The sequence below is a fragment of the Nocardia barduliensis genome, assembly GCF_013315795.1.
In the GTDB taxonomy this organism is placed as follows: domain Bacteria; phylum Actinomycetota; class Actinomycetes; order Mycobacteriales; family Mycobacteriaceae; genus Nocardia; species Nocardia barduliensis.
The window spans coordinates 1-88,742 of the sequence record NZ_JABLTE010000021.1 but is presented as its reverse complement, the minus strand read 5'-3'; the positions used below and the strand labels follow the sequence as shown (position 1 = coordinate 88,742).

At 69.0% G+C, this 88,742-nt stretch carries 54 protein-coding genes and 1 tRNA gene; 38 read left to right on the top strand and 17 right to left on the bottom strand.

What is annotated here, in order from left to right; genetic code table 11:
* The 12 genes from HOV91_RS12055 to HOV91_RS12000 form a co-directional block, all read left to right on the top strand.
* The coding region (locus HOV91_RS12055) for an arsenate reductase/protein-tyrosine-phosphatase family protein (protein ID WP_498072310.1) at positions 1-323 on the top strand (323 nt) is incomplete at its 5' end.
* Positions 324-355: 32 nt separating this feature from the next.
* Positions 356-766, top strand: coding sequence for an arsenate reductase ArsC (locus HOV91_RS12050; RefSeq protein WP_174185454.1), 411 nt, complete (start codon positions 356-358; stop codon positions 764-766).
* 20 nt (positions 767-786) lie between these two features.
* On the top strand, positions 787-1,173 hold the full coding sequence (gene arsD, locus HOV91_RS12045) for an arsenite efflux transporter metallochaperone ArsD (RefSeq protein ID WP_174185453.1): 387 nt from the start codon (positions 787-789) through the stop codon (positions 1,171-1,173).
* 5 nt (positions 1,174-1,178) lie between these two features.
* Positions 1,179-2,951 carry an arsenical pump-driving ATPase gene (gene arsA, locus HOV91_RS12040; RefSeq protein ID WP_174185461.1) on the top strand — a complete coding sequence of 591 codons (1,773 nt, stop codon included), beginning with the start codon at positions 1,179-1,181 and terminating at the stop codon, positions 2,949-2,951.
* A gap of 153 nt (positions 2,952-3,104) precedes the next feature.
* Complete coding sequence (locus tag HOV91_RS12035; protein WP_174185452.1) at positions 3,105-4,073, top strand: PstS family phosphate ABC transporter substrate-binding protein; 969 nt, start codon at positions 3,105-3,107, stop codon at positions 4,071-4,073.
* On the top strand, positions 4,070-5,056 hold the full coding sequence (gene pstC, locus HOV91_RS12030) for a phosphate ABC transporter permease subunit PstC (RefSeq protein WP_174185451.1): 987 nt from the start codon (positions 4,070-4,072) through the stop codon (positions 5,054-5,056). The genes HOV91_RS12035 and pstC overlap by 4 nt, the downstream gene beginning before the upstream one ends.
* Complete coding sequence (gene pstA / locus HOV91_RS12025) at positions 5,056-5,955, top strand: phosphate ABC transporter permease PstA (RefSeq protein WP_174185450.1); 900 nt, start codon at positions 5,056-5,058, stop codon at positions 5,953-5,955. The genes pstC and pstA overlap by 1 nt, the downstream gene beginning before the upstream one ends.
* A 134-nt stretch (positions 5,956-6,089) precedes the next feature.
* On the top strand, positions 6,090-6,860 hold the full coding sequence (gene pstB, locus HOV91_RS12020) for a phosphate ABC transporter ATP-binding protein PstB (RefSeq protein ID WP_312884574.1): 771 nt from the start codon (positions 6,090-6,092) through the stop codon (positions 6,858-6,860).
* 1 nt (position 6,861) lies between these two features.
* Positions 6,862-7,662, top strand: a complete 801-nt coding sequence (locus HOV91_RS12015; protein WP_174185448.1) for a response regulator transcription factor — start codon at positions 6,862-6,864, stop codon at positions 7,660-7,662.
* A gap of 13 nt (positions 7,663-7,675) precedes the next feature.
* The gene (locus tag HOV91_RS12010; RefSeq protein WP_174185447.1) at positions 7,676-8,056 is read left to right on the top strand and encodes an ArsR/SmtB family transcription factor; all 381 of its coding nucleotides are present in this window, start codon (positions 7,676-7,678) and stop codon (positions 8,054-8,056) included.
* A gap of 302 nt (positions 8,057-8,358) precedes the next feature.
* Positions 8,359-9,303 carry a PstS family phosphate ABC transporter substrate-binding protein gene (locus HOV91_RS12005; RefSeq protein WP_312884573.1) on the top strand — a complete coding sequence of 315 codons (945 nt, stop codon included), beginning with the start codon at positions 8,359-8,361 and terminating at the stop codon, positions 9,301-9,303.
* 1,096 nt (positions 9,304-10,399) lie between these two features.
* The gene (locus HOV91_RS12000) at positions 10,400-12,118 is read left to right on the top strand and encodes a recombinase family protein (RefSeq protein WP_312884572.1); all 1,719 of its coding nucleotides are present in this window, start codon (positions 10,400-10,402) and stop codon (positions 12,116-12,118) included.
* Here the strand turns inward: HOV91_RS12000 and HOV91_RS11995 are convergent.
* A tRNA-Leu gene (locus HOV91_RS11995) sits at positions 12,097-12,184 on the bottom strand. The two genes, HOV91_RS12000 and HOV91_RS11995, sit on opposite strands and share 22 nt — an antisense overlap.
* A 276-nt stretch (positions 12,185-12,460) precedes the next feature.
* Between HOV91_RS11995 and HOV91_RS11990 the strand changes: the two genes are divergently transcribed.
* Positions 12,461-13,054 (top strand): TetR/AcrR family transcriptional regulator, encoded by a 594-nt coding sequence (locus HOV91_RS11990; RefSeq protein ID WP_174185444.1) that lies wholly within the window; start codon positions 12,461-12,463, stop codon positions 13,052-13,054.
* Between the two features lie 734 nt (positions 13,055-13,788).
* Here HOV91_RS11990 and HOV91_RS11985 read toward each other — a convergent pair.
* The 3 genes from HOV91_RS11985 to HOV91_RS11975 form a co-directional block, all read right to left on the bottom strand.
* A complete protein-coding gene (locus tag HOV91_RS11985; RefSeq protein WP_174185443.1) occupies positions 13,789-14,127 on the bottom strand; it encodes a DUF3140 domain-containing protein in 339 nt (112 codons plus the stop codon).
* Between the two features lie 19 nt (positions 14,128-14,146).
* A complete protein-coding gene (locus tag HOV91_RS11980) occupies positions 14,147-14,365 on the bottom strand; it encodes a hypervirulence associated TUDOR domain-containing protein (RefSeq protein WP_174185442.1) in 219 nt (72 codons plus the stop codon).
* Positions 14,366-14,501: 136 nt separating this feature from the next.
* Positions 14,502-15,371: an NAD(P)-dependent oxidoreductase gene (locus HOV91_RS11975; RefSeq protein WP_174185441.1), complete on the bottom strand. Its 870-nt coding sequence runs from the start codon at positions 15,369-15,371 to the stop codon at positions 14,502-14,504.
* Positions 15,372-15,516: 145 nt separating this feature from the next.
* Between HOV91_RS11975 and HOV91_RS11970 the strand changes: the two genes are divergently transcribed.
* The 6 genes from HOV91_RS11970 (at position 15,517) to HOV91_RS11945 (ending at position 53,274) form a co-directional block, all read left to right on the top strand.
* A complete protein-coding gene (locus HOV91_RS11970; RefSeq protein WP_312884571.1) occupies positions 15,517-15,873 on the top strand; it encodes a winged helix-turn-helix transcriptional regulator in 357 nt (118 codons plus the stop codon).
* Positions 15,874-16,075: 202 nt separating this feature from the next.
* A complete protein-coding gene (locus HOV91_RS11965) occupies positions 16,076-37,372 on the top strand; it encodes a type I polyketide synthase (RefSeq protein WP_174185440.1) in 21,297 nt (7,098 codons plus the stop codon).
* Entirely contained in the window at positions 37,369-50,136 is a 12,768-nt protein-coding gene (locus HOV91_RS11960; protein ID WP_174185439.1) for a thioester reductase domain-containing protein, read from the top strand. The genes HOV91_RS11965 and HOV91_RS11960 overlap by 4 nt, the downstream gene beginning before the upstream one ends.
* A complete protein-coding gene (locus tag HOV91_RS11955; protein WP_174185438.1) occupies positions 50,133-51,992 on the top strand; it encodes a thioesterase domain-containing protein in 1,860 nt (619 codons plus the stop codon). Before HOV91_RS11960 ends, HOV91_RS11955 begins: the two co-directional genes overlap by 4 nt.
* Before the next feature lie 15 nt (positions 51,993-52,007).
* A complete protein-coding gene (locus HOV91_RS11950; protein ID WP_043692050.1) occupies positions 52,008-52,424 on the top strand; it encodes a cupin domain-containing protein in 417 nt (138 codons plus the stop codon).
* 124 nt (positions 52,425-52,548) lie between these two features.
* The gene (locus HOV91_RS11945) at positions 52,549-53,274 is read left to right on the top strand and encodes an NAD-dependent epimerase/dehydratase family protein (protein WP_217440209.1); all 726 of its coding nucleotides are present in this window, start codon (positions 52,549-52,551) and stop codon (positions 53,272-53,274) included.
* Here the strand turns inward: HOV91_RS11945 and HOV91_RS11940 are convergent.
* Positions 53,252-53,980 carry a polyprenol monophosphomannose synthase gene (locus tag HOV91_RS11940; protein WP_174185437.1) on the bottom strand — a complete coding sequence of 243 codons (729 nt, stop codon included), beginning with the start codon at positions 53,978-53,980 and terminating at the stop codon, positions 53,252-53,254. The two genes, HOV91_RS11945 and HOV91_RS11940, sit on opposite strands and share 23 nt — an antisense overlap.
* 116 nt (positions 53,981-54,096) lie before the next feature.
* On the opposite strand from HOV91_RS11940, the gene gmd reads away from it, so the two are divergent.
* From gmd to HOV91_RS11900, 8 genes are all read left to right on the top strand, one after another.
* Entirely contained in the window at positions 54,097-55,119 is a 1,023-nt protein-coding gene (gene gmd, locus HOV91_RS11935; protein WP_174185436.1) for a GDP-mannose 4,6-dehydratase, read from the top strand.
* Positions 55,116-56,369 (top strand): class I SAM-dependent methyltransferase, encoded by a 1,254-nt coding sequence (locus HOV91_RS11930; protein ID WP_217440208.1) that lies wholly within the window; start codon positions 55,116-55,118, stop codon positions 56,367-56,369. Before gmd ends, HOV91_RS11930 begins: the two co-directional genes overlap by 4 nt.
* 1 nt (position 56,370) lies before the next feature.
* Positions 56,371-57,318, top strand: coding sequence for a GDP-mannose 4,6-dehydratase (locus tag HOV91_RS11925; protein WP_174185435.1), 948 nt, complete (start codon positions 56,371-56,373; stop codon positions 57,316-57,318).
* Position 57,319: 1 nt separating this feature from the next.
* On the top strand, positions 57,320-58,504 hold the full coding sequence (locus HOV91_RS11920) for a class I SAM-dependent methyltransferase (protein ID WP_174185434.1): 1,185 nt from the start codon (positions 57,320-57,322) through the stop codon (positions 58,502-58,504).
* A 4-nt stretch (positions 58,505-58,508) separates the two neighbouring features.
* Positions 58,509-59,687 carry a nucleotide disphospho-sugar-binding domain-containing protein gene (locus HOV91_RS11915; RefSeq protein ID WP_174185433.1) on the top strand — a complete coding sequence of 393 codons (1,179 nt, stop codon included), beginning with the start codon at positions 58,509-58,511 and terminating at the stop codon, positions 59,685-59,687.
* A 55-nt stretch (positions 59,688-59,742) separates the two neighbouring features.
* Entirely contained in the window at positions 59,743-61,308 is a 1,566-nt protein-coding gene (locus HOV91_RS11910) for a glycosyltransferase family 87 protein (protein WP_174185432.1), read from the top strand.
* A 109-nt stretch (positions 61,309-61,417) separates the two neighbouring features.
* Positions 61,418-62,695, top strand: a complete 1,278-nt coding sequence (locus HOV91_RS11905) for a flavin-containing monooxygenase (RefSeq protein ID WP_174185431.1) — start codon at positions 61,418-61,420, stop codon at positions 62,693-62,695.
* 11 nt (positions 62,696-62,706) lie between these two features.
* On the top strand, positions 62,707-64,056 hold the full coding sequence (locus HOV91_RS11900; RefSeq protein ID WP_174185430.1) for a cytochrome P450: 1,350 nt from the start codon (positions 62,707-62,709) through the stop codon (positions 64,054-64,056).
* Positions 64,057-64,117: 61 nt separating this feature from the next.
* On the opposite strand, the gene HOV91_RS11895 is transcribed toward HOV91_RS11900, so the two are convergent.
* From HOV91_RS11895 to HOV91_RS40820, 3 genes are all read right to left on the bottom strand, one after another.
* On the bottom strand, positions 64,118-65,047 hold the full coding sequence (locus HOV91_RS11895) for an NAD-dependent epimerase/dehydratase family protein (RefSeq protein ID WP_174185429.1): 930 nt from the start codon (positions 65,045-65,047) through the stop codon (positions 64,118-64,120).
* A gap of 49 nt (positions 65,048-65,096) precedes the next feature.
* Positions 65,097-65,231, bottom strand: coding sequence for a hypothetical protein (locus HOV91_RS40500; protein WP_281370865.1), 135 nt, complete (start codon positions 65,229-65,231; stop codon positions 65,097-65,099).
* Between the two features lie 386 nt (positions 65,232-65,617).
* Positions 65,618-68,119 carry a beta-ketoacyl synthase N-terminal-like domain-containing protein gene (locus HOV91_RS40820; RefSeq protein ID WP_174185428.1) on the bottom strand — a complete coding sequence of 834 codons (2,502 nt, stop codon included), beginning with the start codon at positions 68,117-68,119 and terminating at the stop codon, positions 65,618-65,620.
* 107 nt (positions 68,120-68,226) lie between these two features.
* Here HOV91_RS40820 and HOV91_RS11885 point away from each other — a divergent pair, with 107 nt between their 5' ends.
* From HOV91_RS11885 to HOV91_RS11865, 5 genes are all read left to right on the top strand, one after another.
* Positions 68,227-68,730: a GtrA family protein gene (locus HOV91_RS11885; RefSeq protein WP_174185427.1), complete on the top strand. Its 504-nt coding sequence runs from the start codon at positions 68,227-68,229 to the stop codon at positions 68,728-68,730.
* A gap of 128 nt (positions 68,731-68,858) precedes the next feature.
* Positions 68,859-70,220: a M20/M25/M40 family metallo-hydrolase gene (locus HOV91_RS11880; protein ID WP_174185426.1), complete on the top strand. Its 1,362-nt coding sequence runs from the start codon at positions 68,859-68,861 to the stop codon at positions 70,218-70,220.
* Between the two features lie 23 nt (positions 70,221-70,243).
* A complete protein-coding gene (locus tag HOV91_RS11875) occupies positions 70,244-70,777 on the top strand; it encodes a YbhB/YbcL family Raf kinase inhibitor-like protein (protein WP_174185425.1) in 534 nt (177 codons plus the stop codon).
* Positions 70,778-71,188: 411 nt separating this feature from the next.
* Entirely contained in the window at positions 71,189-72,370 is a 1,182-nt protein-coding gene (locus tag HOV91_RS11870) for an NAD(P)/FAD-dependent oxidoreductase (protein ID WP_174185424.1), read from the top strand.
* Between the two features lie 79 nt (positions 72,371-72,449).
* Complete coding sequence (locus HOV91_RS11865) at positions 72,450-73,370, top strand: RNA polymerase sigma-70 factor (RefSeq protein ID WP_246350001.1); 921 nt, start codon at positions 72,450-72,452, stop codon at positions 73,368-73,370.
* A gap of 65 nt (positions 73,371-73,435) precedes the next feature.
* On the opposite strand, the gene HOV91_RS11860 is transcribed toward HOV91_RS11865, so the two are convergent.
* Positions 73,436-74,773: an NsdA family TPR-like regulatory protein gene (locus HOV91_RS11860; RefSeq protein ID WP_217440207.1), complete on the bottom strand. Its 1,338-nt coding sequence runs from the start codon at positions 74,771-74,773 to the stop codon at positions 73,436-73,438.
* Between the two features lie 240 nt (positions 74,774-75,013).
* Here HOV91_RS11860 and HOV91_RS11855 point away from each other — a divergent pair, with 240 nt between their 5' ends.
* Both HOV91_RS11855 and HOV91_RS11850 read left to right on the top strand, forming a co-directional pair.
* Entirely contained in the window at positions 75,014-75,502 is a 489-nt protein-coding gene (locus tag HOV91_RS11855; RefSeq protein ID WP_174185422.1) for a DNA-directed RNA polymerase subunit beta, read from the top strand.
* A 96-nt stretch (positions 75,503-75,598) separates the two neighbouring features.
* Positions 75,599-75,826, top strand: coding sequence for a hypothetical protein (locus HOV91_RS11850; protein ID WP_174185421.1), 228 nt, complete (start codon positions 75,599-75,601; stop codon positions 75,824-75,826).
* Between the two features lie 61 nt (positions 75,827-75,887).
* On the opposite strand, the gene HOV91_RS11845 is transcribed toward HOV91_RS11850, so the two are convergent.
* The 3 genes from HOV91_RS11845 to HOV91_RS11835 form a co-directional block, all read right to left on the bottom strand.
* A complete protein-coding gene (locus tag HOV91_RS11845) occupies positions 75,888-77,720 on the bottom strand; it encodes an AMP-dependent synthetase/ligase (RefSeq protein ID WP_174185420.1) in 1,833 nt (610 codons plus the stop codon).
* A gap of 189 nt (positions 77,721-77,909) precedes the next feature.
* Positions 77,910-78,650 carry a GTP cyclohydrolase II gene (locus tag HOV91_RS11840; protein ID WP_174185419.1) on the bottom strand — a complete coding sequence of 247 codons (741 nt, stop codon included), beginning with the start codon at positions 78,648-78,650 and terminating at the stop codon, positions 77,910-77,912.
* Positions 78,647-80,137, bottom strand: coding sequence for a carbohydrate kinase family protein (locus HOV91_RS11835; RefSeq protein WP_174185418.1), 1,491 nt, complete (start codon positions 80,135-80,137; stop codon positions 78,647-78,649). The genes HOV91_RS11840 and HOV91_RS11835 overlap by 4 nt, the downstream gene beginning before the upstream one ends.
* A gap of 717 nt (positions 80,138-80,854) precedes the next feature.
* Here HOV91_RS11835 and HOV91_RS11830 point away from each other — a divergent pair.
* On the top strand, positions 80,855-81,244 hold the full coding sequence (locus HOV91_RS11830; protein ID WP_174185417.1) for a hypothetical protein: 390 nt from the start codon (positions 80,855-80,857) through the stop codon (positions 81,242-81,244).
* Positions 81,245-81,306: 62 nt separating this feature from the next.
* Here the strand turns inward: HOV91_RS11830 and HOV91_RS11825 are convergent, their stop codons facing one another.
* From HOV91_RS11825 to HOV91_RS11815, 3 genes are read right to left on the bottom strand one after another with little or no spacing between them, the layout of a single operon-like run.
* Positions 81,307-82,383 carry a quinone-dependent dihydroorotate dehydrogenase gene (locus tag HOV91_RS11825; RefSeq protein ID WP_174185416.1) on the bottom strand — a complete coding sequence of 359 codons (1,077 nt, stop codon included), beginning with the start codon at positions 82,381-82,383 and terminating at the stop codon, positions 81,307-81,309.
* A 4-nt stretch (positions 82,384-82,387) separates the two neighbouring features.
* Positions 82,388-82,687, bottom strand: a complete 300-nt coding sequence (locus HOV91_RS11820; protein ID WP_312884570.1) for a DUF5703 family protein — start codon at positions 82,685-82,687, stop codon at positions 82,388-82,390.
* Entirely contained in the window at positions 82,687-83,700 is a 1,014-nt protein-coding gene (locus tag HOV91_RS11815; protein ID WP_174185415.1) for a YncE family protein, read from the bottom strand. Before HOV91_RS11815 ends, HOV91_RS11820 begins: the two co-directional genes overlap by 1 nt.
* 117 nt (positions 83,701-83,817) lie before the next feature.
* Between HOV91_RS11815 and HOV91_RS11810 the strand changes: the two genes are divergently transcribed.
* The 3 genes from HOV91_RS11810 to HOV91_RS11800 are packed head-to-tail and all read left to right on the top strand — an operon-like array spanning position 83,818 to position 86,860.
* The gene (locus HOV91_RS11810) at positions 83,818-84,210 is read left to right on the top strand and encodes a hypothetical protein (protein WP_312884569.1); all 393 of its coding nucleotides are present in this window, start codon (positions 83,818-83,820) and stop codon (positions 84,208-84,210) included.
* Between the two features lie 6 nt (positions 84,211-84,216).
* Positions 84,217-84,750 carry a WKL family lipoprotein gene (locus HOV91_RS11805; protein WP_174185414.1) on the top strand — a complete coding sequence of 178 codons (534 nt, stop codon included), beginning with the start codon at positions 84,217-84,219 and terminating at the stop codon, positions 84,748-84,750.
* A 52-nt stretch (positions 84,751-84,802) separates the two neighbouring features.
* Positions 84,803-86,860: an MMPL family transporter gene (locus tag HOV91_RS11800; RefSeq protein WP_312884568.1), complete on the top strand. Its 2,058-nt coding sequence runs from the start codon at positions 84,803-84,805 to the stop codon at positions 86,858-86,860.
* Between the two features lie 267 nt (positions 86,861-87,127).
* On the opposite strand, the gene HOV91_RS11795 is transcribed toward HOV91_RS11800, so the two are convergent.
* Together HOV91_RS11795 and HOV91_RS11790 are read right to left on the bottom strand one after the other, a co-directional pair.
* Entirely contained in the window at positions 87,128-87,979 is an 852-nt protein-coding gene (locus tag HOV91_RS11795; protein WP_174185412.1) for a heme ABC transporter ATP-binding protein, read from the bottom strand.
* A 64-nt stretch (positions 87,980-88,043) separates the two neighbouring features.
* Positions 88,044-88,742: FecCD family ABC transporter permease (locus HOV91_RS11790; protein ID WP_174185411.1), on the bottom strand; the 699-nt coding region annotated here is incomplete at its 5' end.

Genomic DNA, 88,742 nt, shown 5'->3' with positions numbered 1-88,742 from the left:
GGGACAACGCCGTCGCGTGGTCCGGCGGCAGCGAACCCGGCAACGAAATCAACCCCGCCGCCGTGCAGGCCATGGCCGAGGTCGGTATCGACATCACCGGCGAGTTCCCCAAACCGTGGACCGAGGAAATCCTGCAGGCCGCCGACGTGATCATCACCATGGGCTGCGGGGATGCCTGCCCTCTCTACCCGGGCCGCCGGTATGAGGAATGGAATCTCGACGACCCCGCCGACCTCGACCTCGCCGCGATCCGGCCCATCCGCGAAGAAATCGAAACCCGCGTCCGCCACCTGCTGGCCGAACTCGACATCCCCACCACCTGACCTCCCTCGCGACCTGAAAGGTTCACCACCGTATGACAACCAAGCCCAGTATCCTGTTCGTCTGCGTCCACAACGCCGGACGCTCTCAAATGGCCGCAGGCTTCCTCACCCACCTCGCTGGTGACGCGATCGAGGTCCGCTCCGCCGGCAGCGCACCCGCCGAGTCGATCAACCCGGCCGCAGTCGAAGCCATGGCCGAGGTCGGTATCGACATCTCCGACCAGTCACCCAAGATCCTCACCTTCGACGCAGTCGAAAACTCCGACGTGGTCATCACCATGGGCTGCGGCGACACCTGCCCGGTCTTCCCCGGCGTCAGCTACCGCGACTGGGTACTCGAAGACCCGGCAGGCAAAGGCGTCGAATCCGTGCGCCCGATCCGCGACGAAATCAAAACCCGCATCGAGAACCTCATCGCCGAACTACTGCCCGCCCGCGCCTGAACTGAAGGAGCGACGACACGATGAGCACCATCGAGGTTTTCGAACCGGCCTTGTGCTGCAACACCGGAATCTGCGGACCCGACGTGGATCAGGCACTGGTCACCTTCTCCGCCGACCTGGACTGGATCCGCAGCCGAGGCGGGGACATCACTCGCCACAACCTGGCCTCGGAGCCGGTGGTGTTCGCGAGTAACGAACCGGTACGCCGCTTCCTCGAACTCGCCGGATCCGACGGCCTGCCGCTGGTGCTCGTCGATGGTGTCACCGTGCTCACCGGCCGCTACCCCGGCCGCGCCCAGCTGGCGACCTGGGCTGGGATCACCGATCCCGGCCCGGCCACGGCACCGGCAGGGGTGGCGTTGCTGGGGCTCACCGAGGGCGACTGCAGCGGCCCCGGCTGCTGCTGAACATGATGACGACACCCGGTTTTCTCACCGACGCGCCGCGCTTTGTGTTCTTCACCGGCAAAGGCGGCGTCGGCAAAACCTCCCTCGCCTGCGCGTCGGCGGTCGCGTTGGCCCGCGGCGGGTCGCGGGTGCTGCTGGTCAGTACCGACCCCGCGTCCAACCTCGCGCACGTGTTCGGGATGACGATCGGGGCGAGGATCACCGAGATCCCCGCGGTGGCCGGGTTGTCGGCGTTGGAGATCGACCCCCAGCAGACCGCAGCGGCCTATCGCGAGCGGATCATCGCTCCGGTGCGGAATCTGCTGCCGGTCAAGGAAATCGAGAAGATCACCGAGCAACTGTCGGGGTCGTGTACCACCGAAATCGCCTCGTTCAACGAATTCACTGCACTGCTCACCCCGACCGGTGACACCGCTGAGGCGTTCGACCACATCGTGTTCGACACCGCACCCACCGGGCACACGATCCGGCTGCTGCAACTGCCCGGCGCCTGGACCGAATTCCTCGAAGGCACCGGCGACGCGTCCTGCCTCGGCCCGCTCTCGGGCCTGGACGCCCAGCGCGACATCTACACCGCCGCAGTGCACGCGATCACCGACCCCCTGCTGACCCGTCTGGTCCTGGTGGCCCGCGCGCAGACCGCGTCACTGAACGAAATCGCCCGCACCCACACCGAACTCGCCGACATCGGCGCCCGAAACCAGCACGTGGTCCTCAACGCCGTGCTCCCGCATCCGACTACCGAGGACCCCCTCGCGTGCGCGATCCACCACCGAGAACAAGCGGCAGTGGCTGCCCTGCCCGCCGAGCTGGCCGGTCTGCCGATCGACCGCATCGAACTAAAAGCCACCAACATGGTCGGTATCGAGGCTTTGGATCAACTCTTCGCCGACACCTCCGCGCCCGGCGACGCCCCTGATGTCACCGCGGCGGACATCGCGGCCGACGCCTCGCTGGCACTGCTCATCGACGAACTCGCCGAGGACGATCATGGGCTGATCATGTGCATGGGCAAGGGCGGGGTCGGTAAAACCACCATCGCCGCGGCGATCGCCACCGAACTCGCCCGCCGCGGCCACGATGTCCACCTGACGACCACCGATCCCGCCGCACACCTCGAGCACGTGCTCGCAGGCAGCCGAGAGGGGCTGCACGTCTCCCGAATCGACCCGGCCGAGGCCACCGAGCGCTACCGCAGGCATATCCTCGCGACCAAGGGCGCACAACTCGACGAGCAGGGCCGGGCCGCACTGGCCGAGGACCTGCGCTCACCGTGCACCGAGGAAGTGGCGGTGTTCCAGGCGTTTTCCCGCATCGTCGGTGAATCGCGGCGCCGGTTCGTGGTCGTGGATACCGCACCCACGGGACACACCCTGCTGCTGCTGGATGCCACCGGCTCCTATCACCGCGAGATCGCCCGCACCATGGGCGACCGTGCTCGCTTCACTACACCCTTGATGCGGCTGCGTGATCGCGCCGCCACCCGGATCATCGTGGTGACCCTCGCCGAAACCACCCCTGTACTGGAAGCTGTCGCGTTGCAGGCAGACCTCGAACGCGCCGGAATTCATCCCTGGGCGTGGGTAGTCAACAACTCCCTCGCCGCCGCGGCGCCGGTGGCCACCTTGCTGCGGTGCCGCGCTGCCGAAGAACTCGCCGCGATCGGCACCGTCGCCCAGCAGGCCGATCGATATGCGGTCGTGCCGATGAGCCCGTCCGAACCGCTCGGCGCCACCATGCTCTCGGCTCTCGCCACCGATCGGGCACCTCTGGGCTGACCCCCGATTGCTGGATCGAAATTTCTCGATAATAGTTTCCTCCGCTGTGTGGCGTTCATCTCATGTTCACGTCGAAATTCTTCGATTCAAGGGTCCCGAGATGAGGGATTCGGTGGCTCGCACCGGATCTGGGAGAGTTGATGGAGGCTCCATATGACCATGCGCCGGCTCGAGCGCGCGCACGTGATCGCATTCGGTGCGGTCGCCGCACTGACCCTGACCTTGACCGCTTGTGGCGGGGACTCCGACAAGGGCGGTAGCAATCTGTCGGGCCCGGTCGTCGTCGACGGGTCGAGCACCGTGGAGCCGCTGTCGGCCGCCGCCGGTGAGCTGTTCATGGAAGCCAACAAGGACGTCCAGGTCACCGTCGGCACCTCCGGCACCGGTGGCGGTTTCAAGAAGTTCTGTGTGGGTGAGACCGACATCTCGAATGCCTCGCGCCCGATCAAGAACGAGGAAAAGCAGCTGTGCACCGACAAGGGCATCAGCTTCACCGAACTGCAGGTCGCCAACGACGCGCTGACTGTCGTGGTGAACAAGGACAACACCTGGGTCGACTGCCTGACCGTGGCGCAGCTGAAGAAGATCTGGGAGCCGAACTCGACGGTCAACAACTGGAACCAGGTCGACCCCTCCTTCCCGGATGTTCCCCTGAACCTCTATGGCGCGGGTGCGGATTCGGGAACCTTCGACTACTTCACCGGCGCGATCAACGGCAAAGAGGGCCAGAGCCGTAAGGACTACAACCCGACCGAGGACGACAACATCACCGTCCAGGGCGTCTCCGGCGCCAAGGGCGGGCTGGGCTACTTCGGGTTCTCCTACTTCGAAGAGAACGCCTCCAAGCTCAAGGCTCTGAAGATCGATGGCGGCAACGGCTGTGTCGCCCCGTCGGTGCAGGCCGCCCAGGACGGCACCTACAAGCCGCTGGCTCGGCCGCTGTTCATCTACGTCTCCGACGCCGGTGTGAAGAAGCCGCAGGTGCAGGCGTTCGCGGAGTTCTACCTGAAGCACAACGACGAGATCGTCAAGGCCGCGCGGTTCGTCCCGCTGACCGACGCGCAGAAGACCAAGGCCACCAGCGAACTCGACACCCTCAAGACCAAGGCGGGCACTAAGTGACCGTTGGTCACTCCACCGCTGATGGCCCCTCGGAGACGGGGGGCCATCCCGGCGTGTGGCAAGGCGCCCCGGTCGATCTGAGCCCGCGCAGCGCTCGGATCGGCGAACGAATCATCCAGCTGTTGCTGGTGGGATCGGCCCTGCTGTCGGTAGCGGTCACCGCGGGCATCGTGCTGTCGCTGCTGCTGCCGCTGGGCACGTTCTTCAGCCACGTCGATATCGGTGATTTCCTGTTCGGCACCGAATGGACCGCCGCGTTCGGGGACAAGTTCACCTGGACCGACAAGTCCTGGGGTGTGCTGCCGCTGGTGGTGTCCACCCTGATGATCACCCTGATCGCGCTGGCGGTCGCGGTGCCGCTGGGGCTGGGCTCGGCGATCTACCTCAGCGAATACGCCTCCGCCCGCGTGCGCAAGGTGCTCAAGCCGCTGCTCGAGATCCTGGCCGGTATCCCGACCGTGGTATACGGCTTCCTCGCCTTGACCGTGCTCACGCCCATCCTGGGCGAGATCATCGAGTTCGACGGCATCTACACGAACCTGGCACCGGGCATCGTCATGGGCTTCATGATCGTGCCGACTGTGGCCTCCCTCGGTGAGGACGCCATGTCCGCGGTCCCGCTGGCGTTGCGCCAAGGCTCCTACGCACTCGGCGCCAACCGGATGAAAACCACGATGCGCGTGGTCTTTCCGGCCGCGCTGTCAGGAATCGTTGCCGCGATCGTGCTCGGTATCTCCCGTGCCATCGGCGAGACGATGATCGTCACCATCGCCGCGGGCAGCAAAGCTCACCTGTCGTTCGACCCGCGTGAAGGCGCCCAGACGATGACCGGGTTCATCGCCCAGATCGCCAGCGGCGACGCACCGCAAGGCAGCCCGGTCTACTACGCGTTGTTCGCCGTCGGCGCGCTGCTGTTCACCATCACCCTGGTGATCAACCTGATCAGCATCCAACTGGTCCGCAAATACAGGCAGGCTTACTGATGGCCACCACAGTCGCTACCTCCATCATCCGTCCCGATCTGCGCGGCAACCCGCGCAACGGCGTACCCTCGACGATCTTCGCGCTGCTGCTGTGGGCCTGTCTGGCGATCGTGTGCGTGTTCCTGTTCTTCACCCTCGCGATCATCGTGCAGAAGGGCATCGCCCGCTTCGACGCCGATCTGGTGACCCAACAGCCCTCGAAGATCCGGCCCGACAGCTCGGGTGTGGCCTCGGCGCTGTACGGAACCCTGTGGGTGTGCGCGTTGACCGCATTCATCGCGCTGCCGCTGGGGATCGCCGCGGCGGTGTACCTGGAGGAATACGCCGACCCGAACACCTGGTGGAACAGGCTGATCGAGCTGAACATTCAGAACCTCGCCGCTGTGCCGACGGTGATCTACGGCATTCTCACCCTCGCCTTCGTGGTGCGCGGCCCGATCTCGATGGGCGGTGTGGTGCTGGCCGGCGCCATCGCGCTGGCGCTGCTGATCCTGCCGGTGGTCATCATCACCACCCGGGAAGCATTGCGGGCGGTGCCGCGCGAAATCCGCGACGGCTCGCTGGCATTGGGGGCGACACTATGGCAGACCACCTGGAAACAGACGCTGCCCTCAGCTATCCCGGGCATCGCGACCGGCTCGATCCTGGCGTTGTCGCGCGCGATCGGTGAAGCCGCGCCGCTGATCCTGGTCGGCGCCACGACTTTCGTGACGTTCAACCCCGACGGGGTCTTCTCCCGGTACACCACGCTGCCGGTGCAGATCTACAACCTCGTTCCGCAGGACCGCCAAGCCTTCCGCGATCTGGCCTACGCCGCGATCCTGCTGCTGATCATCGTCCTGCTGGCCATGAACGCCATCGCGATCTGGCTTCGCAACCGCTACCAGCGCCGCTGGTGAGGCGCGCCATGGAGGAGAACGTCGTGACGAAAATCGAACGAAATACCGAAGCAGACACCTATCGGCGCCCCGCCGCACACGTCAGTATCGAACGCTCCCGCGACCTGCCCCGAGTGGAGGGTTACCCCGACGGCGTGATCAGTCTGCGCGACCTCGAAGTGTTCTACGGCGACTTCCGGGCGGTGACCGGGGTCGATATGAGCTTCGGCAGCAAGGAGATCACCGCGCTGATCGGTCCGTCAGGGTGCGGTAAGTCGACCGTGCTGCGTTGCCTGAATCGGATGAACGATCTGGTGCCCGGCGCCCGGGTCCAAGGCCGCGTCGCCTATCACGGCGTCGACATATACGGCCCCGAGGTCGACGTCATCGAAGTGCGCCGCCGCATCGGCATGGTGTTCCAAAAGCCCAACCCGTTCCCGAAATCCATCTACGACAACGTCGCCTACGGGCCCCGCGTGATCGGGATGAAGGTCGACAGCATGGACGAGGTCGTCGAGAAAGCACTCAACGGCGCCGCGCTGTGGGACGAGGTGAAAGACAAGCTCAAGCAGAACGCCTTCGGCCTGTCCGGAGGCCAGCAGCAGCGACTGTGCATCGCCCGCGCGATCGCGACCTCCCCGGAGGTGATCCTGATGGACGAGCCCTGCTCGGCGCTGGACCCGATCGCGACCGCCAAGATCGAAGACCTCATGTCCGAGTTGGCCGAGCGATTCACGATCATCATCGTGACCCACAACATGCAGCAGGCCGCGCGCGTTTCCCAGCGCACCGCGTTCTTCACCGCCGAGGCCGACGAAATGGGCCACCGCACCGGGCGGCTGGTGGAATACGCCACCACCGAACACATCTTCGGCAACCCCACCGACCCCCGGACCGAAGCCTACGTCAGCGGCCGGTTCGGCTGACATGAGCGACCCGCTAACCCACGCGTGGAAATCCGGCCAGTCGGAATTCCACGCACGTCGCCGCGCCTGCCTGACCGGTGCCAGGCAGGCCGGCGACCGGTTGAGCGTGCTCGTCGTCGACGACACCGAAGTGGCACGGGAACTAGCCACGGAACTGGCCGGACAACCCGTCGAGCTGCACGTATGCCCCGAACCGGCCGCGGCGCTGCTGCTGCTGGGCCGCTCCTGCCCCGACGCTGTGATCCTCGGGCCGGTGACCGGCCGGCTCGACGCGATCGAGTTCCTGGAAATCGTCCATGCCGACGAATCAGCCGTCCCTGTCATCGCCGGGGCCGGCCCCGCCACCGGCGACTTCGCCGCCCGCGCCGCCACAGCAGGGGCCACCGCGGTCGTGCGCAGGCCCTATCGCGGCAAAGAACTGCTGGCCATGCTCGGCTCACTCGCCGTCACCGGCGAACCGATCGAGATCCAGCCCATGGTCATCGACTTGGGACGGCTGCGCATCGACGGCGCCGTACCCCGCATGTGGCTCGACGGCCTCGAAGTGCCCTTGCCGCCGATGGAATTCCTGCTACTGCGCTACCTCGCCGAACGCGCCGGGACCGTCATCCCACGCAAAGACCTCATCCGCGCCCTCTGGGGCGAGCGGCCGACATCGAGCAACAGCCTGACCGTGCACACCATGCGCCTGCGCAGACGCTTGGGCGACGACGAAACCGACCCGCAATGGATCAAGGCGATCCGCGGACTCGGTTATCAGTTCAACGTGCCGCCACGTTCACCGGACGTTCACCGAACATGAGCACGATGTCACCATGTCCTCGCTATCCGCCGCACCCGACCCGCTGGCCACCACAGCGATCGCCACGGCGGACGACCATGACCCGGTAGCGGCGGCTCGCCTGTTCAAAGCCCTCGGTGACCCCATCCGCGTCAAACTTCTCACCCTGGTCCGGCGATCACCCGAGGGCGAAGCCTGCTTCTGCGACCTCGCCGACGAATTCGACTTCGCCCAATCCACCCTCAGCCACCACCTGAAAATCCTCGTCGAGGCCGGTGTCCTGTCCCGCGAACGCCGCGGCACCTGGAGCTGGTACCGCGTCGAACACGACGCCATGAACAGCATGGAAGACATCTTGCGCCCCGGCGGCCCCCTGCGCGCCGAACCCCGCCACACCACGGACTGCGACTGCTGAACTCCACAAAGCTCGCGCTTCGGTCGCACCGCCGTTCCATCCGGCCATACGGGTCAGCGGACCGGGCGCGCACTCGGGCGCTCGCCATCCTGGTCGCTCCCGTGCCCAATCTGCTTGACGCAGGCCATGATCCGAACTGTCTCGAATCGAAAGTTCCCGTTCATCAAGGGTCTTGTCTGCTTCCTGTTCACCTGGAGTTATGAACGAAATATTTCGATGCAATGGTCCCGTGATGCCGGGGCCTGCCCGTGACCGGGTGGGCAACCAAGCAGAGAGGCGAAACCCACATGACCATCCGCCTGGTGAAGCGCGCAGCTATTCTCGTGCTCGCAGCCGTCACCACCTCGAGTCTCACCGCTTGTGGCGGCGAGGACTCCAGCTCGAACGAAAAACTGTCGGGGCCGGTGGTGATCGACGGGTCCAGCACGGTCGAGCCGCTGTCGGCTGCCGCCGGTGAACTGTTCATGAAGGCCCACCCTGATGTGAAAGTCACCGTCAGCACGTCCGGCACCGGCGGCGGATTCAAAAAATTCTGTGCGGGTGAGACCGACATCTCCAACGCCTCACGTCCAGTCATGGACTCCGAAACGCATCTGTGCGGCTCCCACGGTGTGCTGTTCAGTGCATTGCAGGTGGCCAACGACGCGCTCACCGTAGTCGTGAACAAGGACAACACCTGGGCCGAATGCTTGACCGTCGAACAGTTGAAGAAGATGTGGGAGCCCGGCTCGACGGTGAAGAGCTGGAACGACCTCGACCCGTCGTTCCCGAACGAACCGTTGACTCTGTACGGAGCGGGCACGGACTCCGGGACCTTCGATTACTTCACCGCAGCAATCAACGGCAAGGAAGGCGCCAGCCGCACCGACTACCACCCCAGCGAGGACGACAACCTCACCGTCCGTGGCGTGGCAAGCGCGAAAGGCGCGCTGGGCTACTTCGGGTACTCCTACTTCCAGGAGAACAGCGACAAACTGCGCGCGGTCGAGATCAACAGCGGCAAAGGCTGTGTCGCACCGTCGGTGCAGGCAGCCCAGGACGGCAGCTACAAGCCGCTGGCTCGACCACTGTTCATCTACCTCTCCGATCTGGCGGTGAAGAAGCCACAGGTGGCGAGGTTCGCCGAGTTCTACATCACCAACAACAGCGAGATCGTCCAAGCAGCCCGATTCGTTCCCATGACTTCCCCTCAGATCTCCCAAGCCCGCGCGGAACTCGCCGACATCAAGGACCGCGCCCGGCAATGACGACCGGAAAGCAGCATGCCAGCCGTCGATCGAGCGGGTCGCCACGCCGATATGGCGCTTGAAGCACAGCGGCCTGTTTGTGCGGCGCCAACTAATCGACGCGTCGCCCTGAGAAGCTGGTCATGACTGCGATGCGGAGATCTCTGACTGCCGTGCTGGTGGGCCTGCGAGCTTGGCTCGCAGGCCGCCTACATGAATCGCTGGTGCTACGCAAGGATCGGCTCGCTGAACTGGCAAAACGCCGATTGTGCGAACGAGGTCCAGGTCAGGCCCACCGGCCGAACTTGCTTGGGCTATTTCATCGATCCCGGCGGGTGCAGAGGGAGGGGCCCGATATTGCGTGGACGACGACGCGGCCGGTCGTTCGGGTAGTCTGAAAGGCGGGAGAGTCAGCGGACAGGTGGTCAGGAGCCTGACATGCCCACGTCCCGTCCGCCACACAGATCACGTGCATCGTGACGCTGATCTGTGTTTGCCCATCCGCCAAGGCGAATCGCGAAAACGGTAGGCACAGTTCTGGGTTGCGGCTGCCGTCGTTTTCTGGGGACCGGCGGAGACCGAATGATTTCCCGAGGGTCGCCGACGTCACCAGAGTTGTCTTCAGCGTTGTCTTCAGCGGACCGCGCTGTCGGAGACCGGGCTCGCATGTGGCCGTCTATGGCGTCAAAGCTGCCACCGTCAACCAGGCGGCAATCTATCAGCAGCGGGACACAATCCGTGTACGACTTTGGCGTCGCGCATTCATTCACAGCATCGCCCGACCGGGAACCGGCACAACTGTGGCGGTTTCGCCCGCTTTGCCGACAGAGGCACTACGAGTCTTCAGATCTGGCTCCGGGCATCCTGAGCGCCCAGCAATCTTGTGTCCCGCAGAGTACGTCAAGCGCGGGGGCGCTGACTGTGTGCGCTAACCACAGCAACCGGCAAGTTAACCATGGCAGCGATGGGCCTGGCATCATCAGAGTTGTTTGCCCCAAAAGCCCGCCGGAGTTGAATGACAGCGCGGCCAGGGTGCTACTCGAGTTGCTGCTCCGACATGCGCGTGAACACCCTATCGAGAGGGAGGACGATGCCCAGCGAGTCAAACGAGTGGGCCGTGCTCGACGAACTGTTGGGAATCGTCCCCGAAACCGTCGAAAGCGGCGCTGACCAGCAATTCGCGTTCTACGGACGCTGCTCGACCGAGGACAATCAAGATCCGGAGACCTCGTATCGGTGGCAGCGGGGCAACGCGGAAAAGTTCGTCTCCGAAGCATCCATCGCCGCCGATTACTTCGACATCGGCCAATCACGGTCGGTGCCCTGGCACCGCCGCAGCGAAGCCGCGCGGCTGCTAGCGGATCTGAAGAATGCGGCCCGGGGCTGGACAGCGATCGTCGTCGGCGAGGGAACACGGTGCTGGTTCGGTAACCAGTTCAGTCTGGTCGCGCCGCGACTGCAGGCACATGGGGTGGAGGTGTGGGTACCGGAGCTCGGGGGACGTTTCGATCCGCGCAATGTCACGCATTCGATGATGATGAGCATGCTCGGCGGGCTGAGTGAGTCCGAACGCCAGCACGTGCAGCAGCGCACCCGCGCCAGCATGGACGCTCAAGTCCTCAACGAAGGCCGCCACCAAGGCGGCCGAGCGCCGTACGGGTACATTACGGTCGACGGTCCACCGCACCCGAACCCCAACCGCGCCTCCGACGGATTGAAGCTGCGGATCTTGTCACTCGATGTGAGCACCGCCCCGGTAGTGCAGCGAATCTTTCGTGACTACCTCGCCGGCCGCGGCGACAAAGCCATCGCCATCGCTTTGAACCGGGAAGGCGTGCCGTGCCCGTCCGCGCATCGGCCGGAGCAGAACCGGCATCGCGCCAAGGATGGCTGGCAGGCCGGAACGGTTGCCGCGATTCTGCAGAATCCCCGTTACACCGGTTATGCGGTGTTCGGTCGGTGGACCAAACACGAAGAACTTCTCGATCCCGACGACGCCGCGGCAGGTAACGTCACCCGGTTCCGTCGCTCGCCTACGCACCGCATCGTGCGATCGAAGAAGCCCGCACATCCGGCCATCATCTCGGTCGAAACGTTCACCCAGGCTCAACTGCTGAGGCGCCAGCGCGCGGGTGCCAGCAACCGCACTCGCGCGAAGCTCGAGCGCAACAGACCGGCCAGCAGTCTGCGCCCATACCTATTGAGCGGCCTCGTGCGCTGCGAGGGCTGCGGCCGAAAGATGCAGGCGGAGTTGGTCCGTGACGCCGTGTACTACCGATGCCGCGCCAAGACCATCGCCGCCGGTAGTCCCGTCTTGCAGGACCATCCCCGAACAGTGAACCTCCGCGAGGACGTCGTCGTCGGGCCGATCGACGGCTGGCTGGCCAGTTTGTTCAACCATCAATGCCGGGAAAACACCATCGCAGCTCTCGTGGCCGCCCAAGACATCGATGACACCGACACCCAGCGGCGAATGCTTCGCCAACGCGTCACCGACGCTGAAGCCAGACTCGCGCGTCACCTCGCCGCTATCGAGGCCGGAGTCGACCCGCAAGCGCTCGTCACGGCGATGAATGCCGCACAGGCGGACAAAGCGGCAGCTCAAGCCGAGCTGAAGAGTCTGCCCAAGATCAACCGGCTCACCGAAACCGAGATCCGAAAGTTGATCGACTCACTCGGCGACATCCGCGCGGTCCTCGCTGCGGGAGATCCAGCCGATAAGGCTCAGCTGTACCGAGCCTTGGCCTTAGAAGTGCGCTACCAGCACCAACAGCAGCTGGCAATCGTTGGTGCCACCCCCTGTGGGGTTAGCACTGGTGTCCGGAGGGGGACTTGAACCCCCACGCCCGATAAAGGGCACTAGCACCTCAAGCTAGCGCGTCTGCCATTCCGCCACCCGGACCGGTGTGCTCAGCAAGATTATCGGATCGCTCCGCCTGGACCAAATCGCGCCTTGACTTGCGGATTCTCGAGTAGGTCGGGCTGTGGTGGCGGGCTCGTGGGGTGTCGGCGGAGCGGTTGGGCGAGGTGGTACCGGGGCTCGATGCGCCCACCGCAACCGCTGGGTCAGGCCGATGATTGCGTGGAGCTTCTCGTCACGAGACGGGAGGGAGCCCTGCTTCCCCAGCTGGCCAAGCGTACGATTACGATATCCAAGTGATTGATTGGGGAATCCGAGGTGGGTAGTACTCGGGATCGGATCGTCGCCGAGGCACTGCGGCTCTTCGCTGAGCAGGGGTATGCGTCGACCAGTGTCGCGGCGATCGAAGAAGCCGCGGGGCTGTCACCACGGTCTGGGGCGCTGTACACACACTTCGGGTCCAAGGAACAGGTGCTGGCCGCGGCCGTCGAAGCCGCGATAGAGCTGGCTGAGACCGGTTTCGCGTTGGCGCCGATGTTCCCGCTCGGCGATCTGCGGGCCGAGCTCGTCCTGGTCGCGCGGGGGTCGCTGTTGTCGATGTCCAACTGGCGCAACCTGATCCGCGTGATGATGAAGGAGTCCGAGCAGTTCCCCGAGGTGATGGCGCAGGCGCGGGAACGGCTGTTCACGCCTTCCTACCGGCATCTGGCCGACTGGCTGGCCGGGCGTGCGGCGCAGGAGCACCTGCCCGAACGTGACTTCGAGGCCATGACCACGGTCTGGCTCGGCGCGATCGAGAACTACTGGGTGATGACGAACGTCTACCACCACAGCCCGTTCGGTATGACCGACGAACGATTCGTCGAAGGATGGGTCGATGCACTGCTGACCGCTCTGGGGGCGAAACCGTGATCCAAACCTTCCGTCTCAACGATCCGGACGTGATCGCCGATCCTTAGCCGAGCTACGCGGTGTTGCGTGAGCAGGCACCAGTGCATCAATCCACCGATTCGGATCTGTGGATCGTAACCCTGACGAATTCCGTCTCGATCGGCCGAATACACAGGACCATGTGGCATTCGGCGCGGGCATTCACTATCGCATGGGCAGCGCCCTCGCCCGGCTCGAAGCGACGGCCGCCCTCGAAGAACTCACACGTCGAGTACCCGCGATGGCCCCCGCAGGCGCTCCGGGGCGCATCGCGAGCCCTGTCCTGCGCGGCTTGCGCAGCTAACCGGTCTGCTTCGGGGCGACACCGACGCTGACAGGGACCAATAGTTTGCCGACGTAAGCGATCCGCCCGCGCTGCTCCCGCCGGACAGACGCGTGGAACAACCGAGGCGACGGCAACCTGCGGCTCGGGCCGGTGCTGGAATGTCGCGGAAGGTTTGCAGCCTCCCCCGACGAGACCGCATCGGTGTCGGGTCGAATCAACCGCAGGCGGCGGTCTCGCGGAGCATGCGTCCATTCGGTCGAAGACCGGATCGCCCGATGCGAATTTTCGATCAGGCAGTCCGAAAGGGCGTTCCGGCGAGCGCGGCAACGGCGGTCGGACCAAAGCCGTCACCCGGTACGGCCGGTTGATCCCGGAGGGCGACCTTGGCGCAGGTGACACGACGGTGGGAAAACCCATCGACGTGCCACGGTCACTTGGTGCCCGCCTTCATCGGATCATGGCCCCAGTTCATCAGCGAGTACCGCCATTTGCTGTTCTCGATCTCTCCGGAGGGCCGCTGCTCGAGATGGCGGTGGGCATAGCCGATCACTTTGCGCATGTGCGCGTAGTCGTCGTCGGTCAGGTCGGTTTTCTCGAGGATGTCCACGATGCGGCGGCCGCTGACGTGCCCGGTCGACTCTCCGCCGCCTTCGGGCTTCTGTCCCACCGACTTGGACTCGTCGGTGTCGAGCCACCTGCGTAGTTCTTTCGGTGTCATATTGACGACGCTGTCGAACTCTGCGCGTATCTCTTTGTTGTCTACCGTCATGACAGTTCCGGTTTCGATGTCAATCGTTCTGCCGACGGAGGGCCTCGGGCTTGTGCACCGCATCACGACCGCTTTTCGCGCTGCGCACCCGATATTGAGGGTCGTCTTCGGATGCTCGGACAGTCCGGCCGGCCGCCTCGGTATCGGAGGTGATCACTTCTTCCACCTCGCCCTCGGTGGTGCTGCCGTGGCTGTTCCATTCGACTTTGTCGCCTTTGCCGAACGATTTCTTGCTCATGTTCGATCTCCTACTCGGTCCCGTTCCAACGTGGACGTGTTACCCGAGCGACGACACCGAAACCTGGTAGCTGAAGCGATGCTGCAACGATTCGGTGTCGTCCGCGCGAGCTAGGAGAGCCGGCCCTGTTCGGAGGCTACCGGAGTTCTTCGAAAGTGCATTCGAAGCCGAGGGCGCCATGACCGTCGGCTACCTGGCGGTCGAGGAGCGTTTTCAGCGGGGCGACGAAATCGAGGGTGACGTTCGCGTCGCGGCTGGCGCGGGTGATGGCGTCGAGTGCGGATTTGTGGAAGGCGATGGATTGGACCGGGTCGGTGTAGACGCCCGAGTCGATGACGGCTCCTTGGTGGGGCAGCGACTGGGTCATCGCGCTGACCCAAGCGGCGGCTCGCGCGCCGTATTCGGCGGCGGAGACGCCGACGGAGCGCATCATGGCCGCACCGTGCAGGAAGCCGCCGAACATCGCGTACATGGCGGCGAGCAGCGCGAAGTCGTAGGTCGACGCGAATCCCGCGTCGTCGCCGAAGTATTCGGCGGCGGCGACCAATTCGAGGATATCGCGGTGCGCGTCGAAGACCGGCCGGGAGCCGCTGTAGAGGATGGAGGCGCCGGGCTGACCGATCATCGGCGGCACCGCCATGATTCCGCCGTCGAGGTAGTGGAGATCGTGCCGCGCCGCCCAGGCGGCGAGTTCGCGCGCCTCGTTGGGAGCGGTGCTGGTCAGGTTGATGAGCTGACGGCCGGCCAGCCGGTCGGCCACCGGGTCGAGGGTGGCGTGCACCGATGCGTGGTCCAGCAGGACGGCGATGATCGGACCGTCGGCGTCGATCGCTTCGGCGACGGTCGCGGCGCCGACGGCTCCGGCCGCGAGGAGTTCGGCGTCCTTGCCCGGAGTGCGGTTCCACACCGTTGTCGGCAGGCCGGCCTTGAGGAAAGTCGCGGCCAGAGCTTGGCCCATCGCGCCGAGTCCCAGGATGGTCACCGGGGTCTTCGTGGTTTCCGCCATGGCGGGTTCAACTCCTTGAGGTTCGAGAAAGGTACTGGTCAGCGCGCTGTGACCAAGATTGCTCGTTGCCGGGCAAGGAGACAAGTACCTACTATTTTGTCGGGTACTTACCAATGGGTTTGTGAACAGGTGGAGAGGCGGACGGGTGGGCGCGAAGCGATCGGGACCATATTTCTGCGGCATCGATGCCGCGATGGATGTCGTCGGCGGGAAGTGGAAGGCGCTGATCCTCTGGGAGTTGGCGAACCACGGCGTCCGGCGCTTCGGTGAGTTACGCAAGGGCCTGCCGGGCGTCTCGGAGAAGATGCTGATCCAGCAGCTGCGGGAGCTGGAGGAGGACGGCATCGTCAGCAGGACCGTCTATCGCGAAGTGCCGCCGCGCGTGGAGTACCGGCTGACCGAGGTCGGCGCCGCGCTCAACGCCGCGCTGGCGCCGCTGGGCGACTGGGGACGCGACCGGATCGATCGGATCGGGGCGCAGCGGGTGCATCAGCAGCTCTGAAGTGAATCCTTCAAATGTGAATGTTTCACTCGGGCAACATCCCTCAGCGGAAGTTCAAGCTACTAGTTGGTAACTTGAGTTAATTTTGTGCACACGCGATGTAATTGACGCATAACCGGGCCCGTCGTATGTTCCACGTCACAACTTTTGCAAGATGTGGGTGGCTGCGCAGATGTCGGATGATGGGTATGACCTACGGGTCTTGCTGACACGGGCACTCCGCCGGATTCAGGAGTTGGAGGCACGGCCGCAGCGCGAGCCGATCGCCATCGTCGGGATCGGCTGTCGCTTTCCCGGCGGCGCGGAGAACCCGCGGCAGTACTGGGAACTGCTGTCCTCGGGCCGCGACGCGATCGTCGAGGCGCCGGAGAACCGTTGGACGGTAACGGATTCGGCGCCTCGGCGAGCGCGGCGGCGGGCCGGTCTGCTCGCCGGGCCGATCGATGCCATGGACGCGGAGTTCCTCGGCATCGCGCCGCGCGAAGCGGCGTCGATGGATCCGCAACAGCGGCTGGTGCTCGAAGTCGCCTGGGAGGCAATGGAAGACGCCGCCATAGTCCCGGACGGTCCGGCCGCGGCGCGCACGGGTGTCTTTCTCGGCGTCAGCTGGCAGGAATACCAGCGCACGATCACACCGGAGTGGGTGAACTCGGTGGACGCGCACACCCTCACCGGGACGATGTCGAGCATCGTGGCCGGACGGGTGTCCTACGTGCTCGGATTGCGCGGTCCTGCGGTGGCGATCGACACGGCATGTTCGTCGTCGCTGGTGGCGGTGCACCAAGCGTGTCGCAGCCTGCGCACGGGGGAGTGCGACGTGGCGTTGGCGGGCGGGGTGAATCTGCTGCAATCCGAACTCACCTCGGAGGCGCTGGCCCGCATGGGAGCGCTCTCACCCGACGGCCACTGCCGCCCCTTCGACGCAAGGGCGAACGGGTATGTGCGTGGCGAGGGCGCGGGTGTCGTTGTGCTGAAGACGCTTTCGCGAGCAATCGCCGACGGCGACGCGATCCGGGCGCTCATCCGAGGCTCGAGCGTGAACCACGACGGGCGTTCCATGGGGTTGACCGCGCCGAACCCGACGGCGCAGCGCGAACTGCTGCGCGACGCGCTGACCGACGCGGGCTGCGACGCCGGCCTGGTCGGCTACGTCGAGACGCACGGCACCGGCACACCGCTGGGAGATCCGATCGAGGTCGAGGCGTTGTCCCAGGTTCTCGGTGCGCCGCGGGCGGAGGGGGCGGTGTGCCTGCTCGGTTCGGTCAAGTCGCAGATCGGTCACCTGGAGGCGGCCGCGGGCGTCGCCGGGCTGATCAAAGTGGTGCTGCAGCTGGAGCACGAACGCATTCCGCGCCAGCACGACTTCGTCACGATGAACCCCAAGATCTCGCTGGATGGCACGGCGCTGGCAGTGCCGACCCGCGATGTCGCGTGGCCGCGCACCGAGCGGCCACGGCTGGCGGGGGTCAGTTCGTTCGGTTTCGCGGGGACCAACGCGCACGTCGTGCTGGAGCAAGCGCCTGAACCGGCGGCTCGCGCGGAATCGGAAGAACCGGCGCTGCTCGTTCTTTCGGCACGTACCGCTTCGGCGCTCGGCGCGCTGTCCCAGCGCTACGCGCAGCAGTTGGCTCGTCAGGAGGTATCGGTCGCGGATGCGGCCGCCACCGCGGCATTGGGCCGAACGCATTTCGCGCATCGTCGCACGGTGGTGGCGCGCACGGCCGAAGAGGCCGCCCGTGAACTCGCCGCCCCCGCGGGTCGGTCGACCGGCCCGGCCTCCGGTGAACCGCGGGTCGCGATGCTGTTCACGGGACAGGGCGCGCAGTACGCGGGGATGGGTGCGGCGCTCGACCGCAGATATCCGGCTTTCCGCGCGGCGCTCGACCGTTGTGACGAGCTACTCGGGCCGCTTCCCGGCGGTATGCGGTTGCGGTCGCTGCTGTTCGAGGCGAACGAGGAGTTGCTGGCCCGCACCGAGTACGCGCAACCGGCGATATTCGCGATCGAGTGGGCCTGCGCCGAACTGTGGTCGGCGTTCGGCATTCGGCCGCAGATCGTGCTGGGACACAGCCTCGGTGAGTTGGTGGCGGCGACCGTCGCGGGAGTGCTCGACCTCCCTGCCGGACTGCGTTTGGCGGCCGAGCGCGGGCGGTTGATGCAGGCGGTGGCACAGGAAGGGGCGATGGCGGCGGTATTCGCCGCGCCCGTGGAGTTCGAAGCGCTGCTGGAGGAACTCGCGGCGAGCCTGTCGGTAGCGGCGGTGAACGGACCGGAGCAGTTCGTCGTCTCGGGAGCGGTGGACGCGGTGCGCCGGGTGGTGCGGGCAGCCGAGGAACAATCGATTCGCACCGTGCGACTGCCGGGTACGACGGCGTTTCACTCGCCGCTGCTGGATCCGATGCTGGACGACTTCCGGACACGGGTCGCCGAGTTGGTGCCTGCCCCGCGCGCGGCGGCGATCACGCTGGTATCGAACGTGACCGGCGCGCGGATCGAGACTCCGATGGATGCCGACTACTGGCGTGCGCACGCCCGCGGCACCATCCGCTTCGCCGAGGGGGTGCGCTCGGTCGCCGAACTCGGTGTGGACGCCTATCTCGAGGTGGGACCGCATCCGGTGCTGTCGGAATTCGGCCGCCGGACCGACCCGGACGCCTTGTGGGTGCCGAGCATGCACCGGGCCTCGGTGGACGACGAGGTGCTGTTGCGCGCTGTCGGCGACCTGTACTGCGCCGGTGCGGCGATCGACTGGAGCGCGGCCGTGCCCCGGGAGGCGCGGCGGCGCAACGGCCTGCCCACCTACCCTTTCGAACGAGTGCGGATCGGTATGCCGTCCGCCGACACCGGATACCTTGCCGAGCATCGGCTCCGGGATCGAGCTGTGGTGCCCGCGGCGGAGCTGGCGCTGCGGGCCTTGCGTGCGGCCGGTGGCGCCGACGACGAGCTGATCGACTTCGTGGCCGCGCGGCCGGTGCCGCTCGAGGAATTGAGCGAGCCACTGGTGTCCCGCCGGGAGGACCGCGCCGAGGTTCGGTTCCAGGTCGGCGATGGCAGTGTCACCGCGGTGTCGGCGGTGGTTCGAGCTGCCTCGAATCGCCCACGTGATTCCGGAAAGGTGTCCACGGCGCGGCGCATGCCGTTCGCCGAGTGGGACACCGGTAATTTCTACCGCCGCTGCGCGGAAGCCGGATTGACGTTCGGTCCGCGGTTCCGGTGGATCACTCGGCTGCGGCTGGGTGCGGACAGCGTGCTCGCCGAACTGACACGTCCGGCGGAACTGGCCGGTGAACCGGGCGCCTGGCTGCCGTGCCTGCTCGACGCCGCGGTGCAGACCGGTCTCGCGTTGGCCACGCGTGACAGCTCCGCAGCCCAGTTGCCGGTCGGCATAGGCCGCTTGCGTCTGTCCGGTGTGCAGGCCGGTGTGCGTGCGTGGGCGCTGGCCGAGCGCACCGGCCGCACGATTCGCATCACCGTTTTCGATACCGCCGACACGGTGATCGGCGATATCGAAGACGTATGGTTCGCCGAGTCCGGCACTGTCGGGCAGTCGCAGGATCGGGATCGCATGTCGCGCTTCACTCATCGTCCGACCTGGGAGCCCGCCGGAGCGGCGCCGCGTGCACAGCGCCTCGCCGCCGCCCTGGTGATCGGCGTCGGGCCGCAGGCGGACCGGCTCGCCGCCGCATTGCGCGCCGCGGGCACCGACGCGGTGGCAGTGGAGCGTGCAACCGATCCGGCCGTCTGGCCCGTCGACGGCAGGACGGTGGTATATCTCGCCGACGTCGAGGCGGACGACAGTGCCGACGCGGCGCGCGCGGAAACCGAAGTCGCGCTCGGCGTGGTGCAGGCGATGGCTCGCACGGTCGCCGACGGGCCGCTGTATCTGGTCACCGTGGGGGCGACCGGAGCGCTGCCCGGAGAACCCGTGCGTCCGGCGGCCGCGACGCTGTGGGGACTGGGCGCGGTGGTGCGCACCGAACTTCCCGAGTTGCGCTGCCGCCTGATCGACCTGCCCGTGGGCGCCGGCTGCGACGACCACCGCCTGGTGCACGAAATCGTCTCCGTGGAGGATGATTACGCGATCGCGCTGCGCGGACGTCATCGATACACGATGCGCATGCGGGTCTCCGAAGACGTCGAGGCGCCGCCTGGTCTGGATCGTGGTGCGGCGTATCTGATCACCGGCGGGCGCGGAGCGCTGGGGTCGACCGCCGCGCGAATCCTGGCCGAGGCCGGTGCGGGCACCGTTGTGCTGGCCGGTCGCAGTGCCCCGGGTCCGGGGGACGAGCAGGAGATGGCGCGCATCGCCGCCCTGGGGGCGCGGGTCGAGAGCGTGGTGGTCGATGTCGCCGACCGGAACGCGCTGTCGCGTTTGCTCACTCGCTTCGGTGACGACCTCCCGAGGCTGGCCGGGATTGTGCATTGCGCGGGCGTTCTGGACGACGCTCTGCTGATCGAGCAGACCCCGGAGCACATCGAGCGGGTGTTCGCGGGCAAAGTGGCGGGCGCTTGGCATCTGCACGAGCTCACCGCGGACCACTCGCTGGATCGGTTCGTGCTGTTCTCGTCGGTCAGCGCCGTGGTGGGCACCGCAGGTCAGGGCAACTACGCCGCGGCCAACGCGTACCTCGATGCCCTCGCTCGGTTGCGCTCGGCACAAGGACTGTCTGCCGTGAGCATCGCGTGGGGCCCGTGGGCGGGCACCGGCATGGCTGGTGGACTGAGCGAGCGCGCGCGCCGGGCGTGGGCGCGCCACGGCGTCGCCGAGTTGGCCGTCGAGGACGGTGCTCGAGCGTTGCGCTCGTTGGTGGCGGCCGAAGGAGTCGTCGCGGTGTTTCCCCCCGCTGTCGCGGCGGAGCCGGAAACGATCAGCGAGGTCGACGAGCAGGACGTTGCCGACCCGCGCGACCCGGCGGAACTGCTGGAGTTGGTGCGCGCCCACGCCATGACGGCCCTGGGCCGCACCACCGCCCCTGCCGATCGCACACCGTTGCGCGAACTCGGGCTGGATTCGATGATGGCCGTCGAATTGCGCAACGCGCTCTCCGCCGACCTGGGGGTGCGCCTCCCGGCCACCTTGCTGTTCGATCATCCGACCGTCGCCGCGGTGTCCGAGGAGATCGCCAGGCTCGGCGCGAAATCCACGCGCGACAGCGGCGCTCCACGCCGCGCGGCACGGGAGCGGGCCGAACAGCGACCGATCACGCGCACCTTCGAGCAGCTCACTCCCGCGGTGTACCCGGCGGAACTTCCGGTTACACCTACCACATCGGACGTGACGCAACTCACAACTGCCGAATCCGGCACTGCGCCCGACGATTACGCCGACGCGATCGCGATCATCGGCATGGGCTGCCGCTACCCCGGTGATGTCCGCGGGCCTGCCGACCTCTGGCATCTGCTCACCACCGAAGCCGACGCGGTGACCGAAGTGCCCGCGCACCGCTGGGATGTGGAGGCGTTCTTCGATCCGGACCCGGATGCCGCGGGGAAAACCTACACGCGCTGGGGCGGCTTCGTGGCGGGCGTCGAGGATTTCGACGCCGGATTCTTCGACATCTCCGTCGGCGAGGCACGAATGCTGGACCCGCAACAGCGGCTGCTGCTGGAAACCTCTTGGGAGGCGCTCGAACACGCCGGTTATCCAGCGAGCCGTCTGGAGGCCAGCCGGACCGGCGTCTTCGTCGGATTGATGTCGAACGACTACGCCGAACGGATGGCGCGGGCGGATGTCGCGCCCGACGCCTGGTTCGGCACCGGCAATCTGGCCAGCGTCGCCTCCGGCCGGTTGTCGTATTTCCTCGGCGTGCACGGTCCGAGCCTCACCATCGACACCGCGTGCTCGTCCTCGCTGGTCACCGTGCATACGGCGGTGCGCAGCCTGCGCAGCGGCGAATGTGATCTCGCGCTGGCGGGCGGGGCCACCGTGGTGCTGACGCCCTCGCTCGACATCTACTTCGCACGGGCGCGCGGCCTGGCCGCGGACGGCCGGTGCAAGAGCTTCGACGCGCGCGCCGACGGCGTGGTCTGGAGCGACGGCGCGGGAATGCTCGTGCTCAAACGGCTGGCGGACGCCCGGCGCGACGGCGACCGGGTGCTGGGGCTGGTACGCGGATCGGCGGTCAATTCCGATGGCCGCAGTCAGGGGTTGAGCGCGCCGAACGGTCCGGCGCAGGAACGCGTGATCCGGGCGGCGCTGGCGGACGCGGCTCTCGCGGCCGGGGACATCGACTACGTCGAGACGCACGGCACCGGCACCGCGCTCGGCGATCCGATCGAGGTCAACGCGCTCGCCTCCGTGCTGGGCGCGGGCCGCACCGAGGCCGCGCCGTTGTGGATCGGCTCGGTGAAGTCGAATCTCGGGCACACCCAGGCGGCGGCGGGCATCGCCAACATCATCAAGGTGATCGAGGCCCTGCGGCACGAGCGCATCCCCGCCTCGCTGCATTTCCGGTCGGGCAATCCGCACATCGACTGGGATTCGGTCGCGGTCCGCGTGGTCGCCGCCGAGCGCCCGTGGCGACGGGCACGGCGACCGCGGCGCGCGGGTGTGAGCGCGTTCGGGATCAGCGGGACGAACGCGCACGTGGTGCTCGAAGAGGCGCCGTGGGCGCCCGAGCCCGCTATCGCCGACGACCCCGGCCCCCACCTGCTGGTTCTGTCGGCGAAGAACGCCGCCGCGCTGCGGGAGCTGGCGGCCCGGTATCGGGATCTGCTGGCCGCCCGGCCCGACACGGTGCTGGTGGATCTGTGCGCGTCCGCGGCGGTGGGCCGCACGCATTTCGGTGAGCGGGTGGCGATCGGCTTCGACACCGCCGCACAGCTGCGTGCCGCGCTGGAGAACGTCGCCGTGGGAATCACTGCGAGCGGGTCGGTCGCGGGGGTGCCGGGTGGTGCGGCCGAGCTGGCCGGTCGTTACGTCGACGGTGCGGAGATCGATTGGTCGGCAGTGTATGCCGATCGGCCATGGCGCCTGGTCGACCTGCCGACCTACCCGTTCCAGCGCAAGCGGCACTGGCTGGAACTCGAGCCGAGCTCCGGCGGCCCCGTGGGATTTACCGCCACCCAGATGAGTCCAGCGCAACCACTCGAGCAAGTGGCCTCTGCTGCCGCGTCTCGGGCATGGCCCACGTCCGAGCGCACCTTGCGGCTCACGCCCGAGATGTTCGCAGGGCATCGGCTGCGTGGCGTGCCGACGGTGCCCGCGGCCTGGCTGTGCGCTCAACTGAACGAGATCGCCACGGAACTCCCGGGCACCTGGGAGGTCGCCGGCCTGCGCCTGGTCACGCCGCTGGAGGTTGCCGCCGAAGCGGCCGTGCGGGTCGTGCTCGATCGCGGTCCGGACGGCTACGACGTGCGCTTCGTAAGTTCCGACGATGCCGGGACAAACTATGCGCACGCTGAACTTACTGCTGCGCAATCTGTTTCGGCCCATCCGATCGAGGTAGTGGGGGCCGCCGCCGAGCCCGAGGCATGGCCCGCCTATTACGAGACCCTGATGCGGTTGGGCCTGCACTTGGGACCTGATTACCGCTGTGCCGTCGAGTTCCGGCGGATCAGCGACACCGACGCCGAGACCGTCTTCCGGCTGCCGCAGCACCCTCCGGTGACGCTGGACCCGATCCTGCTCGACGCGTGCCTGCACAGCATCGTGGTGACCGCCGACGCCGCGGGGGAATTGTTCTTGCCCTCCGGGATAGATCGTGCTCGATTCTTCGGCAGCCCGACTGCCGACGACGCGATCGTCCGCTGCCGGGTGCGGGTGACCGAACGCGGTACCCGCGTCATCGTCGGTGACGCCACACTGTATTCGGCGTCGGGGCGACTGCTCGCCAGTCTGCACGGGGTGAATCTGCTGGCCGCGAAACCCGCAGTCACGCCCGAAAGCGTTGCTGCAGAACCGGATTCGGCCAGGCTCTCGAGCCTGCTGCATCACGTCGAATGGGTCCCGGCCGAGAGCGCGGCGCCCGCGCCGGAGATCGCGGGGGGCCGCTGGCTGATCTTCGCTGACGGGCCGGTCGGTGATGCCGTGGCCGACGGACTGGCCGCACGCGGCGCTGAGACCCTGATCGTCCGCCCGGCGGATACGGCCGATTCGGTCTCGTCGTTTGCTACCACGCGGTCGGCGCGAGGTGTCGTCTTCGCGTGGACCGCCGCGTCCGCGCGGACCCGCGTCGAAGCCGCTCTGCGGTTGACGCGCGCTCTGGACTCGGCAGCACACCGTCCCGCGGCGCTGTGGATGCTGACCGTGAACGCCCAGCGCGTCGCAGCCGCCGACCGGCCGGATCCTGATCAGGCTCTGATGTGGGGTTTCGGTCGCACGCTGGCCACCGAGCACCCCGAGTTCGGCTGCCGATTGCTGGATTTGCCCGCCGAATCCGGCGAGGACAGCGGGCCGGTCATCGAGGGCCTGCTCGGCGAGCGCGCCACTGGTGAGTTCGCGATTCGCGACGGCCGTTGGCTGACCGCTCGTCTCGCCGACGGCCCCGCTCCCTCGGACGGCTACCGCCTGGTCGCGCACCGTTCCGGCGATTTCGACCGGATGCGCTGGGAACCCGGGACTCGGCGTGCGCCAGAAGCCGGAGAGGTCGAGATCACGGTCGCGGCCACCGGACTGAACGCCCGCGACCTGTGGGTGGCCTCCGGTCTTCATCCCGAAGCCGGCGCACCGTTGGGCGCGGAATGCGCGGGCCGGATCACCGCGGTAGGGGCGGGCGTCGAGGGTTTCGCGGTCGGTGATCGTGTCGTCGCTTTGGCGCGGAACAGTTTCACCCGCCACGTGACGGTCGACCAGGGCATGGTGGCACCCCTGCCGGAGCGCCTCACGTTCACCGAAGGGGCGACCGTACCGTACGCGTTCACCACCGCCTGGCACGCGCTGTTCGACGTCGGTGGCCTGCGCGCCGGGGACCGTGTGCTCGTGCACGGGTCGGCCGACGGTGTCGGCATGGCCGCGGTGCAGCTCGCCGCTCACGCCGGTGCGCAGGTGTTCGCGACCGCCGCGCTGTGTCGCTGGGCGCGGTCCGCGGGTCTCTCGGTCACACAGATCGATGCCTGGCGCCTCGAGGTGCGCGAAGACGTCCGGGCGGCGACCGCGGGCCAGGGTATGGATGTCGTCCTGCACACCGTCGGGGACGATTTCTCCGCGCACGCCGTCGGCATATTGCGGCCGGGCGGCCGACTCGTGGACGTCGTCGACCCCGTGCAGCGGCAGACCGGCCAAAGCAGCGGCGAAGTCGACCATCGGGAATTCGATCCGGCCACGGTCGATCCGCGGCGGCTCGGGGAGATCCTGCGCGGTGTCATGGCGCTGATCGAGCGACAGGCACTCGATGCGTTGCCGCACGCGGTGCACCGCGCCGAGCGTGCCGCCGCGGCGTTTCGCGCCATGTCGGAGCGGAACCATCCCGGCCGCATCGTCCTGCTCGGCGGCGACATCCCGGCCACCGCGCGGTCAACTGCTGGCACCTACCTGGTGACCGGCGGTTTCGGCGGCCTCGGCGCCTCGGCCGCGCGCTGGCTGGTGGATCGCGGCGCCCGGCACCTCGTCCTGGTGGGCCGGCGGGCACCGGACGCGGCGGGGACGCGGCTGCTGGAATCACTGCGCGCCGGCGGCGCCCGGGTGACAGCCCACCAGGCCGATGTCGGTGACCGCGCGTCCGTCGCGGAACTGCTGCACGCCATCGCGGAATCCGGCTTCCCGCCGTTGCGCGGGGTGGTCCACTGCGCGGGCGTGCTCGACGACGGCGTGGTGACCGAGCAGACCTGGTCGCGATTCGAGACCGTGCTGCGGCCCAAATATCATGCGGCCCGCCATCTCGACGAACTCACCCGCGACCAGCCGTTGGAGCTGTTCGTCACCTATTCGTCTGTCGCGGGCGTGCTCGGCACCCCTGGTCAAGCGAACTACGCCGCCGCGAACGCGGCCTTGGACGCGCTGGCGTGGCGGCGTCGGGCCGAGGGACTGCCCGCGCTGAGTATCGGGTGGGGACCGTTCGCCGACGTGGGCATGGCCGCCGACCGGGCCGAGGTCACCGCGCGGCTCACCCGGCGGGGTCTGCCGCCGCTGTACGAGGACGACGCGGCCGCTGTGCTGACTCATCTGATCAGCCAGGACAGCGCCGCACCGGGGGTCTTCGGCTTCGTGCCGCAACGGTGGTACGCCAACCGCTCGCCCCAGGTGGCTCCGCCGCGCACCGAGCCGCCGACCACACCGCCACCCCGGCGCGCGACGGACGATGTGGCTCCTTGGGAGGCGCTCGTGCAGCGCGTCGCGATGCGTGTGCTGGACCGCGCGAGCGAACTCGACCCGGATCTGCCGCTGCACGACACCGGCGTGGACTCCCTGACCGGAATGGAGTTGCGAGCCGCGCTGGCGGCGGAGATCGGGATGCCGCTGCCGGCCGGGCTCGTCTTCGACTACCCGACGGTGCGCGATATCGCGCGCTTCCTGCACCGGAAGGGCGCGCCCGCTGTCGCCGGTGGCGAGGCGGCGGCCGAGACCGTCGAGGACGCCCGCCCCGCCGCAGCAGCCTCGACAACGGCCGGTCTGGCGGACGTCCGCCCTGTGGCAGAAGCCACGACAACGGCCGATCGGGCGGACGCCCGCCCTGTGTCAGAAGCCACCATGAAGCCTGATCTGTCGAACAACGTTGCACAGCAGCTTGATTCGGAACTTACGATGTCGACCGGCTCGCAAAGCGATCAGCCCGGGTCCGAGGAAGACCCGATCGTCATCGTCGGCATGAGCTGCCGCTTTCCCGGCGGGGTTCGCACACCCGAGGACTTCTGGGATCTGCTGTGGCAGGGCCGCGACGCGATCACCGAAGTGCCGCCGCAACGCTGGGACATCGACGCCTACTACGACCCCGATCCGGCGGCTCTGGGCCGGATGTACACCCGCTGGGGCGGTTTCGTCGACGGCGCCGACGAATTCGACCCCGCGTTCTTCGGCATCGGCGCGGCGGAGGCGCGCGCGATGGACCCGCAGCAGCGCCTGCTGCTCGAGACCAGCTGGGAGGCGCTGGAGCGCTCCGGCCGCGCGCCCGGCGCTCTGGCGGGCAGCCGCACCGGCGTGTACGTCGGCCTGTGCTTCAGCGAGTATCCGGGCACGCCGACCCGGGCCGCGGACCCCACCACGATCGGCGCCTACTCGGTCATCGGCTCGGCGCCGAGCGTCGCGGCCGGGCGCCTGGCCTACGTGCTCGGCCTGCAAGGTCCGGCGCTGACGCTGGACACGGCCTGCTCCTCGTCGCTGGTGGCGCTGCAATCGGCCTGGGACGGGTTGCGCGCGGGTCGTTGTGATCTGGCGCTGGTCGGCGGTGTCAACTTGCAGCTGGCTCCGGAGACCACCATCGGTTTCTGCCGTCTGGCCTCGCTGTCGCCCGACGGACGCTCACGGGCGTTCGACGCCGACGCCAACGGCTACGTCCGCGCCGACGGGTGCGGCGTGCTGGTGCTGACCCGGCTGTCGGAAGCCCGCCGTCACGGCGACCGGGTGCTGGCCGTGGTGCGTGGCGTCGCGGTGAATCACGACGGGCGGTCCAATGGTCTCACCGCGCCCAACGGCCCCGCCCAGCAACGAGTGATCGCCGACGCGCTCGACCAGGCGGGCCTGCGGCCGGACACGGTGGACTACGTCGAGGCGCACGGCACCGGCACTCCGCTCGGCGACCCGATCGAGGCCACCGCGCTGGCCGAGGTGTACGGCGCCGGGCGCACGCAACCCCTGCTCATCGGATCGGTGAAGACCAATATCGGGCACACCGAGGGCGCGGCCGGCGTCGCGGGTGTCATCAAGGCCGTGCTGATGTTGCAGCACCGCCGGATTCCGCCGAGCCTGCACTTCCGCACACCGAACCCGCTGATCGATTGGGCCGGTCTGCCGCTCGAAGTGGTCGGCGAGGCACGGGACTGGCCGCGGACCGGGCATCCACCCGCGATCGGGGTCAGCTCGTTCGGGATGAGCGGTACCAACGCGCACGTCATCGTGGCGCAGGGTGATCCCGCACCGGCTCCGCGACCGGAATCGTCGGCCGCGCAGGTGCTGGTGTTGTCCGCCCGTGACGAAACCGCCCTTGCCGACAGCGCGCAGCGCTGGGCGGACGACATCGATTCGGCGCGTGTCCCGCTCGGGGATCTGGCCTACACCGCCGCCACCGCGCGTACCCATTTCCAGGAGCGGCTCGCGGTCGTCGCCGCGACCGGCGACGCCGCCGCGCGAGAGCTGCGCGACCGACCGCCGACCTTGATCCGCGGCCGGGTGGAGCGAACATCGAAAGCCGAGGTGGCGCTGCTGTTCACCGGGCAGGGAGCGCAGTACCCCGGCATGGCGCGCGAACTGCTCGACTCCGAACCGGTCTTCCGCGAGGCGCTGCGGCACTGCGACGCCGTGCTGGGACCGATCGAGGACGGTATCGGGCTGATCGACGCCGTGTACGGCGAGCACGGTCCCGAGTTGCTGGGTCGGACGGGGTTCACCCAGCCGGTGTTGTTCGCCGTCGAATGGGCGTTGTGGCAGCTGTGGCGCTCGTGGGGGATCACCCCGGCCGCGGTGCTCGGGCACAGTGTCGGGGAGTACGTGGCCGCCTGCGCGGCGGGCGCCATGGCCGTGGAGGACGCCCTGCGACTGGTCGCCGAGCGCGGAAAGTTGATGCAGCGCCTGCCGGAGGGCGGCGGGATGCTGGCGGTCGACGCTTCCGCCGAGCAGGTCGCGCCGCTGGTGGCGCGATACGAACCCGCGGCGGCGATCGCCGGATACAACGGACCGGCCCAAGTGGTGGTCGGCGGACCGCGCACCTCGCTCGATCAGCTTCGAGAACAGCTCGTCGCCCAGGGTTTCCGGACCGCGGACCTTGCCGTCTCGCACGCCTTCCATTCAGCGGCGATGGATCCGATCCTGGATGACCTAACCGTGGCGGCGGCGCGCGCCCGGATGACCGATCCCGCGATTCCGCTCGTCTCGAACCTCACCGGGGCGCCGTTGCGGGCGGGAGAGCTCAGCCCCGAGTACTGGGCGCGGCATGCGCGTCAGCCGGTGCGCTTCGCCGAGGGCATACGTGCCATGGCCGAGTTGGGAATCGAAGTTTTCCTCGAGATCGGCCCGCAGCCGACCTTGTCCGGGCTCGGCAAGCGAGTGCTGGGCGACTCGGCTCGGTTCGTCGCGTCGTTGCGACGCGGACGCGGCGACCGCGAGACGATGATGACGGCGCTCGGCCACCTGTATGTCGCCGGCGTGCCGGTGGACTGGGAGCAGGTGCACCGGCCGCACGATCGCAAGCGCGTCCTCGCCCCGACGTATCCCTTCCAGCGGCGGCGCTATTGGGTCGACTCGCTTTCCGAACCGAGTGTCGATCACGCCCGGCGTGCGAACCTCGCGATGCGATCGCGGCAGGCCGAGAGCCCAGTTCCTGCCGAGGAAGTACGGCACGCGAGTTCCCCTGTTTCGCGCAGCAGCACAACGTCCTTCGATGTGACGATCGCACCGGACGCCCCGAGCTATCTGGCCGACCATGTCGTGGATCGGGCTGTGGTCGTTCCGGGCGCCTGGTTCGTCGCGACCATCGCCGACACCGCGCGCGAACTGCTCGCTGATGATGTCGTCGCGATCGACGACCTGGTGATCACCAGCGGGCTCACGCTGACCGGCCCGCAGCGGGTGCGGGTGAACTCCGCGCCGAGCACCGACGGGGTGTCGGTGCAGGTGACGACCGAGAGCGCAGGCCGGCACGCGCGCGCCCTCGCCTTGACCGGGCCGCACCGGATGCCGGAAGGCCCCAGCCTCGCGCAGGTGCTTGCGCGTTGTCCGGAAACCCTGGCCGGAACCGACTTCTATCGACTGCTCGGCCGGGCCGGCCTGCCTTACGGCCCCGCGTTCCGCCGTGTCGTCGACGTGCGCTTCGGCCCGCGGGAAGCCTTGGTGTCACTGTCGGACCTCGGCGCCGACGGCGGCGCGGGCATGGTGCACCCGGCCCTGCTCGACGCGGCGTTCCAAGCCACATACGCGGCGATGTCGCCGCCCGCTGGCGAGCAGACCTGGGTGCCGTTCGCCGTGGACCGGGTCCTCGTCTCGGCCGCCGCGGGCACCGTTCGATTCGGTCATGTGCGCGTCGTCGAGCAGACGCCACAGCTGTGTGTCGCCGATGTTCGACTGCTCGATGAGGAGGGTTGCCCGGTGGTGGTCGCGAACGGACTGCGAGTGATGCCGACACCGAATCCGGACGGGCAGGCGTCCACCCGCGCATCCCGGGACCGGCTCACCGCGGACACCTATCGAATCGACTGGCGGGAAATCGAATCGGCGCAGCCCACCGGCACGACCGGACGCTGGCTGGTCATCGGAGCCACGGACTTCACCGACGAACTCGCCGACGCCCTCCGGGCGCGCGGAGCGGACTGCGCGCTCGCCCGGCCCGGCCGGGGTTTCGGGTTCCGTGCCGAGAACGAGTACGAGGTCGATCTGGACGCACCCGCGGCGGTGCGCGCACTGCTGGGCGCGGCCACCGACGCACGCGCACCGCTGCGTGGAATCGTTTTCGCGGGCGCGCTGTCGGCCGATGACGCGCCCGTACCTGTTCGCGCGGAGCGCCTGGTGACAGGTGCGCTGCATCTGGTGCAGGCTGCCGCGCCGGCGGGTGAACCCGCGGTGTGGTTGCTCACCCGGCACGGGCAGCGAGTCGATTCCACCGATCAGGTGGCGCCGGAGCAATCGGCGCTGTGGGGTTTTGCCCGCAGCGCGCAGCTCGAGCACCGCGAAATCGGTTGCCGCGTCCTGGATCTCGATCACACGACCGATATCCGGACCGTGGCCGACGCGCTGGTCACGCCCTCGGCGCCGCGTCAGCTCGCCCTGCGCCACGGACGCCGGCACGTGCCGCGGCTCGTGCCGATGGAGACGGTGCCCGCCGGGTTCACGGCTGGGAACACCGCGGCGCACACGGTGCTGATCACCGGTGGGCTCGGCGGTGTGGGTTTGCGGCTGGCTCGCTGGTTCGTCGACCAGGGTCGGGCGGATCTGGTGCTCGCCGCGCGGTCGGCTCCCGACTCCCGGGCGGAATCGGTGCTCGCCGAATTGCGGGCGCGTGGAGCTCGCATCACGGTGCGGTCACTCGACGTCACCGATCGCGCTGCCGTAGCCGCCACGCTGGATTGGATCGACCGCGAGCTGCCCCCGCTGGCGGGGGTCGTGCATCTGGCCGGAGTGCTCGATGACGGGGTGATCGCCGAGCAGACAGCCGAGCGGGCCCGGCGGGTACTGGCGCCGAAAACGCTCGGGGCGTGGAATCTGCACGAGCTGACCAAGGGGCGTTCCTTGCGGATGTTCCTGCTTTTCTCCTCCGCGGCGGGGGTGGTCGGCTTGCCGGGCCAGTCCAGCTACGGCGCCGCGAACGCCTTTCTCGACGGCGTGGCCGAGTCGCGCAGTGCGTCGGGCTCGCCCGCGCTGTCGATCGCGTGGGGTCCGTGGGCGGAGACCGGAATGGTCGAGCGGCTCAGCAGCGGCGCGGTGGAGCGGCTGGCCCGGCGCGGTTACGGCACATTGCGCCCGGAGCAGGCGCTCGATGCGCTCACCCGACTGATCGATGCCGGGGCGACCGGCGCGGTCGCCACGATGCCACTCGCGCCCGCAGTGGCGCCCGGAGTCGACGTGCCGGAGGTGCTGCGGGATCAGGTTGCGCCGGTGGCCGCCTCCGCGGCGGGCGATGTCTCGGATCTGCCTGCCCGAATGGAGGCGCTGGTACGGCGCTGCCTCGGGTTGGCGCCAGAGGACGATCTTGATCGGCCGTTGCACGAACTCGGGCTCGACTCGGTGGCGGCCCTCGAGATCCGCGACGAACTGTCGCGCTCCAGCGGCCACCGCCTGCCCGCCACGCTGGCCTTCGAGTACCCCACACCGCGCGCGGTGGTCGGCCTGCTGGTGCGGTTGGGCACCGCTGGGGAGCCGTTCGCGCCACCGGCTACCGAGGCCGGTGGCAGTTCTGCCGATCGAACGGCGGCGCGGACATCCGCTTCCACGGCCGACGCCCTGGAATCGGGGATCGCTCCGCTCGCATCGGACGCGGAAGCCGCCCTACGCCAGCAGGCGCCGGTCGACGGGCTCACCGCGCTCGGCGACGAGCCCGACACCTCCAGCGCGTCGATCCCTGCCACGCGCCCGCTCGTGGACGACGGAGGGTCCGGGTCCGCACCGGAACCGGCGGCGCGGCGGGGGGCGGACTCGTTCGCGTCAGCTGCGACCCCCACCCGGCCCCACACACGCCTTGGCTCGAATTCCGCCTCACACGCGGACGCCGTAGGGGATATCGCGATCGTGGGTGTCAGCGGGCGGTACCCGGGCGCGGACGGGCTGGACGAGTACTGGCGGGTGCTGGTCGAGGGACGCGATTGCGTCACCGAGATCCCGCAGCACCGCTGGGACCACACCCGCTATTTCGTCCCGGACCGGCACAACCCGTTCACCGCCTACACCAAGTGGGGCGGATTCCTCGACGACGTCGACTGTTTCGATCCGCTGTTCTTCGCCATCTCCCCGCGCGAGGCGGAGATCCTGGACCCGCAGGAGCGACTATTCCTGCAAACCGCCTGGGCCGCATTGGAAGACGCCGGACATTCGCGCGCCGACCTGGCCCGCGGCGGCCTGCACCCGGAGCAGGCCGGGGTGTTCGTGGGCGTCATGTGGGGCACGTACCAGATGTTCGGGGCGGAGGAGTCCCGGCTCGGGCGCGGCACGCTGCCGGGGTCGACGTTCTGGAGCATCCCCAACCGCGTGTCGCACGCCTTGGACTTTCAAGGGCCGAGCATGGCGGTGGACACGGCGTGCTCGTCCTCGCTCACCGCTTTGCACCTGGCCTGCCAGAGCATCCGCACCGGTGAATGCAGGCTGGCGGTGGTCGGCGGCGTCAATCTGTCGCTGCATCCCTACAAGTTCGTCGCGCTCAGCCAGGGACAGTTCGCCTCCACCGACGGCCGCTGCCGTTCCTTCGGCGCGGGTGGCGACGGATACGTGGCCAGTGAGGGTGTCGGCGCGATGGTGTTGCGGCCGCTGGCCGACGCCGAAGCCGACGGCGACACCATCTACGGCGTCGTCAAGGGCACCGCGATCAACCACGGCGGCCGCGTCAACGGCTTCACGGTGCCCAATCCCGACGTACAGGCGAGGGTGATCCGCTCGGCGCTGCGCGTCGGCGGGATCGACCCGGCTTCGGTGTCCTACATCGAAGCGCACGGCACCGGCACCGCACTGGGCGATCCGATCGAAATAGCCGGTCTGGCCAAGGTTTTCGGCGACTCCGGTGTGTCCGAGTTGCCGATCGGCTCGGTGAAGTCCAATGTCGGCCACCTCGAGGCGGCGGCCGGTGTCGCGGCGGTGACGAAGGTGCTGCTGCAACTGCGCCACCGGACCATCGTGCCCTCGCTGCACGCCATACCGCCGAATCCGAACATCGACTTCGCGGCGACACCATTCCGGATCCCGACTCGACCGCTGTCCTGGCCCGGCGGAGACCCTGCGCGGCCGCGACGGGCGACGGTGAGTTCGTTCGGCGCGGGTGGTGCCAACGCCAACGTGGTGATCGAAGAGTACGTCGACCGCAGGCCGGAGACCCGGTTCAGCGGCGGTCAGGTCGTCCCGGTGTCGGCTCGCGACAGCGAGCGGTTGACGGAATACGTTGCCGCGCTGGACCGTTACCTTGCCGCGCAGCAGCCGAACATCGCCGATCTGGCCTACACCATGCAGGTGGGCCGTCAGGCGGGCAGCGCTCGCGCCGCCTTCGTGGCGCGGGACATCGACCAGTTGCGCGCCGCCGTACGGGCTTGGGTGGACGACGTACCCGGCGCCAGGTCGTGCCCGGATGCGGCGGAGGACTCCCGTATAGCGCGCTGGCTCGGCGGCGGCGACGTCGATTGGGCTACCGTCCGCGATCCAGGACCCCGGCGCCGTATCCCCGCACCGACCTACCCGTTCGCCCGGGAGCGGTACTGGATTCCGGATGTCGCGCCTGGTGCCGGTCCCGCGCGAGATTCGGGATCTGATCCGGTAGCGCGGTCCAGACCGGCCGACGCTCCGCAGCATTCATCGGACCGGTCAGCGGCGGAGTCCGGACTTCCGGAGTCTGCGTCGGCCCCTCGGTCGACATCCGCCCCGCAAGACACGTCAACCCCGCAACTCGCGTCAGCGGAACGCCGGTTGATGGTTCCGGTGTGGCGGGAAGCCCCTCTGCCCAGCGGTGACCTGCGTTCCCGCCGCATCCTGGTCATATACGACGCGCGTACCCCGCGCCACCTGGTGGAGGCGCTCGCCGCCGCAGCGGGTGACGCGGGTCGTCTGGTACGGCTGTCGGACCTGCCGGGTGACCTGAACCGCGCCGACTTCGACGCGGGCGCGGCTCTCGGCCGTGCGCTGGTGACGCGCTACCCCGACACCGACTGCCTGCTCGATGTGTGCGACCTCGTTTCGGCGGCCGGACTGCCCACCGGCGACCTCGGCCGGATCGGGCTGTACCAGGGTGTGGTCGAGGCGCGCGCCGGCTCGCTCGCGCTGGTGCACGTCACCGCCGGACATCCCGGCGCCGACGGCCCGGAGTCGGCGCCGGTGGGCGGTCTGGTCGCCGCGCTCGCCGAAGAGATCCGGGACGTGCGCACGCGAAGCGTGCACGTGGTCGCCGAGCGCGGTGCGGTATGCGCCGATTACGTGCGGTTGCTGGCGATCCTGGGTGCTGAGAGCGCCGCCGCCGAGGATGGCTGCCCGCGAGTGCGGTATCGCGGTGGTATCCGTGAGACCGTCGAACTGGCGGACGCGACGTCACGTGACGGTCTCGTGGTCGATCCCGCCCGCACCTATGTGGTGACCGGCGGCACGCGCGGACTCGGCGCGGAGTTCGCCGCGGCGCTGGTCGAGCGGGGGGCGCGCCGCTTGGCCGTGCTCGGCCGTGAACCGCTACCCGCGGAACAGGACTGGGACCGGGTGGCTGCCGGGTCCGGGCCCGGAGCGGACAAGGTGCGGCGGCTGGTCGAGCTGCGTGATCGCGGCGTCGCGGTGCGAACCTACTTCGGTAGCCTCACCGACGAGACGGCGCTGTCCGGCTTCTTCGACCGGGTGCGACGCGAGCTGGGCCCGATCGGTGGCGTGCTGCACTGCGCGGGAAGCGTCTCGGGCGAGAGCCCGGCTTTCGTGCGCAAGACCGGCCCCGCCATCGCTACCGTGCTCGAACCCAAGCTGACCGGCACCGCGGTCCTCGCCGACGTGCTGGCCGCCGACCGTCCCGATTTCTTCGTGTTGTTCTCCTCGGTGTCGGCCGTGCTGCCCGGCCTGGCGGTGGGCCTGTCGGACTACGCGATGGCCAACGCGCATCTGGACCGGTTCGCCGAGGCCCAGCATGCCCTGGGACGAACCTATTTCCGGTCGGTCAATTGGCCGTCGTTCCGCGACACGGGGTTCGGTGAGGTAACCAGCGCGGCCTATCGGGCCACCGGCCTGCCGGCGCTCAGCGCTGCGGAGGGGTTCGAGCTGCTCGACGCGGTGCTGGGCTTGCCCGCCCCAGTGGTGTTGCCGTATCACGGCGCGCCCCTGCGCCTCTCGACACACACGAGCCGACCCGCGCCGGAGACGGCGGCCGCACCGGCCTGGCCGGCGGCGCCGAACGGCGCAACGGCGAAGAACAGCGCCACGGCGACAAGCGGGTCCACAGCGGCAAACGGCTCCTCAGCGGCGTACGAGGAACTGCTTCGGATCTTCTCCGACGAATTGAAGCTGGCCCCCGCCCGCTTCGAGGGTGACAAGCGGTTCGAGGAGTACGGCGCGGACTCGGTGCTGATCGCCTCGGCGGTGCGCCGGATCGAGCAGGTCGTCGGTCAACCCTTCGACCCGGCGCTGGTGCTGGAATTCCCGACGCTGGACGCGCTGGCGGGTCTATTGACCGAGCAGTTCCCCGAACGCTTCACGCCCGCACCGCCCCCGGCCGATCCGCGACCGGCATCGGAAGATCCGCCGAGCACAGACGAGACCGGGAAGCCGAGACCCACCACAGCCGCCTGGGCCGCCGACGCCCGCCGCGGCCGGGCAGCCGAGCCGATCGCGGTGATCGGCGTCGGCTGCCGCCTGCCCGGCGGCGACACGCCGGACGCGTTCTGGCGCCTGCTCGCCGCGGGCGAATCCGGTGTCCGCGAGGTGGACCCGGCTCGCTGGGATCCGGCCCGGTTCTACCGCCCCGGCGGCGGTCCGGGTCTGACCAGCAGCAAGTGGGGCGGATTCGTCGACGGCGTGGATCTGTTCGATCCGGAGTATTTCGGGGTCACCGACGAACTCGCCTGGCAGATGGACCCGTTGCAACGGCTGCTGCTGGAAACGTCGGTGCTGGCCACCACCGACGCCGGATACCGGCGCGACGAGCTGGCGGGCAAGCGCGTCGGCGTCTACGCGGGCAGCCGGGCGGCGAACTACTTCAACCGGATTCCGGTCGCCGACCGGCACACCATCATCGGCGTCGGGCAGAACTTCATCGCCGCGCGCATCTCCGACTATTTCGACTGGCACGCGGGCAACGTCGTGCTCGACAGCGCGTGCTCGTCGTCGTTGCTGTCGGTGCATCTGGCCTGCCAGGCGCTGCGCGCGGGCGAGGTCGACGCCGCGTTGGCCGGCGGCGTGGAGGTGCTGCTCGACGAGATGCTGTTCGTCACCCTTTCGGCGGCGGGTGTGCTCTCGCCGCACGGCCGGTGCGCGACGTTCTCCGAGGATGCCGACGGTTTCGTACCGGGCGAGGGCGCGGCGCTGCTGCTGCTCAAACGGCTCGACGACGCGCTCGCCGACGGTGATCGCGTCTACGCGGTGCTGCGCGGCTCGGCGATCGGCAACGACGGGCACACCATGGGCATCACGACGCCCAATATGCGGGCGCAGATCGACGTGGTGACCTCGGCGCTCGATATGGCGGGCATGTCGCCGGACGCGCTGTCGTATCTGGAGGCGCACGGCACCGGCACCATGATCGGTGACCCCATCGAATTGAAGGGGCTCGCGACCGTGCTCGGCGACCGGTCACGCGGGCCGGAACCGTGCGCGGTCGGCAGTGTGAAAACCAATATCGGGCATCTGCTTTCCGCGGCGGGCATCGCCGGGGCCGTCAAGACGATCCTCGCCGTGCACCACGCGGCGCTCCCGCCGTCGCTGCACTGCGACAACCTCAATCCGCGCTTCAAGTTCACCGGGTCGCCGCTGTATGTCAACCGGGAACTGCGTCCGTGGCGGCCCGCCGACGGCAGGCCCCGCGCGGCGGGCGTCAGCTCGTTCGGCTTCGGCGGCACCAACGCCCACCTCGTCGTCGAGCAGGCGCCCGACGGGCACCGCCCGACTCGCCGACCCCTTGATCCACCCGTCTTCCGCAAGAGGAGCTTCATGCTGCCGAAAACGGTTCCCAGCACATCGACGGAGCCTGTGCCGCGCATCGTGGTCCCGATGCCGCAGAGCGCGCCCGCGCCGTCGTTCCTCCGGGTGGAGCCGCTGCTATGAGCGGGATCGAACTGGACAGCTTCGCGACCACCGTGCGGGCCGAGGACCCGGTGGTGCGTGACCACCGGGTGCACGGCGTCCGGATCCTGCCCGGCGTGGTGTATCTCGACATGATCCTGCGTGCGGCGATGGCGGCCGGTTACCGGCCCGGCGAGCTGACGATTCGGGAGGCGCTGTTCCAGCGTCCGGTGGCCCTCGGCGCCGACGGCGCGGTACGCATCGCGTTCCGGGTCGACCGGCCGACGGGACGAATCGCCATCGACGTGCAGCGCTTGGACGCCGCGGGCGCTGCGGACGGGCCGGTCGAGCCGATCGCGGAATGTACTGTGGTGCGGTCCGATTCGGCAGTGGCACCGCCCGGGATCGACGTGGGTTCGTTCCCGGCGGCGGGGCAAGCGCGCGGGATGGCGCAGATGTACGCCCAGAGCGGCGGCCGCGGTATCGAGCATCGCGACTTCATGCGCGTCACCGGCCATTTCTCCCGCAGCGACGACGTGGTCACCGCGACGATGGGGCTGGGCCCCGAAGCGGCCGCGCATCTGCCCGGCTTCCTGCTGCATCCGACGTTCCTGGACGCCTCGACCATCGTGCCGTTCGTCGACCCGCAGCGGCTGGGCGTGGACGACGACAGCGCGTTCATCCCGATCTACTTCGGCGACGTACGCGCCTGGCGGGCCACGCCCGAACAGGTGCACGTGCGGGCAGCGGTGCACGGCGGACACGGCGCGGACCTGCTCGAAGCAGACGTGGCGCTCTACGACCGGGACGGATCGCCGGTGGCGCGGTATCGGCTGACGTCCAAGCGCGTGCGTGGCAGCGCGGACATCCAGCGATTACTCGCCCAGCCCGGCCGGGACGCTCCCGCGCCGCGGCGCGCCGCGGACCCTGGCCCGGCACCGGCCGCCGCGCCGAACGACCCGCGTGCCGTGATCACCGCCGACCTGGCAGCTCTCGTCGCCGCCGAACTCGGCGCCGATCCCTCCGGTATCGCGACGGACGTGGGCTTCTACGAACTCGGCCTGGACTCCGGTCGCCTGCTGCGGCTGACCGCCGAGCTGGAGACACGGGTGGGCGAGCCGCTCTACCCGACGCTGCTGTTCGAGTACCAGACCATCGAAGCGCTCGCCGGACACCTCGCCGACACCGCGGGCGCGAACTACCGTCCCGCGAACCCCACGAGCGCGCCGCGAACCCACCCGGGCATCGATGCCGCTGGGGAACTCCGGCACCGCGACGACCAAGCCACAGCCGAGCAGGCAGGCGCGATCGACATCACCCAAGCCGCAGAGAGTCTGCCGACCGCCCTCGATGCGGCTGAGCCCCTATCCACGCCGGTCAGGGATGCGGGTACAGACCCGAGAACCCCGGTCGCGGTGCCCGAACCTCCCTCCGCAACAGAAGAGGACCTGATCACCTTCGGGTTCGATTGGGATTCGGACACGTCCGTGCACCCGCGTCACGAACCGACCGGATTGCTCGTCTTCGACACCGCCGATCACCCTTACTCGCACAGCACCGCCGCTACGGTCGTCCGCGTACGGCCGGGAAGTGAATTCGTCTCCGGTGCGGATGCATTCGTCATCGACCCGACGGACGCACAGCACATGGAACTGCTGATCGCACAGCTGGCGGCCCGGCGGGTGCGCTTCGACGCGGCGCTGTATCTGTGGCCGGAAACTGTAACCGAGGACGACCCGCAGTCGTTGATCGAGCGGGTGTATCTGCCGCTGCGCGATTTCGTGCGGGCGACCGCCGGGGTCTCCGATCCGCCGGTGCGCCGGGTGCTGGCCCTCGGGCCCGCGACCCCTGCGGGGGAAGCGTGTTGTGCCCTGCTGGGCGGTTTCGCGCGCACATTGCGGCTCGAGCAGCCGCTACCTCTGCTGCGGGCCGTGCAGTACGACCCGGCCGCCGTGATCGGCGAGATCGTGTCCACTGAACTGGGCATCGACGAACGTGATCCCGACACCGAGGTCCGCTACCACGACGGACACCGCGAAGTTCGCCGCCCGCGTCTGCTCGCGGGTTCCGCGGCCGGTTCCGGCGACACGGTGCTGCGGCCGGGGTCGGTGGTCGTCATCACCGGCGGATTCGGTGGTATCGCCCGGCATCTGGCCCACCGCCTCGCCGCCGAATACCGCGCACGGCTGGTCCTGGTGTCGCGCCGCGCACTCGATGCCGCGGCCGCCGGTCTGCTCGCCGACCTCAACGATCTCGGTGCCGAAGCCGTGCACGTCCGCGCCGACGTGTCGGTCGCCGCGGGCGCCGAACGCGTCGCCGCGATAGCCCACGCCACCTTCGGGCCGGTCGAGGTGCTCTACCACGGCGCGGGACAGTTGCGCGACGGACTGGTCGCGGGCTCCGGCCGCGACGACGCGAGATCGGTACTCGCACCGAAGGTCTACGGCATCGCGCACTTGGCTCGGGCGTTGCCGGAGGCCGAACTGACCGTATTGTTCTCGTCGGTCTCCGCAGTGCTCGGCAACCCTGGCCAAGCCGATTACGCGGCGGCCAACCGCTACCTTGACGCCGTCGCCGAACAGCGCGACCGCGCCGGAAACAGGACGGTCAGCGTCAACTGGCCGCTGTGGGCCGAGGGCGGCATGCATCCGCCCGCCGAGCAGATCGCCGCCCTGCGGCGGGCCGGTGTCGGACTGCTGCCCACCGCGACCGGACTCGACCTGCTGTTGTCCTGCGCGACGCTGAACCGCGCACAACTCGCCGCGGTCTGGGGCCAGGCCGAGACCCTGCGAGCACGACTGCAACCGGTGAGCGCGCCGACAGCCGCGCCGCAGACGACGAACGAACGCCGCGCGGCCGCCGACGGTGACGAACCGATCGCGATCGTCGGAATCAGCGGCCGTTACCCGGACGCGGAGGACATCGAGGAGTTCTGGCGCAACCTGCGGGACGGACACGACGCGGTCGGCCCGGTCCCCGCCGATCGCTGGTGGCTCACCGCCGTCCAGGGCAGCCCCGGCGCACCCCCGATGACCGGCGGATTTCTGAGCGATGTCGCCGGGTTCGACCCGCAGTTCTTCCGGATTCCGCCGGTCCAGGCGCCGTTGCTGGACCCGCAGGAGCGTCTGTTCCTGCAACAGGCATACGCGGCGCTGGAACACGCCGGATACCACCACACCGACCCGGCCGTGCGGGATCGCCGCGTCGGCGTGTTCGTCGGCGCCACCTGGAGCGACTACCGGCTGCTCGGGGTCGCGGCCACCCGCGACGGCGAGCCGGTCGCGGTGGCCTCGATCCCGTCGTCCATCGCCAACCGCACCTCCTACACGCTCGGTCTGCGCGGGCCGAGCCTCACCGTGGACACGGCCTGCTCGGCGTCGCTGACCGCGCTGCATCTGGCCCGGCGCAGCCTGCTCGACGGCGAATGCGACGCGGCGATCGTTGGCGGGGTGAATCTGCTGCTGCACGAGGACAAATTCCTCCTGCTGCACAGCTTGGGCATGATGTCCGACAGCGGCCGCTGCCGGCCGTTCGCCGCCGCCGCCGACGGCTACGTTCCCGGTGAAGGCGTCGGCGCGCTGTATCTGAAGCCGCTGTCGGCCGCCCGCGCCGACGGCGACACCATCCACGGCCTGGTCCTGGGCAGCGCGGTCAACCACGGCGGGCAGACCTCCGGCTACAGCGTGCCCCATCCCGGCGCGCAAGCCGAGGTGATCAGCGCGGCCCTGCGCGCGGCGGGAGTCGATCCCGGCACGATCGACTACCTGGAGGCGCACGGCACCGGCACCCCGCTCGGCGATCCGATCGAAATCGCCGGACTCGCGGCGGCTTTCGGCCGATCCGCCGGAACCGGCCGCTCCCGCGCCCTCGGGTCGACGAAATCGAACATCGGCCACCTGGAGGCGGCGGCAGGAGTGGCGGGCGTGACCCGTGTGCTGCTGCAGATGCGGCACGGCCGGATCGCGCCGACATTGCATGCCGAACAAGCCAATCCGGCCATCGCGTTCAACTCGGTGCCGTTCCACCTGCCGCGAGAACTGGAGGAATGGCCGCGCCGCACCGTCGACGGCGTCGTGACGGCACGGCACGCGGGCATCAGCGCGTTCGGCGCGGGTGGAGCCAACGCGCATGTCGTGCTCGCCGAATTCGTCGACGAGCGGGTCCGCCCGGCCGCGACGGGTGGCCCGGAGATCTTCGTGCTGTCGGCTCGCACACCGGAGCGGCTGCGTCGCTACGCCGAGATCATGGCGCGGCACTTCCGCACCCTCGATCCCGCCGATTTCACCGACGCGGTGCGCACCTTGCAGGTGGGTAGGCCGGCACTGGCACACCGGCTCGCGGTGGTCGCGTCCGCACCGATCGAGGTGGCCGAGGCGCTCGACCAGTTCCGGACCGACCAGCTCGGCCCGGTGGTCACCGGTGCCGTGGACGCGCATGCCCGGCCACCGCTGTACGCACCGGCGCGAAGCGAACAGGAACTCGCCCGCCAGTGGGTCGCGGGCGCCGACATCGATTGGCGCGCACGCGGCGGTCCGCTGCGGCGCACCCCGTTGCCCGGCTACCCCTTCGAACGCACCGGCTACTGGATCATCGCCCCGCCCCGCGCGGGATTCGACGCCGCGGTGGAGCGTTTCGAGGCGTCCGTCCAGCCCACGGGCATCGTGGAGCCCGGTAAAGCCGAACTCGGCCGGTACGCGGCGATGCTGCTCTTCGCCACCCTCGCCGGAATGGGCCTCACCGCCGGGGAGTGGACCGCGAAGTCGCTGGACGCGCGCCTGGGCGTGCGGCCGGAATTCGACCGGCTGCGCACCAGCTGCCTGGACATCCTGCGGCGCCACGGGCTGGTGCGGTGGCAGGACGACCGCATCGTGGTCCCCGGCCCGCCCCCTGGCACCAGCGGTATGCGCGCCGACCTTCTCGCCCGTTTCCCGGAGACAGCGCCGTACGTGACGTTGATGGGCGCCTGCCTGGCCGCGTATCCGCGCGTGCTGCGGGGGGAGTTGTCCGCGACCGAAGTGCTGTTTCCCGGCGGCGACCTCGGCTTGGTGGGCGCCATCTATCGCGGCAACGCCGCCTACGACTTCAGCAACGGGTTGCTCGCCGCACTGGTATCGGCGATCGCACACCGCCACGACGACACGCAGCCCCTGCGGATCATCGAAGTCGGAGCCGGGACCGGCGGTTCCACGCACGCGGTGCTCGAGGCGCTCGCCGCGAGCGGGATCGCGTTCGACTACCACTACACCGACGTCTCGCCCAGTTTCCTCGCGCACGGACGGCGCACCTTCGGCACGCGCGCGCATTTGGATTTCGCGGTGCTGGACATCGAGGCCGATCCGGTCGCGCAGGGATTTCCCGCGCATGAGGCCGACCTGGTGATCTGCGCCAACGTCCTGCACGCGACGCGGTCGATCGACGCGACCCTGCGCAATGTCCGGCGGCTGCTGACGCCCGGCGGTGTGCTCGCGTTCACCGAGGCGACAACAGACCTCGAGGTGCTCGCGCTGACCTTCGGGCTGCTGGAGGGTTGGCACGCCTACCGCGATCCGGAGGCGCGTATCCCGCACTCGCCGTTGCTGTCCGAGCGGCAGTGGCAGGCCGCGATGACCGCGGCGGGATTCTCCGGAGTCCGTTCGTGGGGTCCCGGCCTGTCCGCGGACGCGGAGCCGAGTTTCCGCCTGCTCGCCGCGGTCAGCGCCGCCGCACCCGCCGCGCAGTCTCAGACCGCTATTGCCGCCGCACCCGCCGCCGCGCGGTCTCAGACCGTTGCTGCCACCGAACCGGCCACCGCGCAGACTCAGCCCACGGCTGCCGATGAACCCGCTGCGGCACAGCCTGTTTTCGCGGTCGCCGCCGCCCAGCCTCGTGCTTCGGTCGCCCAGTCTGCCGCTGACGCGCGGTCCCGCTTCGAGATCGCGACCGCCCGGTCGTCTCGGGGGATCGCCGCGGAACCGGTTTCCGCCGTGCCGCCCCGCGTCGCGGTTGCCGCCGAACCGGCCGCCGCCACGCACTCCGGACCCGCGGTCGCCGCGGAACAGCCGACCGCTGTGAGCGCACCCGCGCAGTCCGGCAACACCTCGGCGCTGGAGGCCGAACTGGTCGCCATCGTCGCAGACGGACTCGGGGTTGCGCGCAGCGAGGTGCGCGCGGAATTGCCGCTGTCGGAGTACGGGGTCGATTCCATTCTCGCGGTGAAGATCATCGACCAGGTCAACGCTCGCTACGGCTTGACGCTTCGCCCCACGGTGGTGTTCGACCATCCGTCGGTACGGCTCCTGAGCGCTCGCATGGCCGAAGAAGGCGCCGCGGCGACATCGGCGCAACCGGTAACCGCCCCGGCAACTCCTGTCTCGGGCGCATCGACGCCCGCCATCCGCACCGCCGCACAGACCGCGCGGCCCAGCGAGAGGTCGACATCGATGGACATCGCCATCATCGGCATGTCCGGGCAGTTCCCGGGCGCGGCGGACCTGGAGCAGTTCTGGCGAAATCTCGCCGCTGGGCGCGACACCGTGACCGAGGTACCCGCGTCGCGCTGGCCGATCGCCGACTTCTTCCGCTCAGGACCTGCGGCACCGGGCAAGACCTACTCCAAGTGGGGCGGTTTCCTCGACGGCGTCGCGGAGTTCGATCCGGCGTTCTTCGACCTGGTGCCCGCCGAAGCCGACTACATGGATCCGCAGCAGCGGTTGTTCCTCGAACACAGCTGGCTCGCGCTGGAAGACGCCGCCATCGACCCGAAGTCGTTGCGCCGCACCAGATGCGGCGTGTTCGCCGGGTCACCGGGGTCGGACTACGCCAACCTGCTGCGCAATCGCGGAACGGTCGGTTCCCACCACATGTTCACCGGCAACAGCCCGGCCATCCTGCCCGCCCGGGTGGCCTATCACCTGGATCTCACCGGTCCATGTCTGGGTCTGGACACCGCCTGCTCCTCGGCGCTGGTCGCGCTGCACCAGGCCTGCCGCAGCCTCGCCACCGGCGAATCGGAACTCGCGCTGGCGGGTGGTGTCGCGGTGTTCGTGACACCCGAATACCACCTGCTCGCCTCCTCGATGGGCATGCTGTCACCGCGCGGCCGTTGCGCGAGCTTCGCCGACGACGCCGACGGTTTCGTGATCGCCGAGGGCGTCGGTGTGGTGGTGCTCAAGCCGCTGTCCGCAGCGCAACGCGACGGTGACCCCATCCACGGTGTGATCCGCGGGATCGGAATCAACCACGACGGCCGCACCAACGGCATCACCGCGCCGAGCGTCCGTGCGCAGACCGAACTGGAACTGGCGGTGTATCGCGACGGCGGGATCGATCCGTCCACCATCGGCTACGTCGAAACCCACGGCACCGGAACACGTTTGGGCGATCCGATCGAGATCGAGGCGCTCACCGCCGCGTTCCGGCACTACACCGGCGCGGTCGGCGCCATCCCGGTGGGGTCGGTGAAATCGAACATCGGGCACGCCTCGCACGCCGCGGGCATGGCGAGCCTGTTCAAGGTGCTGCTGGCCATGCGCGCCGGACAGCTGCCGCCCTCGCTGCACGTCGCGTCGGTGAACCCGCTGCTCGGGTTGGCCGACTCGCCGTTCTTCGTGAACACCGAACTGCGCCCGTGGAACGGTTCCCCGCACCGCGCCGCGATCAGCTCCTTCGGCTTCAGCGGCACCAACGCGCACGTGGTGGTCGACGGCGCACCGGAGCCGAGCACCGTCCGTCTCGATGTACCGGGCGGCCCGCAGCTGGTCGTGCTCTCGGCCCGCAACGCCACGAGCTTGACCCGGATGGCGCGGTCGCTGCGCAGGCATTTGTCCGCGCATCCGGAGCTGGTGCCCGCGGATATCGCGCGCACATTGGCGCTCGGGCGCAGCGGATTCGAGCATCGGCTCGCGGTGGTCGGCGATTCGGTGGACGCGATCGCGGCTCGGCTGGCCGCTTTCGCCGAGGGCGATCGTCCGGCAGGCGTCTTCACCGGAACGGTCGATACCCCGACCAGGGACCGGGCCGGAGCCATCGTGCTGGACGACCCGGTAACGGCGGCACGGCAGTGGGTCGAGGGCGCGCATGTCCATTACACGGGCTGGAGCGACCCGGCCGCACGCCGCATTCACCTGCCGGGCTACGAGTTCGACCGTGAGAAGTGCTGGGCACCGGACGCGAGCGGTGCGCGTCCCTCCCCCCGCGCAGCGGACGCTCGGAGCCGGCAACATCCCTCCGAACCGGCGGGCGTCGGCGATTCTCAGGCACTTGCCGAACCTCAGGGCCTAGCTGAATCCCCGGATCTGGCTGCATCACCGGGTCCGGTCGAATCGCAAAGCGCCGCTGTATCCCAGAGTGAGGTCCAGGGCCTTACTGAACCGCGGAGAGCCGCCGCAACGGGGACAACCGCCGAGCCTCGGACAGCCGCCGACCCACGGCGCGCTGTGCTGCCGGCGACCGGCGCGGCACCGCGCCCACTGCGCGCGGCCGACACCGTCCAGGGGGTGGCACCGGGCACACCGAACCCGGGGGCACTCGATGGCACTCCGGCATCGATAGAGGCTGCCGAGGGCCAGGCGGTACCCGGGTTCGCGACGAACGCGCGCCAAGGCGAGGGCACACGCCGGAACGACCGAGACGCTCATGGGCTCGCGCCCCGCGCTGGCGAGTCGACGTCGCCGGGTTCCACGCAGTTGCGACAGACCGCCGAGACCTACCTCAAAGATCTACTCGCCGAATACTGCCGACTCGATCCGCTTCGCGTCCGCACTCGTATTCCCCTGCAGGACTACGGCATCGACTCGGTGCTGATCAGCAAGATGAACGACCGGCTGGAATCCGATTTCGGCCCGCTGCCGAGCACGCTGTTCTTCGAGTACCAGACCGTCCGCGACATCGCGGGATACCTCGCCGACGAGCACGCGCCGCGCTTGGCCGCGCTCACCACCCCCGCGTCCGCACCCAGCAATGCAGCCGACGCAACGCCCACCGCGACCGCGCCCAGCAACGCCGCCGATAGGACGTCGACGGGCAAAGCACCGGGCAACGCCGCCGATAGAACGTCGACGGGCACAGCGCCGGGCAGCGCAGCCGACACGACCACCACCAGCCCCGCCTCCGAGGCAGCGCACACCGTCGCCCTCGATCACACCGGAGGCGAGTCCGCCCTCGGCGGCACGGAAGACGCCGACGACATCGCCGTCATCGGCATGGCGGGCAAGTTCCCGATGGCGGGGAATGTCGAGGAATTCTGGGCCAACCTGGTCGCGGGCCGCGACTGCATCGTGGAGGTGCCGCCGCAACGCTGGGATCACCGCGAATACCTGTCCGATGACCCCGACGAGCCCGGCACCACTTACGCGCGCTGGGGCGGATTCCTCGATGACGTGGACAAGTTCGATGCCCGCTTCTTCGGCATCACCCCCAAGGACGCCGAGGAGATGGACCCGCAGCAACGACTGTTCCTGGAAACGTGCTGGGCGGCAATGGAAGACGCGGGGTACTCGCCGGATCGGGTGCGCCGCAGCGCCGCGAAACGCGGGCTGCCCGATGCCGGGGTCTTCGCCGGGGTGGGTTACGCCGAGTACCAGGCGTTCGTCGGCGTGCCGATCTCGGGGTACTTCGCGGTGGCGAACCGGGTCTCTTACCACTTCGGCTTCAACGGACCCAGTCTCGCGGTGGACACCGCGTGCTCGGCGTCGCTGACCGCGCTGCACCTGGCCTGTGAGAGCCTGCGTCGCGGCGAGGCGGCCTACGCGCTGGCCGGCGGGGTGAATGTGTCGATCCACCCCGGCAAGTACCTGCTGCTCGGCTACGGCCGCTGGGCCTCCACCGACGGCCGCTGCCGGTCGTTCGGCGCCGGCGGCGACGGCTACGTGCCGGGCGAGGGAGTGGTGACCCTGGTGCTCAAACCGCTGCGGCACGCGCGCGCCGACGGTGACCGCGTCTACGGCGTGATCCGCGGCAGCACGATCAACCACGGCGGGCGCACCAACGGTTTCACCGTCCCGAACCCGGTCGCCCAGGCCGACCTCATCGGCCGAGCGCTCACCGCGGCCCGCGTGGACGCGGGGGACATCGGCTATGTGGAAGCCCATGGCACCGGCACCGCGCTGGGCGATCCCATCGAGATCGCCGCGCTGACCAAGACCTTCCGCCGCTCGACATCCGAACGCGGCTATTGCGGCATCGGATCGGCGAAATCCAGTGTGGGGCATCTGGAAGCGGCGGCGGGCGCCGCGGGCGTGGTGAAGGCCCTGCTGCAATTACGCCACGACACCATCGCGCCGAACCTGCACAGCGATCCGCCGAATCCGGGCATAGATTTCGCGGCGTCACCGTTCCGGGTCATCGATCGGCCCACAGCCTGGCCGCGACCCGACGACGGCAGGCCGCGCGTCACCGCGGTCAGCTCGTTCGGTGCCGGGGGCTCGAACGCGCATGTGATCCTCACCGACGCCGAGCCCGTCGCGCCGACCCCCGAAGACGGGCAGCCACGGATCGTGGTGTTGTCGGCGCGCGACGCCGACCGGCTCGCCGAGTTGGCCGCCCGCACAGCGGACCGGCTGCGCGATCACCCGTTGCCGCTGCCGGACGTGGCGTGGACGCTGGCCGTCGGGCGCGGCGCGTTCGAACATCGCCTGGCGGTGGTCGCGACCTCCACGGCCGAACTCGTCGAATTGCTGGACAGCACAGCCGTTTCGAACGTTCCGGTACCGGCCGAAGGGCTGCTGGTCTTCCGCGGTGTTGCCCGCACCCACCGCGACCTCGACGAGCTTCCCGGCGAGTCGGACGCCGACCGCGCCGAAGTGCGCGCGCTGCTGCGGTCGGGCAATCTGCCGCGGGTCGCGGAGTTGTGGGCCGGTGGCTGGACCGTGGACTGGGAACAGGGCTACGAGCGGCCGTTCGGCCGGACCGTGAGCCTGCCCACTTACCCGTTCGCACGGCGCAGGTACTGGATCGTGCCCGAGGACTACCGCAGACGCAGCCACCCGGCTCCGCACGTCGTCGCGAAAACCGTCGTGGCGCAGGAAATCGAGCCGACCCGCAACGGCCGTTCCACGAACGGCACCGCGCACCGGATCCTCCCGGCGTCGACCGAACCGGTCGAGTCGCCCACGCTGCCCGCCTCGCCCGGCGGTACCGAACCAGTTACCACCACCACGCCCGGCGCCACCGAACCGGTCACCACCACGCCACCCGGCGGCACCGAATCGGTCACCACCACGCCGCCCGGCGCCACCGAGCCGATCACCACCACGCCGACTGGCGGCAACCAACCGGCCGGCACCGAACCGACGGCCGACGAATCCGACAGCGGGCTGCGCGATCGGCTCGCCGAGCACATCCGCGACATCTTCGCCGATCTGACCAAGACCGACCCGGCCGAGCTGGACCTCGACGCGGATTTCACCGACTTCGGGTTCGACTCGGTGGCCACCGTCCGGATGCTCAACCGGCTGATGAAGCACTACGACGTGAAGATCCCGGCGGAGTCGACCGAGCTGTATCCGACCATCGCGTCGCTGTCGCAGTACCTGGTGGCCGACGGCATCATCGCCGGGGCGACCGGCAACGACGCCCCACGCGCCACCGCGGCGGCTGCGACCGCGGCGGTCCAGCAGGACATCCCCCCGGTGAACACGGACGCCCCGATCCCGGTCCGGTCGGTCTTCATCACGGGCGTGACCGGTGTGCTGGGCGGCAAGCTGCTGCACGATCTGCTCACGCGCAGCGATGTACGGGTGACGTGCCTGGTGCGCGGCAAGACCGTGGCCGCTGCCGAGCGCCGGGTCAAGCACTTCCTGAGCACCTACGATCCGGACGGAACGCTCGATCAGGTCTTCGCCGAGCGGGTGACCACCGTGCTGGGCGACGTCTCCAGTGAGCGGCTCGGCCTGGACGAGGTGACCTGGCGGCGGATCGCCGACGAGGTGGACCTGACCATCCATGCTGCGGGCCGCACCACCTTGGTCACCTTCTACGACGCGCTGGCCCCGATCAATGTCGAGGGCACACGCCGCGCGGTGGAGTTCGCGTTGCGCTCCCGCGGCAAGTACCTGGTGTACGTGTCGAGCTTCAGCGCTCTGGGCGACCGGCTCAACTTCAACAATCCGCCGTTCACCGAGCGCGATCTCGAGCTGGGGCAGGGCTATGACCATCTGCCCTACCAGCAGACGAAGTACGAGTCCGAGAAGCTGATCCGCGCGGCGAGCGAGCGCGGACTGCTCTGGGACATCGTGCGCCCCGGCAACATCATGGGCGACAGCCGCACCGGCCGGTACCCGTTCTCCGAGGTCAGTGTCAAAGGCGCGTACTACGACATCCTCAAGACGATGATCGAGACCGGCGAGACGATGCTGACGCCGGTGCACTGGGATATCACCCCGGTGGACTACGTCAGCGCCGCGATCACCCACATCGCGCTGCACCGCGCCACCTACCGGGAGACCTACCACCTCACCAACCCCGACATCCGGCGCTATTACGACGTGGTCCGCTACGTCCAGCGCGCCGGGTACGAAGTGGATCTGGTGCCGCTCGAGGAATTCCATCGCAGGGCCACCGACCGGCAGATCCACCGGCTGGGCACCGACGAGGTCTACGACAGCCAGACCCTGGAGATGTTCAAGTACGGCATCGAACTGTTCGGCACCATCCACTACGAGGAGAGCTCGTATGCCGACTGCGCCTACACCCGGCGGGTGCTGGGCGCGGCGGGCATCGACTGCCCGCCGACCGAGGATCTGGTGCGGGTGTATCTGGCGCACTGTGCCGAAGTCGGCTACATCCCCGCGCCGCGCGCGGCCGAGTCGACGGCGGAGGCGTTGCGATGAGCGCGGAGTGCACGATCGTCTTCCCCGGGCAGGGGTCCCAGCGCACCGGGATGGGCGCGGACTTCTGCGCCGAGTTCGCCCTCGCCCGGGACACTTTCGCCGAAGCGAGCGCCGCGGTGGGCGAGGATCTGCTGCGGATCTGCGCCGAGCGGGATCCGCGGCTGCATCGCACCGAGTACACCCAGCCCTGCGTGCTGACCATGGAGATCGCCGCCTACCGGGTACTGGCGGCCGAATTCGGTGTGCGGCCGGTCGCTTTCGGCGGGCACAGTCTCGGCGAGTACACCGCGCTGGTCGCGGCAGGCGTGCTCGACCTCGCCGACGGGGTGCGGCTGGTGCGCACCCGCGGTGCGCTCATGCAGCGCGCCGTACCGGAGGGCGCGGGGGCGATGGCCGCGCTGATCCTGCCGGACATCGCCGGCTCCGGGGTGAGCGATCTCGTAGCCGAGGCAGGCGCGGAGGTGGCCAACGACAATTCGACCGACCAGCTTGTGATCAGCGGCGGCAGCGACGCGATCGCGGCCGCACGCGCCGTGCTCGCCGAGCGCCTGCCGGACCTGCGGTTCGTCCCGCTGCGGGTGAGCGCGCCGTTCCATTCCCGGTGGATGCGCGGCATCGAGGCCGAGTTCGCCGGACATCTGGCCGAGTGCGCCCCGCGTATCCGCGCCGCGCATGCGGTCATGGTGACCTCGAACTACACCGGCGAATTCCACCGGCCCGACACCCTAACGGAGCATCTGGTCCGCCAGATCTCCGCCCCGGTGCGCTGGACCGCGAACATGCGCGCGTTGCTGCGCTCCGGTACACCCCGCTACGAGGTCGGCCCGTCGGCGCCACTGTCGAAGTTCTTCGCGACTCTGGGCGCGCCGGTGACCCGGATCGCGACGGTCGGCGATCTGCGCGCCCTCGCCGGCGGATCCAAATCAGAAAGCCGTGCGGCCGCAGCCGCCGCGGCCTCGACGGCGCTTCCGACCGCCCACGAATCGGAACGCACTGCAACCGACGCCGTCCCGACCTCGACGGCAGTCTCGGCCGCTCCCGAATCGGAAACCGCCGCGACCTCGATGACACATACCGCCGCCTCCGAACCGGCGCAATCCCTCGGAACGGGTGAGCTGACCATTCACCGCATAACCGCCGGTACCCCGACCCTGCGGTTGTTCTGCTGGCCGTTCGCCGGTGGCAAAGCCGCCACCTACACCCCGTGGCGGCGCGAGCTGCCCGACTGGGTGGAACTGTGCGTGATCGAACTGCCTGCCCGGCAGCGACATCTGGCGCAGACGCCGATCCGCCGCTTCACCGATCTCGTCGACGCCGCGCTGGCGCGGGTCCTGCCGCTGACCGATCTGCCGTTCGCCTTCTTCGGCCACAGCCTGGGTGCGCTGGCCGCCTACGAGGTGGCGCGCCGCCTTCCCGGGGGCATCGTGCCGCGAGCACTGTTCCTCGGTGGCGCGGTCGCCCCGCACCTGCCGAGGCCAGGGCGCTTGTCGGAGCTGTCGGATCATGAATTCGTCACCGCCGTAGGCCATTACGGCGGCATCCCGCCGGAGGTGCGCGAGACACCCGAGGTGATGGCGCTGTTCCTGCCCGCGTTGCGCAGCGATTTCGAGATCTTCGACGACTACCGGTTCACCCCCGCCGCCGCGCCGTCGTGCCCGGCCCACCTGTTCGGCGGTCGAGACGACCTCCAAGTGGCGGCCACCCAGTTGGAGGCCTGGCGGGACGTCCTGCCGGGCCTGCGCTCCACCGAGCTGCTGCCCGGCGGTCACTTCTTTCTCACCGAGCAGCGGGCCGCGCTGCTCGGCTCACTCGCGGACAAGCTCGCCGCTGTCCGCCCCGACGCGGTATCCGCCTGATGAAGGGATGCAGTAATGAAGGTCGAAGTCCTCACCCCCTCGTGCAACCTCGACACCGTCCGCGACGGGCGCGGCGGCATTTTCACCTGGGTCCCGCCGGAGCCACTGCTGGAGTTCAACCTGATCTACATGCACCCCGGCAAGGTGCGTGGCCTGCACTACCACCCGCATTTCGTCGAGTACCTGCTCTTCGTCGAGGGCAACGGCGTGCTGGTGACCAAGGACGATCACGAGGATCCGAACTGCCCGGAGGAGTTCATCCACGTGGGCAAGGGCATCTGCACGCGCACGCCCATCGGGGTGATGCACACCGTGTACTCGATCACGCCGCTGACGTTCGTCGCCATGCTGACCAAGCCGTGGGACGAGTGCGATCCGCCGATCGTGCAGGTGGCGCCACTGCCGCACACCTTGGAAGGCAACGGCGCGTGAGCGGGGCACCGGATATCGGGAAAGCGCGCGCGGCAAGCCGTTCTCGTGCCGACCTCGGCACGGCGGGCGGGCTGCGGCGGAGTCCGTCCGCTCGAGGTGCCGCGCACGCCGTAAAGGACCGCGTATGAACCGGTTACGCGTGGCCGTGGTCGGCGCGGCGGGATACGTGGGCGCCGCGCTGGTCGAGGCGCTCGGCAGCAGCGGCCGGTGGGAGGTGGTGCCGGTGGTGCGCGCCGACCATGAAGCGCATCGGACGGCGGGTCGCTACGACGTGCTGGTCAATGCCGCCTGCCCGTCGAAGCGTTTCTGGGCCGACCACAATCCCGGCGCCGACCGCGCGGAGACGGTGGACAAGACGCGCCTGCTGCGCGAGCGGTGGCGCTGGGACCGGTTCGTGCAGATCAGCAGCATCTCCGCGCGCACCCAGCTGGATACCGTGTACGGACGCCATCGCGCGGAAGCCGAGCGGTTGTGTTCCAGCGCAGATGATCTCGTTGTGCGCCTAGGACCGATGTACGGCGGGAACTACCGCAAGGGCGTGCTGGCCGACATGGCCGCCGACCGCCCGGTGTTCGCCAGCGGCCGCTCGCGCCAGAGCTTCGCCCCCGTCGACTGGTGCGCCGACTGGATCGCCGCCCACCTCGACGACACCGGCCTGCGCGAGGTCGGCGCACGCACCACCGTGACGCTGGCCGAAGTACGGGACGCGGTGGGCTCGCGATCGGAGTTCGCCAAAGACTATGTGGACGACCAGTTCCCGATCACCGCCACCGGCGCCGACTGGCCGGAGGCGGCGGCGGTGATCGACTGGCTGGCCGGGCGGAGGGTCAGCGATGCGCGAGCGAACTGATGCGGTGCCTGCTCGGGCGCAAGTATTTCTCGGCGCACAGCACCAGCAGGAAGCGCACGCTGGTCGCCACGTCACGGGTGCGCATCTTGGACGCGCCCGCGGTGCGGTTGAGGACGTGGATCGGCACCTGCTCGATCCGGAAGCCGTTGGCGGCGAGGATGTAGAGACTTTCGAAGAAGAAGGAGTATCCGGTCGAGCGGACACGATCGAAAGCGGCCACCGGAATCGAGTCCAGCCGGTAGTATCGGAATGCGCCGGTGGCGTCGTAGGGCATCCGCAGCAATGTCACGGTGAGAAAGTGCCCGACCCGGGTGAGGACCTTGCGGAAGGGAGTCCAGTCGGCGAGGCTGTCCTCTTTCAGATACCGCGATCCGACGACGATGTCGAAACCGGGCGCCGCCGCGCGCAATGCCGGAAGATACGACGGCGGATGCGCGAAATCGGAATCCATCGTGATGATGTGCCGATATCCCTGCGCGTAGGCCCAGCGGATACCGGCCTGGTGCGCGGAGCCGACACCCTGACGACCGGCCCGATGCAGCACATGGATGCGGGGCGCATGCTGTCGTGCCAGCTCATCGAGCAGATCGCCGGTGCCGTCCGGGGAGTTGTCGTCGACGAACAGGACATCGAAATCGGTGCCCTGCTCGAGGATCTGAGCGAGCAACGGGCCCACGTTGCGACGCTCGTTGTACGTCGGAATCATTACCAGAGTTTTTTCGGAGGCCGCGCTCATGCAATCGAATTCTAATACCGGCGGCGACCGAAAGATAGGTATTGCCCGCCATTTGGCTACCGGTTAGTCTCGGGGTTGGAGGTTTGATGAGAAAGGCGCTGATAACCGGCATCACCGGCCAGGACGGGTCTTATCTGACGGAATTCCTGTTGCAGCAAGGATATGAGGTGCACGGGATTATCCGGCGTGCGTCGAATTTCAATACCGACCGGATAGATCACCTGTATCCCGATACGCATTCCGAACGCAGGCTGTTTTTGCACTACGGGGATCTGATGGATTCCAGCAGTCTCAACCGGATCCTGGAGGACGTGCGCCCCGCGGAGATCTACAACCTGGGCGCGCAGTCGCACGTGCACATCTCGTTCCAGATCCCGGAGTTCACCGCCGAGACCAACGCGATCGGCACGCTGCGCATCCTGGACGCCATCCGCAAGACCGGCATCGCGACCCGGTTCTACCAGGCCTCGTCCTCGGAGTTGTACGGCGGTCTGCACGACGTCGCACTCAGCGAGGACACGCCGTTCCATCCGCGCTCGCCATATGCCGTGGCGAAGCTGTACGCGTACTGGATCACGGTGAACCATCGCGAGGCCTACGGGATGTACACGGTCAACGGCACGCTGTTCAATCACGAATCCCCCAGGCGTGGTGAGGTTTTCGTCACCCGCAAGGTGACAAGGGGCGCGGTGCGCATCGCGCAGGGCAAACAGGAGAAGCTCTATATCGGCAACCTGGACGCTCGCCGGGATTGGGGGTACGCCAAGGAGTACGTCGAGGCGATGTGGCTGATGCTGCAACAACCCGAACCGGACGACTACGTGATCGCCACCGGTGAGACGCACAGCGTGCGCGAGTTGTGTGAGACCGCGTTCTCCGCCACCGGCGTCGAATTGGTCTGGGAGGGAACCGGTCTGGGCGAGAAGGGGATCGATCGGCGCACTTCGCGGGTGCTGGTCGAGGTCGATCCGACCTATTTCCGGCCCGCCGAGGTGCATCATCTCACCGGTGATCCGACCAAGGCGCGCGAGAAGCTCGGGTGGTCGCCCCGCACGAGTTTCACCGAACTGGTCGAGTTGATGGTGGCCCACGATATGGAGAACGCGTGACGCAAGCAGTGGCGGTGCGGTGCTGCCGGGTGTGCGGCAACACCCGGCTCGAGACGATCGTCGACCTCGGCACGATGGCGTTGACCGGGGTGTTCCCGGCCACCGATCCGACCGGGGTGCCGCGCTACCCCTTGGAGTTGGTGCGCTGTGTGCCCACCGGTCCCGAGGAGTGCGGGCTGGTGCAGTTGCGCCACACGGCCGATTTCGACGAAATGTATTCGCCTGGTTACGGATACCGCTCGGGGCTGAATCGATCGATGATCGAGCACCTCGCCCACCGGGTGTCCAGAATCCGGCAGCGGGTGCCGTTGACGCCCGACGACGTGGTGATCGACATCGGCAGCAACGACGCGACGCTGCTGCGCGCCTATCCCGAAGGGTCGGCGACGATCGTGGGCATCGACCCGCTGGGGGAGAAGTTCCGCCGGTTCTATCCGCCGCACGTGCGATTGGTGACCGGCTACTTCACCCGCGAGCTGGTCGAATCGGCGCTGCAAGGGCGGCGAGCCACGGTGATCACCTCGATCGCCATGTTCTACGACGTCCCCGACCCGCTGGGTTTCATGCGCACGGTGCACGACAGCCTCACCGACGACGGCGTCTGGGTGCTCGAACAGAGCTATCTGCCCGCGATGCTGGCCACGACCTCCTACGACACCATCTGTCACGAGCATCTGGAGTACTACACCCTCGACCAGATCGAATGGATGGCGCGGCGCTGCGGCTTCGTGGTGCTGGAGGTGGAACGCAACACCGTCAACGGCGGCAGCTTCGCCCTCACACTGGGCAAGCGGGGCGTGCCGTCGCCTGCGGATGCCGCCGCACTGGATCTGATGCGTCAGGAGGAGGCCGCGCTCGGGCTGCACACCCCCCAGCCGTACGCGGACTTCGCCAAGCGGGTCGACCAGCATCGCGAACAGGTCCGGGAGTTCTTCGACCGCTCCCGCAAGGCCGGACTGCGCACGCTCGGCTATGGAGCCTCCACCAAAGGCAACGTGGTGTTGCAGCATTGCGGCATCGGTCCGGAGGATCTGGCGTGCATCGCGGAGGTCAACGACGACAAGTTCGGCAAGTTCACCCCGGGAAGCGCGATCCCGATCGTGTCGGAAGCCGAGGCGCGCGCGCTGGCGCCCGACCAGTTCTTCGTGCTGCCCTGGCATTTCCGCACCATGATGCTGGAGCGCGAGAGCGCCTTCCGCGCGGCGGGCGGGCGGCTGGTGTTCCCGCTGCCGGAACTGGACGTGGTGTGAGATGACCATCGTCGTCACGGGCGCGGCAGGGCAGGACGGCACCCTGCTGTCGGACCTGCTCGCCGCGCGCGGTGAACGAGTGCTGCGGATCACCCGCGACGGCCCGGTCGACATCACCGACGCCGCCGCCGTGCGGCGGCTGGTCGCGTCCGAACGGCCCGAGCAGGTGTACCTGCTGGCGGCGGTACAGCACTCGTCGCAGGACGACCACGGCGACCCGCACGAGCTGGCCCGTGCCTCCCACCGGGTGAACACCCTGCCGGTGCAGCACTTCGCGGAGGCGATCGATCGGCACCGCACCGGCACCCGCCTGTTCTACGCGGCCTCCTCGCATGTCTTCGGCTCCGACGCCGCCGCGGTGTGCGACGAGGACAGCGGGCTGCGACCGGACTCGATCTACGGGGTCACCAAGGCGGCGGGGCTGCTGACCTGCCGCGCCTACCGTGCCCGTGGCGTCTTCGCGGCCGCGGGCATCATGTTCAACCACGAATCGCCCTTGCGGGCGGAGAAGTTCGTCACCCGCAAGATCGTGCGCGCCGTGGCGCGGATCCAGCGCGGCGAGACCGGCACGCTGGAGGTGGGCAGGTTGGACGCCGGCGCCGACTGGGGATACGCGCCGGATTACGTCGAGGCGATGACGCGGATCCTAGCCCTGGACGAGCCGGACGATTTCGTCGTCGCCACCGGCGAACACCACACGGTCGCGCAATTGTGCGCGGCCGCGTTCGGCATGGCCGGACTGGACTGGACAAACCATGTGCGCGAACGTTCCTCGGTGCTCACCCGCAGCAGGCAGCCGCTGGTGGGCGACGCGACGAGGCTGCGGGAGCGAACCGGGTGGCGCCCTTCGGTGGATTTTCACGGCATGGTGCGGGCCATGCTCGTCGCCGAGGGCGTGCGCCTGGCGGAGGAATCGGAGCCGGTGCGCACCGGCGGAACGGATGGATGACGTGACCTTGAACGACGAGAACGTGCTCGCCGCCCAGTTGATCTCCGTCGCCGACGGCGTCTACGAGGAGACCGCCGCACGGATCGGTGAGATCGGCACCGAGACCGTCGCCGACGCGGTGCTGAAGGAGATCGCCTGGCGCGCGAGCCACGGCACCCGGCCCGGACAGCCGGTCACCGCCGTGTTCGAGCTGGCCCACGAGGGTAAGCAGCTGGACTATCTGGTCACCTTCGGCGCCGACGACCCGGCGATCGCGCCCGGCACCCTGGAGGATCCGTGGCTGGTGGTGCGCCAGGATCTGGTGGAACTGCTGCGCGCGGTCTACGGCCCGCCCGACACGGTTGTTGGCACTCGCGCCATCGCGATCAAGGACGAGCCGGGGCCGGGCAGTTTCGCCCCGGACGACCCGTGGCGGCTGGCCCGCGACGCCGCCGCGGTCGCCGCCGACGGCATCGTCACCGCGTGCCGCCCGCAGCACTACGATCTGAACGCGCTGTCGCTGCACTTCGGTTCGGACAAGTGGGGCGGGCACTGGTACACCCAGCACTACGAGCGGCACTTCGCGCCGCTGCGCGACAGCCGCGTGCGGGTACTCGAACTGGGCATCGGCGGATACACCGCGCCCGATGTCGGCGGCGCGTCGCTGCGGATGTGGAAACAGTACTTCCGCCGCGGGCTGGTGTTCGGGCTGGACTACTTCGACAAGTCCGGCATCGCCGAGCCGCGCCTGCAACCGCTGCGCGGCGACCAGGGCGATGCGGCGTTCCTCGACGAACTCGGCCGCTCGCTGGGCCCGTTCGACATCGTCATCGATGACGGCAGCCACATCAGCGGTGACGTGATCGCCTCGTTCCGGTCGCTGTTCGCGCACCTGCGGCCCGGCGGGCTGTACGTGGTGGAGGACACCCAGACCTCCTACTGGTCGGGCTGGGGCGGAAGCAGCACGGCGACCGACGATCCGGCCATTACCGTCGGGTACCTGAAAACCCTGGTGGACGCCTTGCACCACCAGGAATTCGAGAAGGAATCCGGCCGCGCGGCAGGCGCTTTCGACGACTGGATCGGGGCGCTGCACTTCTACCACAACATCGTGGTCGTCGAAAAACGCCGCAACGCCGAGCAATCGGCTCCATCATGGGTGCCTCGGCACACCAATCCGATGGAGTGGATGAAGCCGAAGGAGTGATCGGATGAAGTTTCTCGTCGTGCCGGTGCCCTCGTCGGGGCACCTGCTCGCGATGGTGCCGTTCTGCTGGGCGCTGCGGCTGGCCGGGCACGAAGTGCTGGTCGCCTCGCGCGGCGACGTGACGGCCACCGCGCTGCGCTCGGGCCTCAACGCTGTCGAGCTGACCGAGCTGAACGTGCCGATGGACCAGCTGCGCACCCAGGTGAACCCGGGCATGTTCCCGCTTCCGCTGTTCGCCGACCGCGACCAGTCCAGCGGGCAGGGCCTGTGGCAGATCGCCGCGCAGAACTGGCACAACCACGCCCGCCGATTCCTCGACACCTTCGCCGCGGTGGCCACCGACTGGACGGCGGAGGTCATCCTCACCGACCCGCTGGCCACCATCGGCCGAGCACTCGGCGCGCACCTCGAACTGCCGGTCCTGGTGCACCGCTGGGGGATCGACCCCACCGGGGGCCCGTTCACCGAACGCACCGCCGCACTCGCGCAGGAGGCGGGCACCCGGCTGGCCGACCCGGTCGCCGTGCTCGACATCTGCCCGCCGCGGCTGCAAGCGCCCGACGCCGCACCGGGCATTTCGCTGGGCTATGTCCCGTTCAACGGCACCGGCGCGCTGCCGCCGTGGCACCGCAACGAGCACGGCCGCAAACGCATCGCGGTCTGCATGGGCGGCAGCACGCTCGGCCTGACCGGTCCGCGACCGCTGGAGTCGGTGCTCGCGGCGCTGGCAGGCATCGAGGATGCCGAGGTGGTCGTGGCGCTGTCGGCGCCGGACCGGGCCACCGTAGGCGAGCTGCCCGACCATGTCCGGGTCGTGGAAGAGGTTCCGCTGAACCTGTTCCTGCCCGGCTGCGATCTGCTGGTGCACCACGGCGGTTCGACCACCGGCCTCACCGCGGGATGGTTCGGGCTGCCGCAACTGGTGCTACCGCAGATGTTCGACCAGTTCGACTACGCGAGGGGCCTGGTGCGCGCCGGCGCCGGACTCGCCGCGCAGACCCCCGCTGATCAAGGCGACATCGAAGCACTCACCACCTCGATCCGCACGCTGCTGCGCGAACCGCGCTTCCGCGCCGCCGCCGAACAGATCGGAGCCGACCTGCGCGCCGCGCCTTCCCCCGAGGACGTGGTGCGCCAGGTTGTTCCGCTGCTGGCCGAGCGTGCCGGAGCAGCCACCAGATAGACCGTCCGCGCGGCCCGCACCGGGCGACGCGGGAACCGAAAGCCGTAGGTTGCAGATGATATCCAGGACATGGACCAGGTTCCGGGGTTCGCTCGACTACTACGCCGCGATGTACGCGGTGTTCGTGGTCGGCATTCTCGTCCCCGTCGTGCTGATCGTGCTCGCGCTCACCGGCCTCCCCGGGCCGGTGACCGCCGTGCTCGGCATCGTGTGCGCCGCGGCGCTGTTCGTGCTCGTCGTGCCGACGGTGCCCGCCGAGTGGCGGGAGGTGGTGCGCGGCAAACCGATCGTGGTGCGGGTGCTGTGGAGCGTGAGCATCCTGCTGGTGGTCGCGGTGCTGGCCCGGTTGACCCAGTTCATCCTCGACGCCGACAACGTGGACGCCTCGCTGTCGGCCGACGACGACTTCCTGGTGAAGAAGACCCACCTGTCCGGCTACGTCAGCGGTGCGCTCATGGCCGAGCACGACCCGGCGAGTCTCTACGACCGCCACCGTTACGCATCGCCACAGGCGGATTCGGTGCTGCCCGCGGTGACCCCGCAGGATCGCGACGCCTACCTGTATCCGCCGCCGTTTTTGCTGCTGCCGCGGTTGCTGCTGCTGTTCAGCCACGACTTCGCCACGCTGCGCGCCCTGTGGTACTCGCTGTACGTGGCGATCGTGCTGGTGGCCATGTTCGCCATCGCCCGCTGGATCGGCGGCAGGCAGGGTGCGGTGCTGGCGGCGCTGACCCCGGTGGTGTGGATCAGCTTGCCGACGCTGGCGACCCTGCAGATCGGCAACATCCACGTGCTGGTGCTGTATGTCGGCGGCGCGGGCGCCATGGTCCTGTTCCATCTGCGGCGCAACGTCTTCGGCGGCGCGGCGCTGGCGTTCGCGATCATCGCCAAGGTGTCCCCGGCGATCCTGCTGGTCTATCTGCTGGTTCAGCGGCGCTGGCGTCCCGCGGTGTGGACCGCGGCGTTCTGCGGGCTGTATTCGCTGGCCACGCTGGCGATCTTCGGCCGGGAACCGTGGCGGCAGTTCCTGTCCGACGGCACCTGGCAGCGGCTGGCCAGCGGGGAGTTCCATCAGTTCGTGCTCGTGGAACGGGCCAATCAGCTGGTCAACTACTCGCCGTACGGGCTGCCGTACAAGGCGAACATCATGGGCTGGGACATCGCCGATCCCACCGGGCCCGCCCGCGTGATCACCAACGTCTACACGCTGCTGTTGCTGATCCTGGTCGCGGTCACCGCGGTGCGCATCCACCGGCGGCTCTCCGCCGGGGCCGAAGGGCCGCGGGTGCGCGCCGAGCAGTTGGCGATCTGGCTGGCGGTGCTGACGCTGGCGTCGTTCCGTGCCCCGTTCGGGCCGTGGGTGTACATCGCCGTGGGCGCGGTGTGGATGCTGGCGGTGTACGCGGGGCTGATGCGCGGGGGCAAACGCACGGTCGCCCTGCTCACCGTGGCGTGGCTGATCGTCGCGGTCTACAACGAGAACGTCTACTTCACGCTGGTGGCACAGACGCTCATCTACGTCGCCTGCTTCGTCGTGGCCTGGCGGGCGAGCGCGGGCACCGACCCGGAACCGGCCCCGCCCGCGCGATCCGCGCAGACCGAGCGGGTCGGTGCGGCATGAGCGGACGAGCACGCGGGCCGCAGCCGAGCATGGCAGCGCGAGGCCCCGCGCATGACGAACGACGGAGCTCGAGCGGCCAAGGCTGGGAGCGGCAGCGGAGAGGGAACAGATGAGCACCTATTGCGTGATCGGCGCGGGCGCGGCCGGTCTGGCCACCGCCCGCCGGTTCGCCGCGCGCGGCCTGGAATTCGAAGTGCTCGAGGCGGCCGACGGGATCGGCGGGATCTGGGACGCGCGGCGGCCGGACTCGCCGGTCAGCCGCAACACGCACGTGATCGCGTCCAAAGGCGTGCAGGCGTTCTCGGGATTCCCGATGCCGGAGGACTATCCCGACTACCCCGGTCACGAACTCGTGCTGCGCTATCTGCACTCCTACGCCGACGCCTTCGAGCTGTGGCCGCACATCCGGTTCAACACCTCGGTACAGCGGACAGAACCGGGAGCTGACGGTTGGGTGGTGACGCTGGCCGACGGGTCCGAGCGGTCGTACGCGGGGGTCGTCATCGCCACCGGACACGACCGCACGCCGCGACGCATCGACATCCCCGGTTCGGCAACGGTGCCCGTCCTGCATTCCAGCGAGTACCGGCACCCCGAACAGGTGCTCGGCAAGCGGGTGCTGGTGATCGGCGCCGGACAATCGGCGGCCGACATCCTGTCCGACTGCGCGGTCAACGCCGCGCTGACCCTGCACAGCAGCAGGCGCGGCTTCTACTGCATGCCCAAGTACCTGATGGGTCGCCCGACCGACAGCATGTTGCAGGGCCGGATGTGGCGGCCGCTGCGCAAGCGGGCCTTCCAGCGGCTGTTCTCCTATCTGCGTGGCCGCTCCCGCTCGTTCGGGCTGCCGGTGCCCGATTTCGGCGAGGGCATCGTCATACCCATGCTCGGCGACCAGTTGCACCACCACTACAGCCACGGCGACATCACGCCCAAGCCCGACGTCGCCGCGATCGACGACGACCGGGTGACCTTCACCGACGGCACCGAAGAGAAAGTCGACATGGTGGTGCTGGCCACCGGGTTCGTCCCGAACTATCCCGTGGTCGACCGCGCCCATCTGAACTGGGCCGGGGACAGTTTGCGACCGGGCCTGTATCTGAACATCTTTCCGCCGCACACCCGCGATCTGTTCGTGGTCGGGATGGTGCGGCCGATCGGCTCACACTGGGACGTCTACGAGAAACAGGCCGACCTGGTCGCCGAGTACCTGCGGGTCAAGGCGAGCGATCCCCGGCGGGTCGAGCGTTTCGATCGCGCCACCCAGGGCCGCCAGCCCGACCTGTATGCCGGGTTGCGGCTCTACCACGCCGAGCAGTACCCGCTGGTGGTGGAGAAACAGGACTACCTGCATCAACTGCGCAAGCACGCCGAGCTCTTGAAGTGAAAGGTCGGACCATGAAAGCACCCGGGCCAGGTCTGGTGGAAACCGGACGCATGCTGCCGAAACTGGCGAAGAACCCGCTGACGACGGTGGGCGCGCTGCTGGCGGGCTACGGCGACGTCGTGCGGGTCAAGGCAGGCCCGATGCTGGTGTATCTCGTCGCGGACCCGGTGATGACCGAGTACGTGCTCAAGGACAACTACACCAATTACCGCAAGAGCCCGATCTACGACGAGTTCAGCATCCTGCTCGGCGACGGGCAGCTGACCACCAACAACTTGGACTACTGGCGCACGCAACGCAAACTCATCTCCCCGGCGTTCTCCCATTCCCACGTCAAGGGTTTCGCCGACGACATCACCGACAGCGCCGCGGCGATGCTCGACGGCTGGGACGCCGCGGCCGGACAGTTCCGCGACATCTACGACGACTACGTGAAACTGCTGCTCGCGGTGACCGGGCGAATCCTGTTCAGTATCGATTTGTCCACCGGCACCGGCCAGGTGACCGACGCGATGCGGGCGGCGTTCGCGTTCATCATGAAGCGGGTGAACGCGCCGGTGAAGCTGCCGCAGTCCTTCCCGACACCCGAAGCCCGTCGGGTCGCGCGCAAGGTCGGTGAACTGGACGAGGTGGTACGCCATCTCATCGAGGAACGCCGCCGCGGCGGCGACACCACCGACGTGCTCACCGCGCTGGTGCGCGCCCGCGACGAAGGCGGTCAGGGCATGCGCGAGGAGGATCTGCTCAACGAGATCAAGACCCTGCTCGTCGCCGGTCACGAGTCCCCGGCGAATGTGCTGTCGTGGGCGTGCTATCTGCTGGCTACCCACCCGGAGATCCAGGAGCGGCTGGCCGAGGAGGTGCGCGCGGCGATCGGCGATCGCACCCCGGCGTTCTCGGACTTGGCGCAGCTGAGCTACTGCCGCATGGTGATCGAGGAGACCATGCGGCTGTATCCGCCGGCCTGGATCGTCGAGCGCACTCCGATCGACGACGACGAGATCGGCGGCTACCACGTGCCCGCTGGTGCGCGAGTCACGTTGTGCATGTACTACATTCACCGTGACGAGCGACTGTGGGAGGCCCCGGAGGAATTCCGTCCGGAGCGTTTCGCCGACGCGGCGGTGGCCGAACGGCACAAGTTCGCGTTCTTCCCGTTCTCCGGCGGCCCGCGCATCTGCCTGGGCAAGGACATGTCCATGACGGAGATGGTGCTGATCCTGGCCATGACGGTGCAGCGTTTCCGGCTCGAACTCGACGTGACCCACCCTGTGGTGCCGCTGGCCTCGGTGAACCTGCGCCCGGAGTCGGGCATCCGCATCCGCCCGGTCCGCCGCGTCACCGAGCCCGTGACGACCTGACGGTCCCGGAGTCGGCGGTCGGGGCTCGCAACCGACCACATGCTCCGACCGCCGTCGGCTCCTACGCCTCGGACGAGCCGCTGCCGAGCGGGGCGGCGGTGGCTTGCCACGCCTCGCGAGCGCTGGGGTAGCGGGGGAACCAGTTCGTGGTGGTGCGAAAGCGGTTGTTGCTCACCCGAAGTGACCGGGTCAGGGAGGTGAGCCGGTGGCCGCCGAGCAGGGCGGCGCGGCCGGGGGCGCGCAGCCAGGGCCGCTTGCCCGCAGCCGCGGCCAGTGCGGTGGCGTACTCGCGTTTGGTGAGCGGTTCATCGTCGACGATGTTGTAGGTTCCCGCGGGAGCATTGAGCGGGGTGACGACGGCCGCGGCCGCGTCGGTCAGGTGAATCGTGGAGATGTATGCGTCGGCGCGACCCAGGACCGGCGCGATGTGGCGGCGGGCCATGGCGAGCATCTGTTCGCTGTGGGCGGCGCCCACGCCGCAGAACACCCCGAAGCGCAGCACGATCCCGCTGCCGCCCGCTGCGGTGACGCGGTGGGCGTTGTCCTCGGCGGCGATGCTGCACAGGGCGCGGGGGTAGCGATCGGCGGGAACCTCCTCGGTGATCCAGTCCGGCCCGCTGTCGGGGTAGAGCATGCTGATCGACTCCTGGATCAGCCGCTCGACCCCCACGGCCAGTGCGGCGTCGACCAGGGCGGCGGACCCGTCGATGCGGACGTGCTCGTTTCTGCGCCAGGCACGGTCGGACATGAACTGCGCGACCGAGGGGAGGGCGCTGGCCATGTTCACCACAGCGTCCTGCCCGGCGACCACGGCGCGGAGTTCGTCTCGATCGAACAGCGACGCGGTGACCGGTCTGGCACCCTGGGCGCGCACCGCGGCTGCCTTCTCCTGCGTGCGTGCCAAAGCGGTGACCTCGTGACCTGCCTCGACCGCTGCCGCGACGACGTATCGTCCGATCGCGCCGGTCGCCCCCGCGACGAAGACCTTCATGACCAGAGCCTAGTTCGCCCGAGGGGCGGCGGCGGAAGCCGCATCGGCATCACCGGCCCAGCAGCGCGACGCTGCAGGCGATGATCCAGGCCGCCCACCCCAGCCAGCCGATCAGGCCGGCGACCGCGACGCGGTTGGTGCCGTCGACGTTGTAGGGACCGGCCGATGAGGAAATGAAAAGCAATGCGGCACTGACGTATCCGAGCCAGGCATGCCAGTCGGAGAGGAATCCGGTCTCGGCCCCCGCGATGCTGAAGCCCAGCAGCGCCGCGGCGAGGAAGACGCCTGGACGTCTCCACCGCCACCGACATCTACGCCGCGCTGTGCAACATCGACGTCTACACCACGTTCGTCACCGAGCGCGGCTGGTCGCCCGAGGCGGTCGAACGCTGGTGGAGCGAAGCGCTGGCCCGCGAACTGCTGGCCTCGGAGCGGCCATCGAGTCGATGACCCGGTCTCACGCGGCGCTCATCACCGACCGCGCTGATCATCCGACTCGACGGGCAGACCGACGGCGTTGTGGCGGCGCGGATCGATGACGGCTCGGTCACAGGGCGGCGCTGCTCGGATTCAGCCGAGTAGTTCCCGGCTCAAAGCCAGCAGCTCCGCCGTGGAAAGGGCTTCCTCATCGGTCTCCGGTGAGAGATTCACCGAGGCCGTCCGGTCGGCCGGGTCGGTCGCGCGTTGTTCTGGCGCGAGGCGGAGGCCGAGTTCGGCGGCCAGTAACTCGACCGTGGGGCAGCCCCACACAATGGCCGCGGGCACGTCGATGCCGAGGCGGGCGGACAGGCGGGCGGACAGCTCGACGGCGTGCACCGAGCCGATGCCGAGCTGGTCGAAGTTCTGGCGGACGGCCACACGGTCGGGGGAGATGCCAACGACTTCGGCCAGTTCCCCGGTGACCAACGCGGCGAGCGCCGCGACATCCGGTCCGGCGGTGTCTTCCGGCTCGCCGAACGCCGCTGGTGGCTCGTCCGCTCGCGCCTGCGTTGCCGAACCCGCCATGGCGGCTCCAGCCGGTGCGGAGGTCCGCGCCGACCGCTCGACCGGCGTGGCGGCGGCGCCGGACGATGCTGGAGTCCGCACCGAAGACCCGGCGGATCCGGCCGGTGTGAGGGTGCGCTCCGACGACCCGGCCGGGCCGGTCGCCTGCTCGGTGGACGCGTGGCTCCGCATCGGATGACCAATGAGCACAGCGGATTCGGACAGCGGCTCGGCTGCCGGCTCCGAGGAAGCGACGCCGTTGTCTGCGGCGAACGTCTGCGGGACCGCCCAGTGCCGTTGTCGCTGAAATGGATAGGTGGGCAACGGGATCGGCCGCCCGGGCGGGTTCACCGCCGCCCAATCGGGGTCGGCGCCACGCTCGAACAGCATCCCTACCGCGGTGAGCAAGTCGCGCCGGGTGACGGTGCCGGGGCGCAGAGCCGCCGACAGGACGACATCGAGCGCTTCGTTCTGCGCGTCGTCGGAGTGATCGGGTGCGTTTCCGTCGAGGTAGCCGTCGAGAAACTCGGCAACCTGCTGCACCCCGTCGGCCACCACCGAAAGACGATGCTGGAACGGCGTTCTCCTCGCGAGGGTGTGGGCGAGGTCGCCCAGGTGGAGGCCGGGGTTGCGCACCAGGTGCTCACGCAATCGGTATGCCTGCGCCCGCAGCGCGGTCTCGGTGCGCGCGGACAGCACAATCAGCCGCTCGGCGGGGTCGGCGGCGGGCAGCGGGTCGGTGGCAGGGGCCGCTTCGACGATGACGTGGGCATTGGAGCCGCCGAAACCGAACGCGCTCACCGCGGCGCGCGCCGGACCGTCGTGCCGCGGCCACGGCAGCGCGGTGTCGGCGATGCGCACTCCTGCGGTCGCCGGATCGAAATACTCGGGCGGGCGCCGAAAATGGAGACTGCGCGGGATGCGGCGATGCGACAGGGCGAGTGCCACCTTCACCAGTCCCGCCATACCCGCGGCCGCCTCGGTGTGCCCGATATTGGTTTTGATCGATCCGACCGTCAGCGGTGCGCCGGGCGCGCGGCCGCTGCCGTAGACATCGGCCAGTGCGGACAGTTCGGCACGGTCGCCGACCGCGGTGCCGGTGCCGTGTGCTTCCACGTAGTCGATCGTGCGAGGGTCGACGCCTGCCTGCGCGCACGCGCGCCGGATCAATTGCCGCTGGCCGTCGGCGCTGCTGGCGGGCATGGAGTGATGTCTGCCGTTGTTGTTGGTGGCGCTGCCCAGCAGGGCGCAGTACACGCGGTCACCGTCGCGCAGCGCCTGCCGCAGTGGCTTGAGGACCACGACCGCGCCACCTTCGCCGCGCACGTAGCCGTCGGCGGAGGCGTCGAAAGTACGGGATCGGCCGTGCGCGGACAACACACCCAGCGCCGACAGCCCGATCGCGGTCTCGGGGATCAGATTCAGCTGCACCCCGCCCGCGACCGCCAGCGCGCTCTCGCCCGCCCGCAGCGCCTGACAGGCCAGATGCACCGCGACCAGCGATCCCGCGCAGGAGGCGTTCACGGTCATGCTGGGGCCGTCGAAACCCAGAAAGTACGAGACCCGGTTGGCGATCACCCCTTCGACATCGCCGGTACTGGTGAACGGGGTGATGGCGGTGGCGCCGCGGGAGAGTTTGACGGCCCGATAGTCGTTGAACTTATTGGCGAAATACACGCCGGTCCGCGGTACCCGGTCGGGCCGGATACCGGCGTCCTCGAATGCCTCCCACGCCAATTCCAGTGCCAAACGTTGCTGCGGATCCATATCGGCCGCTTCGCGCGGGGTGATTCCGAAGAATTCGGCGTCGAAACCGGCCACATCGGCCAGATATCCACCGGCGACCGACACCGTCTTGCCCGCGGTAGCCCGGTCGGAGCCGCGGTAGTCACCGGACCAGCGACCCGGCGGCGGGTCGTCGGCGATCGCATCGGTCTCCTCGATCAGCAACCGCCACAACGCTTCCGGGGTATCAGCGCCCCCGGCGAAGCGGCAGCTCATGCCGATCACGGCGATCGGCTCCACGGCAACCGCCGCGATGTCGGATCCGGTCTGCTGAGGACGGGTGCGCCGCTCGGCTTTCTTCACGCTTCTCGCCTGCCCGCGATCCACCGACCGTGCACCCGTGGAACAAGCGGTGCGGTGAATCTGCCGATCTTGTTGTGGGGTCGGGACATGTGCCGGAGACTTTACCTGTGCTGTTTTCCCAACGCCCCGTTTTCGCTCGGGTGACGTCCGTGCTGGGGGGCGAGGCACGACGTCGAGAACTACTCCGTTTCGCCTCCGTCGGTATCGCCGCGTTCACGCTGGACACCGCGGTGTTCTTGACGTTGAAGAGCACTGTGCTCGAAGCGCACCCGGTCACGGCGAAGGTGGTCGCCGTGCTGGCGGCGATCACGCTGTCCTACGTGCTGAACAAGCAGTGGTCCTTCGACGCGCGCGGCGGGCGGCGCGGGCATCACGAGGCCGCGCTGTTCTACCTGGTCAGTTTCCTGGCCGTCGCGATCAACACCGCACCGCTGTGGGTCTCGCGGTATGTGCTGCACCTCGAGGTGCCCGAGGTCTCCCTCGTCACCCAGAACGTGGCCGACTTCGTGGCCGCGCAGGTGATCGGCACCGCGTTGGGCATGGTGTTCCGCTTCTGGGCCTTCGTGCGGGTGGTGTTCCCCGACGAGATCGAGCGCCCCGGCACGGCGTGAGCGGACAGTTGCGATCATCCTGACGACAACCGTGCCGGGCATGATCACGCACCGTGCGGGCCGCAGCACACCGCCGTGTCACCCCGGCCACACGGTTGCCGCGCCGCGCGGGTGGTAGGAAAGGGAGCGTGTCCGCAACTGGCGAAGGAATCGACCCGAACAGAAACTCCCGCGCGGTATCGGAGGTGGTGGAGCTGGTCAGCACGCTGATCCGCTTCGACACCTCCAATACCGGCGACCTTGCCACCACCAAGGGAGAGCGCGAGTGCGCGCAGTGGGTGGCCGACCAGCTGCACCAGGCGGGTTACGTCACCGAATACGTCGAGTCCGGAGCGGAGGGCCGCGGCAACGTCTTCGCACGGCTGGAAGGCGCGGACCCGAGTCGTGGCGCGCTGATGATCCACGGGCATCTGGACGTGGTGCCCGCCGAGGCCGCGGACTGGAGCGTGCACCCGTTCTCCGGCGCGGTGCGCGACGGCTACGTGTGGGGCCGCGGCGCGATCGACATGAAGGACATGGTCGGGATGACACTGGCGGTGGCCCGCCAGTTCAAGCTCGAGGGCACGGTGCCGCCGCGCGATCTGGTCTTCGCGTTCCTGGCCGACGAGGAGAACGGCGGCAAGTGGGGCTCGCAGTGGCTGGTCGACAACCGCCCCGACCTGTTCGAGGGCGTCACCGAAGCGGTGGGGGAGGTCGGCGGGTTCTCGCTGACCGTGCCGCGCCCCGACGGCACCGAACGCAGGCTGTATCTGGTGGAGACCGCCGAGAAGGGGCTGGGCTGGATGCGGTTGCGTGCCAAGGCCCGCGCGGGCCACGGCTCGTTCCTGCACGAGGACAACGCGGTCACGATCCTCGCCGACGCGGTGGCCCGGCTGGGCAAACACACCTTCCCGCTGGTGCTCTCGGAGTCGGTGGCCGCCTTCCTGGCCGCTGTCGCCGAGGAGACGGGTCTGGAGTTCGATCCGTCGAGTCCGGACATCGAGGGCCAGCTGGCGAAGCTGGGCACCATTTCGCGCATCATCGGCGCCACGCTGCGCGACACGGCCAATCCCACCATGCTGCAGGCCGGCTACAAGGCCAACGTGATCCCGCAGACCGCCGAGGCGGTGGTGGACTGCCGCGTGGTGCCCGGGCGGCAGGCGGCGTTCGAGCGTGAGGTGGACGAACTGATCGGCCCCGACGTCGAACGCGAGTGGATCACCAAGCTCGACTCCTATGAGACGACCTTCGACGGCGATCTGGTCGACGCGATGAACGCCGCCGTGCTGGCCCACGATCCGCGCGGCCGCACCGTGCCCTACATGCTCTCCGGCGGCACGGACGCGAAAGCGTTCGCCCGCTTGGGTATTCGCTGCTTCGGTTTCGCACCGCTGCAGCTGCCGCCGGAGCTGGATTTCACCGCCCTGTTCCACGGCGTCGACGAGCGGGTGCCGGTCGATGCCCTCGAATTCGGCACCCGCGTACTGGAACACTTCCTACTGCACAGCTGATCCGATCCGCAAAGAGAGGTTTCATGACGTACAATCCCTACGACGCCCTGCCGCAGGTGCCGTCGTTCACCCTCACCTCCACCGACGTCACCGACGGCCAGCCGTTCGACAACGACCAGGTCAGCGGCGTCTTCGGCGCGGGAGGCAAGGACATCTCCCCGCAGCTGTCCTGGTCGGACTTCCCGGCGGAGACCAAGAGCTTCGCGGTCACGGTGTACGACCCCGACGCGCCCACCGCGTCCGGTTTCTGGCACTGGGCCGTCGCCGACATCCCGGTCAGCGCGACCTCCCTGCCCGCGGGCGCGGGCAGCGGCGAGGAGGGCGGCGCACTGCCGACCGGCGCGATCACCCTGCGTAACGACGGCGGTTTCCACGGCTTCGTCGGCGCGGCCCCGCCGCCCGGCCACGGCCCGCATCGCTACTTCATCGTCGTGCACGCCGTCGACGTCGAAAGCCTCGGCATCGACGAGACCGCCACGCCTGCCTACCTCGGCTTCAACCTGTTCTCCCACACCCTGGCGCGCGCCACGCTGGTCGCCACGTACGAGCAGAAGTAGGTTTCACCTCGGCCTGTGGCCCTGAGCGAATCGCTCGGGGCCACAGTGCTTTTGTGTTCGCGCAGTGCTGCGGAACGCAAGAGCACGAAACTTCCCTCTCCTCGCGCCATGGTCCGCCGTAGGCGGTACGACCGCCCCGTGCCGCTCATCGCCGAGGGGCTCGTACCACTCGACGCCGGACCTGGGTTCGAGCGAAACGCTCGGCCGTCCAGACAGCGTCGCGAGCATCGTCTGCGGTGCGCCGGTGAGGTCGACGCGAATCTTTCCCGCCCCGGATCGATCATCGTTCGAAAATCCCATCGCCGCCCTGCTACGCCACCGTGACGCAGGTCACAACAACGAGTTGTCACGTTCGGACGGGCTCGCTTGTCCCATAGCCGACCACGCAGAACGAGCCCCAGGGAGCAAGCGATGAACACCACTACCGCCCGAGAAATCGTCGTCCTCGGCGCCGGCTACACCGGCATGCTGGCCGCCATCCGGCTGGCTCGCAACACTCGCAAACTGGGTGTGCGCATCACCGTGGTGAACCCCTCGGCCCGCTTCACCGAGCGGCTGCGCATGCACCAGGTCGCCGCCGGACAGGAATTGGCCGACTACGCCATTCCCGCCCTGCTGACCGGTTCGGGTGTCGACTTCCACCAGGCCACCGCCACCGCCATCGATGCCGAGGCCCGCCTGACAACCCTCGACGACGGCGCGATCCTGCACTACGACAACCTCGTCTACGCGCTCGGCAGCAGCACCGACACGAGCATCGTCCCCGGTGCGAACGAGCACGCATGGACGCTCGACGATCCCCGTCGGGCACACCGCTTTTCGCAGCGCCTGACCGACGTGGCCCTGGCCGGTGGCGGCGTCACCGTCTGCGGCGGCGGACTCACCGGCATCGAAGCCGCCGCCGAGATCGCCGAGGCGCACCCGGACCTGACCGTCACGCTCGTCAGCCATGCCGAACCGGGCTCGATGATGGGGGACAAGGCCCGCGCCTACCTGAACCGAGTCCTCGACCGGCTCGGTGTGGTCCGCCGGGTCGGCGTGAAGGTGACCAAGGTGCTGCCCGACGCCGTGGAACTGGACACCGGCGAACTGATCGCCTCGGAGCTGGCCTTGTGGACCACCGGCGTCAAGGTTTCACCTCTGGCCGCCCAGGCCGGAATCGCGACGGACGTGAAAGGTCTCATCATCACCGACCCGACCTTGCGCTCGGTGTCGCACCCGGAGATCCACGCCATCGGTGACGCCGCGCTGGTTCAGCAGAACTGGGGCCAGGTCCACGGCACGTGCCAGAGTGGTTTGCCCACCGCCGCCTACACCGCCGACACCTTGGCCCGGCTGCTGCGCGGCAAGACCGTGCAGCCGTTCCGCTACGGCTACTTCCACCAGCCGGTGAGCCTGGGCCGCAAGGACGCGGTCATTCAGTTCACCCACGCCGATGACACCCCGAACCGCTGGTACCTCAAAGGCAAGGCCGCCGTCGCCTACAAGCAATCGGTGAGCAGCACCCCGCCGCTGGCCTTCAAGATGAGCAAGTACATGAAGGCGCAGGTGCAGCTGTCCAAGGGCGGCCGTGCCACCCGCGCCACCGCATGATCGCCCCGCGACGGAGGCCGGACGACGCACCCGGCCTCCCAGTGGACCCCGCTCCTGGAGACCGGTAGGTATGAGTTGCATGCAGGACCACACCGAGAGGCAACCCGCCGCCGAGCAGATCGACGCACCGAGCGACCCCTTCGTCGAACACCGCCGCCTGCTCTTCGGCACCGCCTACCAGATGCTCGGCAGCGTCGCCGACGCCGAGGACATCCTGCAGAGCGCCTGGCTGAAATGGAACGCGGCAGACCGGGCTGCCGTCGAGCACCCCAAGTCCTACCTGGTCCGCACCGTCACCAACCTCTCGCTCAACCGCCTCACCTCCGCCCGGGCTACCCGCGAAACCTATGTCGGCCCATGGCTTCCCGAACCGCTGCTCACCGCACCCGACACCGCCGAGGAGATCGAAATGGCCGACACCGTGTCGACCGCCATGCTGGTCGTCCTCGAAACCCTCGATCCCACCGAGCGCGCTGTCTTCGTACTGCGCGAGGTGTTCGGTTACACCTACGCCGAAATCGGCGGCTTCTTGGATCGCCCCGATGCCACCGTCCGCCAGATCGCGCACCGCGCACGCAATCACGTGCAGACCCGCCGCCCGCGCTTCGACGCCGACAACGAATCCCGCAGAGAGATCACCGAGAAGTTCATGGCCGCCTGCCACGGCGGCGACCTCAACGCCCTCATGGAACTGCTCGCACCCGAGGTGACCTTGTGGAACGACGGCGGCGGCATCGTCACCGCGGCCCGCCGCCCACTGCACGGCCCGGACCACGTGGCGCGCTGGATACTGGGCGTCATGACCAAGCCGGTCTCCGCCGGCATCCGCCTCGAATCCGCCACCGTCAACGGCGAACTCAGCATCATCGGCGTCATCGGAGACTACCGAGTCGGCGCGCTCACCTACGACATCGTCGACGGCCGCATCGAAAACATCCGCTTCCAGGTCAACCCGACCAAGCTCGGTGGAATCCAATCCACGGGCGAAGTCTCCTCTTGAGGGACTGTTCGCCTGGAGACGCTCTTGCACCAGCCTCCCGCGGCCGAGGTCTCGGCGCTGCGCGGTCATGCCGCGAGCAATGTCCGGGTTCGTTCGTTGAAGTCCGCGACCAAGGGGTGCGGACCGAAGGCGGCCATATGTTGCTGTACATCGCGGACGGCTTCCACGGAGCGAGAGGACTTGACCTTGCGCGCCAGATCCAGCGTCCGCACCCCTGCCGCATGCGCGGCTTCGAGGTCTCGCTTCTGAATGTGGGTGACCGCCAGCGCGGCGTGGGAGAGCGCGCCCCGGCGCGCGCGATTCTGCGTGCGGGCGTGCGCGATCGATCGGCGAGCGTGCGCCGCGGCTTGTTCCGACTGTCCGAGGTCGCGGAACGCGTTCGCCCACTCGCCGCAGATGTAGGCCGGGTCGATGAAGCGTGCCCACTCGGGCTCTCGGTCGGGCTCGATCCGGGCGAAGGCGTTTTCCGCTGCGTTGATCGCGTGCGCGGTACCGGCCTTGTCACCGATGACAGCGAGCGAACGAGCCTCCAGGGTCCACAGGTCCGCAAGGCAAGCGGGCGCGTCGACCTTCGACAGGCCTTGGCGGCCCGCCTGGGCAAGTCGTCGGCCTTCGTGCGGATACCCGAGCAAGGTTGCCTGGTCGGCCAGTCCGGCCAGCACGTGAGCGCCGAGCGCGGGATCGCGGGATTCTTCGGCCAGCCGAAGCGCCTGGATGAGATACCGCTGCGCCGTACCGTGCTCGCCGTTGTCGAACGCCATCCATCCGAGCAGGTAGGTCTGTTCGGCTGCCGCACCGCACAGCGCCAACCGGACGTCCTCGGTATGGGTACGCCGCAGCAGCGGGTACACGTGCTCGTTCATGTACGCCGCCAAGACGAGCCGTCCGGACCCACCGCCTTGGAAGATATCCATTTCCTGGAAGGTGCCGAACATGTTCTTGACGGCGGTGACGTCTTCCAGCCGTACCCGTTGCCGCTGGCCCGGCAGCTGATCGAGGGTGTTCAGCAGCCAGTCGCGGGACGGCCCGATCGCCGCGACCGCCGCGAACGGAGCTGTGGACAGAAACTTCCTGCGATCCACGTCGGCCCTCCCGAGGTCTGCGACTGCGTCGAGTGTCTGTGTCCACGATGGGCTGTAGACGAGGGCGCGGTCAACCGTCGGCATCTCGCCCAGGCCGAGGTCGTAGGTCGTCACGCGATATCCGAAGCGCGCCGAGAACAGGTCGGCGAGCAGCGCCGGCACCGGCGGGCGCGGGCGTTCTCCCTCGTCCACCCACCGGCGCACGCTGGAAGCGTCCGGCCTGATCTGGGGCTCGCCCCATTCGGTCGCCAAGGCACGCACCCGGCGCGCCAATTCGCTACGACTCCAACCTGAACGGGCCAGCCACTCGGAAAGGTGCATGTTCGCACTGTTCATCATCCCTGCCATTTCTTCACTGGGAGAGACCGATCCACCACCTTTCAACACCCGCGGCGACCTTACTCGCAGCGACTTCGAGGTGTGTGCTGAATGCGCCCGGACGGGGGAGCTCAGCGCAAATGCCGCCGCTGGCTCATTCCCGCCTCATGCCTGGTTTCACGGCACGCACGGAACCGGGCGCATCTCTACCGTCGATCGATTTGAGCAGGGGGTTCGATGATTATGGGCCGGATACCGTTCGGCGACACGCCGTTGTCGCGGTGCGCCTACTACCGGCAGGTGTGCGATCTTCCTGCGGAGGTCGATCCACCCCACGTGGGGCGCATAGTCCTGCGCATGGGGGTGGCGTGGGCGGTGATCATGCCCGCCACGTTGGGGCAGGACGTGAAGGTCTGGATGCAGCGGCACGACTATGCGGTCGGGCCGATCATGTCGCATCCCCGGTCGAAGCGGTGGACTTACCTCACGCGACCCGATCTGCCGGACGACATGACACTGTTCGCGGCGATGTTCCGGCTCAACGTCTCGGTGGTGCGCGCGGGCGGCACCGTGGCGCTGCCCAGCCCGGCCGATCGTGGCACCGCGTTCCGGGCGTGGGTCAATCTCCCGGACAACACCTTCCGTCCCACCGGTAGTGTCGTGGTCGCCGCTATCCGGGCATGCGTAGCCGAGCGTGTCGCGCGCCGAAGGCAGGGCTTCCCGTATGCCTGAGAGCAGCCGCTACGCGTGGAACGAGCTGCCGAACTGCGGACTAGCCGAAGTAGATCGCCCGGATGCCTACGCGCGGGCGGCAAGGAAGTGCCGGCGGTGAACGGTGATGATCGCCGGGAATCTCCGCTCCCGTCCGAGCCGGATGTCCACTTGTCGGTGTTCTGGCACGGTGTCCGATTGGACTTCGTCGCCTGCGTCACCGCGGCGTGCTTGTTCGTTCAGGAGTGGCGTGCCCGGCACTGGCACGACGCGGTGGAAGTGTCGACCGACGACGTCGACGGGTATCCGAGATTGCCGTGTGAGCGGCTGTATTTGGAGCCCTAGAGTCCGGACAGATGACTGCGGCCCCGGGCGAATGCTCGGGGCCGCAGACGTTCGGGAGGAACTACTTGACGCTGATCACCCGGTCGGAGGGCTCTTTGGCGTAGAGCGCCTCGATGTCGGCTTGGTATTTGGCCGCGATGGGGGCGCGTTTGAGCGACATCTTGGGGGTGAGTTCGTCGCCGCCGGGTTCCCAGACCGCGCCGAGGATGGTGAAGCGCTTGATCTGCTCGACGCGGGAGAGTTTGGTGTTGCCCGCCTGGACCGCCGCCAGGACCTCGTCGATGATCTGCTGGCGGGTGGCCAGGGTGGCGATGTCCTCGCCGGTGGCGTCGAGTTCCTTGGCGCGGATCGCGGCGACGTCGGGGTCGAGCACGATCAGGGCGGCGATGTAGGGCTTGGCGTCACCGATGGCGACGACCTGGCCGATCAGCGAGGAGGCGGCCTTCACCGAGTTCTCGATGTTGGTGGGGGCGATGTTCTTGCCCGCCTCGTTGATGATCAGTTCCTTCTTGCGGTCCACGATGCGCAGGTAGCCGTCGGCGTCGAGGGTGCCGATGTCGCCGGTGCGCAGCCAGCCGTCGGAGTCGATGGCCTCGGCGGTCTTGTCGGGCATGTTGCGGTAGCCGCGGGTGACGATGGGTCCGCGCACCAGCACCTCCCCGTCGGCGTCCAGCCGCAGTTCCATGCCGTCCACCGCGCGCCCGACCGAGCCGGGGCGGGGCTTGTCCAGCTCGGTGAAGGTGCCCACGCCGGTGGTCTCCGACATGCCCCACACCTCACTGACGGTGAAGCCGAGGCCGAGGAAGTATTCCAGGGTCTCCGGCGGGATGGGGGCGGCGCCGGAGGAGGCGACGCGCAGCTGATCCAGTCCGAGGGCGTGGCGCAGCTTGGACAGCACCAGCGTCTCGGCGATCCTGTGCTGCGCGCTCAGCAAAGGGCCGCGGCCTTTGCCTGCCAGATCGGCGCGGGCGGCGGCGATGCCGGTGCTGATCGCCCAGTTGGCCAGCGCCTTCTTCACCGGGCTCGGCTCTTCGGCGAGTTTGCCCTCGACGCCGGCCTTGATCTTCTGCCACACGCGCGGGACGCCGAAGAAGATGGTCGGGCGGGCGTCGGGCAGGGCGGCGGCGACCTCGCGCGGGTCGGGCACGGTGGTGATCTGGATGCCGGTGAGCAGGTTGATCGCGTGGCCGGAGATCCGGTCGGCGACGTGCGCGGCGGGCAGGTAGGACACCGCCCGGTCGTCCAGGCCGACCTGCAGCGGGCCGTTGACCAGGGCGATGATCTGCGCGAGCACGTTGCGGTGGGTGATCTCCACGCCCTTGGACGGGCCGGTGGTGCCGGAGGTGTAGATCAGGGTGGCCAGGTCCTCGGGGCCGACGGCCTGCCAGGCGGCGTCGAAATCGAAGTCGGCGACGGGCGCGGCCTCCACCTCTTCGAGGGTGACGGCGCCCTCGGCGGGCCCGTCGACCATGACGATGTGCTCGATCGGCACTCCCGAGGCGGTGATCCGGTCCAGGAACACCTGTTCGGTCACCACGACTTTGTTTCCGGCGTTGGTGAACAGGTGGGTGATCTGCTCGGGGGAGCTGGTGTTGTAGATGGAGAACGGGGTGGCGCCCAAATGCAGGGCGGCGGTGTCGACGAGGTTGAACTCGGGGCGGTTGGTGAGCATGATGCCGACCGTGTCGCCGTGGCCGACGCCGAGACCGGCCAGGCCCGCGGCGATCGAGCGCACCCGTTCGGCGTAGTCGCGCCAGGTGTACTCCTGCGTGCCGCCCACCTTCCGCAAGGCGATCTGGTCGGGGCGCAGCCGCGCGGTCTCCTGGAATGCGGCGGGGACGGTGTACACCGTTTTGCCCGACTGGTGCGCGTATCCGATTTCTGTTGTCGTCATATCCCTGTTCCCGATATCGCTGGGGTCGACCGACCGCCGGTTTCCGCCGGCGTCCGGTCCGAGACTCGAACCCTGACATGATGCGGCGAATGCATCGTCAGTCTCTCACGAGTCGGCGCGCCACATGTGGCGCGGCTCACTCATGGTAGCCACAGGCGGGAATCGAAGTGGCCGAACTTCAACAATCCTTCAGGCACCGATGAGATCCGGCGCGGGGCCGGGCCCGGACCGGGGACGATGGTTCTCACCAGGGGTGATCACGACCGGGTCGACGGCGAGCGGCTCGTCGGTCGCGGCGTCGCCCTCGTGCGGCTCGAGCGCCCACGGCACGGAATCGGTGGGGATCCAGTGCTTGCGCCGGGTGCGCTTGGCCTCCAGGTACTCGCGGGCGCGTTCGCTGAGCGCCCGGGTGCGCAACGGGACCGCGGTGACCTGCAGCCCTTCCCGTCGCAGCGCGTCGACCTTGGCGGGATTGTTCGTCAACAGCTGCACCGAACGCAGTCCGAGCTCGGCCAGCGCCCGCGCGGTGGCCTGGTAGGTGCGGGCGTCGGCGGGGTAGCCGAGGTTCTCGTAACTGGTGAAGGTATCGGTGCCGGAACGCTCGCTCTCGCGATAGCCCAGCGCCTTCGCGATCAGTCCCGCCCCCCGGCCCTCCTGCTCCAGATACACCAGCACCCCCGAGCCCGCGGCCTGGATGAGATCCAGCGCTTTGTCCAGCTCCGGCCCGCAATCGCAGTCCTGCGACCGCAACGCCTCTCCGTACAGGCAGCGCGAGTGTACCCGGACCAGGCAGCCGTCGGCGACCGCGCCGAACAGCAGCAGGTGCCCCCGCTCCCCGTCCCCGTTCAACTCCACCACCCGAACTCGCAGATCATGCCCGTTGCGACGGAACCGATGCTCGGTGTCGGCAGGATCCACAGCGTTGGTCAATGCTCCTCCGTAGCGAGTTTGAAAATTCGCTCGACCTCACTCACCAGTGGCATTGCCCCGGGGACGGCCCCGATCGATTGCGTCGCCACCATTGCGGCGGTCGCCCAGACGTAGTCGTTGCGTGCGGCGGGGCGGCGCGTCGAAACGAGACGATATACCAGGGCGGCGGAGAAGGCAGCGTGAGCGCCGACCGAGTCGTCCAGCGCCGTCGGGAACGGCTGGAATCGGTCGCTGACCTGCTCCGACCACACCGCGCACCGGAAATCCTTGATCGCGCACACCGCCCCGACACCCAGCGCGCGCAGCCGTGTGGCGGTCTGGTCCCCGCACGAGGCCGCTCCGTCGGCCATCGCCAGGGCCTGCAGGTCCTTGTCGTCGCCGACGAGGTAGTCCACCACACCGAGGTGCTGATACAGATACTGCGGGCGATCCAGCCGCGGCGCCGGATGCACGACCACCAGCGGCCGTCGCGGCAGCCCGCGCAGCTGCGCCATGATCTGCTCGAGCACTCCGGTGGGTTGCTCGAAGGTCAGCAGCACCGCGTCCGACGTGGCCAGCGCCGAGCGGATCGCGTCGCTGCGTAGGTCCTGGGAACTCAATCGGATTCGCTCGTCTTTGCAGCCGATCGTGCTCGCCGCGCCGGTGCCCGCCACGATCACCGCGGTCACCGGTGTCGGCGCGTAGGGCACCACCTTGACCAGTTCGGTGTCGACGCGTTCGCTGCGCAGGTATTCCAGGATGCGGTCGCCCGCGTCGTCGTCGCCGACCGCGGAGATCAGCCGCGCCCGCAGCCCGAGCCGGGCGGCCGCCACGGCGCGCGCGAGCCCCTTGCCGCCGGGATGTTCCCCGTAGCTGCCCGGCGCGGTGCCGCCGGGCCCGGGAATACGGTCGACCAGGTACATGTGGTCGATGACCGCATCGCCGATCACCGTGACCACACCGCGGGAATCCACCGGATCCGGTTCTCGCGCAGTCGTTTCCGCGAAGTCGACGACATGCGCGCCGTCGAACACCGAAGCCGTGGCCAGTTGCGCGGCCAGTTCGGTGAACGCGCGGCGCTCGGGCGCCCCGCGCAGCGAGCGCACCGTCAAGGTGTCCGGAATCGGCTGCGCCCCGAGCGCTTCGTGCAGCGCCGCCCACCGCACGGCGAGGTATTCGCGCCGCTCACCCAGATCCGCGGCGTAGAGCTGGTCGAGATCCACGCCGGGGGGCGGGTTTTCGCGCAGCAGCCCCAGCGACAGCTCCGCGTCGACGACCAGCCGGTGGGTGGGCTGCAAACCCCTGGCCAGGTCACGCACCAGCGGCAGCACCGCCTCTTCCCGGTCGATACCCGCGCGCCGCGCGTACTGCCGCACGGCCAGCAGATCCAGCAGGGGCAGTACGTCGATTTCGGTGCTGCGCAATCGATCCGAGCTCAGGCCGGACCGTTTGCACAGCCGGGTGAGGATATTGCGCACGGCAACCATTCCCGAATCCTGCGGGACCATGGCGATGCCCCCTCCTCTATCGGCGCGACACCGGACCGTCGTGCGCACGTCGGCCACGCGAATCGGGTTTAGCCAGCGGGCAAATTGTCAATTACCAAACTACAACGGCAATTGCGCTCGGGGAACGGCAAATGCCACACTTGAGGTGGCGATCCCTAATCGCAGCACCAGGCAGGGAGGGCTGGTGATGAGAATGATGCTTCAGATACGGCAGCCACGACGGCGACGGCGCAACCGCCCCGCCGGATCCGATACCGAACTGGGGCCGAAGCCGGTGATGGACTGAACGAGCCGCCGGACACTCCGCGCGACATCGCACCGGTCATCGCCCGCGCCGTCCCGGCGCGCCGGCCCGCACACCCCATGCCGTCACCGGCCCGGCCCTTCGGCGCCGCTGCCCGAACCCGGCCGCGCCCGCCCACGCGCCGTCCGGAATCCACTCACCCCGATCGACGCCCGGTCGTGCCCTACGCCATCGACCCGCCCCGCGCCGCGGTCACCCCGCCCGCCGCACAGGTGCGAGCCACCACCGGGCCCGCCCGGCCGGGCCACTTTCATCGGCCCGGGCACGCGGCAGCGTGCCCGACGAACCGGCAGAAATCACGGTGCGGCACCGCAGCGCGCCACACCAGCGGATGCACGACAGGAGGCATTCGTGATCATCGAACTCAGCACCCTGGAGCCGGCCTCACTCCACCTGTTGCACCGGAGACAGCGATGACCATCCACACCACCGAATGGACGATGACCAGTGACGTGACCCCGGAATCGGCCTGCCGTGACACCGACGCGCCCGACGGCTGGCGGCTGAGCTGGCTACCGGACCGGCGGCTGACCCACAGCCAGGCGCTGGCAGGCATGCGGCTGGACGAACTGCTCAGCGACCCGCACGCCGTGCACGACCGCATGACCCAGGCCCGCGTCGAGGTCTACGCCGACCACCTGGGCATCCTGCGCGACCACGCGGTGATCCTGCTGGCCAAGCGCATGGCCGCGCGGCTGGGGCAGCAACTGCGACCGGAGGGAGATCCGGCGCCGCCGGGGCACGGTCGGCGTACCCGGCAGTGGCACACCCGCACGCCCGAACCGCCGTTCGTGCACGGCTGAGGCCGAGGGCCACCCGCTCTCGCCGAGCGGCACACCTTGCTCCCCGACTACCGGCCCGTCGTTCAGGCGTGCGCTTTGTGCTCCGCGCCGACGGCCTCACCGAGGCCGGCGTACCCTCCGGCGCGCAACCGCTGCGCCAGACCGCGATGGATCCTGCGCATCCAGAACGGGCCACCGTAGATGAACCCGGTGTAACCCTGCAACAGCGTCGCACCGGCGAGGACGCGTTCCCACGCCTGGTCGGCGGTTTCGATACCGCCGACCGAGACCAGCACCAGCCGGTCACCGACGCGCCGGTACAGCCGCCGCAGCACCTCGAGCGAACGGTCGGCGACCGGCGGACCGGACAGACCGCCCGCGCCCATGGCGGCCACCTCGGCCGCGTCGGTGCGCAGCCCGTCGCGGCGAATGGTGGTGTTGGTGGCCACGATGCCCGCCAAGCCGAGCTCGACGGCCAGATCGGCCACAGCGTCGATGTCCTCGTCGGACAGATCCGGCGCGATCTTCACCAGCACCGGCACCCGCACACTGTCCAGTACCGCCCGCAGCAGCGGCCGCAGCGATTCGACGGCCTGCAGATCACGCAGCCCGGGCGTGTTGGGCGAGCTGACGTTGACCACGACGAAATCGGCCAGCGGCCCCAGCAGCGCGGCGCTGGTGGCGTAGTCCGCGGCGGCGGCCTCCGGTTCGACGATCTTCGTCTTGCCGATGTTCGCGCCGATCGGCACCGCACCGCGGCGTGCGCGCAGCCGGTCGGCGGCCGCGGCGGCGCCGTGATTGTTGAAACCCATCCGGTTGATCAGCGCCCGGTCGGCGGGCAGCCGGAACAACCGGGGCGCGGGATTGCCCGGCTGCGCCTGCGCGGTGACGGTGCCGATCTCGGCGAAACCGAACCCCAGCGGCGCCCAGGCGTCCACCCCGTCGGCGTTCTTGTCGAAACCGGCGGCCAAGCCCAGCGGCGCGGGGAACTCGACCCCGAACGCCTCCACGCGCAGGATCGGATCGCGGGCGACGAGGACCTTGCTCATCGCCCAGCGCAGCGGCGCAACCCAGGCGGCGAATCGCATGACCGCGAAGACCAGGTGGTGGACGCGTTCTGGCGCGACCAGGAACATCAGTCGCAGTAGCAGGGCGTACATCGGCTCACATTCCGGGTTCGGGCTGGGGTAGTAGTGCGGATTTTCGCCGCCGCAGCAGCACCCGCCTGCTGCCGTCGGTGTAGGCCCGCACCCGCGAGAGTTCCCAGCCACCGAACTCCGCCTGGATCGCCAGCCGCATCGACGCGGTCACCCGCGTGACATCCGGCGGCAGCCGCAGCGGTACGTATTCGTAGTCCTCGCTCGAGGTTTCCCAGCCCGCGGGCAGCGCGCGCCCGCGCCCCCGGTGTGCTGCCGGATCAGTAGATGTCGCGGTATCGTCGCCCGCGCGCGGTGTCCGAGCCATCAGTGCCCTCTCTTCCGATCGTCCGCACCGATCCGTTGCAGACCGTCGCCGGTCGCGGATCCCACGAACAGATCACCGGTGCCTTGCTCGACAGCCACCGAGTTCGGTTGCCGGACGGTGGCGTAGCGGCCCACTTCCTTCGGTATACCAGTCGACAGGTCGAATCCGACGACCTCGTTGCGCTGCGTGCACGTCACCCACACGGTGTCCGACCGCTGATCGTAGGCGAGTGCGTAAGGCGAAGATCCTACCGGGAAACGCTGGCGCAACACGAGCGGTCCGGCAGTGTAGACCAGCAGCTCGCCACCTGCGGTGTCGGTGACCACGAACCGGCCGCGTGCGTCGCCGATGAGCTGCGTGGCCCCGTCACCGGCCCGCAGCGCCAATCCGGGCCGCTTCTTGCCAGGGTCGATCTCCAACAGCGCGGTCTGACGGCGGTCGAGCACGGTCAGCTCGCCGTCGGCTTCGGCGATCTCGTCGGCCGAGACCAGCCCGGACACCGTCCGGGTCACCGCACCGCCGGGCGTCAGCTCCAGCACCCGGCCGTCGGCGGTGCCGACCAGCACACCGCCGTCGCCGCGGGCGCGCACCGACCGCACGTCGCCGTCGACGGCGACCGCCGTGACCGTTCCGGAGGCGAGATCCACCCGCAGCACCCGCCCCGGCGCGGCCGCCAGCATCTCACCGGGCCTGCCCGGGGTGAGAGCGCTCGCGCGCTCGGGCAAGGTCACGGTGCGCACCAGCGGCTCGGCGGCGTCCGGGTCGACGACGGTCAGGACAGCGCCGTCCAGGGTGGCCAGCAGCCCGCTGCCGGAGTCGGCTTCCAGCGCGGCGATCGGCCCGGCGGGCAGCACCCGGCCCGCGGGCGCCGTCGTCACCGCGGGCGCGACCGCGGCCGTGGCCGGTTCCCTGGTCGGCAGGTCGGGACCGCCGTCGCCGGAGGAGCATCCGGCCAGCAGCGCCAGCACCGCCGCACCCCCGACTGCCGAGACGAGCGAGCCGCGAGAGCGCATCCACCGAACTCCTTCTACCGACGAATCTTGCGCAACCTCACCATCTGACCATGATGGCGTAACCAACCGACCGACCGGGGTGTCGGCTCGAGCGGAATGTCGGTACGCGGAGTTACGGTGGACACCACACTGTCCGATATAGGGAGATCCGGGTTGAAAGCCGACCATTCGTCGGGATTTGTCATCGACGACATCACCCTCGGTCCGTACGCGCACGGGTACGGGACCACCGCCGAGGGGCACCCGTTCGCCTTCCGCACGGTCCGCGCCACGCTGACGCTGGAGGTCTACCGCCGCGGTCTCACCGACGCCGTCCCCGGCCCGGAGGACGTGCTCGCGGTCGCCGAAGCCACGGTCACCGACATCGACCTCGACGACGAACGCAGTGTCGCCGCGCTGGTGCGGGATATGATCCCCGACACCGCGGCAATCGAAGCCGCCGCGGGACGGGACGTCACGGCCGTGCGTGCCCTGCTGGGACGGATCAGCTCCGTCATCGAAGGTATGTAGGAAGTGATGACCCGCACACGACTCGCCCGGACCGCGCTCACCGCCGCCGTTCTCCTGCTGGCCGCGCCGGCCGCCGCCTGCGACAGCGGAACCGACGACGCCGCGGTCGAGGCCGCCCGCTCGTCGGCGAACGCGTCGCTGTCGTCCTCGGTCGCGGCCTCTTCCAGCGCCGCCCACCCGCCGCTGCCGACCGCCGCCGACCTGGACGCCCAGATCAAACGTGCGCTGGACCCGGCACTGCCCGACAGCGAACGCACCGCCCTCATCGAGGACGGCGATTCCTTCCGCCAGGCCATCCCCGACATGTACAAGGCGCTGCAGGACAATCCGCGCGCCGTCTACGGCGTGACCGACCCGGTGTTCGACAACCACGACGGCACGCTGACGGCCACCATGCGCCTGGACAAGGACGGCACCGGCGCCGCGGTCCGCACCACGGTCGTGCACTTCGTGCTGATCGACGGCAAGTGGAAGATCTCGCGCACCGACCTGTGCGGCATCCTGCGCTCGGCCGACTACCGCACCCCGGCCTGCGGCTGACCGGGCCCGCGACGCGATGCGCCGTTCCGGTTCACTGCGGTGGGGACGGTTCGTGCACCGCCACCGCTTCCTCGTGCTGGCCTTCTTCGTCGTGTTCGTGCTGCTGTCGGGCTGGTACGGCCGCGACCTGGCCGGGCGGCTGACCCAGGAGGGCTGGTTCGACGAGAGCAGCGAATCGGTCGCCGCCGCCGAACTGGCCGACCGCACCTTCGGCCGCGACACCGACAGCGACCTGATCCTGCTCTACACCGCCCCCGACGGCGCCACCGTCGACGATCCGGCCGTACGCGGCCCGGTCACCCGCCAGCTCGCCGGACTGCTGTCGACCTACCCCGACCGCATCCAGAAGATCGACAGCTACTGGGACAGCCCGTTCTCCGCCCAGGCCACCGACCCCACCCACACCCACGCCTTCGCCAGCGTCGGATTGCGCGGCTCGGGCACCGCGACGGTGGAGAACTACCTGGCCATCAAGGACCATCTCGGCGCCGGGCAAGCCGGCGGCGGCCCGGGCGGCACCACCGTGCAGCTGGCCGGGTTGCAGCCGATCGTGGAAGGCATCAACACCGGCATGCAGCGCGACATCAAGCGCGCGGAGATGATCGCCCTGCCGCTGGTGGCGATCTTGCTGTATTTCGTGTTCGGCGGCGTGATCGGGGCGCTGCTGCCGGTGCTCATCGGCGGCATGACGATCCTGGGCACCCAGGGCGGATTGCGGCTGCTGACCGATCACCTCGACGTCAACGTCTTCGCCAGTGCCGTGATGACCCTGGTCAGCCTGGGATTGGCGATCGACTACGGGCTGTTCACCGTCACCCGCTTCCGGGAGGAACTCGCCGCGGGCCACACCGTCGAGGAGGCCACCGCCCGCACCGTCGCGACCGCGGGGCGCACCGTGCTGTTCTCGGCCGCGATCATCGCCCTCAGCCTCGGCGCGCTGTTCATCTTCCCCAATGGCGTGCTGCGCTCGGTGCCGCTGGGCGGCATCAGCTCGGTCCTGCTGGCGGCGCTGCTGTCGGTGACGGCGCTGCCTGCCGCGTTGAGCATCGCCGGACGCCGCATCGACTTCCTGGGTTGGAAACGGTTCTCCCGCACCAAGACCGAAGCGCAGATCGACGCCGGGTTCTTCGCCCGGCTGGCGCTGTGGGCGATGCGCAGGCCCTTGGCGGTGGCCGTGCCGATCGTGCTCGCGCTGCTCGCACTCGCCATCCCGATGCGCAACATCGAATTCGGCGGACTCAGCGAACGCTATTTGTCCGACGACAACCCCGCCCGCGTGGCACAGGAACATTTCGACGAACTGTTTCCCAGCTTCCGCACCGAACCACTGAAACTGGTGGTGGTCGGCGCCGACGCGCGGCAGCTGAGCGACATCCGCTACACCGCCAACCAGATCCCCGGCCTGACCGGCCGCTTCGAGCCCGCCGCGCCCACCAAGGACGGCATCAACGTGCTCGCCGCCGGATTGGCCGACAAACGCGACGCCGACCAGGTCATCGCCGCCCTGCGCGCCATTCCCGAACCCCCCGGGGTGCGGGTGATGGTGGCCGGTGTGCCCGCGCTGGAACGCGACAGCATCAACGGACTGCTCGACGGCCTGCCCACGCTGCTGGCCCTGCTCGTCACGGCGGCGCTGGCGCTGATGTACGCGGCGTTCCGCTCCCTGGTGCTGGCGCTGAAGGCGGTGGTGATGAGCGCGCTCAGCCTCGTGTCCACCCTCGGCATGCTGACCTGGATGTTCGTCGAGGGACACGGCGCGGGGGTTTTCCACTTTACCCCGGGACCGTTGATGTTCGCGGTGCTGGCGCTGATCGTCACGGTGGTGTTCGGGCTGTCCACCGACTACGAGGTGTTCCTGCTGTCGCGGGTGTCGGAGGCCCGCGCCGCCGGCGCGGACGCCCCGGAGGCGATCCGCTACGGCATCGCCCACACCGGCGGCGTGATCACTTCCGCGGCCGCGATCCTGATCGTGGTCACCGGCGCGTTCGGGTTCTCGGATCTGGTGCTGATGAAATACATCGCCTACGGCATGATCGCCGCCCTGATCCTGGACGCCACCGTGATCCGCATGCTGCTGACACCGGCGGTGCTGAAACTGATCTGGCGCTGACGCCCGCGGGCTTCGGACTCCACCACACCCACGGACGGCGAAGCCGCGGTCGCGGGTGGATCCTCCCGAGTTCGGCTGGCGGTGGCCGGGGTGAGTTTCCTGCCACAGGGCGGCATCCGTGCGGGTGGTGTGAGTCGGAGCAATCAGCGCCTTCCACGTCGTTGTGTGCTCCTTCGACCACTCGAGGCCGATCTGCGGGGTCCCGTCGGCCGGATGCTGCCTGTGCACGACGAGGGGATCGGTGCGGGCGGCAGCCACCGGACGGGCTCAGCGGCGCACCGGCAGGACCAGTTGCGCTCCGGTGACCGGATGGTCGAGCACTTCGACCGGGTGCTGGTAGACGCGGGTGAGCAGTTCGGTGGTGAGCACCTCGCGCGGTGGTCCGTCGGCGGCGAGGCGACCGGAGTCCAGCACGGCGACGCGGTCGGCGTAGGCGGCCGCGATACCGAGATCGTGCAGCACGACCACCACGGCCGCGCCGTCGTCGGCGCGGGCGGCGGCCAGGCGCAGCACGGCTTCCTGATGTCCGAGGTCCAGTGCCGCGGTGGGCTCGTCCAGCAGCAGCGTGGCGGTGTCCTGCGCCAGCACCCGCGCCAGCGCGACGCGGGCGCGTTCACCGCCGGAGAGGGTCGGAAACGACCGGGCCGCCAGATGTTCGACGTCGGTGGCGGCCATCGCGGCGGCGATCTGTTTTTCGTCGAGTTCGCGGCGCTCGGTGCGCACCCAGGGCGCGCGGCCCATCGCCACCACTTCCCGCGCGGTGAACGGGAACCCGACGGTGTGGGTCTGCGGCAACACCGCCCGCCGCCGGGCCATGTCCAGCGTGGTCCAGTGCGACAGCGGCCGCCCGTCGAGTTCCACCGCCCCCGCGCTCAGCGCCAGCTCCCCGGCCAGCGCGGCCAGCAACGTCGACTTACCGGCGCCGTTGGGCCCGACGAGAGCCACGACCTGCCCAGCGACCGCCTCGAAGTCGACACCGTCGAGCACCCGGCGCGTTTGCCCGCCACCGCGCCGCTGCACACTCACCCCCGCCGCCCGCACCGTCGCCTGCCCCTTCTCGGGCCATTCCGGCAGCTCGTGCACCGTCCGCAACAAGCTCACCGCGCACCTCCCCGCCATGAGGGGCACATCGTGCCGAGGACTCCTCGGTATCTGTCGCGGCCGTGCGCCACGCGCCGTACGGTCACGCCCAGCCTCCGGAACGGGCTCGGGTGCGGCGCAGCAGCCAGAAGAAGACCGGGCCGCCGATCAGGGAGGTGAGCATGCCCAGGGGCAGGTCGGCGTTGTCGACCAGGGAGCGGGCGGTGACGTCGGCGGCCAGCAGCACCACCGCGCCGACGATGGCGCTCAGCGGGATCAGCACCCGGTGGGCGGGACCGACCAGCATCCGCACCAGGTGCGGGACGATGAGCCCGACGAACAGGATGATGCCGGTGAACGCGACACCGGCGGTGGCCAGCACCGCGACCACGAGAATCACGTGACGGCGCAGCCGCTCCACGTCGACGCCCAGATGCCGGGCCGCGGACTCCCCGAGCGCCAGCAGATCCAGCCGCGGCGCCAGCAGCACCGCCGCGGCGACACCGACCGCGGTCAGCGGCGCGACCACACCGACCGCTTCCCACCTGGCCCCGTTGAGCGAACCCAGCTGCCAGAACACGATCTGATCGCGCGCCGCGGGGGAGGCGACGAACAACAGCAACGCGATAAGCCCGCCGGCGAAGGCGTTGATCGCGACACCGGTCAGCACGAGCGTGACGACCTCGGTGCGCCCACCGGAGCGCGCCAGCAGATACACCAGCAACGTGGTGGCAAGCCCCGCGACGAACGCCGCCGCGGCCACCGACCAGGCGGCCACGAACGCCCCGCCCACCACGATGAC

Coding starts and splice junctions, on each gene's coding strand:
- arsD (WP_174185453.1), top strand. CDS start 787: ATGAGCACCATCGAGGTTTTCGAACCGGCCTTGTGCTGCAACACCGGA.
- HOV91_RS11955 (WP_174185438.1), top strand. CDS start 50,133: ATGAGCGCGGAGTGCACGATCGTCTTCCCCGGGCAGGGGTCCCAGCGC.
- HOV91_RS11985 (WP_174185443.1), bottom strand. CDS start 14,127: ATGACGGTAGACAACAAAGAGATACGCGCAGAGTTCGACAGCGTCGTC.
- HOV91_RS12050 (WP_174185454.1), top strand. CDS start 356: ATGACAACCAAGCCCAGTATCCTGTTCGTCTGCGTCCACAACGCCGGA.
- HOV91_RS11815 (WP_174185415.1), bottom strand. CDS start 83,700: ATGCGCTCTCGCGGCTCGCTCGTCTCGGCAGTCGGGGGTGCGGCGGTG.
- HOV91_RS11895 (WP_174185429.1), bottom strand. CDS start 65,047: ATGAAGGTCTTCGTCGCGGGGGCGACCGGCGCGATCGGACGATACGTC.
- HOV91_RS11945 (WP_217440209.1), top strand. CDS start 52,549: ATGAACCGGTTACGCGTGGCCGTGGTCGGCGCGGCGGGATACGTGGGC.
- HOV91_RS11795 (WP_174185412.1), bottom strand. CDS start 87,979: ATGGCGGGGAGGTGCGCGGTGAGCTTGTTGCGGACGGTGCACGAGCTG.
- arsA (WP_174185461.1), top strand. CDS start 1,179: ATGACGACACCCGGTTTTCTCACCGACGCGCCGCGCTTTGTGTTCTTC.
- HOV91_RS11865 (WP_246350001.1), top strand. CDS start 72,450: ATGCAGGACCACACCGAGAGGCAACCCGCCGCCGAGCAGATCGACGCA.
- HOV91_RS11860 (WP_217440207.1), bottom strand. CDS start 74,773: ATGCACCTTTCCGAGTGGCTGGCCCGTTCAGGTTGGAGTCGTAGCGAA.
- HOV91_RS11960 (WP_174185439.1), top strand. CDS start 37,369: ATGAGCGGGATCGAACTGGACAGCTTCGCGACCACCGTGCGGGCCGAG.
- HOV91_RS11805 (WP_174185414.1), top strand. CDS start 84,217: ATGACCCGCACACGACTCGCCCGGACCGCGCTCACCGCCGCCGTTCTC.
- HOV91_RS11950 (WP_043692050.1), top strand. CDS start 52,008: ATGAAGGTCGAAGTCCTCACCCCCTCGTGCAACCTCGACACCGTCCGC.
- HOV91_RS11855 (WP_174185422.1), top strand. CDS start 75,014: ATGGGCCGGATACCGTTCGGCGACACGCCGTTGTCGCGGTGCGCCTAC.
- HOV91_RS11980 (WP_174185442.1), bottom strand. CDS start 14,365: ATGAGCAAGAAATCGTTCGGCAAAGGCGACAAAGTCGAATGGAACAGC.
- HOV91_RS11825 (WP_174185416.1), bottom strand. CDS start 82,383: ATGTACGCCCTGCTACTGCGACTGATGTTCCTGGTCGCGCCAGAACGC.
- HOV91_RS12015 (WP_174185448.1), top strand. CDS start 6,862: ATGAGCGACCCGCTAACCCACGCGTGGAAATCCGGCCAGTCGGAATTC.
- HOV91_RS12010 (WP_174185447.1), top strand. CDS start 7,676: ATGTCCTCGCTATCCGCCGCACCCGACCCGCTGGCCACCACAGCGATC.
- HOV91_RS11820 (WP_312884570.1), bottom strand. CDS start 82,687: ATGGCTCGGACACCGCGCGCGGGCGACGATACCGCGACATCTACTGAT.
- HOV91_RS12035 (WP_174185452.1), top strand. CDS start 3,105: ATGACCATGCGCCGGCTCGAGCGCGCGCACGTGATCGCATTCGGTGCG.
- HOV91_RS11845 (WP_174185420.1), bottom strand. CDS start 77,720: ATGACGACAACAGAAATCGGATACGCGCACCAGTCGGGCAAAACGGTG.
- HOV91_RS11870 (WP_174185424.1), top strand. CDS start 71,189: ATGAACACCACTACCGCCCGAGAAATCGTCGTCCTCGGCGCCGGCTAC.
- HOV91_RS11830 (WP_174185417.1), top strand. CDS start 80,855: ATGACCATCCACACCACCGAATGGACGATGACCAGTGACGTGACCCCG.
- HOV91_RS11925 (WP_174185435.1), top strand. CDS start 56,371: ATGACCATCGTCGTCACGGGCGCGGCAGGGCAGGACGGCACCCTGCTG.
- HOV91_RS11835 (WP_174185418.1), bottom strand. CDS start 80,137: ATGGTCCCGCAGGATTCGGGAATGGTTGCCGTGCGCAATATCCTCACC.
- HOV91_RS11975 (WP_174185441.1), bottom strand. CDS start 15,371: ATGGCGGAAACCACGAAGACCCCGGTGACCATCCTGGGACTCGGCGCG.
- gmd (WP_174185436.1), top strand. CDS start 54,097: ATGAGAAAGGCGCTGATAACCGGCATCACCGGCCAGGACGGGTCTTAT.
- HOV91_RS11900 (WP_174185430.1), top strand. CDS start 62,707: ATGAAAGCACCCGGGCCAGGTCTGGTGGAAACCGGACGCATGCTGCCG.
- pstA (WP_174185450.1), top strand. CDS start 5,056: ATGGCCACCACAGTCGCTACCTCCATCATCCGTCCCGATCTGCGCGGC.
- HOV91_RS11905 (WP_174185431.1), top strand. CDS start 61,418: ATGAGCACCTATTGCGTGATCGGCGCGGGCGCGGCCGGTCTGGCCACC.
- HOV91_RS11915 (WP_174185433.1), top strand. CDS start 58,509: ATGAAGTTTCTCGTCGTGCCGGTGCCCTCGTCGGGGCACCTGCTCGCG.
- HOV91_RS11910 (WP_174185432.1), top strand. CDS start 59,743: ATGATATCCAGGACATGGACCAGGTTCCGGGGTTCGCTCGACTACTAC.
- HOV91_RS11875 (WP_174185425.1), top strand. CDS start 70,244: ATGACGTACAATCCCTACGACGCCCTGCCGCAGGTGCCGTCGTTCACC.
- HOV91_RS11940 (WP_174185437.1), bottom strand. CDS start 53,980: ATGATTCCGACGTACAACGAGCGTCGCAACGTGGGCCCGTTGCTCGCT.